This is a genomic window from Plantactinospora siamensis, from assembly GCF_042434095.1.
In the GTDB taxonomy this organism is placed as follows: Bacteria; Actinomycetota; Actinomycetes; order Mycobacteriales; family Micromonosporaceae; genus KBS50.
Genome location: NZ_JBHLUE010000004.1, coordinates 113,620 through 226,668 on the forward strand (window position 1 = coordinate 113,620; position 113,049 = coordinate 226,668).

102 protein-coding genes and 4 pseudogenes (2 of these 106 cut by a window edge) are annotated in these 113,049 nt (G+C 74.4%); 55 read left to right on the top strand and 51 right to left on the bottom strand.

The genetic code is table 11. From position 1 onward, the window contains the following. The 3 genes and pseudogenes from ACFFHU_RS05445 to ACFFHU_RS05455 form a co-directional block, all read right to left on the bottom strand. Positions 1–77, bottom strand: partial view of an amidase gene (locus tag ACFFHU_RS05445; RefSeq protein WP_377336351.1) — the 5' end (the start) only. Its footprint begins 1,369 nt before the window's first position; only the first 77 of its 1,446 coding nucleotides appear in the window; the start codon lies at positions 75–77; its stop codon lies beyond the left edge, outside the window. Positions 78–206: 129 nt separating this feature from the next. Next, positions 207–911, bottom strand: a complete 705-nt coding sequence (bioD, locus tag ACFFHU_RS05450; protein ID WP_377337244.1) for a dethiobiotin synthase — start codon at positions 909–911, stop codon at positions 207–209. A 185-nt stretch (positions 912–1,096) separates the two neighbouring features. Continuing rightward, positions 1,097–2,236, bottom strand: a pseudogene (locus ACFFHU_RS05455) (8-amino-7-oxononanoate synthase); the annotation flags it as partial. A 141-nt stretch (positions 2,237–2,377) separates the two neighbouring features. Here ACFFHU_RS05455 and bioB point away from each other — a divergent pair. The 3 genes from bioB to ACFFHU_RS05470 all read left to right on the top strand — a co-directional run bounded on the left by bioB (position 2,378) and on the right by ACFFHU_RS05470 (position 5,439). Further along, the gene (gene bioB / locus ACFFHU_RS05460; RefSeq protein WP_377336353.1) at positions 2,378–3,373 is read left to right on the top strand and encodes a biotin synthase BioB; all 996 of its coding nucleotides are present in this window, start codon (positions 2,378–2,380) and stop codon (positions 3,371–3,373) included. A 16-nt stretch (positions 3,374–3,389) separates the two neighbouring features. After that, positions 3,390–3,674, top strand: a complete 285-nt coding sequence (gene bsaP / locus ACFFHU_RS05465; RefSeq protein WP_377336355.1) for a biotin synthase auxiliary protein BsaP — start codon at positions 3,390–3,392, stop codon at positions 3,672–3,674. A 115-nt stretch (positions 3,675–3,789) separates the two neighbouring features. Continuing rightward, positions 3,790–5,439, top strand: a complete 1,650-nt coding sequence (locus tag ACFFHU_RS05470) for a dienelactone hydrolase family protein (protein WP_377336357.1) — start codon at positions 3,790–3,792, stop codon at positions 5,437–5,439. A 182-nt stretch (positions 5,440–5,621) separates the two neighbouring features. Here ACFFHU_RS05470 and ACFFHU_RS05475 read toward each other — a convergent pair whose 3' ends face one another. Beyond that, positions 5,622–8,084 (bottom strand): glycoside hydrolase family 9 protein, encoded by a 2,463-nt coding sequence (locus ACFFHU_RS05475; RefSeq protein WP_377336359.1) that lies wholly within the window; start codon positions 8,082–8,084, stop codon positions 5,622–5,624. 220 nt (positions 8,085–8,304) lie between these two features. Between ACFFHU_RS05475 and ACFFHU_RS05480 the strand changes: the two genes are divergently transcribed. The 3 genes from ACFFHU_RS05480 to ACFFHU_RS05490 all read left to right on the top strand — a co-directional run bounded on the left by ACFFHU_RS05480 (position 8,305) and on the right by ACFFHU_RS05490 (position 11,509). Beyond that, positions 8,305–9,822, top strand: coding sequence for an alpha/beta fold hydrolase (locus tag ACFFHU_RS05480; protein ID WP_377336361.1), 1,518 nt, complete (start codon positions 8,305–8,307; stop codon positions 9,820–9,822). 30 nt (positions 9,823–9,852) lie between these two features. Then, positions 9,853–10,518: a pyridoxamine 5'-phosphate oxidase family protein gene (locus ACFFHU_RS05485; protein WP_377336363.1), complete on the top strand. Its 666-nt coding sequence runs from the start codon at positions 9,853–9,855 to the stop codon at positions 10,516–10,518. A gap of 205 nt (positions 10,519–10,723) precedes the next feature. Then, entirely contained in the window at positions 10,724–11,509 is a 786-nt protein-coding gene (locus ACFFHU_RS05490) for a hypothetical protein (protein ID WP_377336365.1), read from the top strand. 19 nt (positions 11,510–11,528) lie between these two features. Here the strand turns inward: ACFFHU_RS05490 and ACFFHU_RS05495 are convergent, their stop codons facing one another. Both ACFFHU_RS05495 and ACFFHU_RS05500 read right to left on the bottom strand, forming a co-directional pair. Next, entirely contained in the window at positions 11,529–12,710 is a 1,182-nt protein-coding gene (locus tag ACFFHU_RS05495; protein ID WP_377336367.1) for a GNAT family N-acetyltransferase, read from the bottom strand. Positions 12,711–13,206: 496 nt separating this feature from the next. Continuing rightward, positions 13,207–13,929, bottom strand: coding sequence for an ACT domain-containing protein (locus ACFFHU_RS05500; RefSeq protein ID WP_377336369.1), 723 nt, complete (start codon positions 13,927–13,929; stop codon positions 13,207–13,209). A 195-nt stretch (positions 13,930–14,124) separates the two neighbouring features. Here ACFFHU_RS05500 and ACFFHU_RS05505 point away from each other — a divergent pair, with 195 nt between their 5' ends. Beyond that, on the top strand, positions 14,125–15,174 hold the full coding sequence (locus ACFFHU_RS05505; protein ID WP_377336371.1) for a phosphotransferase family protein: 1,050 nt from the start codon (positions 14,125–14,127) through the stop codon (positions 15,172–15,174). Further along, positions 15,175–16,395, top strand: coding sequence for an acyl-CoA dehydrogenase family protein (locus ACFFHU_RS05510; protein WP_377336373.1), 1,221 nt, complete (start codon positions 15,175–15,177; stop codon positions 16,393–16,395). 78 nt (positions 16,396–16,473) lie between these two features. Here the strand turns inward: ACFFHU_RS05510 and ACFFHU_RS05515 are convergent, their stop codons facing one another. The 3 genes from ACFFHU_RS05515 to ACFFHU_RS05525 form a co-directional block, all read right to left on the bottom strand. Continuing rightward, the gene (locus ACFFHU_RS05515) at positions 16,474–17,517 is read right to left on the bottom strand and encodes a LacI family DNA-binding transcriptional regulator (protein ID WP_377336375.1); all 1,044 of its coding nucleotides are present in this window, start codon (positions 17,515–17,517) and stop codon (positions 16,474–16,476) included. Positions 17,518–17,602: 85 nt separating this feature from the next. Further along, positions 17,603–19,033, bottom strand: coding sequence for a GH1 family beta-glucosidase (locus tag ACFFHU_RS05520; protein ID WP_377336377.1), 1,431 nt, complete (start codon positions 19,031–19,033; stop codon positions 17,603–17,605). Between the two features lie 121 nt (positions 19,034–19,154). Next, positions 19,155–19,700, bottom strand: a complete 546-nt coding sequence (locus ACFFHU_RS05525; protein ID WP_377336379.1) for a plasmid pRiA4b ORF-3 family protein — start codon at positions 19,698–19,700, stop codon at positions 19,155–19,157. 147 nt (positions 19,701–19,847) lie between these two features. Between ACFFHU_RS05525 and ACFFHU_RS05530 the strand changes: the two genes are divergently transcribed. The 6 genes from ACFFHU_RS05530 (at position 19,848) to ACFFHU_RS05555 (ending at position 24,551) form a co-directional block, all read left to right on the top strand. Further along, positions 19,848–20,603, top strand: coding sequence for a pyrimidine reductase family protein (locus ACFFHU_RS05530; RefSeq protein WP_377337245.1), 756 nt, complete (start codon positions 19,848–19,850; stop codon positions 20,601–20,603). Between the two features lie 178 nt (positions 20,604–20,781). Beyond that, positions 20,782–21,015: a FeoA domain-containing protein gene (locus ACFFHU_RS05535; protein ID WP_377336381.1), complete on the top strand. Its 234-nt coding sequence runs from the start codon at positions 20,782–20,784 to the stop codon at positions 21,013–21,015. Continuing rightward, positions 21,015–23,471: a ferrous iron transport protein B gene (gene feoB / locus ACFFHU_RS05540; RefSeq protein ID WP_377336382.1), complete on the top strand. Its 2,457-nt coding sequence runs from the start codon at positions 21,015–21,017 to the stop codon at positions 23,469–23,471. The genes ACFFHU_RS05535 and feoB overlap by 1 nt, the downstream gene beginning before the upstream one ends. A 28-nt stretch (positions 23,472–23,499) precedes the next feature. Continuing rightward, positions 23,500–23,802 carry a FeoC-like transcriptional regulator gene (locus ACFFHU_RS05545; RefSeq protein ID WP_377336385.1) on the top strand — a complete coding sequence of 101 codons (303 nt, stop codon included), beginning with the start codon at positions 23,500–23,502 and terminating at the stop codon, positions 23,800–23,802. After that, on the top strand, positions 23,802–24,191 hold the full coding sequence (locus ACFFHU_RS05550; protein ID WP_377336387.1) for a hypothetical protein: 390 nt from the start codon (positions 23,802–23,804) through the stop codon (positions 24,189–24,191). Before ACFFHU_RS05545 ends, ACFFHU_RS05550 begins: the two co-directional genes overlap by 1 nt. Before the next feature lie 123 nt (positions 24,192–24,314). Then, complete coding sequence (locus ACFFHU_RS05555) at positions 24,315–24,551, top strand: DUF433 domain-containing protein (protein WP_377336389.1); 237 nt, start codon at positions 24,315–24,317, stop codon at positions 24,549–24,551. 33 nt (positions 24,552–24,584) lie between these two features. Here the strand turns inward: ACFFHU_RS05555 and ACFFHU_RS05560 are convergent, their stop codons facing one another. Next, positions 24,585–25,559 (bottom strand): CapA family protein, encoded by a 975-nt coding sequence (locus ACFFHU_RS05560; protein WP_377336391.1) that lies wholly within the window; start codon positions 25,557–25,559, stop codon positions 24,585–24,587. 226 nt (positions 25,560–25,785) lie between these two features. On the opposite strand from ACFFHU_RS05560, the gene ACFFHU_RS05565 reads away from it, so the two are divergent. From ACFFHU_RS05565 to ACFFHU_RS05620, 12 genes and pseudogenes are all read left to right on the top strand, one after another. Then, positions 25,786–27,549, top strand: coding sequence for an ATP-binding protein (locus tag ACFFHU_RS05565; protein ID WP_377337289.1), 1,764 nt, complete (start codon positions 25,786–25,788; stop codon positions 27,547–27,549). Between the two features lie 10 nt (positions 27,550–27,559). After that, positions 27,560–28,441, top strand: a pseudogene (locus ACFFHU_RS05570) (metallophosphoesterase family protein); the annotation flags it as partial. 189 nt (positions 28,442–28,630) lie between these two features. Beyond that, positions 28,631–28,897 (top strand): annotated as a pseudogene (locus ACFFHU_RS05575) (exonuclease sbcCD subunit D); the annotation flags it as partial. Then, a complete protein-coding gene (locus tag ACFFHU_RS05580) occupies positions 28,897–31,368 on the top strand; it encodes an AAA family ATPase (protein ID WP_377336393.1) in 2,472 nt (823 codons plus the stop codon). The pseudogene ACFFHU_RS05575 and the gene ACFFHU_RS05580, both read left to right, overlap by 1 nt. 3 nt (positions 31,369–31,371) lie before the next feature. Continuing rightward, positions 31,372–32,349, top strand: coding sequence for a hypothetical protein (locus ACFFHU_RS05585; RefSeq protein WP_377336395.1), 978 nt, complete (start codon positions 31,372–31,374; stop codon positions 32,347–32,349). Between the two features lie 65 nt (positions 32,350–32,414). Beyond that, on the top strand, positions 32,415–33,263 hold the full coding sequence (locus ACFFHU_RS05590; RefSeq protein WP_377336397.1) for a spermidine synthase: 849 nt from the start codon (positions 32,415–32,417) through the stop codon (positions 33,261–33,263). 86 nt (positions 33,264–33,349) lie between these two features. Continuing rightward, a complete protein-coding gene (locus ACFFHU_RS05595; protein ID WP_377336399.1) occupies positions 33,350–34,033 on the top strand; it encodes a sigma-70 family RNA polymerase sigma factor in 684 nt (227 codons plus the stop codon). Then, entirely contained in the window at positions 34,030–34,818 is a 789-nt protein-coding gene (locus ACFFHU_RS05600) for an anti-sigma factor family protein (protein ID WP_377336402.1), read from the top strand. The genes ACFFHU_RS05595 and ACFFHU_RS05600 overlap by 4 nt, the downstream gene beginning before the upstream one ends. A gap of 284 nt (positions 34,819–35,102) precedes the next feature. Then, positions 35,103–35,762, top strand: coding sequence for a hypothetical protein (locus tag ACFFHU_RS05605; protein ID WP_377336404.1), 660 nt, complete (start codon positions 35,103–35,105; stop codon positions 35,760–35,762). A gap of 224 nt (positions 35,763–35,986) precedes the next feature. After that, positions 35,987–36,859, top strand: a complete 873-nt coding sequence (locus ACFFHU_RS05610) for a DUF4142 domain-containing protein (protein ID WP_377336407.1) — start codon at positions 35,987–35,989, stop codon at positions 36,857–36,859. Positions 36,860–36,905: 46 nt separating this feature from the next. Continuing rightward, the gene (locus ACFFHU_RS05615) at positions 36,906–37,973 is read left to right on the top strand and encodes a Pecanex-like protein 1 (RefSeq protein WP_377336409.1); all 1,068 of its coding nucleotides are present in this window, start codon (positions 36,906–36,908) and stop codon (positions 37,971–37,973) included. Positions 37,974–38,240: 267 nt separating this feature from the next. Further along, positions 38,241–39,161: a DNA-3-methyladenine glycosylase family protein gene (locus tag ACFFHU_RS05620; RefSeq protein ID WP_377336411.1), complete on the top strand. Its 921-nt coding sequence runs from the start codon at positions 38,241–38,243 to the stop codon at positions 39,159–39,161. Between the two features lie 177 nt (positions 39,162–39,338). Here the strand turns inward: ACFFHU_RS05620 and ACFFHU_RS05625 are convergent, their stop codons facing one another. Further along, positions 39,339–39,878, bottom strand: a complete 540-nt coding sequence (locus tag ACFFHU_RS05625; protein ID WP_377336413.1) for a DUF1990 domain-containing protein — start codon at positions 39,876–39,878, stop codon at positions 39,339–39,341. Positions 39,879–39,946: 68 nt separating this feature from the next. Here ACFFHU_RS05625 and ACFFHU_RS05630 point away from each other — a divergent pair, with 68 nt between their 5' ends. The 5 genes from ACFFHU_RS05630 to ACFFHU_RS05650 all read left to right on the top strand — a co-directional run bounded on the left by ACFFHU_RS05630 (position 39,947) and on the right by ACFFHU_RS05650 (position 45,633). Beyond that, complete coding sequence (locus ACFFHU_RS05630; protein ID WP_377336415.1) at positions 39,947–41,023, top strand: ATP-dependent DNA ligase; 1,077 nt, start codon at positions 39,947–39,949, stop codon at positions 41,021–41,023. A 601-nt stretch (positions 41,024–41,624) separates the two neighbouring features. Next, on the top strand, positions 41,625–42,227 hold the full coding sequence (locus ACFFHU_RS05635) for a hypothetical protein (protein WP_377336417.1): 603 nt from the start codon (positions 41,625–41,627) through the stop codon (positions 42,225–42,227). A 188-nt stretch (positions 42,228–42,415) separates the two neighbouring features. Beyond that, positions 42,416–44,008, top strand: a complete 1,593-nt coding sequence (locus ACFFHU_RS05640; RefSeq protein ID WP_377336419.1) for an alpha/beta hydrolase — start codon at positions 42,416–42,418, stop codon at positions 44,006–44,008. A 131-nt stretch (positions 44,009–44,139) separates the two neighbouring features. Next, complete coding sequence (locus ACFFHU_RS05645; protein WP_377336421.1) at positions 44,140–44,583, top strand: GNAT family N-acetyltransferase; 444 nt, start codon at positions 44,140–44,142, stop codon at positions 44,581–44,583. A gap of 279 nt (positions 44,584–44,862) precedes the next feature. Continuing rightward, positions 44,863–45,633 carry a hypothetical protein gene (locus tag ACFFHU_RS05650; protein WP_377336423.1) on the top strand — a complete coding sequence of 257 codons (771 nt, stop codon included), beginning with the start codon at positions 44,863–44,865 and terminating at the stop codon, positions 45,631–45,633. A 132-nt stretch (positions 45,634–45,765) separates the two neighbouring features. Here the strand turns inward: ACFFHU_RS05650 and ligD are convergent, their stop codons facing one another. Further along, on the bottom strand, positions 45,766–46,794 hold the full coding sequence (gene ligD / locus ACFFHU_RS05655; RefSeq protein ID WP_377336425.1) for a non-homologous end-joining DNA ligase: 1,029 nt from the start codon (positions 46,792–46,794) through the stop codon (positions 45,766–45,768). Positions 46,795–46,831: 37 nt separating this feature from the next. Continuing rightward, positions 46,832–47,314 (bottom strand): hypothetical protein, encoded by a 483-nt coding sequence (locus ACFFHU_RS05660; RefSeq protein WP_377336427.1) that lies wholly within the window; start codon positions 47,312–47,314, stop codon positions 46,832–46,834. A 136-nt stretch (positions 47,315–47,450) separates the two neighbouring features. Here ACFFHU_RS05660 and msrB point away from each other — a divergent pair, with 136 nt between their 5' ends. Then, on the top strand, positions 47,451–47,867 hold the full coding sequence (gene msrB, locus ACFFHU_RS05665) for a peptide-methionine (R)-S-oxide reductase MsrB (protein ID WP_377336430.1): 417 nt from the start codon (positions 47,451–47,453) through the stop codon (positions 47,865–47,867). Positions 47,868–47,885: 18 nt separating this feature from the next. Here the strand turns inward: msrB and ACFFHU_RS05670 are convergent, their stop codons facing one another. Beyond that, positions 47,886–48,164 carry an isoamylase early set domain-containing protein gene (locus ACFFHU_RS05670; RefSeq protein WP_377336432.1) on the bottom strand — a complete coding sequence of 93 codons (279 nt, stop codon included), beginning with the start codon at positions 48,162–48,164 and terminating at the stop codon, positions 47,886–47,888. Between the two features lie 234 nt (positions 48,165–48,398). On the opposite strand from ACFFHU_RS05670, the gene ACFFHU_RS05675 reads away from it, so the two are divergent. Then, the gene (locus ACFFHU_RS05675) at positions 48,399–48,659 is read left to right on the top strand and encodes a metallothionein (protein WP_377337246.1); all 261 of its coding nucleotides are present in this window, start codon (positions 48,399–48,401) and stop codon (positions 48,657–48,659) included. Between the two features lie 113 nt (positions 48,660–48,772). Further along, the gene (locus tag ACFFHU_RS05680) at positions 48,773–49,222 is read left to right on the top strand and encodes a GNAT family N-acetyltransferase (RefSeq protein WP_377336434.1); all 450 of its coding nucleotides are present in this window, start codon (positions 48,773–48,775) and stop codon (positions 49,220–49,222) included. Here ACFFHU_RS05680 and ACFFHU_RS05685 read toward each other — a convergent pair. The 5 genes from ACFFHU_RS05685 to hemE all read right to left on the bottom strand — a co-directional run bounded on the left by ACFFHU_RS05685 (position 49,207) and on the right by hemE (position 53,917). Beyond that, positions 49,207–49,482, bottom strand: a complete 276-nt coding sequence (locus ACFFHU_RS05685; RefSeq protein ID WP_377336436.1) for a DUF2087 domain-containing protein — start codon at positions 49,480–49,482, stop codon at positions 49,207–49,209. The genes ACFFHU_RS05680 and ACFFHU_RS05685 overlap by 16 nt on opposite strands. A gap of 100 nt (positions 49,483–49,582) precedes the next feature. Beyond that, the gene (locus ACFFHU_RS05690; RefSeq protein ID WP_377336438.1) at positions 49,583–50,431 is read right to left on the bottom strand and encodes a helix-turn-helix domain-containing protein; all 849 of its coding nucleotides are present in this window, start codon (positions 50,429–50,431) and stop codon (positions 49,583–49,585) included. 158 nt (positions 50,432–50,589) lie between these two features. Next, positions 50,590–51,312, bottom strand: coding sequence for a hydrogen peroxide-dependent heme synthase (hemQ, locus tag ACFFHU_RS05695; protein WP_377336440.1), 723 nt, complete (start codon positions 51,310–51,312; stop codon positions 50,590–50,592). Continuing rightward, positions 51,309–52,715, bottom strand: a complete 1,407-nt coding sequence (hemG, locus tag ACFFHU_RS05700) for a protoporphyrinogen oxidase (RefSeq protein WP_377336442.1) — start codon at positions 52,713–52,715, stop codon at positions 51,309–51,311. The genes hemQ and hemG overlap by 4 nt, the downstream gene beginning before the upstream one ends. A 2-nt stretch (positions 52,716–52,717) precedes the next feature. Beyond that, positions 52,718–53,917 (bottom strand): uroporphyrinogen decarboxylase, encoded by a 1,200-nt coding sequence (gene hemE, locus ACFFHU_RS05705; RefSeq protein ID WP_377336444.1) that lies wholly within the window; start codon positions 53,915–53,917, stop codon positions 52,718–52,720. A 168-nt stretch (positions 53,918–54,085) separates the two neighbouring features. Between hemE and ACFFHU_RS05710 the strand changes: the two genes are divergently transcribed. Then, positions 54,086–54,658: a DUF3000 domain-containing protein gene (locus ACFFHU_RS05710; protein WP_377336446.1), complete on the top strand. Its 573-nt coding sequence runs from the start codon at positions 54,086–54,088 to the stop codon at positions 54,656–54,658. A 57-nt stretch (positions 54,659–54,715) separates the two neighbouring features. On the opposite strand, the gene ACFFHU_RS05715 is transcribed toward ACFFHU_RS05710, so the two are convergent. After that, entirely contained in the window at positions 54,716–55,783 is a 1,068-nt protein-coding gene (locus ACFFHU_RS05715; protein WP_377336448.1) for a hypothetical protein, read from the bottom strand. A 46-nt stretch (positions 55,784–55,829) separates the two neighbouring features. Then, positions 55,830–57,014 carry a trypsin-like peptidase domain-containing protein gene (locus ACFFHU_RS05720; protein WP_377336450.1) on the bottom strand — a complete coding sequence of 395 codons (1,185 nt, stop codon included), beginning with the start codon at positions 57,012–57,014 and terminating at the stop codon, positions 55,830–55,832. 297 nt (positions 57,015–57,311) lie between these two features. On the opposite strand from ACFFHU_RS05720, the gene ACFFHU_RS05725 reads away from it, so the two are divergent. Then, the gene (locus tag ACFFHU_RS05725; protein ID WP_377337247.1) at positions 57,312–58,535 is read left to right on the top strand and encodes a ribonuclease D; all 1,224 of its coding nucleotides are present in this window, start codon (positions 57,312–57,314) and stop codon (positions 58,533–58,535) included. Between the two features lie 358 nt (positions 58,536–58,893). On the opposite strand, the gene ACFFHU_RS05730 is transcribed toward ACFFHU_RS05725, so the two are convergent. Further along, on the bottom strand, positions 58,894–60,012 hold the full coding sequence (locus ACFFHU_RS05730) for an NAD-dependent epimerase/dehydratase family protein (RefSeq protein WP_377336453.1): 1,119 nt from the start codon (positions 60,010–60,012) through the stop codon (positions 58,894–58,896). Between the two features lie 172 nt (positions 60,013–60,184). Here ACFFHU_RS05730 and ACFFHU_RS05735 point away from each other — a divergent pair, with 172 nt between their 5' ends. The 3 genes from ACFFHU_RS05735 to ACFFHU_RS05745 all read left to right on the top strand — a co-directional run bounded on the left by ACFFHU_RS05735 (position 60,185) and on the right by ACFFHU_RS05745 (position 64,798). Next, positions 60,185–61,387 (top strand): thiolase family protein, encoded by a 1,203-nt coding sequence (locus tag ACFFHU_RS05735; RefSeq protein WP_377336455.1) that lies wholly within the window; start codon positions 60,185–60,187, stop codon positions 61,385–61,387. Next, positions 61,384–63,453: a 3-hydroxyacyl-CoA dehydrogenase NAD-binding domain-containing protein gene (locus ACFFHU_RS05740; protein WP_377336457.1), complete on the top strand. Its 2,070-nt coding sequence runs from the start codon at positions 61,384–61,386 to the stop codon at positions 63,451–63,453. The genes ACFFHU_RS05735 and ACFFHU_RS05740 overlap by 4 nt, the downstream gene beginning before the upstream one ends. 232 nt (positions 63,454–63,685) lie before the next feature. Next, the gene (locus ACFFHU_RS05745) at positions 63,686–64,798 is read left to right on the top strand and encodes a hypothetical protein (protein ID WP_377336459.1); all 1,113 of its coding nucleotides are present in this window, start codon (positions 63,686–63,688) and stop codon (positions 64,796–64,798) included. A gap of 78 nt (positions 64,799–64,876) precedes the next feature. Here ACFFHU_RS05745 and ACFFHU_RS05750 read toward each other — a convergent pair whose 3' ends face one another. From ACFFHU_RS05750 to ACFFHU_RS05765, 4 genes are all read right to left on the bottom strand, one after another. Beyond that, positions 64,877–65,275, bottom strand: a complete 399-nt coding sequence (locus ACFFHU_RS05750; protein WP_377336461.1) for a VOC family protein — start codon at positions 65,273–65,275, stop codon at positions 64,877–64,879. A gap of 203 nt (positions 65,276–65,478) precedes the next feature. Next, entirely contained in the window at positions 65,479–66,627 is a 1,149-nt protein-coding gene (locus ACFFHU_RS05755) for a sensor histidine kinase (RefSeq protein ID WP_377337248.1), read from the bottom strand. Positions 66,628–66,767: 140 nt separating this feature from the next. Continuing rightward, the gene (locus ACFFHU_RS05760; RefSeq protein ID WP_377336463.1) at positions 66,768–67,451 is read right to left on the bottom strand and encodes a response regulator transcription factor; all 684 of its coding nucleotides are present in this window, start codon (positions 67,449–67,451) and stop codon (positions 66,768–66,770) included. Between the two features lie 121 nt (positions 67,452–67,572). Beyond that, complete coding sequence (locus ACFFHU_RS05765; RefSeq protein ID WP_377336465.1) at positions 67,573–68,871, bottom strand: outer membrane protein assembly factor BamB family protein; 1,299 nt, start codon at positions 68,869–68,871, stop codon at positions 67,573–67,575. 89 nt (positions 68,872–68,960) lie between these two features. On the opposite strand from ACFFHU_RS05765, the gene ACFFHU_RS05770 reads away from it, so the two are divergent. Then, a complete protein-coding gene (locus tag ACFFHU_RS05770) occupies positions 68,961–70,856 on the top strand; it encodes a DUF6311 domain-containing protein (RefSeq protein WP_377336467.1) in 1,896 nt (631 codons plus the stop codon). A gap of 48 nt (positions 70,857–70,904) precedes the next feature. Here the strand turns inward: ACFFHU_RS05770 and ACFFHU_RS05775 are convergent, their stop codons facing one another. The 3 genes from ACFFHU_RS05775 to ACFFHU_RS05785 all read right to left on the bottom strand — a co-directional run bounded on the left by ACFFHU_RS05775 (position 70,905) and on the right by ACFFHU_RS05785 (position 75,124). Further along, positions 70,905–71,285, bottom strand: a complete 381-nt coding sequence (locus tag ACFFHU_RS05775) for a YciI family protein (RefSeq protein WP_377336469.1) — start codon at positions 71,283–71,285, stop codon at positions 70,905–70,907. 117 nt (positions 71,286–71,402) lie between these two features. Further along, the gene (locus ACFFHU_RS05780) at positions 71,403–73,097 is read right to left on the bottom strand and encodes a DUF6311 domain-containing protein (RefSeq protein WP_377336471.1); all 1,695 of its coding nucleotides are present in this window, start codon (positions 73,095–73,097) and stop codon (positions 71,403–71,405) included. Positions 73,098–73,306: 209 nt separating this feature from the next. Continuing rightward, positions 73,307–75,124 (bottom strand): DUF6311 domain-containing protein, encoded by a 1,818-nt coding sequence (locus ACFFHU_RS05785; protein WP_377337249.1) that lies wholly within the window; start codon positions 75,122–75,124, stop codon positions 73,307–73,309. Between the two features lie 507 nt (positions 75,125–75,631). On the opposite strand from ACFFHU_RS05785, the gene ACFFHU_RS05790 reads away from it, so the two are divergent. Then, a complete protein-coding gene (locus ACFFHU_RS05790) occupies positions 75,632–76,807 on the top strand; it encodes a hypothetical protein (RefSeq protein ID WP_377336473.1) in 1,176 nt (391 codons plus the stop codon). 133 nt (positions 76,808–76,940) lie between these two features. Here ACFFHU_RS05790 and dxs read toward each other — a convergent pair whose 3' ends face one another. The 4 genes and pseudogenes from dxs to ACFFHU_RS05810 all read right to left on the bottom strand — a co-directional run. Further along, positions 76,941–78,938, bottom strand: a complete 1,998-nt coding sequence (gene dxs, locus ACFFHU_RS05795; RefSeq protein WP_377336475.1) for a 1-deoxy-D-xylulose-5-phosphate synthase — start codon at positions 78,936–78,938, stop codon at positions 76,941–76,943. Between the two features lie 179 nt (positions 78,939–79,117). Beyond that, a complete protein-coding gene (locus ACFFHU_RS05800) occupies positions 79,118–80,416 on the bottom strand; it encodes an anhydro-N-acetylmuramic acid kinase (RefSeq protein WP_377336477.1) in 1,299 nt (432 codons plus the stop codon). Beyond that, on the bottom strand, positions 80,389–81,606 hold the full coding sequence (locus ACFFHU_RS05805) for a class I SAM-dependent RNA methyltransferase (RefSeq protein WP_377336479.1): 1,218 nt from the start codon (positions 81,604–81,606) through the stop codon (positions 80,389–80,391). Before ACFFHU_RS05805 ends, ACFFHU_RS05800 begins: the two co-directional genes overlap by 28 nt. 218 nt (positions 81,607–81,824) lie before the next feature. After that, a pseudogene (locus tag ACFFHU_RS05810) lies at positions 81,825–83,804 on the bottom strand (APC family permease); the annotation flags it as partial. A 282-nt stretch (positions 83,805–84,086) separates the two neighbouring features. On the opposite strand from ACFFHU_RS05810, the gene ACFFHU_RS05815 reads away from it, so the two are divergent. Both ACFFHU_RS05815 and ACFFHU_RS05820 read left to right on the top strand, forming a co-directional pair. Continuing rightward, complete coding sequence (locus tag ACFFHU_RS05815) at positions 84,087–84,752, top strand: potassium channel family protein (RefSeq protein WP_377336481.1); 666 nt, start codon at positions 84,087–84,089, stop codon at positions 84,750–84,752. Then, complete coding sequence (locus ACFFHU_RS05820; RefSeq protein WP_377337250.1) at positions 84,749–85,426, top strand: potassium channel family protein; 678 nt, start codon at positions 84,749–84,751, stop codon at positions 85,424–85,426. Before ACFFHU_RS05815 ends, ACFFHU_RS05820 begins: the two co-directional genes overlap by 4 nt. Positions 85,427–85,724: 298 nt before the next feature. On the opposite strand, the gene ACFFHU_RS05825 is transcribed toward ACFFHU_RS05820, so the two are convergent. From ACFFHU_RS05825 to dut, 4 genes are all read right to left on the bottom strand, one after another. Next, positions 85,725–86,411: a DUF3159 domain-containing protein gene (locus tag ACFFHU_RS05825; RefSeq protein ID WP_377336483.1), complete on the bottom strand. Its 687-nt coding sequence runs from the start codon at positions 86,409–86,411 to the stop codon at positions 85,725–85,727. A gap of 37 nt (positions 86,412–86,448) precedes the next feature. Then, on the bottom strand, positions 86,449–86,829 hold the full coding sequence (locus tag ACFFHU_RS05830; protein WP_377336485.1) for an OB-fold nucleic acid binding domain-containing protein: 381 nt from the start codon (positions 86,827–86,829) through the stop codon (positions 86,449–86,451). 222 nt (positions 86,830–87,051) lie between these two features. After that, a complete protein-coding gene (locus ACFFHU_RS05835) occupies positions 87,052–87,771 on the bottom strand; it encodes a DUF3710 domain-containing protein (RefSeq protein WP_377336487.1) in 720 nt (239 codons plus the stop codon). Continuing rightward, positions 87,768–88,274: a dUTP diphosphatase gene (gene dut / locus ACFFHU_RS05840; RefSeq protein WP_377336489.1), complete on the bottom strand. Its 507-nt coding sequence runs from the start codon at positions 88,272–88,274 to the stop codon at positions 87,768–87,770. The genes ACFFHU_RS05835 and dut overlap by 4 nt, the downstream gene beginning before the upstream one ends. A gap of 106 nt (positions 88,275–88,380) precedes the next feature. On the opposite strand from dut, the gene ACFFHU_RS05845 reads away from it, so the two are divergent. Beyond that, complete coding sequence (locus ACFFHU_RS05845) at positions 88,381–88,872, top strand: DUF3093 domain-containing protein (protein ID WP_377336491.1); 492 nt, start codon at positions 88,381–88,383, stop codon at positions 88,870–88,872. 84 nt (positions 88,873–88,956) lie between these two features. Here the strand turns inward: ACFFHU_RS05845 and ACFFHU_RS05850 are convergent, their stop codons facing one another. Together ACFFHU_RS05850 and ACFFHU_RS05855 are read right to left on the bottom strand one after the other, a co-directional pair. Beyond that, entirely contained in the window at positions 88,957–89,844 is an 888-nt protein-coding gene (locus ACFFHU_RS05850; protein ID WP_377336493.1) for a hypothetical protein, read from the bottom strand. A 290-nt stretch (positions 89,845–90,134) separates the two neighbouring features. Continuing rightward, a complete protein-coding gene (locus tag ACFFHU_RS05855; protein ID WP_013284790.1) occupies positions 90,135–90,431 on the bottom strand; it encodes a DUF4193 domain-containing protein in 297 nt (98 codons plus the stop codon). A gap of 426 nt (positions 90,432–90,857) precedes the next feature. Here ACFFHU_RS05855 and ACFFHU_RS05860 point away from each other — a divergent pair, with 426 nt between their 5' ends. Continuing rightward, on the top strand, positions 90,858–91,379 hold the full coding sequence (locus tag ACFFHU_RS05860; RefSeq protein WP_377337251.1) for a LytR C-terminal domain-containing protein: 522 nt from the start codon (positions 90,858–90,860) through the stop codon (positions 91,377–91,379). Between the two features lie 149 nt (positions 91,380–91,528). On the opposite strand, the gene ACFFHU_RS05865 is transcribed toward ACFFHU_RS05860, so the two are convergent. Beyond that, positions 91,529–92,359, bottom strand: a complete 831-nt coding sequence (locus ACFFHU_RS05865; RefSeq protein WP_377336495.1) for an inositol monophosphatase family protein — start codon at positions 92,357–92,359, stop codon at positions 91,529–91,531. Between the two features lie 292 nt (positions 92,360–92,651). On the opposite strand from ACFFHU_RS05865, the gene ACFFHU_RS05870 reads away from it, so the two are divergent. Beyond that, on the top strand, positions 92,652–94,289 hold the full coding sequence (locus ACFFHU_RS05870; RefSeq protein ID WP_377336497.1) for an RNA polymerase sigma factor: 1,638 nt from the start codon (positions 92,652–92,654) through the stop codon (positions 94,287–94,289). A gap of 237 nt (positions 94,290–94,526) precedes the next feature. Then, positions 94,527–94,760, top strand: coding sequence for a DUF7455 domain-containing protein (locus tag ACFFHU_RS05875; protein WP_377336499.1), 234 nt, complete (start codon positions 94,527–94,529; stop codon positions 94,758–94,760). 265 nt (positions 94,761–95,025) lie between these two features. Here ACFFHU_RS05875 and ACFFHU_RS05880 read toward each other — a convergent pair whose 3' ends face one another. The 4 genes from ACFFHU_RS05880 to ACFFHU_RS05895 form a co-directional block, all read right to left on the bottom strand. After that, positions 95,026–96,753: a DEAD/DEAH box helicase gene (locus ACFFHU_RS05880; protein ID WP_377336501.1), complete on the bottom strand. Its 1,728-nt coding sequence runs from the start codon at positions 96,751–96,753 to the stop codon at positions 95,026–95,028. 236 nt (positions 96,754–96,989) lie between these two features. Beyond that, positions 96,990–97,634 (bottom strand): trimeric intracellular cation channel family protein, encoded by a 645-nt coding sequence (locus tag ACFFHU_RS05885; RefSeq protein ID WP_377336503.1) that lies wholly within the window; start codon positions 97,632–97,634, stop codon positions 96,990–96,992. Between the two features lie 9 nt (positions 97,635–97,643). Continuing rightward, the gene (locus ACFFHU_RS05890; protein WP_377336505.1) at positions 97,644–97,919 is read right to left on the bottom strand and encodes a DUF3039 domain-containing protein; all 276 of its coding nucleotides are present in this window, start codon (positions 97,917–97,919) and stop codon (positions 97,644–97,646) included. 130 nt (positions 97,920–98,049) lie between these two features. Beyond that, positions 98,050–98,412, bottom strand: a complete 363-nt coding sequence (locus ACFFHU_RS05895) for a DUF3099 domain-containing protein (protein ID WP_377336507.1) — start codon at positions 98,410–98,412, stop codon at positions 98,050–98,052. 117 nt (positions 98,413–98,529) lie between these two features. Between ACFFHU_RS05895 and ACFFHU_RS05900 the strand changes: the two genes are divergently transcribed. Continuing rightward, positions 98,530–98,817, top strand: a complete 288-nt coding sequence (locus tag ACFFHU_RS05900) for a hypothetical protein (protein WP_377336509.1) — start codon at positions 98,530–98,532, stop codon at positions 98,815–98,817. Between the two features lie 11 nt (positions 98,818–98,828). After that, a complete protein-coding gene (locus ACFFHU_RS05905; RefSeq protein WP_377336511.1) occupies positions 98,829–99,140 on the top strand; it encodes a YlcI/YnfO family protein in 312 nt (103 codons plus the stop codon). 100 nt (positions 99,141–99,240) lie between these two features. Here the strand turns inward: ACFFHU_RS05905 and ACFFHU_RS05910 are convergent, their stop codons facing one another. Further along, a complete protein-coding gene (locus ACFFHU_RS05910; protein WP_377336513.1) occupies positions 99,241–99,828 on the bottom strand; it encodes an HhH-GPD-type base excision DNA repair protein in 588 nt (195 codons plus the stop codon). Positions 99,829–100,330: 502 nt separating this feature from the next. Here ACFFHU_RS05910 and ACFFHU_RS05915 point away from each other — a divergent pair. The 5 genes from ACFFHU_RS05915 to ACFFHU_RS05935 all read left to right on the top strand — a co-directional run bounded on the left by ACFFHU_RS05915 (position 100,331) and on the right by ACFFHU_RS05935 (position 104,117). Further along, complete coding sequence (locus ACFFHU_RS05915; RefSeq protein WP_377336515.1) at positions 100,331–100,534, top strand: hypothetical protein; 204 nt, start codon at positions 100,331–100,333, stop codon at positions 100,532–100,534. 129 nt (positions 100,535–100,663) lie between these two features. Further along, complete coding sequence (locus ACFFHU_RS05920; protein ID WP_377337252.1) at positions 100,664–102,130, top strand: DUF7782 domain-containing protein; 1,467 nt, start codon at positions 100,664–100,666, stop codon at positions 102,128–102,130. A 4-nt stretch (positions 102,131–102,134) separates the two neighbouring features. Next, the gene (dtd, locus tag ACFFHU_RS05925) at positions 102,135–102,557 is read left to right on the top strand and encodes a D-aminoacyl-tRNA deacylase (RefSeq protein WP_377336517.1); all 423 of its coding nucleotides are present in this window, start codon (positions 102,135–102,137) and stop codon (positions 102,555–102,557) included. A 117-nt stretch (positions 102,558–102,674) separates the two neighbouring features. Next, entirely contained in the window at positions 102,675–103,670 is a 996-nt protein-coding gene (sigB, locus tag ACFFHU_RS05930) for an RNA polymerase sigma factor SigB (RefSeq protein WP_377337253.1), read from the top strand. Between the two features lie 87 nt (positions 103,671–103,757). Continuing rightward, the gene (locus ACFFHU_RS05935) at positions 103,758–104,117 is read left to right on the top strand and encodes a YrdB family protein (RefSeq protein WP_377336519.1); all 360 of its coding nucleotides are present in this window, start codon (positions 103,758–103,760) and stop codon (positions 104,115–104,117) included. A 60-nt stretch (positions 104,118–104,177) separates the two neighbouring features. Here the strand turns inward: ACFFHU_RS05935 and ACFFHU_RS05940 are convergent, their stop codons facing one another. From ACFFHU_RS05940 to ACFFHU_RS05950, 3 genes are read right to left on the bottom strand one after another with little or no spacing between them, the layout of a single operon-like run. Continuing rightward, on the bottom strand, positions 104,178–106,871 hold the full coding sequence (locus tag ACFFHU_RS05940) for a bifunctional acetate--CoA ligase family protein/GNAT family N-acetyltransferase (RefSeq protein WP_377336522.1): 2,694 nt from the start codon (positions 106,869–106,871) through the stop codon (positions 104,178–104,180). A gap of 4 nt (positions 106,872–106,875) precedes the next feature. Further along, on the bottom strand, positions 106,876–108,057 hold the full coding sequence (locus ACFFHU_RS05945) for an acetoin utilization protein AcuC (protein ID WP_377336524.1): 1,182 nt from the start codon (positions 108,055–108,057) through the stop codon (positions 106,876–106,878). A gap of 48 nt (positions 108,058–108,105) precedes the next feature. After that, the gene (locus tag ACFFHU_RS05950; RefSeq protein ID WP_377336526.1) at positions 108,106–108,966 is read right to left on the bottom strand and encodes a sulfurtransferase; all 861 of its coding nucleotides are present in this window, start codon (positions 108,964–108,966) and stop codon (positions 108,106–108,108) included. A 152-nt stretch (positions 108,967–109,118) separates the two neighbouring features. Between ACFFHU_RS05950 and ACFFHU_RS05955 the strand changes: the two genes are divergently transcribed. Then, positions 109,119–109,811: an iron-dependent transcriptional repressor DtxR gene (locus ACFFHU_RS05955; RefSeq protein ID WP_377336528.1), complete on the top strand. Its 693-nt coding sequence runs from the start codon at positions 109,119–109,121 to the stop codon at positions 109,809–109,811. A 108-nt stretch (positions 109,812–109,919) separates the two neighbouring features. Here ACFFHU_RS05955 and ACFFHU_RS05960 read toward each other — a convergent pair whose 3' ends face one another. From ACFFHU_RS05960 to ACFFHU_RS05970, 3 genes are all read right to left on the bottom strand, one after another. Next, positions 109,920–110,465, bottom strand: coding sequence for a hypothetical protein (locus ACFFHU_RS05960; RefSeq protein WP_377336530.1), 546 nt, complete (start codon positions 110,463–110,465; stop codon positions 109,920–109,922). Between the two features lie 126 nt (positions 110,466–110,591). Beyond that, positions 110,592–111,878 carry an L-2-hydroxyglutarate dehydrogenase gene (gene lhgD / locus ACFFHU_RS05965; RefSeq protein ID WP_377336532.1) on the bottom strand — a complete coding sequence of 429 codons (1,287 nt, stop codon included), beginning with the start codon at positions 111,876–111,878 and terminating at the stop codon, positions 110,592–110,594. 36 nt (positions 111,879–111,914) lie between these two features. Further along, on the bottom strand, positions 111,915–113,049 hold the 3' portion of the coding sequence (locus tag ACFFHU_RS05970) for a serine hydrolase domain-containing protein (protein ID WP_377336534.1). The gene runs 14 nt beyond the window's last position; only the last 1,135 of its 1,149 coding nucleotides appear in the window; its start codon lies beyond the right edge, outside the window; its stop codon occupies positions 111,915–111,917.

Below are 113,049 nucleotides of genomic sequence, written 5' to 3' on the forward strand. Positions count from 1 at the left end.
ATGGCGGCCAGCTCGGTGGCCGGCGTCCAGCACAGCTCCGCGGTATCACCGCCGGACCGCCGTTGCGACTCCCCCACCACTGCCGCCTCTCGACCGAAAATCGTGCATTCCGGTCGAATCTAACCCGGCCGGCCCGGCCCGGCGGCCCGTTCCGCCCGGTCAGCCGGGCCGGCCTCGATGGCGAGGATCGCGTCCTGACCCGATTGTCAGTGCACGTCCTCGGCCCAGGCGCGCCAGTCGTCGAGCACGCCGTACAGGGCGGGGGTCAGCCAGCCCGACGCCGACCGCCGGAACACGCCCGGGTCCATCCCGCCGGCGCCGTCCGGCAGCACCCCGAGCAGCGTGGGCACCAGGTCGGTCAGGTTGGCCCAGTGCACCAGCTCCGGCTCGGCCGGCCAGGCGCCCAGCACGACGCCGGCGGGCACCGCCCGCCGCTCCAGCGCCTCCAGGGTGAGGGCCGTGTGGTTCAGGGTGCCGAGCCCGGCGCGGGCCACCACCACGGCCGGGGCGCCCAGCGACACGGCCAGGTCGGCCACCGTCCAGGGCTCGCCGGACGGCCGCAGACCCATCGGTACGAGCAGCCCGCCGGCCCCCTCCACCAGCACGAGGTCGTGCCTGCCGGCCTCCTCCCGGATGGCGTCGACGGCCGCGTACAGCTCGAGCGGCTCCGCGGCCGCCACCCGGGCGGCAGCCAGCGGCGCGAGCGGGTCCGGGTAGCTCGCCAGGGTCCGCGCGGTGGCCGGTGCCGCCAGCCGGGTCACCGTGTCGGCGTCGCCGGGCTCGCCGGTGGCCGTGCCGGTCTGGCCGGGCTTGACCACCGCCACCTTGAGCCCGGCGGTCTGCGCGGCCGCCGCGATCGCGGCCGTGGTGATCGTCTTGCCGACCTCGGTGTCGGTGCCGGTGACCAGCACCGGGCCGCGCCAGCCGCCCGCGCCGCTCACCGTGGCACCGCCCCGGCCGGCACCGCCACGGCGGCCGTCTGGTCACCGCCACCGGCGTCCGCCTCGGCGCCGCCACCGGCGTCCGGCCCCAAGCCCATGGCGCCCGGCCCGGCACCCGCCGCGTCCGGCCCCGGCTCGGCGGCGGGGAACGACGCCGGCGCGCAGGCCACGATCGTCTCGACCGCCCGGTCGAAGTCGGCCCGCGGTATGCCGGCGTTGACGGTCAGCCGCAGCCGGGACCGGGAGTCCGGGGTCGACGGCGGCCGGAAGCAGCCCACCGCCACCCCGCGGTCCAGGCAGGCGGCGGCCCAGGCCACCGCGGCCTCCGGCCCCGGCGCGGTCACCGAGAGCACGGCCGCGTCCGGATCCGGCACGTCGAAACCGGCGCCCCGCAGCCGGCGCACCGCCGCGGACACCCGGTCGGCCAGCTCGGCCCGCAGCGCGTCGCCGGCGGCCGACCGCGCCCGGGCCGTCGCGGCCAGCACCCCGGCCGCGACCGCGGGCGGCAGCGCCGTGTCGTAGATGAACGTGCGACCGGTGTCGACCAGGTGGCGCACCAGCTCGGCCGGGCCCGCCACCACCCCGCCGGCGCCGCCCAACGCCTTGGACAGGGTGGCCGTGACCACGATGTCGGGGGCGCCGGCCAGACCGGCCGCGGCCAGCTCACCGGCGCCGCCCGGCCCGCGTACGCCGAGCGCGTGCGCCTCGTCGACCAGCAGCAGCGCGCCGTGCTCGCGGGCCGCCGCGTGCAGCTCGCGCAGCGGGGCCCGGTCGCCGTCCACCGAGAAGATCGACTCGGTGACCACCACGGCGGGCCGGCCCGGCGCGGCCGCCAGCGCGGTCCGCACGGCGGCGACGTCGTTGTGCGGCGTCACCACGGTCTCCGCGCCGGCCAGCCGGCAGCCGTCGATCAGCGAGGCGTGGTTGTGCGCGTCGGAGACCAGCAGCGCGCGCGGTTGCACCAGCGCCCGAACGGCGCCCAGGTTGGCCAGGTATCCGGAGGAGAACACCAGCGCGCGGGCCGTACCTAGCCAGCCGGCCAGCGCCGTCTCCAGCGCCTCGTGCCGGTCGGTCGAGCCGCGGACCAACCGGGACCCGGTGGCGCCCAGCCCGTACCCGGACAGCGCCTCGGCGGCCGCGGCGAGCACCTCGGGGTCGCCGGAGAGACCCAGGTAGTCGTTGCCGGCCAGGTCAACCACCCGGTCGGCCGCGCCGCGCGGCCGCAACCGCCGGCTCAGCCCGGCCCGGGCACGCAGCCCGGCACGCCGGTCCAGGGCCGCCAACCAGTCCGCCATCCGCCACCTCCGGGTTCCCGCGTCCGGAACGTACCATCCGGTCCCGACGCGGCCGGGGAGGCGGCCGGGCCGCCGTGACGCTGAGCGCGCCGGCCGCCCGGCGGCACCCGGCGACCGACCGCGGCCTTGTAGGGTACGGCCATGCTTCAGATCCTTGACCGGGCGCGCGAGCAGGTGCTGGAGAACGGGACCGGCCTCGACGAGGCCGGCGTGCTCGAGATCCTGCGGCTGCCCGACGAGCAGCTGCCGGCCGCGCTCCAGCTCGCCCACGAGGTACGCATGCGCTGGTGCGGCCCGGAGGTCGAGGTCGAGGGCATCGTGTCGCTCAAGACCGGCGGCTGCCCCGAGGACTGCCACTTCTGCTCGCAGTCGGGGCTGTTCTCCTCGCCGGTCCGCTCGGTGTGGCTGGACATCCCGTCCCTGGTCGAGGCGGCCAAGCAGACCGCCAAGACCGGCGCCACCGAGTTCTGCATCGTGGCGGCCGTGCGCGGCCCGGACGCCCGGCTGATGAAGCAGCTGCGCGAGGGCGTCGCGGCGATCAAGGCCGAGGTCGACATCCAGGTGGCCGCCTCGCTCGGCATGCTCACCCAGGAACAGGTCGACGAGCTGGTCGAGATGGGTGTGCACCGCTACAACCACAACCTGGAGACCTGCCGGTCATACTTCCCCAGCGTGGTCACCACGCACTCCTTCGAGGAGCGCTGGGAGACCCTGCGGATGGTCCGCGAGTCGGGCATGGAGGTCTGCTGCGGCGGCATCCTGGGCCTGGGCGAGTCGATCGAGCAGCGGGCCGAGTTCGCGGCGCAGCTGGCCGAGCTGGACCCGCACGAGGTGCCGCTGAACTTCCTCAACCCCCGGCCGGGCACGCCGTTCGCGGACCGCCCGGTGGTCGAGGGCAAGGACGCGCTCCGGGCCATCGTCGCGTTCCGGCTCGCGATGCCGCGGACCATCCTCCGGTACGCGGGCGGCCGCGAGCTCACCCTCGACGACCTGGAGACCCGGGACGGGCTGCTGGGCGGGATCAACGCGGTGATCGTCGGCAACTACCTGACCACCCTCGGCCGGCCCGCCACCGCCGACCTGCAGCTGCTCGACGACCTGAAGATGCCGGTCAAGGCCCTGTCCGCGACCATCTGACCTCCCGGGAGCGATCATGTCGACTGTCGGAGCCGCGCCGGCGGGCGCGGGCAGCGCAGGGCCGGCGGGCGCGGGCGCCAACACGGACAGCGCGGGCCCGGGCAGCGCAGGCCCGACGGGCGCGGTGTGGTGCGACCGGTGCGGCGAGCCGGCCGGCGACGGGTCGCACGCCGCCTGCCGGGCAGCGCGGGAGCTGGAGCCGCCGCGGTTCTGCCCGCGCTGCCGGCGCCGGATGAAGGTCCAGGTCGTGCCGACCGGCTGGACGGCCACCTGCGTCCAACACGGCGAACTGCGCGGCTGACGTCCGGCGGTCCCGGCTGCCGTGAAGCGTGGAGATCTTGGACCGAAACCGTTGGCTGCCAACGTTTTCGGTCCAAGATCTCCTTGTCTGCACCGCGGACGCTAGGGTGGCGGGCGTGCAGAGTGCCGCGCGTGGCCGGGTCGTACCGGCGACTCTGGCCGTGCTGGCCGTGCTGGCCGCGTCGCTCGGCGCGGTCGGGCTGGCCCGGGCCGACGACGGCCTCACGCACCGCTCGGTCACCGTGTCCGGCGTACCGCTGACCGAGGTCCGGGCCACGACCGCGCAGGCGACAGCCGGCGCCACCTCGCCGGTGAGCGTGGCGCCCACGGCCGGCACCACACCCACGGCAGGCGCCACACCCACGGCAGGCACCCCGACCACGGCAGGCACCGCCGGGCGGCGGCCCGGGGTGGTGGTGGCGCACGGCTTCGCCGGGTCGCGCCGGCTGATGACGCCGCTCGCCGACACCCTGGCCCGGCACGGGTACGTGGTGGTGCTGCTCGACTTCGCCGGGCACGGCGCCAACCCGGCCCGGCTGCCGGGTGCCGGCCAGGACACCGGCGCGGGCACGGCGGCGCTCGCTGCCGACCTCGACACGGCGGTGGGCTACCTGCGGTCCCGCCCCGATGTCGACCCGGCGCGGATCGGCCTGGTCGGGCACTCGATGGGCGCCGGCGCCGTGGCCCGGTACGCCGTGGCGCATCCGGAGATCGTCGCCACCGTGGCCATCTCGCTGCCGGGCGCCGACCCGGTGCCGGCCGGCGGGGATCGCCCGAGGGCGCTGCTGCTGCTCGTGGGCGGGAACGAGTTCGCCGGCTTCCGGGCGGCGGCCACCGAGGCCGTCCGCCGGGCGGGACCGGCCGGGGACCGGCGGGCCGTGGTCGTACCCGGGGTGGAGCACATCTCGATCCTGTTCGCCGGGCGTACCCATGCCGAGATGACGTCCTGGCTCGACGCCCGGCTGGCACCGCCACCCGGACCGCGCGCGCCGGCCCGGCCGACCGGCTACCTGGCGCCGGCGGGGCTGCTGCTGCTCGGCTTCGCGCTCGGACTCCAACCGCTGGCCCGCGTTCTGCTCGGCGCCGGGGGTCGCCGGGCGTCCGCGCGGACCCGGCTGCCGCTGGCCCTGCTGGCCACGGTGCTGGCCACCGGGCTGGGCGCCGTGCTCCCCCGGCTGCTGCCGTTCGACCGGCTGCCGCTGGCGGTGGGCAACTATCTGATCGGTCTGCTCGCGGTCACCGGCGCGCTGCTGCTCGGGATCGCCCGGCTGCCGCGCCTCGGCCGCGTCGACCCGGCCGCCACCGGATCCGACCAACGACCGGCCAGCGGCGCGGGACGGCCTGGGACCCTCCGGCTCGCGATCGCGGCGGTGCTGCTCGCCGGGTACGCGGTCGCGGCCGTCGCGGTGCCGATCTCGCTCGGCTTCACCTCGGCGGCGCCGACCGGCGCCCGCTGGTGGCTGCTGCCCATCGTGACGGCCGCGGCCTGGCTGTTCCTGCTCGGGGCCGAGCGGATCACCGGCGGCGGACCGGGACGGCTGGTGCCGTACGTCGTGGCGGTGGCCGGGGTCACCGTGGCCGCGCTGGTCGGCGTGGCCCCCGGGTTCGTGTTGCTGGTGGTGCCGCTGTTCGCCATCCTGCTGGCCTGGCAGTTCGGCTGGGCCACGGCGCTGGGCCGGCTGGCCGCCCCGGCCTGGCTGATCGCGCTGCCCGGCGCGGTCCTGCTCGGCTGGCCGATCGCCACCACCCTGCCGCTCACCGGCTGAGCGCCGCCAAGCCGCTCACCGGCTGAGCGCCGCCAAGCCGCTGACCGGCTGAGCGCCGCCAAGCCGGGCCCGGCGCCGGGGGGAGCCTCCCGGCGTCGGGCCCGGACACGCCGGCCGACGGATCGGCCGGCGCCGGTAGCTGCGTCGGCCGGCGCCGGCCCGTGGCTTAAGCCGCCCGTGGCTTAGCCGATCGTGCAGGTGGCGCCGTTGAGCGTGAAGGATGCCGGCCGCGGGTTGCTGCCGCTGTGCGTACCCTGGAATCCGAAGCTGGTCGACGCGCCCGGCGCGAGCGTGCCGTTGTACGACAGGTTGGTGGCCCTCACCGCGGTCCCGGTCTGGGTGACCGTGGCCGACCAGGCCGAGGTGACCTGCTGCCCGGCCGTGAACGACCACGCCAGCGTCCAGCCGTTCAGGGTGCTCGACCCGGTGTTGCGGATCGTGACGTTCGCGGTGAACCCGTTGCTCCAGTCGTTGGTGGTCCACCCGACCTGGCACGCGCCGGCCGGACCCGGCGTCGAACTGGGCGTCGGCGGCACCGTCGGGGAGGCGCTCGGCGACACCGTCGGCGAGGCGGTGGGGCTCGGCGAGACCGTCGGCGAGGCGGTGGGGCTCGGGGACGCCGTCGGCGAAGCCGTCGGGCTGGGCGTCGGGCCCGGGCCGGGCTCGGCGCCCCAGACCAGCTTGCCGGCCTCGTACAGCGGCACGTTCCGGTTGGGTCCGGTGGCGGCCTGGTACGACGGGTCGTTGGCCGGGTTCCAGGTGCCGCCCTCGGCGACGCCGACCTTGAACTGCACCTCCATCCGGTGCTGCGACTGCCCCGCGGGCGCGATGGTGTAGCCGGTGCAGTCGACCTCGACGTACCAGAGGGTGCCGGAGACCTGGTGCGCCGTACTCGGCGACGGGCAGCCCTGGGTGTAGCCGGGGGTCACCACCAGTGGCGACCCGTCGGTGTTGACGTAGTAGCGGAACTTGGCCTGGGTCAGCGCCCGCGCCGGGAACGCGGACTTGTTGTAGATGATCGCCTTGATCACGGTGTCCCGCGGCTCGTTCTGCATGACCGTGGTCTCCACGGTCAGCTCGTCCATGTCCGGCTTCTCGGCCACCGGGAAGCCGGCCAGCGGGCTGCCACCGTACTCGGAATAGAGCCTGACCAGCGCGGAGGTGAAGCCGGCGTTGTAGTCGGTGGCCACCTCGTTCATCACGTAGTTCGACCGGTCGTCGGTGTACGCGTCGTCGGCCGAGGACGGCCCGCCGACCAGCGCGCCGTAGAGCACGTGCCGGGTGTTGGTGGGCACGGTCATGCTGTCCCACCAGGATCCGTGCGCGGTGCGGTGGTGCGGGTTCTGCGGCGGGTTGGCGCCGAACCCGATCAGGTAGCTGGAGTGCCGCGGGTTGTCGCCGAGGGCGTACCCGATCTGCCGTACCGCGAAGTCGTGGTAGCGGGCCTTGCGGGTGGCGTCGGTGGTCTTGTCCGAGTAGACCAGCGCGGCGAACGCGGTGTTGGCGGCGTACCGCAGCGAGCCCCAGGAGTCGAGCACGGCCTCGCCGCCCGGCGAGTAGTTGACCCTGGAGCCGTCGACGCCGACGGTCCACCAGTCCAGCCACCGGTTGGCGTCGTCGACGTACTTCTGCTTGCCGGTCAGGTTGGCCAGCAGCACGTACGCGCCGAACTGCTTGTTGTCCCAGGCCAGGGTCCACTTGTAGGAGCGGGTGGTGGTCTGCGGCTCGGTGCCCAGCTTGTCGTACTCGGTCTCGGCCTTGGCGAGATAGCTCGCGTCGCCGGTGGCCCGGTAGAGCCAGATCGCGCCCCAGACCAGCTCGTCCTGGTAGCCGCTCCAGGACTTGTAGAACGCCTGCGCGTCGGTGATGCAGTCGCTGTACGCCTTGCGCACCGTGTCGGCGAACGAGTACAGCTGCTTCGCGTGCGTGATCAGCTTGTCCGCGTAGGCCGCGTCGGTGGAGCGGAAGACCATCGAGGACGCGGCCATCGCGGCCGCCGTCTCGCCGGCCAGGTCCGAGCCGCCACAGCTCGCATCGATCTTGTACGCGGGCCGCGCCATCGGCAGCACCTCCGCCGGGCCCCACCACTTGTGGTCGTCGTCGCCCTTGCCAATTTGTCCATACAGGACGTTGGCGGACGGGTGCGCCTTGATGAAGTAGTCGTTGACCCAGCGGAGGCTGCCGAGCAGGTAGGGCAGCTGACCGGAGTTCTGGTAGCCGGCGCGGTAGTCGACCGCCCCCCAGGCCAGCATCGTGGTGCTGAACGCCATCGGAAAGCCGAACTTGACGTGGTCACCCGCGTCGTACCAGCCGCCGGTGAGGTCCAGGCCCACGTCGGCGCCGTCCTTCAGCGCCGAGTCGCCGCGCCAGGAGACCCGGTTGTCGCTCGGCAGCTTGCCGGACCGCTGCGCCTCGTAGAAGAACAGCGACTTCTGTAGCGCCTCGCCGTAGTTGAACGCGGGGGCTGCGGCCGGCGCGGCGGCCCCGGCCGGGACCGCGCCGATCTGCCCGCCGGGCGGGGCCGCGCCGGCCACGCCGGCGGGCAGGGCGGCGGCGAGCGTGAGGGCGGCCGCGGTCGCCATCCGGCGCCAGCCGCGCCGGCTCACTGGGGGGTACGGGCCCTCCGGCCCGGGGGGAGTCGCCATCACGGGCTCCTTCAGCGGTACGCCCATGAGCTGCCATGGGAGCGCTTCCATAGGATTTCAACAATGTAGATGACGGGTTCCCACTTTGTGAAGCACCCGGCATCGGGCATCGACGACGGTCGCCGCCGTGGCCGTCCTCCCCTACTGGGCAACCCCGATGGACCGCTAATACCCCGGTGTATACCTTCAGGTAGTAATCCCCGCGATCGAGAGGCAGCTCATGACGCTCCATTCCCGACGGTGGCTGGCCGCCCTGGCCGCCGGCACCCTGACCGCCGGCGCCCCCACCGCTGGCGCCCTCACCGCCGGCGCCCCGACCATCAGTCTGGGCGCCGCGACCGCCGCCGCGACCCGACCGCTCGGCGCCGCGATCGGGTGGCGGCCCTGTCCGGACGCGCCGGCGGCCGACTGCGCCACCCTGCGGGTACCCGTCGACTGGGCCCACCCGGAGGGCGCGACGACCGACCTCGCGCTCGCCCGGCGCCGGGCGACGGATCCGGCGCGCCGCATCGGATCCCTGCTGATCAACACGGGCGGCCCCGGCGGGTCCGGGGTGGCCGACATCATCGACGACTCGAGCGACTTCTCCGCCCTCGTCCGGGCCCGATTCGACCTGGTGTCCTGGGATCCGCGCGGCTTCGGGCTCAGCCACCCCGTCCAATGTGACCCGGAGCTGCTGGCCCACCCGGTGTCCCGCTACCCCACCGACCGGTCGGGCTTCGCGGCTCTCATCCGGTACAACCGGGCGCTCATGACCAGCTGCCGGTCGGCGACCGGCCCGCTCTTCGACCACCTGGACACCGGCTCCACGGCCCGGGACGTCGAGGCGATCCGGGCGGCCCTCGGCGAGGACCGGCTGACCTTCTCCGGGCTCTCCTACGGCACGCTGATCGGCGAGCAGTACGCCGAGCTGTTCCCCGGGCGCATCCGGGCGATGGCGCTGGACAGCGACGAGGACCACAGCGTGGGCGCCACCCGGGCCGCCGTCAGGCTCAGCCGGGCCCTGGAGGGCTCCTTCGACCAGTTCGCCGAGTGGTGCGGACGGACGCCGGCATGCGCGTTGTATCCCCATGACCCGCGAGCGGCTCTGGACCGGGTCTATGCCCGGGCCAGCCGGGGCACCCTTTATGTGCCGGGCGCCCCCGACCAGCGGGTCACCGTCGAGGACCTGGCCGGCGCCCTTCGCGGTGAGCTGACCGGGGTGGGCGGGTGGCCCTCGCTGGCACAGAACCTCCGGACCATCGACGAGGAGCCGGCGGTGACCCAACGGCCCCAGCCGGGACCGGTCGAACCCTGGTCCGCCGAGGAGGCCGCCAAGACCGCCGTCATCTGTGAGGACCACGCCTGGAACGTGGCCGGGTTCGCCGACCTGAGCCGGCTGCGGGAGGCCATGCGGCGGACGGCGCCGCACACCCGGCTGTCGAGCACCGCGATCCAGGACGTCACCGGGTGCCTTGGCTTCCCCGGCCCGGTGCCGAACCCGCAGCACCGGCTGGTCGTCCGCGGCGCGCCCGCACTACTCATGGTCAACAGCCGGTACGACGTGGCCACCCCGTACCCCGGGGCGGTCGACGCCGGCCGGCAGATCGGGCGCAGCGCCGTGCTGCTCACCTACGACGGCGCCTCGCACGCCGACTACGCGGAGACGAGCTGCGTCCGGGCGGCTGTCGACGCGTACCTGATCTCGCTGCGCGCGCCCGGCCCTGGCGCCCACTGCCCGGCCATCTTCCCGGCATAGAATCCGTGGCAGCCACGCGGGGGAGGAACCATGACGACGACCGATGAGCCGGTGGCGACCGGCCCGACCGGGGCGCACCCGGACCATGTCGAGGTGACGTCGCACGAGGAGCTGCGCGAGCTGCTGGGGCAGCCCGGCCGGCGATCGATCACCAAGGAGCGCGCCCGGCTGCACGAGGTTGACCGGCAGTGGATCGGGGCGTCGCCGTTCTGCCTGGTGGCCACGGCCGGCGCGGACGGCGACTGCGACGTCTCACCCAAGGGTGACCCGCCGGGCTTCGCGCTGGTGCTCGACGACACCACCATCGCCATCCCGGAGCGACCCGGCAACCGGCGGGCCGACGGGTTCCACAACATCCTCGACAACCCGCACGTCGGGTTGCTCTTCCTGATCCCGGGCCGCGACGACACGCTGCGGATCAACGGCCGGGCCCGGGTGGTGCGGGACGCGCCCTTCTTCGACCGGATGGTCGTGAAGGGACACCGACCGCAGTTCGCGGTCATCGTGGAGATCGAGCAGGTCTTCTACCACTGCGCCAAGGCGTTCCTGCGCTCCGACCTGTGGCGGCCGGAGAGCTGGGCGCCGGACGCGCTGCCGTCCCGGGCCCGGATCACCAAGGCCGTGCAGCCGGACGAGGACCTCGCCCATCTGGAGCGGCACTACGGGCCGGACTACGTCAAGGGCCTGTATCGCTGAGCGCGGGCCGGGCCGGCGCCCGTCCGCCGAGGGCTCGCCAAGCGCCACGGGTGCGTCCGGTGTTACGCGGACACGCCGGGCGGGATTCGGTCGGCGGCCAGGACAGCCGAGGTGTTCCCGCAGGTGGGACTGTTTATCCGATGTCGAGGGTGGGCCACCCCGGTGCGATCATGTGCTGTCCCCCTCGACCCCTCGGAGGAAGCTCATGCAGCAGCGTCGGCAGGTGGCCCGGGTGGCCCTGTGCGCGGCAGCCACCACGGCCGCTCTCGGCCTCACCACTCCGGGCTGGGCCGGGGCGGTCGGCCCGGTCAAAGCCGCCGACGGCCACAACCCGAAGGGGGACAACGGCACCGTCAAGATCGACGGCGCGCCCCTGGACGACAAGGTGGACAACCAGCCCCACGTCGCCTGCGACTTCGAGATCGAATTCTTCAACTTCGACCTCAACCAGCGCGCCGACATCACCCTGACCGCCCAGCCGCCGTCGGGGACCGGCCAGGTGGTGCTCGCCATCACCAACCGGGTGATCAGCGATGACCCCGCGAGCGGCGCGGAGAACGACCACGACGCGGTCATCCCCCTGTCGGCGAACGACCTGCGGCTGATCGGGCTGGCCGCGCATCCGAAGCAGGGCTATCACCTCCAGCTGACGGTCGAGCTGACCGACGGCCACGGCGCCGGCAAGCACAAGGTCTTCTGGCTCCAGCCGTGCGCCACCGACAACTCCGGCGGCGGCACACCGTCCACCGACAACCCCGGCGGCGGGACCCCGCCCACGGACAACCCGGGCGGCGGGACCCCGCCGACCGACACCCCCGGCTCGGGCGCCCCCACCGGCGGCGCCGGTGGCGGGGGCGGTGACACCGGCGGCGGCTCGCTGCCGATCACCGGTGTCGCGGCCGGCGGCATCGCCCTCGGCGGCACCGCGCTCATCGCCGGCGGAGTGGTCCTCACGCTCGTCCGCCGTCGGCGGATCACCTTCACGAGCTGACCGGCCGGGTCATCCCACGTCAGGCGCCGGCGGCGGCCGGGGCGCCCGGGGCCGGGGCCCCGGGCGCCAGCGGGAGCACCACGGTCAGGAGGCGGCCGTCCCGGTCGGTGCGGGCCGCGGGCGCGATCCGGCGGAGCAGCCCGGGCAGCGCGGGATCACCCGCGGTGGCGTGCCCGACGAGCGCCACGTACCCGTGCCGGCGGGCATGCGTCACCAGCCGGCGGGCCAGCGCCGTGCCGAGCCCGCGCCGCTGCCAGGCGTCCTCCACCAGCAGCCCCGCCTCGGCCAGGTCGCCATCGGCGAGCATCCCGGCCAGCGCCACCACCCGGGGGCCGTCCTCGGCCGGGTCGTCCACCGTGGCCACCAGGCTGGCGCCGCGCGGCGGGTCGAGAAGCCGGCGCAGCTGCCGGTCCGTCGGGCCGGCGGGGTTGAGGTACCGACGCCGGCGGCTGCCGGCCGAGCAGCGGGCGTGCATCCGGCGTACGGCCGGCAGGTCGCTCTCGGCGGCGGCCCGGACCTCGGCCTCGGTCCCGTCGGGCAGCAGCAGGGTGACCCGGTCGACGGCCCGCTCGGCGGCCACGGCCGCGAGGTCGACCATGGCCTGCGCCCGCGCGTACTCGGCCGGGGTGAACCCCGGCGCCGTCCTGGTCACCTCGAAGGATCCGCCGGCCGGGTCGGCCAGCAGCATCGAGCCGTCACCGAACCCGGCGACCGGTGACCCCGGCTCGCCGTTGCGCGCCGTTGGCGATCCCGGCTCGCCGCCGCGGGGCGTCGGTGATGCCGGCTCGCCCCCGCGGGGCGTCGGTGATCCCGGCTCGCCGCCGCGGGGCGCCGGGGGCACCGGCCGCCAGGTGACGTCGGTGGCGCCCAGCAGGTCCCGCAGCGCCACGTCGAGCCGCTCCGGATCCCGCACCAGCCGGCCGGCCAGGGCCAGCGCCCGGGTGGGCTGGTCCATCAGCACCTTGGCATTGCTGCGCGCCACCCAGCAGGCGCGGCCGCGGCCGCGTTCCACGGCGGCCAGCAGATCGGCCTCGGTGAGCCCGTCGGGCGCGTCCACGAGGAAATCGTCCACCGCGCCGGCCTCGGTGGTGTGCACCTGCACGGTGAGGATGTTCACCGAGCGCAGCGCCAGGCTCGCGGTCAGGACGGAGAGATAGCCGGGCCGATCGTCCACGGTCGCCCGGATCCGCCACAGTGCCATCACGGCCTCCTTCCACACCACCGGCAGGGACCGCCGGTGGTCCGGTGGGGGCGACCGCGGGTGCGGCGCGCGCCCACCCAGCTCCAGCTTGCGCCGCCGGTGGGGTTTCCCGGGGCGATATCCGGTGGATAGTCGCCGGATGCCCGTACGGACAAGCGCGGGCATCCGGGATGACGCCCGTGCGGAACCGACCACCCGCCCGCACGGGCGCCCTACCCGGCGGTCCGGGCCACGCCGCCCGGCCCGCGGCGCCACCGCCCACCCCGCGTGGGCGGGCGCCACCGGGTCCGCGACGCCACCGCCCATCCCGCATGGGCGGCGCCGCTCGACCCGGGGCGCTGCCGCCCGGCCCCACCGACCGCGGGCGGCATCCGGCGCCACCTCCACCATCCGCCCCGCCGGCCCGACCCCGGCCGCCCCGGAAGGCGGCCGGCCGTCGCGCCGGCGGCGGCGGTTTCCACCCGGGCCGAGCTGGCCCTGCCGGCCCGGGAGTCGATCAGCGGCCGCCCGCCAGCGGCGGGGCGGTCACCAGGTCCAGCCGGTCGCCGAGGATGACGGCGACGGCCCGGACCAGCTGCGCGATCCGGTCGATCTCGGTGACGTGGAACGCCGCGGCCGGCAGCCCGTCCTCATCGCCGCGGGCCACCACCAGCACCAGACCGGCCCGCCCGAACGGGGCCACCGCGTAGTGCCAGCCGTCCGCGCCCTCGCAGGCGCGGGCCCGCAGCGGCGTCACGGCGGGCAGCCGCGGCGGATCGGGCACCCGCCAGCTGCCGTACGCGAGCGCCGGCTCGGCCCCGCCGCCGCCCGGCACCGCGTCCAGGTGCCGGCTCGCCCAGTCGGCCGGTACGACCGCCACGGCGGCCCAGTCGGCGGCCAGCAGCCCCGGCACGGCGTCGACCAGCGTGCCGAGCCCGTCCACCCGGTTGGCCGCCACCTGCGCCAGCAGCTCCGCGTCCGCCCCGCCGCCGGTCGGCGCGCCGACCGCCCGCCACACCCCGATCACGTGCACGCCGGGGATGGCCCCGAGGCCGGCGAGCAGCCGCTCCACCCGGATGCTGCCCGGCCAGACGACCGTGAAGTCGTCGACGGCGCGGCCCGCCAACCGCTCCAGCACCACCACCTGCACGATGTCGGCCCCGGACACGCCCATCGTGCGGGCCACCTGGCCGAGCGTGCCGGGCCGGTCGGGCAGGCTCACCCGAAGTCGCAACACCATGTCGTCCCCTTCCGCGGTCCGCCCCCGCGACCGCTGAAACCCACCCTGCCCGGTGACCGTTTCGTTCCTGTTGCACGGAGGTGTCCCAGCCGCAAAGCCTGGGGCCGGTCCACGCCGCGGCGTCCGGGCCATTCGACAGGTGGGTGAAGATCACGCCGGGTTGACACGGCGGCCCGGCTGACATCAACTGTCCGGATGGATGATCAGGCGGCCGGCTCCCCCGCCGGGCTCGATCTGGCCCGGCTCGCCGGCCACCTGCGCGAGCACCGGCCGGACCTGCTGGCCGGGCCGCTGCGGGCCGAGCTGATCGCCGGCGGCAGGTCCAACCTCACCTATCTGGTCTCGGCCGGCGACCGGGAGTTCGTGCTGCGCCGGCCGCCGCTCGGCCACGTGCTCGCCACCGCCCACGACATGGCGCGGGAACACCGGGTGATCTCATGCTTGGCGGGCACCGCCGTGCCGGTGCCGGAGGCCCTGCTGCTCTGTGCGGATCCGGCGGTCCTCGGCGCGCCGTTCTACCTGATGAGCCGGGTGCCCGGAACCGTGTTCCGGACCCGGCGGCAGACCGACCGGCTCACCGACGGGCAGCGGCGCGAGCTGGCGATGACCATGATGGACACGCTCGCCGCACTGCACCGGGTGCCGCCCGAGGCGGTGGGGTTGGCCGACTTCGGCCGCCCGGAGGGTTTCCTCGCCCGGCAGGTACGGCGGTGGGGCGGGCAGCTCGACCGCTCCCGCAGCCGACCCCTGCCCGGCATCGACGAGCTGCGCGACCGGCTGGCGGCCACCGTGCCGGCCGAGCGCCCGGGCCGGATCGTGCACGGCGACTACCGGCTGGACAACCTGCTGGCCGATGCCGAGCCGGTGGCCGTGCGGGCCGTGCTGGACTGGGAGATGGCCACCCTGGGGGACCCCCTCACCGATCTCGGCCTGCTGCTGACGTACTGGGACGTGCTCGGCGACAGCGACCTGGCCGCCGGCAACGCGGTGGCCGACGGGCTCGGGCCGCGGGCCGGCTTCCCGACCGGCGCCGAGCTGATCGACCGGTACGCGGACCGGGCCGGCGCCGACGTCGGGCCGCTGGACTGGCACGTGGCGCTCGGCTGTTTCAAGCTCGCGGTGATCTGCGAGGGCATCCACTACCGGCACACGCTCGGGCAGACCCTCGGCGAGGGCTTCGACCGGATCGGCCAGCTCGTGCCGCCGCTGGTCGAGCGCGGGCTGGCCAGGATCGGAGAACGCTAGATGGACTTCGGCTTCGACGCGCGGACGGCCGAGCTGCACGAGGCGCTCACCGCGTTCCTCGACGAACGGATCTACCCGGCCGAGCGGGTGCACGCCGAGCAGGTGGCCGCGGCCGGCGACCCGTGGCACCGCCCACCGGTCATGGCCGAGCTCACCGCCGAGGCCCGCCGGCGCGGGCTGTGGAACCTGTTCCTGCCCGACCCGCGGTACGGCGCCGGCCTCACCAACCTGCAGTACGCGCCGCTGGCCGAGCTGACCGGGCGCAGCCCGCACCTCGCGCCGGAGGCGCTCAACTGCGCCGCTCCGGACACCGGCAACATGGAGCTGCTGGCCGAGTTCAGCTCGGACGCTCAGCGCGAGCGCTGGCTGCGCCCGCTGCTGGACGCCGAGATCCGCTCGGCGTTCTGCATGACCGAGCCCGAGGTGGCCTCCTCGGACGCCACCAACATCGCCACCCGGATCACCCGGGACGGCGACGGGTACGTCGTCAACGGCCGCAAGTGGTGGTCCTCCGGCGCGATGGACCCGCGCTGCGAGATCCTCATCGTGATGGGCAAGACGGACCCGTCCGCCGAGCGGCACCGGCAGCAGAGCATGGTGCTGGTCCCCCGGGACACCCCGGGCGTGACGGTGCGGCGCGGGATGACGGTGTTCGGCTACACCGACGCGCCGCACGGTGGGCACGCCGAGGTGGTCTTCGACGACGTACGGGTGCCCGCCGCGAACCTCATCGGCGGCGAGGGTGACGGGTTCGCCATCGCCCAGGCCCGGCTCGGGCCCGGCCGGATCCACCACTGCATGCGGCTGATCGGGATGGCCGAGCGGGCGCTGGAGCTGCTCTGCCGGCGGGTCTCCACGCGGATCGCGTTCGGCCGGACGCTGGCCGAGCAGGGCGTGGTGCGGGACTGGATCGCCGAGTCCCGGGTGCGCATCGAGCAGGCCCGGCTGCTGGTGCTCAAGACCGCCTGGCTGATGGACACGGTCGGCAACCGGGGCGCGCACACCGAGATCCAGGCCATCAAGATCGGTACGCCGGCCATGGCCGAGTGGGTGATCGACAAGGCGATCCAGGCGCACGGCGGGGCCGGGGTCAGCCAGGACACCCCGCTCGCCGCGCTCTGGGCCCAGGCCCGCACGCTGCGCCTGGCCGACGGCCCCGACGAGGTCCACCGGGCCTCGCTGGCCAGGCGCGAACTGCGCCGCTGGGCCGCGCCGGACTGACCACCCTCGCGGGCGCGAGCCGTTAAGAAGGGGCCCTTCCTATACCGGAAACGATAAGAAGGGGCCCTTCCTTGCGCCTCAGGCGGAGGCGCGGGGCACCACGTGCGTGTCGAGCAGCACGTACGGGGTGGACAGGTCGTCGCCGCGGATCAGCGACACCAGCAGCCGGGCCATCCGCCGGCCCATCTCCTCGACCGGCTGGAAGACCGTGGTGAGCGGCGGGTCGGCCTGGCGCGCGATCGGCGAGTCCTCGAAGCCGACCAGGGCCACGTCCTCCGGCACCTGCCGGCCGGACTCCCGCAGCACCCGCAGCGCGCCGCAGGCCATCAGGTCGGAGGCCGCGAACACGGCGTCCAGCTCCGGGTCCGTTTCGAGCAGCGTACGCATCGCGGCCGCGCCGCTGGTCTCGCTGAAGTCGCCGTACGCGATGCGGTGCTCCGGGACCTGCTCGCCGGCCGCCTCGATCGCCGCGCGATAGCCGGCGAGCCGGGCGAGGCCGGCGCCCATGTCCTGCGGGCCGGCGATGGTGGCCACCCGGCGGCGACCCCGGCCGAGCAGGTATTCGACGGCCTGGCGGGCGCCGCCGACGTTGTCCACGTCGACGAAGTACGCGGGCGGGGCGCCGGGCTGCAGCATCCAGGCCGGCCGGCCGCCGAGCACGGCGGGCAGCCCGCGCTGCTGCAGCAGCGCGGGCAGCGGGTCGTCGTCGTGCAGCGACAGCAGCAGCACGCCGTCGACGTGCTGGCTGGTGAGGTGGTGCTCCATCCGCTCCCGCTCGGCCGGCGACTGCGCCATGGCCAGCCAGAGCTGCAACGGCGTCTCGAGCAGCCCGGAGCTGATGCCCCGGACGATGCCCGCGAAGAAGGGCTCGCCGAACACCCGGTCGCCGGACTCGGACACCACCAGCGCCACCGAGTCGGTGCGCTGGGTGACCAGCGCCCGCGCGGCGCGGTTCGGCACGTACCCCAGTTCGTCGATCGCGGCCTGCACGGCGGCCCGGGCCTCCGGGCTGACCTGTGGGGACCCGTTCACGACCCGGGAGACCGTGCCGCGACCCACGCCCGCCCGTGCCGCCACCGCGTCCAGTGTCGGCCGCCCGAGCGAGCGGCTTCGCGTAACCATCGTCCTGTGCTCCTTGCGACGTCGGCCTTCCCGGCGTCGGTCCGCACCGCGCCGTCAACGCCGGCCGGATCGGCGCCCGGCGTCGCTACCCTGCCGCCAGGCCGTTGTGCCGGATCACGTCGGCATACCACCTGGCGCTGGACTTGGGGATGCGGCGCTGACTGGAAAAGTCGACGTACGTGATGCCGAACCGCTTGGTGTACCCCCACGCCCACTCGAAATTATCCAGCAGAGACCAGAGGAAGTACCCGCGGAGTGGGACACCGGCCGAAATGGCGTCGTGGCATGCTCGCAGGTGGGCGTCGATGAAGGCCGACCGGTCCGGATCGTCCACCTCGTCGCCGACCAGCTTGTCGACGAAGGCGGCCCCGTTCTCGGTGATATAGAGCGGCACGTCCGTGTAGTCGCGGTGCACCCGCCGCAGCGTCTCGTCCAGGCCCGGGGCGTCGATCTCCCAGTCCATGTCGGTGACCGGGAGGCCGCGGGTGACGAACCGGACCGACTCGCTGCCCGGCCAGGTGGCGTCGCCGGGCTGGTCCGTCCCGTCGGCGCCCGGCTCGGGGGCGGCCACCACGTGCCGGCTGTAGTAGTTGATGCCCAGCATCGACAGCGGGGTGGCGATGGTGGCCAGGTCGCCGTCCCGGACGTGCCGGAAGTCGCTGACCTCGCGCAGGTCGGCCCGAATGTCCTCGGGGTATTCGCCGCGCAGCAGCGGGTCCAGGAAGATCCGGTTGGACAGGCCGTCGATCCGGCGGGCCGCGTCGGCGTCCGCCTCGCTGTCGGTGGCCGGCGAGACCGCGTACAGGTTGAGCGTGACGGCGAAGTTGTTCTCCGGCCGGGCCTCGCGCATGGCCTGCACGGCCAGGCCGTGCCCGAGCATCAGGTGGTGCGCGGCGCGGACCGAGGCCGCGCCGTCGGACCGGCCCGGGGCGTGTACGCCGGAGCCGTAGCCGAGGAACGCCGAGCACCACGGCTCGTTGAGGGTGGTCCAGTTCCGCACCCGGTCGCCGAGGGCGTCGTGGGTGAGCGCGGCGTACTCGGCGAACCGCTCGGCCGTGTCCCGCTCCGGCCAGCCGCCGGCGTCCTCCAGCTCCTGCGGCAGGTCCCAGTGGTAGAGCGTGGCCCACGGCTCGATCCCGTGCTCCAGCAGGTCGTCCACGAGCCGCCGGTAGAAGTCCAGGCCGGCCTGGTTGGCCGGGCCGCGGCCGCCGGGCTGCACCCGGGGCCAGGCGATCGAGAACCGGTATGCGGTGAGCCCCAGCTCCGCCATCAGCCGTACGTCGTCGGCGTACCTGCGGTAGTGGTCGCAGGCCACGTCGCCGGTGTGCCCCTCGACCACGCGGCCGGGGGTGTGGCTGAAGGTGTCCCAGATCGACGGGGTCCGGCCGTCCTCCGCCACCGCGCCCTCGATCTGGTAGGCCGCCGTGGCGGTCCCCCAACGAAAGCCGGACGGGAAGGTGAGCCGGGGCTCCGCGCCGAGCAAGGGCACGCGCTGATCGGTCGCTGGGTTCGTCACCACCTGAGGGTGCCGGTCCGCGCCGCACACCGTCAAGACTTCTTTGGGAGCGTTCCCATTCCGTGATCCTGATCGACTGTCATCACAGTGCTGTGCGAGCGCGCTTGCGGAAACCGGTTGGTCAGCTCATCCGGCGGGCCAGCGTGGTGGCCCGGGTGGCGTCGAAGGCGGCCGGATCGAAGGCCCGACCGACCCAGCCGAGCATGGCGGAGTGCTCCGGATCGTCCCGGTCGGCCAGCGCCGCGAGGAACCGCCGGTATCCGTACGGACCGCCGACGTCCTCCGGCGGCCCGGACCGTTCCCCGCCCAGGCAGAGCGGGTAGCGCTCGTCCGGATCGGCGGCGAACACGTCCTCCACCGTCACGTCGTGCTGCCACCAGTCGCCGAAGTCGTACGTGTAGTGGAACCGGCTGCCCTTGCCGGCCACCGCGTCCAGCCGGTGGTCCAGCTCGTCCCGCAGCACCAGCTCGCCGTCCGGATCGGGTACGCCGTACGACACCCCGTCGATCTCGAAGGAGTGCAGGTGGCAGTCCTGCCAGCCGAAGACGTGCTGGAACACCCGGTGTACCCGGTCCAGCGTGTAGCCGCCGGGGATCTGCACCCGGCGCCAGACCGGCGGCGAGACCTCCGCGAGGGACACCCGGAGCTGGTAGATGTGACGCGGCATGTCCCCCGCCCCCTTGGCATAGGCTCCCCGCATGATCTGCCGCGCGTGCCGGGAGCGCCGACACGACGACTGCCGGGGGGCCAACTGGTGCGACTGCCAGCACCGTACCCCCGTACCCGCGCCACCGGTCACCGGTCCGGCCAGCGAATGACACCGGTGGCGGAGATCCGACGGATCTGGCCGGAACCGTCGACCGGCGGCCTGGACGACGCGGGGATCCTCGCCGGGTACGGCCGACCGGCCCGGCCCGCGCTGCGGGTCAACTTCGTCACCAGCCTGGACGGGGCGGTCGAGCTGGCCGGATACTCGGCCGGGCTCTCCCCGCCGGCCGACCGCCGGGTCCTGCCGCTGCTGCGCCGGCTCGCCGACGCCGTGGTGGTGGCGGCAGGCACGCTGCGGGCCGAGGGCTACGGCGGGCTACGGCTGGGTGAGGCGGGCCGAGCGTGGCGGCGGGAAAACGGCCTGCCCGAGCAGCCCACCCTGGTCGTGGTGTCCGGATCAGCCCGGTTCGCGCCCACCGACCCGATCTTCGCCGACGCTCCGGTCCGGCCCGTGCTGCTCACCCGGGCCGACGCGGCGGTGCCGGCCGGGCTGGACGAGGTGGCCGACATCCTGCGCCTCGGGCACGGCACGGTGGACCTCGCGGCCGGCCTGGCCGCGCTCCGCTCCCGCGGGCTGGCCCAGCTGCTCTGCGAGGGCGGACCGCTGCTGTTCGGCTCACTCACCGCGGCCGACCTCGTCGACGAGCTGTGCCTCACCGTCAGCCCGCTGCTGGCCGGCCCGGGCGCCGGGCGGATCACCGCGGGCCCGCCCGCGCCGCCGCGCGGGATGGCCCTGCGGCAGGCGCTCGCGGCCCCCGACGGCACCCTGCTCCTCCACTACCGCCGACACCGGGACGGTTGAAAGGAAGGGCCCCTTCTTATCGCTTTTTGTATAGGAAGGGGCCCTTCCTAACATGTCGATCACCGCCGGCGCGCCGGGTGAGAGGTGGGCCGCGATCCGGCGAGGGATGGACGAGCGGCCTTCGCCTCCTGTTACCTTAGGCTTGCCTTATAACAGTGCACCCCGAGAGGCAAAGCGGATGAACCTCACCGAGGTCCGCGTCGGCGGCACCGCGCTGCTGAGCGCCGTGCGCGCTCCCCGCGAGCTGCGCCGCCGGCTGCTTGAGCTGGGTTTCGTGCCCGGACGCGGCATTCGCGTACTGGGCCGGGGAGCGACCGGCGGGCTGCTGCTGGCGCTCGGAGATGCCCGGCTGGCCCTGGACGTCGAGGCCTGCCGGGCGGTGCTCGTGTCGCCGGCGCCGGTGCCGGCCTGATGCCGCGCACCCGCCCGGCCAGCGCCACCACCCGCCCGGCCAGCGCCACCACCCGCCCGGCCAGCGCCACCACCCGGCCGGCCAGCGCGGCCACCGACCCGGCCAGCGCGGCCACCCACCCGGCCAGCGCCACGACCACCGGCGCGGCGCGGGGTCGGCCGGCGCCGTGCTGCGAGCCGGTCCTGGAGACCCTGCCGCCGGCCGAGCCGGTCGGCTCGCGCCCCGGGCACCTCGGCCGGATCGCCCTGGTGGGCAACCCGAACGTGGGCAAGTCCACGCTGTTCAACGCGCTGACCGGGGCCCGGCAGCACGTCGGTAACTGGCCCGGCAAGACCGTGCATGTGGCCACCGGCACCTGGCGGCTGCCCGGGCACACGGTCGAGGTGGTCGACCTGCCCGGGACGTACAGCCTGCTGCCGGCCTCGCCCGACGAGCAGCTCACCCGCGACCTGCTGGTGGACCGCGGCCTGACGGGCCGCCCGGAGCTGGCCGTGGTGGTGCTGGACGCGGCGAACCTGGCCCGCAACCTGTACCTGCTGGCGCACGTGCTGGCCACCGACATCCCGGTGGTGGTGGCGCTGACCATGGCCGACGTGGCGGAACACCGGGGCATCGGGATCGACCCGGCGGCGCTGGCCGGCCGGCTCGGCGTACCGGTGGTGCCGGTCGTGCCCCGGCGCCGGCAGGGCGGCGCGGAGCTGGGCGCGGCCGTGGTGTCCGCGCTGACCGCGGCCGGCCCGGCCCGCCGACCCGACCCGGTCGACCTCGGTGGGGCCGTACAGGACGCGGTGGCCGAGCTGACCGCCGAGCTGGCCACCCGGCCCTCGGTGGCCGGCCGGTTCCCGGCCCGGTGGCTGGCGCTGCAACTGCTCGCCGACGGCCCGGACAGCGACCATCTGGCGGCGCTGCCGCCGGACACCCGCGCCGAGCTGGCCACCCTGGAGCCCCGGCTGGCCGAGCTGCGCCAGCGGATGCTGGCCGACGAGCCGGCCGGACCGGCGGGCGGGCCGGCCGCACCGGCGGGCGGGCCGGCCGCACCGGCAGGCGGGCCGGCCGCACCGGCAGGCGACGCGGGCCTCGACGACCTGGCCGACATCGGCGACCTCGACGACCTCGACGTCGAGACACTGGTGGCCGAGCGCCGGTACGGCTGGGTGCACGAGGTGGTGACCGCCGCGGTACGCCGCAGCGGGGCCGGCGGCGTCACCTGGTCGGACCGGATCGACCGGGTGCTCACCTCCCGCTGGCTGGGATTGCCGGCCTTCCTGCTGGTGATGTGGGGGGTCTTCGTCGCCACCACCCGGGTGGCCGCGCCGCTGCAGGCGGGCCTGCAGGCCCTGCTGGACGGCCCGGCCCGGGACGGGACGTCCTGGCTGCTGGACTCCGTCGGCGTGGGGGCCCGCGGCTTCCTCGGCCGGCTGGTGCTGGACGGGTTGGTCTCCGGCGTCGGGCAGTTGCTCACCTTCGTACCGCTGATGGCCATCATGTTCGTGCTGCTGGCGCTGCTGGAGGACTCCGGCTACATGGCGCGGGCGGCGTTCGTGGTGGACCGCTTCATGCGGCTGATCGGCCTGCCCGGCCGGGCGTTCCTGCCGCTGGTCGTCGGCTTCGGCTGCAACGTGCCGGCCGTGGCCGGCACCCGGATCCTCGGCGACACCCGGCAGCGCCTGCTCACCGGGCTACTCGTGCCATACGTCACCTGCAGCGCCCGGCTGACCGTGTACGTGCTGCTGGCGAACATCTTCTTCGGCAGCGCAGCCGGCACGGTGGTCTTTGGGATGTACGTGCTGTCCATCGCGCTCATCATCGGCATCGGGCTGGCGCTGCGCCGGACGCTGTTCCGGGGACACACCCGGGAGGCGATGGTGCTGGAGCTGCCGCCGTACCGTCGGCCCACGATGCGGGTGATCGGCGCGCAGACCTGGCAGAAGCTGGCCGGCTTCCTGCGGACCGCCAGCGGAATCATCGTGGCCACCGTTACCGCCGTCTGGCTGCTCTCCTCGATCTCCGTCGGCGCCGCCGCGGCGGGCGAGAGCCCGGTCCGGCACAGCCTGTACGGCGTGACCGCGAACGCCGTGGCCCCGGTCTTCGCCCCGGCCGGGTACGCCGACTGGCACGCCTCCTCGGCGCTGATCACCGGCTTCGTGGCCAAGGAGGCCGTGGTGGCCACCTTCGCGCAGACGTACAGCGCCGCCGAACCGGCCGACCTGCACCACGCGGGCGGGCTGGGCGACCGGCTGGGGGCCACCTTCCAGGCCACCTCGCACGGGCACACCGGCGCGGCCGTGCTGGCGTTCATGGTGTTCCTGCTCGCATACACGCCCTGCATGGCCACGGTCGCCGCGCAGCGGCACGAGATCGGCACGAGGTGGACGCTGATCGGCATGGGCATCCAGTTCGTCGTGGCCTGGGTGCTGTCGGTGGCCGTCTTCCAGGTGGGGAGCCTGCTGTGGTGACAGCGGCGCCGGCGCGGAGCCCGCTGTGGTGAGCGCCTCGCCGCTGCGGCGGGTGCTCGCCGAGATCCGCGCGGCCGAGCGCGGCGGGGTGAGCCTGGACGACGTGGCCCGGCGGGTCGGGGTCGGCCGGGACGAAATCGACTCGATGGTCGACTACTGGGTCCGCAAGGGACGGCTCACGGTCGAGGAGATCGGTCGCGGCTGCCCGAGCGGCGGCTGCGGCGGCTGCTCGTCCGGCAAGGGCGGCTCGCCGGGCTGCGGCACGCCGACCGCCGGCGGCCCGGTCCTGCTCGGCATCACCATCGCCCGCCGCCCGGGAACGGACGGGTGATGGGCGACCATCCGTCGATGCCCCGGCACTACCTGCCGCCGGGTACGCCGCTGCCCCCGGATACGCCGCAACGTCTCGACACGCCGCGGCCCGGCCACGGAACCATCTTCGTTCACCTGAAGGACATCGGTACGTCGACGCCGGAGATCGTGTGGGCCGCCAGCTGGCAGGACCCGTTCGAATCGCCGGGCCCGAACGGCGAACCGGCCGGCATCGAGGAGGTCGAGGGAACCCGCGAGGACGTGCTGGCCTGGGTACGACGACGGCCCGCAGCCGCCTTCTACCTGCTCAGCGAGCCGGGGCCGGTACCGTTGCCGGACCGGGACGACGATGTCGTACTGGATGCGACGCGCCTTGAGCGGCCCCGTCCCTGCCGATTCGGCGAGTGATCCGCACGAGCGACCGTTCCAGTCCGCACGCCGAAAGGCACCACGGTCGCCCGCGCTGAGCGGGACCGGCGCGCCGATCCGCGCTGGGCAGTCGACATGCTCCCGAGCGGTAGATTCGAGCCCATGCCACACGAACGGATCACGGTCGACCCGGGCCGGATGGGCGGAGTGCCCTGCATCCGGGATACCCGGGTGACCGCCACCGCGGTACTGGGTCAGCTCGCCGCCGGTAGGTCCGTCGCCGAGGTCTTGGCCGACTACCCCTACCTCGACCGCGACGATGTCCTCGCGGTCGAGGGATTTGCCGCCGTTGCGATGCAGGAGCGAGAGCTTCCCCTCTCACCACCAACCGCCGCATGAAGCCGCTGGTAGATGCCAATCTTTCCCCGAAATCTAAGCCACCGACTGTGCGGCGACGGCGGCCAGCACCGACGCCTCGGATGAGCCGTCGAGCAGTCGTACCTCGTTGTCGGGATTACGCCGGGTGGCGCGGACGGTGATCGTACGCAGCCGGCGGTCCTCGATGGCGCAGTCCAGCAGCAACCCGTCGAGATGCCGGCCCGTCATCCGGGGCCAGTCGAACACCAGGTTGCCGAGGCTGTAGCAGATCGGCCGGCCGGCGTACGTCTCGATGCCGCCGATCGAGTGCGGGCCGTGCCCCATGATCAGGTCAGCCCCGGCGTCGACGGCGGCCCGGCCAATCTGCCGCTGGTAGTGGCACGGCGGCTGATCCGCCACACCCCAGTGGCACGAGACCACCAGCACGTCGCACCGATCCCGCAGCGCCGCCACGTCGGTCACCAACCGGGCGAGCTGGTCCGGGTACGCCTCGGTGAGCACCGTCGGCGGCCGGCCCGGCACCTCGGCCACGCGCGGATCCGGGATGTACGAGGTGGTCGCGCGGATCGTCGCCACACCCGGCGTCCCGGGCCCGGCGGCATGGCCGTACGGAAAGGCGATCGAGGTGTACGCGAGGAAACCGAACCGGGTCCCGTCGCGCTCGATGAGCAACGGCCGGTACGCGGAGTCCAGATCCGGGCCGGCGCCGCAGTGCCCGATGCGGGCGGCGTCCAGCGCCGACAGGCTCGCCAGCATCGCCCCGGCCGGGTAGGTGACGTTGTTGGCGCAGCTCACGCCGTCGATGCGGGCTGTGACAAGCGCCTCGACCATCCGTGGATCGGAGTGGCTCCAGCCGGGCTTGTGCGGAATGTCGACCCCGTCGATGGACGGCGCCGCCAGCGCGCCCTCCAGGTTGACGAACCGTACGTCGGCCGGCTCGAACACCTGCCGCAGTCCCGCGAACGCCTTCGCCGGATCGCGCCGGCCCTGGATGTTGACGTCCCCGCCGAGCACCATCCGCTGTCGCACTTGCCGACCCTAGCGACAGGCACTCGGGGCGGACCGCCCCGCAACGGTTCCGCCGGGTGACACGCCAGCACCACAGCGTGAACGAGGGGCCCTTCCTCTACAGAAAGCGATAACAAGGGTCCCTTCCTTTCATCCAACTCACGGCCGCGTCGCTTGGCGTCGGGCCGTACCGGTGGGGCAGGATGCAACAGGTGTGCGATGACCATGCGGACGGAAGGCCGGCGCGATGACCGACGAACCCACCACCGGTGAGCCGGCGGGCGAGGCGGTCGGCCGGGTCCTCGGCACCGCCGACGCCACTCCCCTGCAGTTCTGGACCGCGGTGGCGCCGGGCAGCTACCTCCAGCTCGACGACGTGGTGGTGACCCGGCGGGAGCTGCCCGACCGGGAGCCGGTGCTGATCGCCGGCGTCGTGACGCAGGTCCGGGCGCGGCACGAGGGCGCGCAGTTCGACTCAGACGTCTTCGCCATCGCCGACGGCACGCTGCCGGCCCTGGTACAGGAGGCGGCCGAGGTGACCACCACCCGGGTCGATCCGGAGCTGTACGTGCCGCCGGAGCCGGGCGCGCTGGTGCACCGCGCCGAGGGCGACGCCCGGGCCCGGGCGCTGCACTTCGACCGGATGGACCGTCGGGTGCCGATGGGGATGGGCCGGGACGGCGTGCCGGTCTACCTGAACGCCGACTTCCTGGACGGCAGCCGGGGCGCGCACGTCTCCGTCTCCGGCATCTCCGGGGTGGCCACCAAGACCAGCTTCGCCACCTTCCTGCTCTACTCGGTGTTCCGCTCCGGCGTGCTGGGCGGCGACGCCGTGAACGCCAAGGCGCTCATCTTCAACGTCAAGGGCGAGGACCTGCTCTTCCTCGACCATCCGAACACCCGGCTGGACCAGCCGACCACCGCGGCGTACGCCCGGCTGGGGCTGCCGGCCGGGCCGTTCGCGGACGTCCGCGTCTACGCCCCGCCGCGCGCCGGCGACTCGTCCGGCACGCCCGACGTGACCAGCCGGCTGACCGGGGTGGACAGCTTCTACTGGACGCTCACCGAGTTCTGCGCCGACCGGCTGCTGCCGTACGTCTTCGCCGACGCCGACGACGAGCGCCAGCAGTACACGATGGTGGTGCACTCGGTGGCCGCGCACCTGGCCCGGCACGCGCAGCCCGCGGACGGCGGCGTGAGCATCGACGGGGTCCGGCTGAATTCCTACCCCGACCTGGTCGACCATGTGGTGGCGCAGCTGTCCGACGACGAGACCCGAGCCGAGTGGGCCGGCAGCGCGGTCGGGCTCGGCACGGTGAACGCGTTCGCCCGCCGGCTCATCAACAGCAAGCGGGACCTGAGCCGGTTGATCCGCGGCGACCTGGCCACCCGCCGCCCGCACGCCATCAATACGGCAGCAAGTGCCCAGGTCACGGTGGTCGACCTGCACAACCTGCCGGACCGGGCGCAGCGGTTCGTGGTCGGCGTGACACTGAAAACCGAGTTCGAACGCAAGGAGAAGTCCGGCACCGCCAAGCCGTTGCTGTTCGTCGTGCTGGACGAGCTCAACAAGTACGCCCCGCGCGAGGGCTCCTCGCCGATCAAGGAGGTCCTGCTGGACATCGCCGAGCGGGGCCGCTCGCTGGGGGTGATCCTGATCGGGGCGCAGCAGACCGCCAGCGAGGTGGAGCGGCGGATCATGACCAACTCGGCCATCAAGGTGGTGGGCCGGCTCGACCCGGCCGAGGCGTCCCGCCCGGAGTACGGCTTCCTGCCGCCCGCCCAGCGCCAGCGGGCGCTGCTGGCCAAGCCGGGCACCATGTTCGTCAACCAGCCGGACATCCCGGTGCCGCTCTGCCTGGAGTTCCCGTTCCCGGCCTGGGCGACCCGGGTGGCCGAGGCCGGCGCCGCGCCGTCGGAGACGATGCGGTCGATCACCCAGGCGGCCGACCCGTTCGTGGTGGTGGGCTCGCGGGCCGGCGGCATCTCCGACGACGACATCCCGTTCTGAGCGGGCCGACATGAAGATCCTGCACACCTCCGACTGGCACGTCGGCAAGGTCCTCAAGGGGCAAAATCGCACGGCCGAGCACATCGCGGTGCTGGCCCAGGTGGTCGAGGTGGCCCGCGCCGAGCGGCCCGACCTGGTCATCGTGGCCGGCGACCTGTACGACACGGCCGCGCCCACCCCGGACGCCACCCGGCTGGTCACCCGGGCCCTGACCGCGCTGCGCAACACCGGCGCCGACGTGGTGGCCATCGGCGGCAACCACGACAACGGCGCGGCGCTGGACGCGCTGCGGCCGTGGGCCGAGGCGGCCGGGATCGTGCTGCGGGGCAGCGTCCGGGACAGCGCGGCCGACCACGTGATCGACGGCCACACCGCCGGCGGCGAGCCGTGGCGGCTGGTGGCGCTGCCGTTCCTGTCCCAGCGGTACGCCGTGCGCGCGGTCGAGATGTACGACCTCACCGCGGCCGAGGCCACCCAGACGTACGCCGACCACGTGGGCCGGCTGCTCGGCCGGCTCACCGAGGGATTCGACGAGCCCGGCCGGGTGCACCTGGTCACCGGGCACCTCACGGTGGTCGGGGCGCAGGCCGGCGGCGGCGAGCGGGAGGCGCACACGGTCCTCGGGTACGCCGTGCCCGCGACGGTCTTCCCGGCCAGCGCCAACTACGTGGCGCTCGGCCACCTGCACCGGTCGCAGCAGGTCATAGCGCCCTGCCCGGTGCGGTACAGCGGCAGCCCGCTGGCGGTGGACTTCGGCGAGGAGGAGAACGTGCCGTCGGTGACCGTCGTGGAGGTGACCGCCCAGTCGGCGGCCAAGGCGCGCGAGGTGCCGATCACGGCGGCCGCCACGCTGCGCACGGTCCGCGGCACGCTGGCCGACCTGACCCGGCTCGCCGACCGGTACGGCCCGACCGGCGGACAGGAGACGGGCCAGGACACCGGGGGCGCGGCCGGCGGCAATGCCGCGACCGGGTCCGGCGACGGGGCCGGCGCCGCGGATCCCATCGGCGCCGCGGATCCGGCCGGCACCGCGGATCCGGCCGGAACCGACGATCCGGCCGGAACCGGCGACGCCGCCGGCGCCGCGCCGGCCCGCTGGCTGCGGGTGTACGTCCGCGAGACCCCCCGCGCCGGCCTGCGCGAGGAGGTCCAGGAGCTGCTGCCGAACGCGCTGGAGGTGCGGATCGACCCCGAGATGCTGAGCGCGGCCGGCACCGGCAGCCGGGCCGCGCAGCGGGCCGGGCGGTCCCCCCGGCAGCTGTTCGGCGACTACCTGGACAGCCGCGGCGCGGCCGAGGACGGGGTGCGGGAGCTGTTCGACGAGCTGTACGAGGAGGTCGACCGGTAGTGCGTCCCCTGCGCCTGGACCTGCACGGATTCACCGTCTTCCGCGCCGACACGACGATCGACTTCACCGACGCGGACTTCTTCGCCCTGATCGGGCCGACCGGTTCGGGCAAGTCCACCGTGCTGGACGCGATCTGCTTCGCGCTCTACGGGCAGGTGCCCCGGTGGGGCGGCAGCCGCGGCATCGGCAACGCGCTGGCGCCGTCCACGGCCGAGGCGCGGGTCCGGCTGGTCTTCGAGTCCGCCGGCGCCCGCTACGTGGCCACCCGGGTGGTCCGGCGGGACGCCCGCGGCAACGCCAAGACCGGCAACGCCGGCCTGCAGCTGATGTCGCCCGGCTTCGACATCAACCGGCTGGACACCGGGATGAGCCCGGACGACCTCGGCGAGGTCCTGGCCGGCACGCCGGCCGAGATGGAGCAGGCGGTGCTGGACGCGGTGGGCCTGCCGTACGACCAGTTCACCAGCTGCGTGGTGCTGCCGCAGGGGCAGTTCGCCGACTTCCTGCACGCCAAGCCGGCGACCCGGCAGCAGATCCTGGTGAACCTGCTCGGCCTGGGGGTCTACGAGGAGGTCCAGAAGCGCGCCACCGCCCGGGCCGGCCAGGCCGACGAGCGGCTCGCCGCCGTCGACCAGCTCCTCGCCGGGCTGTCCGGGGCGGACGACGCGGCGGTGACCGAGGCCGAGCACCTGGTGGCGGCCCGGCGCGAGCTGGCCGCGACGGTGGCCGGCCAGGTACCCGAGCTGGACGGGCTGCGTACGGCGGTGTCGGCGGCCGAGGGCGAGCTGGTGGCGCTGGACGCGGAGCTGGCCGAGCTGGATCGGGTGGCGGCACCGGCCGACGCGGGCACGCTGGCCCGGGCCGTGGCCGACGCCCGCGCGGCCGCCGCCGCTGCGGCCGGTGCGGTGGGTCGGGCCGAGGAGCAGGAGGAGAAGGTGCGCGGCGAGCTGGCCGGCGCCGGCGACCCGGCGGCGCTGACCCTGCTGCTGACCGCGCACGAGGAGCGGGACCGGGTGGCCGGCGAGGCCGGGTCGCTGACCGGCGAGCTGGCCGCGGCCGAGGCGGAGCTGGCCAAGGCGGTCAAGGCCCGGGACCGGGCGCGGGCCGGCGCCGACCGGGCCACCGCCGAGCTGGAGGCCGCCCGGTCGGCGTACGCCGAGGCCCAGACCGCGGACCGGGCCGCGGCGCTGCGCACCGCGCTGGTGGCCGGGGCGCCCTGCCCGGTGTGCGAGCAGCCGGTGCATCGGGTGCCCGGGATGCCGGCCGGCTCGGCCGTGGCCGCCGCCGAGGCGGCCGGACACACCGCGCGGGCCGCGGCCGACAAGGCGCGCGCGGAGCTGGAGAAGCGCGACCGGGACGTCCGGGAGCGGGAGCGCCGGCTGGACCGGGGCCGGGCCACCCACGACCAGTTGGACGCTCGGCTGGCTGAGCTGACCGACCGGCTGGCCGACTCCCCCGGCCCGGCGGCGCTGCGCCGGGACCTCGACGCCGTGGCCGCGCTGCGCCGCGACCTCGAGGCCGCGGGCGGCGCGGTCCGCCGGGCCCGCGAGGACGCCCGCCGGGTGCGGGCCGAGGTCGAGGCCGCCGAGGATCGGGTACGCGCGGCCTGGCGCCGGTTCGACACCGTACGGGACGGGCTGGCGCAGTTCGCGCCGCCGGCCGCCGAGCGGGACGACCTGGCCGCCGCCTGGGCCGGGTTGTGCGGCTGGGCGGCCGGCGAGGCCGACCGGCGGCGGGCGGCCCGGGACGGGGTGGCCGCGGCGGTGGCCGCGGCGCACGCGGCGGTGGCGGCCGCCCGCGCCCGGATCGGGGCGCTGTTCGACGCGGCCGGGCTGGACGCCGGCGACGACCCGCAGCGATCCGCGGCCGTGGCCCTGGAGCGGGCCGAGGCCGACCTGCGCCGGGCCGCCGAGCGGCGCGAGCAGGCGCGGGAGCTGCGCGAGCGGCGCGCCGAGCACGAGCGGGCCGGCCGGGTGGCGCGCACTCTGGCCGGGCACCTGCGAGCCAACAACTTCGAGCGCTGGTTGCTGGCCGAGGCGCTGGACCTGCTGGTCGAGGGCGCGTCGCGGATCCTGCGCGAGCTGTCCGGCGGGCAATACGACCTGGTCCACGACAAGGGCGAGTTCTTCGTCATCGACCAACACGACGCGGGGCTGCGGCGGGGGGTGCGCACGCTGTCCGGCGGGGAGACCTTCCAGGCGTCGCTGGCGCTGGCGCTCGCCCTGTCCGAGCAGCTGGCCGGGCTGTCCACCACCTCCGCGAGCCTGGAGTCGATCGTGCTGGACGAGGGCTTCGGCACCCTCGACGCGGCCACCCTGGACACGGTGGCGGCCACCCTGGAAAATCTCGCGGCCCGCGGCGACCGGATGGTCGGGCTGGTTACCCACGTGCCCGCGCTGGCCGAGCGGGTGCCGGTGCGGTTCGAGGTCCGCAAGGACGCCCGGACGGCCCGGGTGGAGCGGGTGGGCTGAGGCGTGCCCCGGTTGTTCGTGGACGCCTGGGACCCGGCGTACGGGGCCTCGTTCGAGGCCGCCCCGGCCGGCCCGGCCGCGCCGAGCAGCGCGCAGGTCGATCCGGACGTGGAGGTGCCGGCCGCCGCGTGGCGCCCGCTGACCGCGCCCGGCGACGTGCGGGCGCCGGACGTGGTCCTGCTGGTGGACGGGGTACGCCGGATCGACGCCGGGATGTGGACCCGGGAGGACGACGGCACCTCGTACCCGGGGCTGGCCGCCTCGTACGCGGCCGGGGTGGTCCGCTGCGACCTGCGCCGCGGCGTGGCCGAGCTGGCCGGGGCCCGGGTGGCCCGCGGGCTGTTCACGGCGAGCCCGTCCGCGGCGGACGTGCGGTCGGGCGGGATCCACTACCCGGTGCACCGGGTGCGGCCCCCGGGCGAGCAGAGCAAGCTGCCGGTCGCCGTGCAGGGCCCGCTCACCGCGCTCGAGGTCGAGGTGTCCGGCGCGGCCCGCGGGGACGTCCCGGCCGCCGACGACGGCCGGGACCTGCTGGTGGTGGACGGCCCGCTGCGCAACCGCCGCCAGCTTCCGCGGACCATCGGGTACGTCAAGACCCAGCACAGCCAGTACCTCGACGGCCGGCTGGCGGCCGTGGTCACCGCGCTGGCGCCCGGGCAGCGCTCACCGGTGTTCCACCTCGGCACCGCCTGGGGCGGCTGGTCGTGGTATCTCCGCCTGCCCGGCTCGCCGGGCGCGCCGTGGGCCGGCATCGTCCGGGTGGAGTGCTCGCCGGACCTGCCGACCGGCGAGGCGGTGGCGCTGGCCGACCTGTCCCTGGTGACGCTGCCCCGGTTCGCCTCCACGCCGTACAAGGATCCCCGCGCGCCGCAGAACCTCATCCCGATCGCCGGGCTTGAGCGGCGGCTGCGCGGGCTGCTCGGCGACGCCCGGCTGCTGCACCGGGCCCTCACCATGGCCGCGTCCCGCTCCGCACGCTGAGTGTTTGGAAGGGCCCCTTCCTATACCAAAACCGATAAGAAGGGGCCCTTCCTTACACTTCCTGGGTGGCACGCAGGCGGGGGGACGACCGGATCGTCGCGCAGGTCGACACCGGCCGGGCGGAGATCGTGCCCGACCCGGGCCGGTCGACGGCGTACACCCTGCTGCTGGACGGGGCCCCGCAGTCGCACGTCGACCTGGCCGACCCCACCCACCTGGAGTTCGAGTACGTCCGCCGGATGGCCGCGGCGGTGGACCTGATCGCCCCGCCGGGCGCGCCGCTGCGGGTGCTGCACCTCGGCGGTGGCGCGCTCACCCTGCCCCGCTACGTGGCGGCCACCCGGCCGGGCTCGCACCAGCGGGTGGTGGAGTACGACGACGCGCTCGTCGACCTGGTCCGCGCCCACCTGCCGTGGCGGGCCGATCCCCGGCTGCGGGTACGGGTGGGCGACGCCCGGGCCGTGCTGGGCGGCCAGCGCGACGCCGGCTACGACGTCGTGGTGGTCGACGTGTACGCCGGCGACCGGACGCCGGCCCACCTCACCTCGGTGGAGTTCGTGGCGGAGGTGGCCCGGGTGCTCCGGCCGACCGGCGCGTACCTGGGCAACGTGGCCGACGGCCCGCCGCTGCGGTACGCCCGCGGCCAGGTGGCGACCCTGCGCTCGGCCTTCCCCCGGGTGTGCCTGGTGGCCGACGCGGCCGTGCTGCGCGGCCGCCGGTTCGGCAACCTGGTGCTGCTGGCCGGTCGCGGCGAACTGCCGGTGGCCGGCCTGGCCCGGCGGGCCGCCGGGGACTGGTTCCCCGGCCGGGTGCTGGCGGCCGACGAGCTGGACCGGTTCGCCGGCGGCGCCCGGGCGGTTCCGGACAGCGCCGCGCGACCCTCGACGCCGCCGCCCGCGGGAATCTTTCCGTAGCCTTAATCCGGCCGCCCCCGGCGTCCGTACCATGTGGCGGCGCCCGGTAGTGACAGCACACCGCACCGCCAGAACGGAGGGTCCGGATGCATGCGCTAGCGGGCGGGTGGCAAGCTGGCCGGATCGGAATGCTTGCCACCACTGGGCGGCGTCCGATCGAACGATGGACGGTTGTCGACGGAAGGGCCGCGGGCGGCAATGATGACCCGGTGATGCCACGATCTGCCGCCGGCAGGCACTCCGCCGGCTCAGGCGAAGCGGTGCATTCCGAGAACCTCGTCCGCCAGCTCTATGAGGAGCACTCGGGCCCGTTACTGTCCTTTGTGCTGCGGCTGACCGGCGGCGACCGGCAGCGCGCCGAGGACATCGTCCAGGAGACCCTGCTGCGCGCCTGGCGAAACGCCCACCGGCTGGGCGCGCAGGGTCAGTCGTCGCTGCGGCCCTGGCTGGTCACGGTCGCCCGACGGATCGCCATCGACGACCACCGCAGCCAGGGGGCCCGGCCGACCGAGACGTACGACCGGGATCTCGAGGCGTTCGCCGAGGCGGACGACACCGAGCGGGTGCTACGGACCATGACGGTGTCGGACGCGCTGCGCGCGCTGAGCCAGCCGCACCGGGAAATCCTCATCTCGACGTACTTCCGGGGCCGGACGGTGCCGGAGGCCGCCGAGGAGCTGGGACTGCCGCTGGGGACGGCCAAGTCCCGGGTCTACTACGCGCTGCGCGCGCTGCGCACGGCGCTCCAGGAGCGGGGGGTGACAGAATGAGCCGGGCCGACCACTCGGACGTCGGGGCGTACGCGATCGGCGCGCTCGACCCGGAGAACACCGAACGGTTCGAGGAGCATCTGGCGGGCTGCTGGGCCTGCGCCGCCGAACTGGAGACGCTGATCCCGGTCGTCGAGCTGCTGAGCGAGGTCGACCCGACGACGCTGCCGGCACTGGATCGGCCGCCGGCCGACGACGCGATGCTGGACCGGATGCTGGTCACCGTGGCCCGGGACCGCCGGCGCAGCCGCCGCCAGCAGTCCCTGGCCATCGCGGCCGGCCTCATCGTGCTGGTGATGGCCACCGGCGGCGCGCTCACCATCGGCCGGCACTCGGCCACCCGCACCACGGCCGCACCGCCGGCGCCCACCGCGACGACCAGCACGCCCGCGCCCGGCGACACCTGGGTCAACGGCGAGCCCGGGCCCGGCTTCGGCGGCCCCGACCTGGAGGGCGGAGAGAAGCACACGGCCACCGACGACAGCACGGGGGTCCGGGCCGATCTCATCCTGGCGTCGAAGCCGTTCGGTACGCAGCTGTCGTTCGCGATTTCCCGGCTGCCCGGGCCGCGCAACTGCCGGCTCGTCGTCCTGCGGCACGGCGGCGGCTCCGAGGTGGTCTCCACCTGGATGGTGCCGGTCACCGGGTACGGAACCGCCAGCCAGAGCATGCCGCTGCTGCTCCAGGCCGCCACCGCGGTGCCCCGAGAGGACATCGACCGGGTGCAGGTGCAGTCGATCGATCAGAAGGGCGTGGCCACGCCACTGGTCACCGTGCGGCTCTGAACGCCGCACGCAGAGTTTCAACAGCAGTCGGCGGACGCCCGGAAATGGCTGGCGTCCGCCGTTGCCGTACGCGTCGAAGCAATTACCCAAAGCGCCGAGCGCCGGCATTTCCGGTGCCCCCCTGCCCGTCCCGCCGCCCGGCCACACAAGGGCGTAACGGATGTACGTAGGAACGCCGGATGCGGTTCACCGAATCTCTGTGACTTTGTCCACTGTCTATCGCCTCATCCGGTCGGGACCGGTCCGCGTACTCCGATGCGACCTGACTTGACGAAGGAGGGCACGTGGCACTGATCAAGCGATCCGTCATCGTTGCCGGTGCGATGGCCACCCTCACCGCCACAGCCTGCGCCCCCGCGGGCTACAACCCCAACAACGCCAGCGGCGTACAGGCGGGCGCGTCGGGTGGGCCGGTGGCCGAGGCCGGCGCCTCGGCGGAGCCGACCGGCACGCCGGCGGTGGAGGGTTCGGGCGCGGCGCCCACGACGGAGAACGTCGCCCTCACCGACACGCTGGCCGCCAAGAAACTGCCCCGGATGGGCGCGGTGGTCACCGACCAGAAGGGCTGGGTGCTCTACCGCTTCGACAAGGACTCCGCCAACCCGCCCACGTCGAACTGCGTGGACACCTGCGCCCGGGTCTGGCCGCCGGCGCTGACCGACGGCAACCCGCAGTTGCAGGGCGTCAGCGACGACAAGATCGGAACCGTGGACCGCCCGGACGGCACCCGCCAGATCACCATCGGCGGCTGGCCCGTCTACCGCTACATCGGCGACAAGAAGCCGGGTCAGTGGAAGGGCCAGGGCGTCGGCAACACCTGGTGGGTGATCACCCCCGAGGGCAAGAAAAACCTCACCTGCGTACCGAAGACGCCGCCGAAGGCGGTGGCTCCGCCGCCCGCGGCCGACGCCGGTTCGGGCGACGCCGGAGGCTCGTCCTACTGATTGGGCGCCGAAAGCGGCGGCCGGCCACCGGCGCCAAGAGCGTGGCCGGCCGTGACGAACCGCCGGCATCGTCCGTTCGGAGGATGCCGGCGGATCAGAACTGCTCCCAAAAAATGATTCTTAAATTGGTCATAAATAATCGCCATCTCCTTAGAGAAGCGTTGACCAAGACCTGCGTGTTACCTACGGTCGTCATTATTCGAATGAACATGAAAGGGTTAGCAATGACGGCAACCGGCCCCTCCCGACGCCTGCGATTGGCGGCGGCTGTGGTCACCGGCCTGACCGGTGTCCTGCTCGGCGGACTGGTGGCGGCGCCCGGCCTGGCGGCCGCCGCCGACCGGACCGCGGCGGCCGGACCGCCGCTCGCCGGGACGCTCGGTGCCCACCTGCCGCAGGCCGCGCCCTCCGGAGACCCGAACGGCCCGGTGCCGAACCCGATCGAGCTGCTGCCGGGCAACCCCTCGGCGAACGGCCCGATCACCGCGGCCGACCGGGACTTCGTCGTCAAGGTGCGGCTCGCCGGCCTGTGGGAGATGCCGGCCAGCCAGATGGCCGTGCAGAAGGGCACCAACGACCGGATCAAGTACATCGGCCGGAACATCGGGCCGCAGCACAAGGTGCTGGACGCCATGGACCGGCAGGCGGCCGCCGAGCTCGGCATCGCGCTGCCGGACGAGCCGAACACCGACCAGCAGGGCTGGCTGAAGGAGATGCGCGAGTCCTCCGGTCCGCAGTTCGACCGGATCTACGTCGACCGGCTCCGGGCCGCGCACGGCAAGATCTTCCCGGCTATCGGGATCATCCGGGCCAGCACCCGCAACGACGTCGTCCGCCGGCTGGCCGCCCAGGCCAACGCGTTCGTGATGACCCACATGACGCTGCTGGAAAGCTCCGGCCTCGTCGACTACCAGTCCCTGCCGAAGGCCCCGCCGCCGGCGCCGGCCGGCGCGGCCGCCGAGGCCGCCGAGACGGCCAAGAAGGGCACCTTGTACTCCAGTGGCGGCCGGATGAGCCCGACCGTGATCTGGATCGTCCTCGCCGCAGCCGTGCTGGCCGGCGCGTACAGCACCGTTCGACTCGTCCGCCCCCGATGACGCGCTCAGCGTCCAGTCCCACACAGAAGATGGAAGGTGCCTTCCGGTGAACTCCACCAACCGCCGATACGCTCGCCGCAACCAGGAGCGTGACCCCCGCAAGCGACGCATCATCGCCGCGATCGCCACCGTCGGCGCGTTCGGTGCGCTCATCGCAGTCACCCAGGTCTCGCTGGCCAACACGCAGGCTCGGCGGCACCACGCCAGCTGCCCGCCGGCCACCGCGACCGCCGCCCCCGGCGGCGACGCCTCGGCGAGCGCCGGGTCCACCGGCGGCACGGGTGGCGCCGCCACCGCTCCCGCGTCCCCGGCCGCCGACGCCAGCGGCGCCGCCAAGGCCGACACCGCGAACAGCGGCAGCGCCACCGGTGGCGCCACGTCGGTGCCGCGGAACGGCATGAACCCGACCGGCGCCCCGTACAAGGACCACGGAGCTGTCCAGCACCCGGGCGACGGCCAGGAGGCCGGCTCGGCCACCGGGACCCGGAGCGGCCGGACCGGCAACTGCGCGCCGAGCAGCGGCGCCAGCGCCCCCGCCGCGGGCAGCAGCAGCGGCGCCTCCGCCGCTCCGCTGGAGGTGCTCGCCAACAACTGCGACAACAGCAAGTTCCCGCCGCACGACGGCTTCCAGAACGGCGACCGGTGCGTGACCACCGAGTTCGGCGAGGTCGGCAACGCGGCCAACAACCCGACCCTGCTGATCACCTCGGCGCCCCGGTCGGTCCGGACCGGCCAGACGTTCACCATCAAGGTGAGCACCCGCAACCTGGTCCGGGACCGGTTCCTCGCGGCCGGCAAGGGCGGCTACTACAAGGAAAGCTCGCTGCTGACCGCCGACGGTCTGGTCCGCGGCCACTTCCACACCGCCTGCCGGATGTTGGCCACCACCAACAGCGCCCCGGCCGCCGACCCGGTGCCGGACTTCTTCGTGGCCACCGAGGACAGCAAGGGCGGCGCCACCCCGGACGAGGTCACCATCACCGTTCCGGGTCTGACCAAGCAGGGGCTGGCGCAGTGCGCGGTGTGGGCCGGTGACGGTTCGCACCGGATCCCGATGATGCAGCGGGCCAACCAGATCCCGGCCTTCGACAGCGTCCGGCTCACCGTTCGCTGACCGCAGCACAGGCCCCCGGAGCAGCAGGGGCGTCGCCGCCGGAGTCACACCGGCCACGGCGGCGACGCCCGGTCCCCCAACCCGCAGGCGGATGAGCCCCGGCCACCGGCAACAGAGGAGGCCCGGACCGGCCGATCGGTCTCATCCGATCCGCTCCGGGAAGAGAACGGCGCCGAGACGCGACAGCGTCCCGGCGCCGTTCGCCGTCCCGGGTCCGGCCCGGTGCCGGTGTGTCGCGGGCGGCCGCCGGCATGGCAGAGTGAGCCGGTGACCGGGACCGGGGAGACCGCCGAGCGGGCGCTCACGCCGCCGCCCGGCTATCGCTTCGCCGGCACGGTCCGTGAGCTGGCCATGGGCGCCCACGACCCGTGCGCGCGGCTCGTCGACGGCCGGTTCTGGTGGTCGACCCGTACCCCCGACGGACCCGGCACGCTGTGCCTGCGCCCGGCCGGCCCGCGGCTGCTGGCCACCGGGTACGGGCCGGGCGGCGCGTGGCTGGTGGACCGGGCCGACGCGGTCGCGGGGCTCCGCGACGATCCGACCGGATTCCTGCCGCTGGCGGCCGGGCACCCCGTGGTGGCGCGGCTGGCGCACACCTTCGCCGGGCTGCGGATGCCGGCCACCGGCCTGATCTTTCCCCGGCTGCTCCGGGCGGTCTTCGAGCAGAAGGTGACCGGCACCGAGGCGTTCCGGGCGTACGCCGCCACGGTCCGCCGGTTCGGGTCGCCGGCCCCCGGCCCGGTGCCGAGGCTATGGACCCCGCCCGTTCCGGCCGAGGTGGCCGCCGCGCCGTACTGGGTGTTCCACCCGTTCGGGGTGGAACAACGCCGTGCCGACACCCTGCGCCGGGCCGCCGCCGAGGCGGATCGGCTGGAACGCTGCGCCGACGCGGCCGAGGCCACCCGCCGGCTCGTGGCCATCCCCGGCATCGGCCCGTGGACCGCCGCCGAGGTCGTCCGGACCGCGTACGGCGACCCGGATGCGGTGAGCGTGGGCGACTTCCACATCCCGAACATGGTCAGCTGGGCGCTGGCGGCGGAGCCGCGCGGTGACGACGCCCGGATGCTGACGTTGCTCGAACCGTTCCGCGGGCACCGGGGGCGGGTCTGCGTGCTGCTGGCCGCCGGCGGGCTGCACGCGCCGAAGTTCGGTCCACGGATGCCGATCCGCTCCTTCGCCCGGTTTTAGCCGACCTAGCCGCGTCACGGCGCCGCCAGCCCAGTCGCGCGGAGCGCGGCTACTGTGCGGGTCTGTCGGTACGCCAGACCCCCCCGCTCAGCAGCGGCCCCGGTCAGGCAGCCGGCCAGGTCAGGCAGCGGGCCGGGTCAGCCGGCGGGTCAGGCAGCGGGCCGGGTCAGCCGCGGGTCAGGCAGCGGGCCGGGTCAGCCGGCGGAGCGCGGCGGCGCAGCGGCGGGCGTACCCGTGCTGGAAGGCCACCACGAGCGGCCCGGCGGCCCGGGTGAACCAGCGGTCCGGCCGGCTGAACGCGGCCACCGTGAACCAGACCCGGCCGGCGTCATCGCGCTCGACGCAGAACGCCTCCTCACCGCGCTCGGGGTGGCCGGGCAGCGTGCCGTACCCGAAACCGGCCCGGCGGTCGTCGTCCACCGCCCAGACCACCCGGCACGGCGCGGACAGCCGTACCGGACCCACGCCCAGCCCCACGACGACCGTGACCCCGGCGGCGGCCCGGGGCGCGGATGCGGTGATCCGGATGCCCATGGCCCGGTGCATGCGCCAGCTCAGCACCGCGGCGCCGGCCGCCGCGAACGCTGCCGGGTCCAGCTCGGCGCGGTGCCGCAGGTGGCGGTATCCGGCCGGCAGCGGGCCGTGGCCGGTGACGGCCGGCTCCGTGGCGCCCACCTCCGGGTACGTGAGGTCGGCCATCCGGTCATCCCGCGTCATCCGGCGAGCCTACGGGCACGCCCACGATGTGGTGGACAGGGCGGCCGGGCAGCGGCGACGATGGCCGGATGGATCTGCCGATCATGCCGCCCGTCGCCCCGATGCTCGCCAAGCCGGTCGGGGACATCCCGGGCGGGCAACTGTACGAGCCGAAGTGGGACGGGTTCCGGTCGATCATCTTCCGGGACGGCGACGAGGTCGAGATCGGCAGCCGGAACGAGCGGCCGATGACCCGGTACTTTCCCGAGGTCGTCCGGGCCGTGCTGGCCAACTTCCCGCCGCGGGCGGTCATCGACGGTGAGATCGTGGTGGCCGACACCGAGCGCAACACCCTGGACTTCGAGGCGCTGCAGCAGCGCATCCACCCGGCCGCCAGCCGGGTGAACCTGTTGGCCGAGCAGACCCCGGCCAGCTTCGTGGCGTTCGACGTGCTGGCGCTGCGCGACGACGACCTGACCGAGCGGCCGTTCGCCGAGCGGCGGAAGCTGCTGGAGACGGCGCTGTCGAAGGCCGAGCCCCCGGTCCACATCACCCCCATCACCGGTGACGAGGCCACGGCCCGCCGCTGGTTCGCCGAGTTCGAGGGCGCCGGCCTGGACGGGCTGATCGCCAAGAACCCGGACCTGACCTACCAGCCCGACAAGCGGGTGATGGCCAAGATCAAGCACAAGCGGACGGCCGACTGCGTGGTGGCCGGCTACCGGCTGCACAAGTCGGGCGAGGACCGGATCGGGTCGCTGCTGCTCGGCCTCTACGACGACCGGGACGTGCTGGTGTCGGTGGGCGTCATCGGGGCGTTCCCGATGGCCACCCGCAAGGAGCTGTTCGCCGAGTTGCAGCCGCTGGTCACCTCGTTCGAGGGGCACCCGTGGAACTGGGCGGCGCACGCCGGCGGCGAGCGGACCCCGCGGCGCAACGAGCAGAGCCGGTGGAACGCCGGCAAGGACCTCTCATTCGTGCCGTTACGGCCCGAACGCGTCGTCGAGGTGCGCTACGACTACATGGAGGGCGAACGGTTCCGGCACACCACCCAGTTCGAGCGCTGGCGCCCGGACCGGGAGCCGCGCTCCTGCACGTACGCCCAGCTCGAGCGCCCGGTGCGCTTCAACCTCGCAGACGTCCTCACCGCGCGGCCGGGGGTGTAAGGAAGGGCCCCTTGTTATCGCTTTCTGTATAGGCAGGGCCCCTTCTTAACGCGAGGTCTGTGCCGAGCCGGTGGGTGCGCCCGCCGGCGGGTGTGGTTGTCGGGACCGTGGCGCGGTGCGGCGGGTGTCGCGAGTGACCGGCGGTCGCGGGGCGCAACGTCCCGGATGTCGGGTTCGCGGTGTGACCGGCGGCATCCCCCGGCCGGAATCCGGGGCGGGCCGCCCGCGTTACATCCCCCGTACGACCGAGGACCGGCGCGGGTGACCCGCGCCGAGCCGCGCCCGGCGAGGCGCGGTGCCGCCGCACGCCAGCGGTGATCGGGTCCGTTCGCGGAATGCGGGTCGGGCCGCGGTCGTTGTGGGTCGGGTGCCCGGGGCAGGAGCCCCTCCCCCCGGAGCCCTCTTCCGGGCACCTCCCACCCTTACCGGCGCGCGCCGCGCATTGCAGGCGCGCCCGTGCGGTGCGCGTCGCTGGCGCGCCCATCCGGTGCGCCCAGTTGGCGCGCCATCCCCTTGCTTCGGGCGCCTGGGCGCCCGTCCCGCCGTCGCGTGCGGTCCCCCCTTGATGCGTGCGTGCCGGCCCAACCCCCAAGGAGTTCTCATGAAGTCGACGTTGATGCGTAAGACGGTTCTGTCGGTTGCTGGTGTGGCGTTCGCCGGTGGTCTGGTCGCCGGCCCGGTCACGGGCGCGATGGCCGCCGACACTCACAGCGCCAAGCCCGCCGCCGCGGCGGTGCAGACGGTCTCGGACGACAAGCCCGACGCGGGCAAGTTGTCGCCGCACGGCACCCAGGGTGCGCAGTCGCGGATCGACCTGTCGGATGAGCAGAAGGGCAACGCGAAGGCCATCGTGGCCGCGACCAAGGCCAACGGTCTGGATGAGCGGGCCGCGGTCATCTCGATCGCCACCGCGCTGCAGGAGTCGAAGCTGCAGAACCTGGGCAACCTCGGTGACGCCAACGACCACGACTCGCTGGGCCTGTTCCAGCAGCGCCCGACCTCCGGTTGGGGCTCGCCGGAACAGATCACCAACCCGCAGTACGCCACCACCGCCTTCCAGAAGGCCCTCAAGGACGTGCCGGGCTGGCAGGACATGCCGCTGACCGACGCCGCGCAGAAGGTCCAGGTCTCGGCCTACCCCGACGCCTACGCGAAGTGGGAGTCCCAGGCCGCCGACCTGACCGCCCAGTACTGGAACAGCTGACCCAAGCCACCACCCCACGCCGCTGGCCGGGCCCCCACACCGGGGACCCGGCCAGCGGCATCTCCCGGACCCGTTAACAGGGGACCCCTGCTCTACCGAAAGCGATAACAGGGGGCCCTTCCTTCGGGTCCGGGTCGGCCGGGGGGCGTAGCCTGAGCCACGAAGACGATCACCGGGGAAGGACGTCCGTGGACCGCTCTGCCCGTACCCTCGCCGCCCTCGCCGGCGTCCTCGCCGCGACGCTGCTGGTGGGCGGCTGCACGCTCCCGCCGTTCGCGCCGGACACCGGCGGCCACTCGGCCGCGGCCAAGCAGCCGCCCGGGGCGGCGAACTGGAACCCGTGCCCCGACACCCCGCGGGAGCTCACCCACCACAGCCCGCCGCCCAACATGCGGTACGACTGCGCCACGATCACCGTGCCCCGACAGTGGCCGACCGGCGCGACCCCGGGCGCCTCGATCAGCCCGGGTGGGGCCGGTCCCGCGGGGACCTTCGACATCGCCCTGATCCGGGCCAGGTCCACCCGGCAGTCGGACCGGATCGGATCCCTGGTGATCAACCCCGGCGGCCCGGGCGCGTCCGGCGTCGACACGGCCGTCTACCTGTCCTACGGCGCCGCGTTCGGAGGCCTGCCCGACGAGGTCACCCGGCGGTTCGACATCGTGGGCTTCGACCCACGTGGGGTCAAGCGGTCCAGCCCGGTCAAGTGCATCTCCGACGCCGACCTGGACGCCAACTTCGGCGCCGAGCCGGACCCGGAGACCCCGGCCGAGTTCGCGGACGTCGCGGCCCTGGCCAAGCGGATCTCGGCCGGCTGCGGCGCCAAGTACGGCGACCAGCTGTCCCTCTTCTCGACCGAGCAGGCGGCCCGAGACATCGACGCGGTCCGCAGCGCCGTCGGCGACCGGCAGCTCAGCTACCTCGGCTACTCGTACGGCACCCTGCTGGGGGCCACGTACGCCCAGCTCTTTCCGCGGAACGTCCGGGCCATGGTGCTGGACGGCGCCGTGGACCCGAAGCAGGACGCCGTCGCCGGCTCCGAGAGCCAGGCCAAGGGGTTCGAGAAGGCCTTCGACGACTTCGGCGCCTGGTGCACGGCCACCCCGGCCAAGTGTCCGATCGCTCCGGACGCCCGGGCCGCGGTGACCGCCGCCCTGGAGAAGGCGCGGGTGTCGCCCGCGCGCGGCAGTGACGGCCGGACCGCCACCCCCGGCTGGATCTTCTACGGGATCGTCTCGTCGCTGTACAGCGAGTCCGGGTGGGAGCAGCTGGCCAACGCCGTGAAGCAGCTCGAGGGCGGCGATCCGAGCCAGATCTTCCAGCTCGCCGACCAGTACGCCGAGCGGGATCCGAACGGTCACTACTCGAACCAGTTCGACGCCAACCTCGTGGTGGGCTGCGCCGACGAGGCGAAGCGGCCGACGGCCGACCAGGCCCGCACCCTGCTCGGGCAGTGGCGCACCAAGTATCCGCTGTTCGGGCCACCGCTGGCCGCCGGCCTGTTGACCTGTGCCAACTGGCCCGCGCCGGCCGACCCGTACCCGACCGGCAAGGCCGACGGTTCGGCCCCGATCCTCGTGGTCGGTACGACCGGCGACCCGGCCACCCCGTACGAGCAGACCCAGCGGCTGGCCGACATGCTCGGCGTGGGCCGGGTGCTCACCTGGGAGGGCGAGGGGCACACGGCGTACCCGCAGACCACCTGCATCGCCGACGCGGTGGACGGCTACCTGGTGAACGGCACCCTGCCACCGGAGGGCAAGCGCTGCCCTGGCCGCTGACCGGGCCGCGGGACCGGACTGCGTGACCCGACCGCGGGACCGGACCGCCGGCCCGGCCGCGGGACCGGACCACTGACCCGGCCGCGGGACCGGGCCGCGGGACCGGCCGGCGGCGGCGGTAGCCTGCCCTGGTGATCTTCCGTACCGCTGTCCGCGCCGACCTGCCGGCGATCCTTGAGCTGCTGGTCGCGGACCAGCTCGGCCGCGCCCGGGACCGGGCGGTGGTGGACGAGACGTACGAGCAGGCGTTCGCGGCCATCGACGCGGACCCGCGCAACGAGCTGATCGTCGGCGACGACGACGGCACGGTGGTCGCCTGCATGCAGCTGACGTACATCCCCGGGCTGAGCCGGCACGGCGCCGAACGGCTGCAGGTGGAGGCGGTGCGGGTACGCGCGGACCGCCGCGGTCAGCGGATCGGCGAGCGCATGATGGCCTGGGCCATCGACCGGGCCCGCGACCGCGGCTGCGCGATGGCGCAGCTGACCACCGACAAGTCGCGGGCCGACGCGCACCGGTTCTACCTGCGGCTGGGCTTCGTGGCCAGTCACGAGGGCATGAAGCTGGCCCTCTGATCACCGGCGCGGGGTGCAGTCCTCGACCAGCAGCCCGTACCGGAGCGCGCGGACCCGGTGATCGCCACGAGCGCCGGGGCGTGGGTGGCCACCGGCGCCGTCATGGCGCGGCGGGCGGCGGTTGCCGCCCGTTACATGATCGTTATGGGCCGTCCGGCCCTTCGCCGCCCCCCACCGGCCGCGCCGACCGGCTATCTTGAGCGGCGCAACCGGTCGGCACGGGTCGACCGGACTGCCAGCGCCGCGGGTCGCGGCAGCCGGGGGAGCTGGAGGGCCTTGATGGACACACGGTTGATCGGCCGGAACGTGGTCGTGCTGGCGGCCGGCGCCGCGCTGCTGGCCGGCTGCGGCGGCACGAACGGCGCCGGGGCGGGGACCTCGGCCCCGCCCGCGTCGGCGTCGACCGCTCCGGAACCGTCGGCCTCGCCGACCCCCTCCGACAACGGGGTGGCCGCGCTCGCCCCGGCCGCGATCGTCGACCGCGCGAAGGCCGCGCTCAAGAACGCCAAGTCCTTCCGGATGTCGGGCACGACCAAGGAGGACGGGCAGAAGTTCACGCTGGATTTCAAGATCAGCGGTGCCAACCTCGTCGGCGACATGACGATCGGCAAGGGGAAGGTCCAGCTGCTACGCGTCGGCAAGAAGGGCTACATGAAGCCCGACGCGGCGTTCTGGAGGATGTCCGCCGGCACGCACGCCAACGCCATCGTCGAACTGGTCGGCGACCGGTGGGTCCTCGTGCCGGCGGGTGACAAGGATTTCGCCAGCATGTTCGGCGCGGCCGACGTCAACGAGCTGTTGAAGCCCGACGGCAAGGTCACCAAGGGACAGCCCAAGGACATCAACGGCACGCCGGCCATCGGCCTGGTCGACCACGCCAAGAGCGGCGGCACGCTGTACGTGGCCACGGTGGGCGAGCCGTACCCGGTGCGGATCCAGGGCAAGACGGCGGCCGACGGTGGCATCAACTTCAGTGACTTCGGCGCGACCTTCAGCGAGATCAAGCCGCCGGCCGCGGCCGACGTCGTGGACCTGTCCAAGATCCACTGAGCACCGGTCGGCCGTTCGCAGCGATCAGCCGATCCCGACTCATCGCTCACCCCGGGAGCCGCCCGCTCCCGGGGCGCCCTCCCCGGCGGAGCTGACCGATCAGCCGCCGAGGCCGGCGGAGCTGACGCGCGGTCAGCGCGGCCGGTCGCGGTCCTTGGAGGGCTGCACCCGCTTCGGCTCGCCGGGCATCTTCGGGTGATCCGGCGGGTACGGCAGGTCGCCCGCGCCGTCCCGCTCGTCCCGGGCCGCCCACTCCAGCAGCGGCGTGAGGTCCCATGGGTCGTCGTCGATGCCGGCGTGCGGATCGGCGCCGGCGGCCAGCCGCGCCGGGACGGTCCGCAGGTCGAAGTCGTCGGGCTCCACCTCGGCGAGTTCGGCCCAGGTCACCGGGGTGGAGACGGTGGCCCGGGCGTTGGCCCGCAGCGAGTACGCGCAGGCGATGGTCCGGTCCCGGGCCATCTGGTTGTAGTCGACGAACACGCGTTCGCCGCGTTCCTCCTTCCACCACGCGGTGGTGACCAGCTCGGGGCGCCGCCGCTCCAGCTCCCGGGCCAGCGCGATCAGCGCCCGGCGCGCCTGCACGAAGCTCCAGCGCGGCTGGATCCGCAGGTAGACGTGCACGCCACGGCCGCCGGAGGTCTTCGGCCATCCGGTCACGCCCAGCTCGTCGAGCACCGCGCGCAGCTCCCCGGCGGCCTCGACCGCGGTGCCGAAGTCGGTCCCGGGCTGCGGGTCGAGGTCGATCCGCAGCTCGTCAGGCTGGTCCGGGTGATCCGCCCGGACGGGCCACGGGTGGAAGGCCACCGTGCCCATCTGGGCCGCCCAGGCCACGTGCGCGAGATCGGCCGGACAGAGCTCTTCGGCCGTCCGGCCGCTCGGGAAGGTGATCTCGGCGGTCCGCAGCCACGGCGGTACGCCGCGGGTGGGCACCCGCTTCTGGAAGAACGTCTCCCCGCCCAGCCCCTCGGGGAAGCGCTGCAGGGTGGTCGGCCGGTCCCGCAGGGCGCGCAGGATCCCGTCACCGGCGGCCAGGTAGTAGTCGAAGACGTCCTTCTTGGTGAACCCACGGTCCGGGAACATCACCCGGTCCGGGCTGCTGAGGCGTACCGGATGTCCCGCCACCTCGATCTCGACGGGCTTTGCCTTGGCGGTGCCGACCATGCCGTAAGACGATAGGCCACCGGCGGTCCCGCCGGGGTCACCCGAGCGGACTCCAGCTCCGGTGGGTCTCCCACAGGTGCTGGATCAGGAACAGCTTCCGCTCGAAGCGGGGATCCCCGGCCAGCAGGTCGCCGTCGTACGGCGCGGGCAACCGCCGGATCGCCTCGTCGCCGGCGTACACCACCACCACGGTGCGCCGGCGCCGGCGCTCGGCACGGATGTCGGTCACCCGTTCCCAGGGCACCGGACCGGACCGCCGGACTCCATTCGCGCTCAGCCCCGCCGAGTTGACGCACGCGGCGGCCCGCCAGCGTGCCAGCCCCGAGCCGACTGCCACCAGCGGGGCCGCCGCGCCGGCCAGGCCGGCGGCGACCGCCGGGGTGATCCGGAAGCCGGCGCCGGCGCCGACCCGCGGCCGGAGGGCGCCGAACAGCGCGGCCGCCAGCAGCAGCCCGACCAGCGCCACCAGCCCGGTGGCCACGGCATGCACCACGATCTGCCGCCAGGTGGGTCGGAACATCGCCAGCACCGCCGTGTGGTGCCGGCCCCGATAATCCCCACCCGACCGGGTGGCCGCCCGCATAACTTGTCAACGACCGCCCCTCGTGGTGGTAATCGTCACATGCTCGCAATGGTCGCCGCCGTACTCTTGAGCGGTGGCTGTGAACAAGAGCGAGCTGCCCAGCAGCGAGGACGAATGGCGGGTCCGGCTCTCCCCCGAGGAGTTCCGGGTCCTCCGCGAGGCCGGCACCGAACGCCCGTGGACCGGCGAGTACGTCGAGACGAAGATCCCCGGCGTCTACCACTGCCGCGCCTGCGGCGCCGAGCTGTTCGCCAGCGACACGAAGTTCGACTCCCACTGCGGCTGGCCCAGCTTCGACAAGGCGCTGCCCGGGGCCATCCGCTATATCGAGGACCGGTCGCACGGCATGGTGCGGACGGAGGTCCGCTGCGCCACCTGCGACTCCCACCTGGGACACCGCTTCGACGGCGAGGGCTACACGCCAACCGACGCCCGATACTGCATCAACTCCGTGTCGATGCGGCTGGAGCCGGCCACCGACGCGGGTTGACGGGGCCGGCGGCCGGCGTCACAGCAGCAGCCGACCGCCGTGCTGGTCGATGGCGTCGGCCTGCTCGTCGTCGAGCCACACTCCCCCGTCGGCCAGGTAGCGGAACCGGTGCTCGCCCGGCCCGAGCCGCACCGAGACGCTCCGGCTGCCGTCCCGGCGAAGCACCAACTCGTGCCGGCCGGGCTCCCAGTCGTTGAAGCTGCCGACCACGCTCACCGGCCCGACCGGGGCGCTGCCCTTGGGCAGGAAGAACGTGACCCGGGTCTGGTTGCCGAAGAGCCTGCTGCGCTTGATCATGGCGATCCTCCTGAGCAGCGCGCCCGCGCCGCGGGCGGCGGCCGCACCGCGCTGTCGTCGCGGCGCGCTCGCGCGGGCGGGTGGGGTTCGATGCTGAGCTTCGCCCCCCGGAGGCGGATCATGGCGAACCGACACACACCCAGTTTTTCCCTCGGTTCCGACATTCCGGTTGCCGCCCCCGCCCGCTCCGCGCAGGCTGGTGGTGAGATGTCCGCGTACGAGGAGATTTGTGCCATGGCGACCTGCGAGGTCTGCGGCAACGACTACTGGATGGCCTTCGAGGTCCGGACCGTGAGCGGGGACGTGCACACGTTCGACTCGTTCGAATGCGCCATCCACAAGCTCGCGCCGGTCTGCGAGCACTGCGACGTGAAGATCGCCGGGCACGGCGTCGAGGTGAACGGCCGGTTCTTCTGCTGCGGCCACTGCGCCCGCTCGGTGGAAACCAGCCAGGGCGCCGAGATCCGGGACGCCGTTGGCGCCCGCCCCGCCTGAGCCCCGCCGGCCCGGCCGGCATGACCCGGTCCGGGCCGCATGACCCGGTCCGGGCCGCATGACCCGGTCCGGGCCGCATGACCCGGTCCGGCCGCCGCACTACCATCGCTGGAATGCCGCTGGAAGCCCACCTCGCCGGGTTCGCCCAACTCGACGCCCGCACGCTCTACGACCTGCTGCGGTTGCGCGTGGACGTGTTCGTGGTGGAGCAGGAGTGCGCCTATCCGGAGCTCGACGGGCGCGACCTGGAGCCGGACACCCGGCACCTGTGGCTGACCCGGGACGGCGAGCCGGTGGCGTACCTGCGGGTGCTGGCCGAGCCGGACGGTGGCCGGCGGATCGGCCGGGTGGTGGTGGCCCGCACGGCCCGCGGCGGCGGCCTGGCCGGCCGGTTGCTCACCGAGGCGCTGACCCTGGTCGGCGACCGCGCCTGCGTGCTGTCCGCCCAGTCGCACCTGGTCGCCCTCTATGCCCGGCACGGGTTCGTGCCGGTCGGCGCCGAGTATCTCGAGGACGGCATCCCGCATGTGCCGATGCGCAGGGCCGGTCACACCTCCACGTAGCCGCCGATCCGCCAGTAGAGGCCGTCCGCCCGGTCCAGCAGCCGTTCGTCGACGAGATACCGCCGCAGTGCCACCCAGTCCGCCGGGTAGATCGCGCGCAGCTTGAGGTTCACCTCCGACTCCGGATAGCGCACCCCCGGTTCGAAGAACGTGACGATGTGCTCCAGCAGCACCCGACGCTTTCCGGCCCGGGCCGGCATGCTCACCAGCCGACCGTCGGGGAGGAACGTCCGCAGCACGCGATCCCGGTCGACACTCATTCCCGCACCGTACCGGTGGCCGCAAGCCGGTATCCGCGGCCGCGAGCCGCCGCCAACCGCCGCTGCGAGCCGGTAGCGGCGGCCGCGACCCGGTAGCCGCTCAGCCTCGGGCGAACGCGGCGATGAGCGCGGCCGATTCCAATTCGGAGAGCGACAACCGGACGAGCTCCGCCCAGATGGCCGCGTGCCGGGCCACGTCCCCGGGCCGGTCCAGGTAGAGGGCGCCGGTGGGGCCGTCCCGGTGCACCACGCCGGACCGGCCGGGCGGTCCGGCGAAGTCGAGCAGGGTGAAGTCGCCGGCGGCCGGATGCGGTCCGGCGCGCAGCGTCAGCACCCGGAGCCGCACGGCGGGCCGCTGGGCCAGCCGGGCAAGGCGGACCAGCTGCGCTGCCGTGGCCCCGGCGACCGGGCGGCGCAGCACCGGCTCACCGAGGATGAACTCGGCGGGCGGGAGCCGACCGGACCGCCGGGCGAGGATCCGCTGCCGCCGCCCGGCGTCGGCCGCCCAGCGGGCTCGCCGGTCGGCCGGCCAGTCCGGGCGCTGGACCCGGAGCACCTCGGCCGCGTAGTCCGGCGTGCGCAGCAGCGCCGGCACCAGCTCGGCCGCGTAGCAGCGCAGCCGGACCGCCTCGGCCTCCAGCGCGGGGTAGGGGTCGAGCCCGTCCGGCGGGATCTCGTCGTCGGCCCGCCACCACCCGGCCGCCGGCGCCTGCCGGGCCAGGGCCAGCAACGGCCCGGTCACCTCCGCCGGGGCCCGGTAGTACGCGCACAGCCGGTGCACGTCGGTCGGGCGGACCGGGCCGACGCCACGCTCTATCCGCCACAGCTTCTGCCGCGAACACCCGACGGCGTCGCTCACGGCGCGCATCGACAGGTTGCCGCGGTCGCGCAGCTGTTGCAGGCAGCGACCCAGCTGTCGCCGCGGCACGGTCGAGACCGGCTGGTCCATCGGGCGATCCCCCTCGCACTCCCGGACCCGGGCCGCGCCGCGAGCCGCCACGGACCGCTGCCGGCGCCGCGACGGCCGGCGGACACGGCCGGGTCGACTGCGCCGACGCTATGGACCGGCACCGGCCCCGGGGAGGGGCCAGCACGGGAGGGGGCCAGCTACGGGAGCGCGGTGATCAGCTCGGCGACCGAGCGGCGCCGGCCGGTGTAGAACGGGACCTCCTCGCGCACGTGCCGGCGGGCCCGGGAGGCGCGCAGGTCACGCATCAGGTCGACGATCCGGTGCAGCTCGTCGGCCTCGAACGCGAGCATCCACTCGTAGTCGCCGAGCGCGAACGAGGCCACCGTGTTGGCCCGGACGTCCGGGTACCCGCGGGCCAGCCGGCCGTGCTCGGCCAGCATCTCCCGGCGCTCGGCGTCGGGCAGCAGGTACCACTCGTACGAGCGGACGAACGGGTAGACGCACAGGTAGGCGCGGGCCTCCTCGCCGGCCAGGAAGGCCGGGATGTGGCTCTTGTTGAACTCGGCAGGGCGGTGCAGCGCCAGCTGCGACCACACCGGCGCCAGGTTCCGGCCGAACTGGGTACGCCGCAGCCGGCCGTACGCCTCCTGCAGGGCGTCGCTGGACGACGAGTGCCACCAGATCATCAGGTCAGCGTCGGCGCGCAGCCCGGACACGTCGTACGTCCCGCGCACCGTCACGTCCTTGCCGGCCAGCTCCTCGACCAGCGACTCGACCTCGCCGACGAGCCCGTCCCGCAGCGCCGGCAGCGGGTTGCACACCCGGAACACCGACCACATCGTGTACCGGATGGTGTCGTTCAGCTCGCGCAGCCGCGCCGCGTTGGTCTGGCCGGCAGCGCCGGTGTCTTCCGCGGTCATGCCACAACCTCCAGGGCCTTGAGAATCTCTTCCGCGCCCGCCTCGCCGGAGCGGACGCACGCCGGGATGCCGACGCCGTCGTAACCGGCGCCGGCCAGGACGAGGGTGGGCGCCGCCGACCGCAGGGCGGCGCGCGCGGCGGCCACCTCGGCGAGGTGACCCGGCGGGTACTGCGGCAGCGCCCCACCCCAGCGCTGCAGGTGGCTGTCGACCGGCGCGGGCAGCGGCGCGCCGATCAGCTCCGCCAGCTCGCGGTGCGCGGTGGCCACCAGCTCGTCGTCCGGCCGCCGCAGCCGGTCGGACTCGCCGTACCGGCCCAGCGACGCGCGGACCAGCACGATGCCGTCCGGGCGGGCCAGGTGGCCCCACTTGGTGGTCACGAAGGTGGCGGCCTTCACCAGCGTGCCGGCCTCGGCCGGCACCAGGAAGCCGGAGAGACCCGGCAGGTCCGGCGCCGGCAGCGCCAGCGTGACCAGGGCGACGCTGGCGTAGTCCAGCCGGCCCACCCGGTCGGCCGCTGCCGGGTGCACCCCGGCCAGCAGCCGGGCGGCCGGTCGGGCCGGCAGGGCGAGCAGCACGGCGTCGGCCTCGACCAGCTCCGGCGCCGGGACGGGCCCGAGGACCAGCCGCCAGCCGGTGGGGGTGCGGCTCAGCTCCCGGACGCACGCGCCGAGCCGCACCTGCGCGCGGCTGGCCGCCGCAGCCGCCGCCACGAGCCGGCCGAGCCCGCCGGTGACGGTGGCGAAGATCGGCGCGCCGGGCCGGCGCGGCGCCGCGGCCTGGGCCGCGCGCACAGCGCCGACCAGGGTGTGTTCGGTACGGGCGGTCCGGGCCAGCGCCGGCATGGTGGCGGCCAGCGAGAGCTGGTCGGCGCGGCCCGCGTACACGCCGCCAAGCATCGGGTCGACCAGCCGGTCCACCACCTGGTCGCCCAGCCGCCGCCGGACCAGCTCGCCCACCGCCACGTCGGCGTCCGGCGCCAGCAGCGGCCGGCCCGCGTCCCGGTCGGCGTCCGCGGCCGGCCGGGCGACCGAGGCCACCGCGGCCAGATCCCCCGGTACGCCCACCAGCGTGCCGCCCGGCACCGGGCGCAGCTCGCCACCGAGCGCCAGCGCGGCCCGGCCGCTGGTCGGGTGCACCAGATCGGCGCCCAGGCCGGCCCGCCGGGCCAGCTCGACGGCGCCGGAGTCGGCGCCGGCGGAGTCGCGGAGCAGGAACGACTCGGCGCCCAGCTCCACGATCGAGCCGGCCAGGCTGCCCGTGCGCAGCTTGCCGCCGAGGGCGCCGGACTGCTCGTACACGGTGATCTCGGTGCCGGCCGGCGCCCGGTCCCGCAGCCGGACCGCGGCGGCCAGCCCGGTGATGCCGCCGCCCACCACCGCGATCCGCAGCCCGGCCCGCATGGTCAGCGCGCCGACGCGGCGTGCACCAGCTCGACCACCCGGGTCAGCACCTCCGGGTCGGTCTCCGGCAGCACGCCGTGTCCCAGGTTGAAGATGTGGCCGGGCGCGGCCAGTCCCTCGGCGAGGATCCGGCGCACCTCGGCCTCGATCACCGGCCAGGGCGCGAACAGCACGGCCGGGTCGAGGTTGCCCTGCACCGCCTTGTCGGCGCCGATCCGGACGGTGGCAGCGTCCAGCGGGGTACGCCAGTCCACCCCCACCACATCGGCGCCGGCCTCCCCCATGGCCGGCAGCAGCTCGGCGGTGCCCACCCCGAAGTGGATGCGCGGGATGCCGGCGTCGGCGAGGCCGTCCAGCACCGCCGTCGAGTGCGGCAGCACGAAGCGCCGGTAGTCGGCCTCGGACAGGGCGCCGGCCCAGGAGTCGAAGAGCTGCACGGCCGCGACGCCGGCCCGGGCCTGGATCCGCAGGAACTCGCCGGTGATCCCGGCCAGCCGGGCGCAGAGCGCGTGCCAGGTGTCGGGGTCGCCGTACATGAGGGCCTTGGTCCGGGCGTGCGTGCGCGACGGCCCGCCCTCGACCAGATAACTGGCCAGCGTGAAGGGCGCGCCGGCGAAGCCGATCAGCGGGGTGTCGCCCAGCTCGGCCACCAGCATCCGGATGGCCTCGTCCACGTACGTCACGTCGTCGAGGCCGATCGGGCGCAGCCGCTCGACGTCCGCGGCCGTCCGGATCGGCTCGGCCACCACCGGGCCGGTGCCCGGGACGATGTCCAGGTCCACCCCGGCGGCCGCCACCGGAACGACGATGTCGCTGAACAGGATGGCGGCGTCCACGCCGTGCCGGCGGACGGGCTGGAGCGTGATTTCGGTCACCAGCTCCGGCCGGCGGCACGACTCCAACATCGGCACACCGGCCCGGATCTCCCGGTACTCCGGCAGCGACCGGCCCGCCTGGCGCATGAACCAGACCGGAGTATGCGGTACCGGTTCGCCCCGGGCGGCCCGGACCAGCACCGAATCCGGCCGGCCGGGCCCGCCGGCGACATCTCCCGGGCCGGCGGCCCCGGTCGTGTCGGTGGGAACGGTCGCCCTGGCAGGGCCGCCCGTGCCGGTCCCGGCGGGGCCGGCCGGGCCCGGTCCGGGGTTCCCGGTGCTCGCGTCGCCGTCCTGGGCCGCGCCGCCCGTGGTCTTCGTGCTCATCGGCGCCATGGTGCCACGCGGCGCGCCCGCACCGACGGCCACGGCCCGGATTTGTGACGCCGTCGGCGCTCGGACCCGCCGGCCACGCCCCGCGGGCGCCCCCCGGGCCCCCTCGGGCGCCCGGCGCGCCGAGGGTGACGCCGGGCGGGATCGGCATAGGCTGCGTGCATGGCACCCCCGACCGCGCTCCCGGAGCTGTTCGCCCGCGCGGTGGCCGGACTGCGTGCGGTGGCGCCGCGGCCGGAGATCCAGATCGAGGAGGTCGGCGCGCCGCAGCGGCTCGCCCCGTACGCCTTCGCGCTCAGCGCCGCCGTGCTGCGCGACGGCGACGAGGTGGCCAGCGGTCGGCTCATCCTGCTGCACGACCCGGCCGGGCACGAGGCGTGGCAGGGCACGTTACGGCTGGTCACCTACGTCACGGCCGACCTCGAGGTGGATCTCGCCGCCGATCCGTTGCTGCCCGGCGTGGGCTGGACCTGGCTCACCGACGCCCTGGAGGCGCACGGCGCGACGCACCGGGCGCTGGGCGGGACGGTGACGCAGACGCTCTCGACCCGGTTCGGCGACCTCGCCGGACCGCCGGCCGCCGGGGACGTGGAGCTGCGCGCCTCGTGGACGCCGGTGAGCCAGGACTTCTCCGCCCACCTGCTGGCCTGGTGCGCGCTGCTGGCCTCCACCGCCGGGTTGCCGCCGCCCGGGGTGAGCGCCCTCCCGGAACGCCGGCCCGCCGGCGCCACCTGACCCGAGACCCCGCGGGAACGGCGGGTCGGCGTCGCCGGCGGCGACGCCGACCGACCATCAGTTCACGTAGTTGTCGGCCTCGTCGCAGGGCTTCGCGGCGGCCTTGATGGCCTTGTCGAACGCCGATTTCGTCCGCGCCTCGAAGACGTGGGTCAGCAGGTCGAGGCACTTGGCCACGACCTCCTTCTGCCGCTGCTGCTCGTCCCGGTCGTTGCGGGTGCCGGACAGGTCCTGCTCCGCCTTCTTCAGCCGGTCGTTGGTCGCCTGGAGGTCGCTCCTGAGCCCCTCGAGCTCCTTGTCCCGGGCGGCCACGGTCCGCTCGGACTTCGACAGCTCGCTCGAGCGCATCGCGAACAGCCCCGACATCACGCCGCCGAGGACGAACAGCGCCACGACGGCCAGCACCAGCGCCAGCAGCCGGACATCACGCCGCCGGGCCGGTGGCGTCGCGGGTGGGTACGGGACCCCGGCGCCCGTAACCGGGTACGCCTGGGCCGGCGCGGACACCGGGTAGGTCGGCGCGGACACCGGGTAGGGCGGACCGGACTGCGGCGGGTAGGTCCCGCCCGCGGCGGGCGCGGCGCCCGCGGCGCCCGCGGCGGGCTGCGAACCCTCGAATCCGGCCGGCGCGGCGAGCCCGGGCCAGTTGGGAACCGTGGCTGGTTGCGACGGCGGGTAGCCGCCCACCGGCCGCGGGCCGTAGTCACCGGTCGAGCGCTGTTCCGGATAGCCGCCGCCGGTCGGCCGCTGTTCCGGATAGCCGCCGCCGGGCGGCCGCTGTTCCGGATAGCCGCCGCCGGTCGGCCGCTGTTCCGGATAGCCGGCGGCGGGCGGCCGCTGTTCCGGCTGGCCGGCGGACGGCTGCGGGTAACCCGCCAGCGGCGCGAAGCCGCCGCCGGTCGGCCGCTGTTCCGGCTGGCTGGCGGGCGGCCGCGGGTAATCCGGCGGCGTCGCGAAGCCGCGGGCGGCCGGCCGCTGTTCGGGCTGGCCAACGGGCGGCTGCGGGTAGCCCCGCGACGACGCGAAGCCGGCGGCGGTCGGCCGCTCGGCGGGTGCGCCGCCGGACTCGTCCGGCACCCCCTGGTGGAGGGTCGGCTCGTCTGGATGGTGGGGTGGGTAGGACATGGGTTCTCCCGAGGGGATTGCCGGGACGTACGGGCCCGGAGACTGCTCAGCAGATGGCGAATCCCGTGCAGGCGACCTTGATCGGGATCGCCAGACCGATTCCCTCCGCGTCGCGGGCCTTGGCGGTGGCGATGCCCACGACCTGCTTGGCGCCGTTGATCACCGGCCCGCCGGAGTTGCCGGGGTTGATCGGAGCGTCGAACTGGATCATCGGTCCACCGTCCGCGTTCGCCTTCCGGGTGGCGCTGACCACCCCGGTGGTGACCGTGTCGGTCAGCCCCAGCGGCGCGCCGACGACCACCACCTGCTGTCCGGGCCGCGCCTCGGCGCCCGCCACGCCGAGCCCGGTGAAGGACGCGGTCGTCCGCAGTTGGGCAAGGTCGTTCTTCTTGTCGACCCGGACGATCGTGGCCGGAAACCGCTGGTCGGTGTGCTCGATGTCCACCCGGCGGCCACCGCCCTGCCAGACGGACTCGACGACGTGGAAGTTCGTCAGGAGGTTGCTGCCGCCGCCGGCGGCCGGCTTGCCCACCGCGAAGGCCGTCCCGATGAACCGACCCGCCCGCACCCGGAACACGCTGGGCAGCACCTGGCTCGCCACCGCCTCCGGCTGGAACGCCGAACCCGCCTGCTTCTCCAGCGCGCCGGTGCGGCCTTCGAGGTCCGTCGTCCGCCGGTCGCCGGCGTCGGTCCGCTCCGCCAGCCGGCGTTCGGTGCGGTCCAGCCGGGCGCCGAGGCGGTACAACTGCGCCGCCTCCGCCACGGAGGTAACCAGCAGGACCGCGAGGAGCGCCATCAGCACGGTGCGCACGCGGGACCGCGGCTCGGGCGCCGTTGCGCCGGCCGGTGGCTGCCCCGGCCAGCCCTCCGCCGGCGGAGGTGGGGTCGACAGCCCGGCCGGCGGGTGCGTGCCGACCGGCGGGTACGCCGCCGACGGACCGGCCGGTGGGAACGCGGCCGACAACCTGGCCGGCGGGTACGAGGTCGACGGCCCGGCCGGCGGGTACGCGGCCGGCGACCCGACGGGCGGGTGCGTGCCGGCCGGCGGGTACGCGGTCGACAGGCCGACGGGCGGGTACGTGCCGGCCGGCGGGGCGGTCGGCCGCGGATCCGGGTCCGGCGCCTCGCCGGCCCAGCGCTGCCGCGGCGGGGCGAACGAGCCGGCGTACGCGGAGCCGGGCGCGGCCGGATGGGGGCTGTCCCATCCGTCCGGGTCATGATTCGACGCCACCGATGTCCTCCCCCGTACCGGCTTTCGGGCTCAGCTTCGCACGAGGGGACAAATTACGGAGCCCCCGCCCCGGACCGAAGCTTCTCGGCCGTTCGGCGGCATCCCGGCCCGGGAGCCGTCCCCGGGAACCACGTGCCGCGGGGCGACGCGCCCGGGCGGGCCTGCGTGGGCTCGCCGCGCCGGGACGACTAGGGTTGTCAGGTGACCGACGACGAACCACCCCTGCGCCGTCGGGCCGCGCACAGCCGAGCAGGGGACGAGCCGTACCCGACGCCGGCGCCCGCGCCGGAAGCCACGGTGAGCCCCGAGCCGACCGTTCCGGGGCCCGTGCCACTGCTCACCCCTCGCGAGGGCACCCCGCAGCCCGTGACCACGGCCGGCGGCCTCGCCGAGGTCGTCGCCCGGTTCGCCGCCGGCACCGGTCCGGTGGCGTTGGACGCCGAGCGCGCCTCCGGCTACCGCTACAGCCAGCGGGCCTACCTCGTGCAGCTCCGCCGTGCCGGCTCCGGCACCGCCCTGATCGACCCGCTGCCACTGGCCGACCTGGCCCCGCTCGACGCCGTGATCGGCACGGCCGAGTGGGTGCTGCATGCCGCCAGCCAGGACCTGCCCTGCCTGGCGGAGGTGGGCCTGCGACCGCGGCGGCTGTTCGACACCGAGCTGGCGGCCCGGCTGGCCGGCTTCGAGCGGGTCGGCCTGGCCGCGCTCACCGAGCAGCTGCTGGGCTACACCCTGGAGAAGCATCACTCGGCGGCCGACTGGTCCACCAGGCCGCTGCCCGAGTCGTGGCTCACCTACGCCGCGCTCGACGTGGAGATGCTCACCGACCTGCGCGACGCGCTCGCCGCCGAGCTGGAGCGGCAGGGCAAGGACAAGTGGGCGGCCGAGGAGTTCGCGGCGCTGGTGGCGGCCGGCGCCCGGCCGCCGCGCCAGCGCGTCGACCCGTGGCGGCGTACCTCCGGGATCCACCGGGTCCGCGGCGCCCGGGCCCAGGCCCGGGTGCGTTCGCTCTGGTACGCCCGGGACGCGATCGCGGCGCGCCGCGACTCGGCGCCGGGCCGGGTGCTGCCGGACGCGGCGATCATCGCGGCCGCCGAGCTGGACCCGCAGGACGAGCGGACCCTGCTGACCCTGCCCGGGTTCGGCGGCCGCTCGGTCCGCCGGTTGGCTCGGACCTGGCTGGAGGCGCTGGCCGAGGCCCGCCGGCTGCCCGACGAGGAGCTGCCGGTGACCCCGGCGGTGGAGGGCCCGCCGCCGCCACATCGGTGGGCGGAGCGGGACCCGGTGGCCGCGGCGCGCCTGGCGCGCTGCCGGGCGGTGGTGACGACGACCGCCGGCGAGCACAACCTGCCGCCGGAAAATCTGATCAGCCCCGACTCGATCCGCCGGCTGGCCTGGACGCCGCCGGCGGAGGTGAGCGCCGCGACCGTCACGGAGACGCTGCGCGGTCTCGGCGCCCGCGACTGGCAGATCGGCCTGATCGCCGACGACCTGGCCGCCGCCCTCCCCGACACCGCCTGAGCCGCGCCGATATGCGATGCGATCGTGGACGGAGGTCAGTATGGGCAGGTCAGATCCCGCTCTTCCCGACCACCCACCGTTTCGACCGCGTCGGACGGTCGAAGAACTTCTAGCCGCCAAGAACACTCAGCCAATTCGCTCGGTCAGCGAACTCGCGGCCGACACATTCGAGTCGGATGAGGAATTGGAGCAGTTCCTGGCCTTCACTCACGCCGAGCGCCGTCGCGACGCTGCCTGATTCCGCTGCCCTGCCGCTAGCCACGCTGAACCTCAAGGACTACGAGGATTTCCGCACCCACCATGGCTTACGCATCCTCGGCAGTTCTTGACTCGACTGAAGTCAGTGCGTGCGGCGGGCTCAGGCGCCGTCCGGGGTGAGGGTTCGGGCCTCTACCAGTACGTCGGGGATCGAGTAGCTGGGACCGGGTGGGGTGGCGGCGGTCAGCCGGGCGTCCCGGACGGCCGCCCAGCGCAGCGCGTCGCGGATGCCGTCGACGAGGCTCAGCTCGGGGCGCCAGTCCAGCCGGGCCAGCGCCCGGTCGGTGCGGGTGTAGCAGCCGGCCTGGTCGCCCGGGCGGGGCCCGGTCTCGCGTACCCGCGGCGGATGGTCCACGACGGACCGGAAGGCGGCGACCAGCTCGCGCACGGTGGTGCCCACGCCGGTCCCGAGGTTGATCGCCGCCGTGCCACCGCGTGCCGACGGAACCATGCCGCCGGGCGACGTCGGGGCCGTGCCGTCGGGCGGCGGCAGGATGTCGTCGAACCGCAGCAGGGCCCGGACGTGCGCCCGGGCCAGGTCCCACACGTGGATGTAGTCCCGGATCCCGGTCCCGTCCCGGGTGGGCCAGTCGACCCCGGTGATCATGAAGTCGCCGCCGGTGGTCCAGGCCTCGATGAGCCGGCCGAGCGCGTGGCTGGGCCGGTCGGCGGCCAGCCCGGTGCGCAGCAGGGGGTCGGCGCCGATCGGGTTGAAGTAGCGCAGCGACACCGCCCGCAGGCCGGTGGCGGCCGCCGTGTCGGCGATGATCTGCTCCAGCATGGCCTTGGTCCGGGCGTACGGGCTGCCGGGCCGGATCGGTGACTCCTCGTCGATCCAGAGGTCGGGGCCCGGCGCGTAGATGGCCGCCGAGGAGCTGAACAGCAGCCGCCCGCAGCCGTTCCGGATCAGGTGCCCGAGGAAGTCCACCGACTTGGCCACGTTCTCCCGGTAGTAGCGCAGGGGCGCCTCGACCGATTCGGGCACCACCACGAGGGCCGCGGCGTGCACCGCGGCGGCGATGTCCGGGTGCTCGGCGAAGATCCGGTCCAGCAGCGGCCCGTCCGCGATGTCGCCGTGGTAGAAGCTCCGGTCACGGACGAACTCGGGCCGTCCCGTGCTGAGATTGTCCAGGATCACCGGGTGCAGCCCGGCGTCCAGGCAGGCCGAGGCGACGGTGCTGCCGATGAAGCCGGCGCCGCCGGCGATCAGGATCCGCACGCGCACCTCCGGCTCGGGTCAGCGCTGACCGGAGGGGCGATCGGCACAAATCGGACCGATCGTAACCGCTGTGGCCCGCACCACAGGAGGGGTTCTGCCACATTTAGTTACCGACGAGTAGCATCCGAGGGACAGCTAGAGCGGCCGCTCTGACCGGCAAGGAGGCTCACAAGTGCCCCGTGAAGTCCGGGATGTCGTCTTCGTCGACGGCGTCCGCACTCCGTTCGGCAAGGCGGGTGGCATGTACGCCAACACCCGCGCCGACGACCTCGTCATCCGCTGCATCCGGGAGCTGCTGCGCCGCAACCCGCAGCTGCCGCCCGAGCGGGTGGAGGAGGTCGCCATCGCCGCCACGACGCAGATCGGCGACCAGGGCCTGACCATCGGCCGCACCGCGGCGCTGCTGGCCGGCCTGCCCAAGACGGTGCCCGGCTTCGCGATCGACCGGATGTGCGCGGGCGCGATGACCGCGGTCACCACGGTGGCCGGCGGGATCGCCATGGGCGCGTACGACGTGGCCATCGCGGGCGGCGTGGAGCACATGGGTCGGCACCCGATGGGTGAGGGCGTCGACCCGAACCCGCGGATCCTGGCCGAGAAGCTGGTCGACCCGTCGGCGCTGGTCATGGGCGCCACGGCGGAGAACCTGCACGACCGGGTGCCGGGGGTCACCAAGCAGCGCACCGACGCGTTCGCGCTGGCCAGCCAGCAGAAGACCGCCAAGGCGTACGCCAACGGCAAGCTGCAGCCCGACCTGGTGCCCGTGGCGGTGCGCGACCCGGAGACCGGCTGGGGGCTCGCCACCGTCGACGAGGCGCCCCGGGACACCTCGCTGGAGAAACTCGCCACCCTCAAGACCCCGTTCCGGCCGCACGGCAAGGTCACCGCCGGCAACGCGGCCGGGCTGAACGACGGGGCCACGGCCGCGCTGATGATGGCCGAGGACACCGCCCGGGAGCTCGGCCTCCCGGTCGCCATGCGGCTCGTCTCGTACGGCTTCGTGGGCGTCGAGCCGGAGGTGATGGGCGTCGGGCCGATCCCGTCCACCGAGAAGGCGCTGCGGATCGCCGGCCTGTCCATCGAGGACATCGGCCTGTTCGAGCTGAACGAGGCGTTCGCCGTGCAGGTGCTCGCGTTCCTCGACCACTTCGGCATCGCCGACGACGATGAGCGGGTCAACCCGTGGGGCGGCGCCATCGCCGTCGGCCACCCGCTCGCCTCGTCGGGCGTACGGCTGATGACCCAGCTGGCCCGGCAGTTCGCCGAGCACCCCGAGGTGCGCTACGGGCTGACGGCCATGTGCATCGGCATCGGCATGGGCGGCACGGTCATCTGGGAGAACCCGAACTGGAGCGGCTCGGAGGCCACGGCATGAGCGACATCTCCTTCCCCAACGAGGTGGTCACCCGGTCGCTGCTGCGGCTGGTCACCGTGCCCGGTGTGGACCGGCCGGCCGCGCTGATCACCCTGGACAACGGGCTGGACCACACCAAGCCGAACACCTTCGGTCCGGGCGGGCTCACCAGCCTGGACGCCGCGCTCGACGAGGCGTTCGCGGCGAAGCCGGCGTTCATCGCGGTCACCGGCAAGCCGTACATCTTCTGTGTCGGCGCCGACATCACCGGCCTGCCGCTGCTGCCGGACCGCGACGCGGCGCTGGCGGTCGGCCGGCTCGGCCACCGGGTCTTCGCCCGGCTCAAGGACAGCGAGATCCCGACCTTCGCCTTCGTCAACGGCGCGGCCATGGGCGGCGGCCTGGAGCTGGCGCTGCACTGCCACTACCGGACCCTGTCCGGCGGCGCCGCGGCGCTGGCGCTGCCCGAGGTGTCGCTGGGGCTGGTGCCCGGCTGGGGCGGCACCCAACTGCTGCCCAACCTGATCGGCATCCCGGCCGCCACCCAGGTCATCCTGCAGAACCCGCTGATGCAGAACCGGATGCTGAAGCCGAAGCAGGCGGCCGAGATGGGCATCGCCGACGTGCTGCTGGAGCCGGCCGACTTCCTGGAGCGGTCGCTCGAGTGGGCCGCCGGCGTGCTGCGCGGCGAGACCACCGTGAACCGGCCCGAGGTGGACCGGGACATGTGGGCCGGGGTGCTCTACTTCGCCCGGCAGACGCTCGACCAGCGGCTGCACGGCGCGGTTCCGGCCGCCTACAAGGCGCTCGACCTGCTGGAGACGGCCAAGGACGCCGACTTCGCGGCCGGCACGGCGGCCGAGGACGAGGCGCTGGCCGACCTCGTGTTCAGCGAGGAGCTGCGCAGCGGCCTGTACGCCTTCGACCTGGTGCAGCGCCGGGCCAAGCGCCCGGCCGGCGCGCCGGACCGGGGCCTGGCCCGCGAGGTCACCAAGGTGGGCATCGTGGGCGCCGGCCTGATGGCCAGCCAGCTCGCCCTGCTGTTCGCCCGGCGGCTCCAGGTGCCGGTGGTGCTGACCGACCTGGACCAGGCCCGGGTGGACAAGGGCGTGGCGTACGTGCACACCGAGATCGAGAAGGCCGTCGGCAAGGGCCGGATGGACAAGGGCACGGCCGCCAAGCTGTACGGCCTGGTCTCCGGCTCGGTCGACAAGGCGGCGTTCTCGGATGCCGACTTCGTCATCGAGGCGGTCTTCGAAGACCTCGACGTCAAGAAGCAGGTCTGGGCCGAGCTGGAAAAGATCGTCTCCCCCGAGGCGGTGCTGGCCACCAACACCTCGTCGCTGTCGGTGACGGCGATGGCCGCCGACCTCGAGCACCCGGAGCGGGTGGTGGGCTTCCACTTCTTCAACCCGGTCGCCGTGCTGCCGCTGCTGGAGATCGTCCGCGGCGAGCGGACCGACGACGCCACCCTGGCCACCGCCTTCGCGGTGGGCCGGCAGCTCAAGAAGTCCTGCGTACTGGTCTCCGACGCCCCGGCGTTCGTGGTGAACCGGCTGCTCACCCGGTTCCTCGGCGAGATCTTCGCGGCGGTCGACGCCGGCACCCCGCCGGAGCTGGCCGACTCCGCGCTGGACCCGCTCGGCCTGCCGATGCGCCCCCTCGCGCTGCTCCAGCTGGTGGGGCCGGCGGTGGCGCACCACGTGGGCGGCACGCTGCACGCCGCGTTCCCGGACCGGTTCGGGGTGAGCGACAACCTGCGCCGGATCGCCGAGTCCGGTCGGCCCGTCGTGGTGGACGACCAGATCAACCCCGAGGTGGTCGCGCTGCTCCAGGTGGGCGACCAGCCACTGACCGCCGAGCAGGTACGCCAGCGGGCGCTCGACGCGCTGGCGAGCGAGGTACGGCTGATGCTCGACGAGGGCGTCGTGGCCGAGCCGCAGGACATCGACCTGTGCATGATCCTCGGCGCGGGCTGGCCGTTCCATCTCGGCGGCGTCACGCCGTACCTGGACCGCACCGGCACGTCGGAGCGGGTCACCGGCGCCCGGTTCCTCCCGCTCGGCGCGGCCAGCCTGCCCGCCTGAGCCGGAAGGAAGGGCCCCTTCTTATCGCTTTTTGTATAGGAAGGGGCCCTTCCTAACGCTCGGGGCCGGGGCGCCGCGGGGCGGCGCGGGCTCGCGGCGCGGGCGGGGCGGCGCGGGCTCGCGGCGCGGGCGAGGCGGCGCGGCGCGGGTGGCGGCGCGGCACGGGGCAACGGAGGTTGCGGCAGGTCACTATGATCACCCGGTCGATTTCCCCTCGTGGAGAGTAGTCAGCATGTCGCAGCCGCCCGTCCACCCCACGTCGGGAAGTCCCGCCGGCGGCCCGTCCCCGTCCCCCGGCACGCCGGGGCGGGACGGAGACCGGTACGGCAACCAGCAGCCCTACGGCGAACAACCCACCCAGGCGTACGGCGCCGCGCCCGGCCAGGGCCACGGCCAGCAGCCGTACGGCGAGCAACCCACCCAGGGGTACGGGCAGCCGGACCGCCAGCCGTACGGCGAGCAGCCGACCCAGCCGTACGGCGCCGCGCCCGGCCAGCCCTACGGTCAGCAGCCGTACGACGCCCAGCCGGGCCAGGGCTACGGTCAGCAGCCGTACAGCACCCAGCCCGGCCAGCCCTACGGCCAGCAGCCGTACGGCCAGCCCGGCCAGCCCGGCCAGCCCTACGGACCCACGTCCGGCCAGCCGTACGGGTCCACGCCCGGTCAGCCGTACGGCGGCCAGCCGGGCGATCCCTACGGCCAGCAGCCGGGTCAGTCGTACCCGAACCCGTACGGCGGCGTGCCGGGCGCGACGCCGCCGAAGAAGTCCCGGGCCGGCCGCATCGTCCTGATCGTCCTCGCGGTCGTGGTGCTGCTCTGCGCGGGCGGCGGCACGGCGGTCTGGTTCGCGGTGAAGGACGACGTCGGTGACGTGGTCTCGGCCACCAAGATTCGAGTGGCGGCGCCGGACCAGCTCAACGGTCGGCCGAAGTCGACCGAGCCGCAGGTGCAGAAGCTGGGCGACCAGATGAAGAGCGGGATGGAGAGCGCCCTGCCGCAGTCGACCAGCACGGTCGGGCAGTTCTACGGCAGCATCGCGAAGCGGAACCTGGTGATGGTCACCGCCGCGTCGGGCCGGGTGATCGACAAGAACAAGCAGGTCGACGACGCGATCCGGGAGTTCGGGCAGTCCGGCCCGAAGATCAAGGACGTGCACACCATCGAGCCGGGGCCGCTCGGCGGGGTGGTCAAGTGCGGCGACGCCGACGCCTCCTCGGACGTGCCGGTCGGCGTGTGCGTGTGGGCCGACGGCGGGAGCGTCGGGCTGATCGGGATGTTCTTCAAGAGCGCCGACGACGTCGAGAAGGAGTTCGTGGACATGCGCGGCCAGATCGAGCAGCGCTGAGGCGGAACACCGCTTCGGGGCGTACCGCGGGAAAGGGGTGCCGGGCACGAGCCCGGCACCCCTTCGCGTAGGCCCGGATCAGCCGGTCGGGGCCGTCTTCGCCCGCTCCGCGGCACTGCGCAGCACGCAGAACTCGTTGCCCTCCGGATCGGCGAGCACCGCCCAGCCCGTGCCGTCCGGCCTGCGCCGGTCGTACGCCATGCTGGCGCCCAGGGCCAGCAGCCGATCGACCTCCTCGTCTCGGGACCGGTCGGTCGGCTGCAGGCAGAAGTGCAGCCGGTTCTTCACCGTCTTGCCCTCCGGAACCTGCTGGAAGAAGACGACCGGACCGACACCGTCCGGCGGCACCAGCAGCGCCTCCGGGTCGCCCGGGAAGTCCTCGGGGTGCCGGGGGTAGCCGAGCACCTCGGCCCAGAACCCGGCCAGGGCGTACGTGTCCGCACAGTCGATGCAGACGTTCTCGATTCGTGAAGTCATGAGAGATTTCCTCCACCATGGAGTCGAAGGCGCCCCGCGGGAGAAAGGTCAGCGGATGCGGCGGGGCGCGGCGAATGTCGAGTACATGACCGCACCTCCCTCCCACATCCTGGGCTGACGGCGGAAGCCTCGCACGCCTCCCGACGGTTCGCAACATCATTTGGACTCGCCCGGCCGCGCGGCGGCCCGGAGCGCGTAGCCGCTCAGCCGCGGCCGGGCTCGGGTCCGCGCGCCGGCGCGGCGGCCGACCCGGTCGCCACCGGGGTGGCCTCGGCGGCCGGCAGCGTCACCGTCACCTCGAGCCCACCGCCCGGCTGGGCGGTGGCGGTCACCGTGCCGCCATGCGCCTGGCAGACGGCCCGCACGATGGACAGTCCGAGACCCGAGCCGCGGGCCCCGGTCCGTTCCCGGCCGCCCCGCCGGAACGGCTCGAACAGCCCCGGTACGTCCGCCTGCTCGACCTCGAACCCGGTGTTGCCGACCACCAGCCAGGCCCGCTCGGCGTCCGCGCCGGTCCGCACCCACAGCCGCCCGTGGCCGTGGTTGTACCGCACCGCGTTCTCGATGAGGTTGCCGGCGAGCCGCTCCAGCAGCCCCGGATCCCCCACCACCAGGGCCGGCGCCAGCGACACCCGTACCTCCAGCGAGAGCCGTTCGGTCTCGCGCCGCATGGCCGACAGCGCCGCGCCGGCGCCGGCCGCGAGGTCGGTGGGCACCCTCCGGCCCAGCCGGCTGCCCGCCTGGGCCTCGCTGCGGGCCAGCACGAGCAGCGCGTCGACCAGGCCGTTCGCCCGCTCCGAGGCGTCCCGCACCACGGTGGCCATCCGGCGGTACTCCGCCACGTCCGCCTCGTCGTCGGCCATCGTCACGTCGATCTCGGTACGCATCACCGCCAGCGGCGTACGCAGCTCGTGCGAGGCGTTGGCCACGAACCGCCGCTGCGCCTCGAACGCCTCGGCCAGTCGATCGAGCATGGCGTCGAAGGTGGCCGCGAGCTCCGCCACCTCGTCGTCGGCGCCGGAGTACCGGATCCGCTGGTCCAGCGTGGCCTCGCCGAGCCGGCGGGCGGTCTGGGTCACCTGGTGCAGCGGCCGCAGCGACCGGCCGGCCACCGCGTACGCCCCGGCCACCCCGATGATGCTCACCGCGAGCAGCGCCACCAGGCCCTTGGTCAGCAGTTCCCGGCTGGCCGTGTTGGCCGCCAGCCGCTGCCACTGGATGGCGTCCAGCTGCCGCCCGTCCCGCAGCACCACCGTGGTGCCCGGCCGGAGCAGATCGGCCGGGTGCAGGGCGTCGGCGAGCAGCACCCAGGCCAGGATCAGCAGGATCGCGCCCGCGCCGACCAGCAGCATGCCGTTCAGCAGCGTGAGCCGGAGCCGGAGGGTGGGCCGCAGTCGGGGCCGCCGGGGGCCGGCCCGGCCCGCGAACGGGCCGGCGGGCGGCCCCGCGGCGCGGCCGCCGACGGACGGACCGGCCTCCGCCACCGGCGCCCTCATGCCGGCGTCCGGTCCGCGTCCACGGCCGGCACCCGGTACCCGACGCCCACCACCGTCTCGATCAACGGCGGGTCCCCCAGTTTCTTCCGCAGCGTCATCACGGTCACCCGGACCGTCGTGGTGAACGGGTCGGCGTTCGCGTCCCAGACCCGCTCCAGCAGCTCTTCGGTGGAGACCACCCCGCCGCGCGCCTTGAGCAGCTCCTCCAGCACCCCGAACTCCTTGCGGGTGAGGTCCACCGGGGTACCGGCGCGGGTGGCCAGCCGCCTGGCCGGATCCACCACCAGATCGGCCACGGCCAGCACCGGCGGGGCCGGCGGGGTGGCCCGCCGGCCAAGCGCCTGCACCCGGGCCACCAGCTCGTCGAAGGCGAACGGCTTGGGCAGGTAGTCGTCCGCGCCCAGCCGCAGCCCCTCCACCCGGTCGGCCACCGTGCCGCTGGCGGTGAGCATCAGCACCCGGGTGAGCGCGCCCGAGGCGACCAGGTCGGCGCAGATCTCGTCGCCGTGCCGGCCGGGCAGGTCGCGGTCCAGCACCACCACGTCGTACCGGGTGACGAAGGCCATCTCGTGCCCCTCGTCCCCGTCGTACGCGACGTCCACCGCCATGCCCTGGCGGCGCAGCCCCCGACCGATCGCGTCCGCGAGGGCCCGCTCGTCCTCCACCACCAGCACCCGCACCCGGGCCTCCCTGCCTACGCCGTTGCCAGCCAAGTTAGCCGGGCCGGCCAAACGACCGCCAGGGCCGCCGGGCCGCCGCCAGGGCCGGCGGACCGAACATCGACCCATCCCCGTGCCGCCGCTAACCGGTCAGCCGCCAGATGCCCAGCCGGCTGTCCGTGCGGAGGCAGATCAGCAGATCCCACCGGGCCTGGCAGCTGCCCACCAGGTCCCGCAGCGCGCCGAGCACCCGCACGGTGGCCCCGATCGGGTCCAGCACGGCGACGAGGCTCACCCCGTCGTGGCCGTACCGCACCCCGTAGACCCGACGGCCGTCGCCGGACGTACCCACCAGGGCCCATCGGCCCAGCTCGGCGCGGACGTGTCCGGTGTCCCGGTCGAGCACGGCCACCGGAAAGGTGCCGGTCGGGTCCCGCCCGTCCTGATCCACCACGAGTAGGGCGTTCCCGTTGTGGAAGGCCAGCCGCGAGGGCCGCTGGCGCCACCGGGTGAGGCCGGTGGCCGGGTCCAGCGCCTCGAGCTGCTGGTCGGCGAGGCAGAGCAGGCCAGCGCAGTCGGTCCACTCCGACTGCCGGCCGACGAGGCCGGTCCGGCGCCACCGCCGATCCAGCCCGTCCAGGCCGTACGCGGTGGTCACGCCGTCGGGCGTGCCGACCAGCACGAGGCCGGCGGCCACCGACAGCTCCCCGTCCGGGGTGGGTGGCGGCACGTCACGCGCGCCGACCTGCCGCCCCGAGTCCGGGTCCAGCAGCACCAGCCGGCCGGTGGGCAGCCAGTGGACCAGCAGCGACACCCGCTCGGTGAGCGGGTCCGACCGGCCCGAGGCCATGGTGCCGCCCGGCAGGTCCACCGACCACTGTTGGGCGCCGGTGACCGCGTCCACCGACCACAGCCGGCTCGGCGCCGGCTGTTCGGCCGGCCCCGGCGGCGCGAGCAGCACGTGGCCGGCGGTGGTGATCCCGGCCGGCCGGGCCGGCTGCCGCCAGCGGAGGGCGCCGGTGGCTGCGTCCAGCGCGAACACCTGCTGCGGGTCGGACTGCCAGGAGGTGAACAGCAGCATGTCGCCGACCCGGCCGACCAGATCCGGCGGCCCGAGGGGTGGCAGCGCCAGCGGCTGTTCGGTCAGTTTGCGGCCGTCCGGCAGCCGGTACACCGTCAGCCGCGACGTCCGCGGCCGGCTGGGATCCTCGACGCTCGGGTCGGCCACGAACAGCCGGTCCCCGCCCAACACCACCAGGGCGCCCACCGGCGCCGCCACGTCGGTACCGGGCAGCCCTCGGGGGTCGGGACCGGAGCCGGCCAGCGCGGCCATCAGCGCCAGCACCGCGAGCACGGCCGGCCAGCGCGGCCAACCGCCCGGGGCGCCCGGCAGCAGCTCCGGCCGGTCGGGCGTCAGCTCCCCCAGCTCGATCGTTGCCATCCGGCACCGCCGTCCGCCGTCCGGAGGCCCTCGGCCGGTTGCCCGGACGCCGGCCGCCCGACCTGGTACCACCTGTACGATGTCGCGTCGTGCCAGTTCCGGTCGTAGCCAACCCGTCCGACGCCGACTCCGGGTCCACCGAGCCCGGCCCCCGGACGTCCCGGCGCCGGCTCGACCGCGCCGACCTCCTGGCCTTCGCAGCGTACGTCGTCCTCGGCGTGTTCGTCTGTGCCGGTTACTGGGCGGATGTGCAGCACCGGATCTCGTCCCACCTGCCCACCGACCACAGCTGGTTCGAGTGGCTCTTCGCGCACGGCGCCTACTCGGTGCGCCACCTGAGCAACCCGCTCTTCTCGGCCCGGCAGAACGCCCCGGACGGGGTGAACATGATGGCCAACACCTCGCTGCTGGGCGTCACGCTGCCGCTGTCGCCGATCACGATGCTCTTCGGGCCCCAGGTGACGTACGCGCTCTATCTCGGCCTGGCGCTGGCCGGCACCGCCGGGACGGCGTACTGGGTGCTGCGCCGGGACCTGGTGTCCAGCCGGGCGGCCGCGTTCCTCGGCGGCGCCTTCCTGGGCTTCGCGCCGGGGGTCATCCACCACGCCAACGGGCAGCCGAACTTCGCCTCGAACTTCCTGCTGCCGCTGATCGTCGCCCAGGTCTTCCGGCTGGGCGCCCCGGGCCGCCGCTGGCGCTCGGACGGCGTGCTGCTCGGCCTGCTGGTCGCGTACCAGATCTTCCTGAACGAGGAGATGCTGCTGCTCACGGCGCTGGCCTGCGCGGTTGGCCTGGCCGCGTACGCGGTGTTCCGGCCGGCCGCGGCGCGGGGCCGGCTGGTCCCGTTCGGGCTCGGCGCGGCCGCGGCCGGGGCCGTCACGCTGGTGCTCACCGCATACCCCCTGTGGTTCCAGTTCTCCGGCCCACAGTCGTACCGCGGCCTGCAGGGCGGGGTGTTCCACGGCTGGGGCGAGGACCTGGCGGCCTTCGTCACCTACTCCCGGGACACCCTGGCCGGCAGCCCGGCCGTGGAGAAGACGATCGGGGTGACCGAGCAGAACACCTGGCTCGGCTGGCCACTCGTGCTGCTGGCCCTGGTGACCGCGGTGGCGTTGTGGCGGCGCTCGGTGCCGGCCCGGGTGGCCAGCGTGCTGATCGTGGTGTTCGGCATCGCCGCGCTCGGGCCCGAGGTGCGGGTGAACGCCCACGACACCGGGGTGCACGGGATCTGGCACTACATCTCCGACGACCTGCCGCTGGTCGAGATGATGATGCCCACCCGGCTCAGCCTGGTGCTGGTGGCCGCGGTCGGCGTGCTGATCGCGCTGGCCTGGGACGCGGTGCACCGGGCCCGCCGGACCGCGCCCGCTCCCGCCCCCGCCGACGCCGGCGCCGACGACCCGGCGGAACCCGACGGCGCGCCAGACCCCGCGCGCTCCGGCGGCGTCGGCCGCTGGCTCCGCCGGCCTTCCTGGATCGGGTACGCGGCCGTGGCGCTGGCCCTGCTGCCGATCGTCCCCCGGCCCCTGCCGGCCATGCCGGTGGACCCGCCGCCGCACTTCATCACCGCGGGCGGCTGGCGGCCGTACGTCCCGGCCGGCCGCTCGCTGGTGCCCGTCCCGCTGCCGAACAACGTGCAGGGGCTGTCGACGCTGCGCTGGAGCGCGCTCACCGAGCAGGAGTTCCCGGTTCCCGGCGGGTACTTCATCGGCCCGGGGCCGAACGACGAGGGGATCTTCGGGGTGGCGCCGCGGCCCACCGCCGCGCTGTTCTACGCGGTGGCCGACGGCCAGCCGGTGCCGGCGGTCGGCCCGGCGCAGCGCGCCCAGGCGCTCGCGGATCTGCGGTACTGGCGCGCCTCCGTGGTGGTGCTCGGTCCGCAGCCCCGGCACGACGCCCTGCTCGCGCTGGTCACCGATCTGCTCGGCCCCGGCCGCCGGGTCGACGACGTCTGGCTCTGGGACGTGCGCCCCCAGGTGCCCTGAGCGCCGGCGGACGCGTGGGGGTCGTCGCGCCGGTCTCGGATCCCGCTGCTAGGAGTCGCGCGGACCGGGGCGCTGGGCCGGCGGCTGCGGCTTGAAGCGGCGCACCTCGTGCGGCCAGCCGCAGGCCTCCGCGACCTTGCCGGCCCACATCTTGGCGGCCTCGTCGTCGGCCACGTCCACCAGGGCGAAGCCGCCCAGGAACTCCTTCGTCTCGACGTAGGGCCCGTCGGTGATCAGCACGGTGCCGCTGGTCGGGTCGGCGCTGTAGATCGGGCCGTCCTCCTCCTCCAGCCCGCCGGCGAAGACGTACACGCCGGCCGCCTTCATCTCCTCCGTGACCGCCCTGGCGAGCGGTCCGCGCCCGCGGAACCACTCCTCGGTGTGGTCGCCCACCCACTGCTGGTTGAAGTAGATGAGGTACTGGGTCATGACTGCTCCTCTGCTCCGGGCGGATCCCGCTGGCCGCCTCCAGTCACTCCACGAACGGTGACCGGAGAGTACGACAGCGCCGGCCCGGAAACCCCGCAACGATTTCGAGGTCGACGGTCAGCCGGTCAGCGGACGGACGTCCCAGACCCAGGCCCCGGCGATGAACCGGCCCGGGCCGAGCAGCCGGTCCAGGGTCTCCTTGACCGGCGCGCCGCGGGTCAGGCCGCCCTGCACCACCACGGCGGCCCGCCAGTAGCGCAGGTCGTCGACCGCCTCGGCCCGCTGCTCGGGGCCGACCGCCGGGATGTCGCCGGTGAACGCGACCCGGTCCAGCAGCACGGCCGTGGGCCGGTCCGGCGCGCCCCACCGGGCCTGCCGGTCGGCCGGACCGGTCGGGCCGATGAAGTAGCCGCCCGGGGTGGTGAACGCCAGGCCGGTACGGGCCGACCAGTACATCCCGTTGGTCGCCTCCCCGCCGCTGGTGGGCGGCACCGCCACCAGCGTGCGGCCGGGCGGCACGTACGACCGCCACTGGCCGCTGGCCACGAAGTCCGGCACCGGCCAGGCCGGCTTGCTGCGCAGCGGGGTCGGCACCAGCGGCAGCAGCACGGCCACCACCGCACCGGTCCAGAGCAACCGCACGGGCAGCGCGCCACCGCCGGCCAACCGGGGCAGCCGGTAGACCGTGTCGAGCGAGATCGCGAGCAGGATGGCCAGGACCGGTACGCAGATGAGCGCCAGCCGGGACGGCACCACCAGGTCCAGCACCGGCAGCTCGGACACCAGCCGGTACGGGCCGGGGATGCCGGTGTCCCGGTGCTCGAATCGGATCTCGGTGCCCAGCGACAGCGCCGCGAAGACGACCGCGGTGGCCGCGAGGGCCCGCACCAGCGGCCGGCGCCACTGCCACACCACGACGACGGCGGCCAGCACGATCAGGCTGAGCCCGAAGAACGAGCTCTCCTCGGACAGGTTCGGCGAGAGCAGCCCGGGCACCGCGTCGCTGCCGGTGATCGCCTGGCGCGACATGGAGGTGTACGAGGCCACGTCGAGCGCGAAGTTCGCCGTGCTGAACGGCATGCCCTGGTAGGAGCCGGGGCCGCGGAACTGGAACCACAGCGGGTACGCCAGCAGCACCCCGGCGGTGGGCGCCGCCACTGCCAGCCGGCCCAGCAGCGGCCCGGCCCGGCGTACCGCACCGGGTCGGGCGGCCAGGTAGGCCAGGCAGAACACCCCGAGGGCCAGCACCAGGAAGGCCAGCACCTCCTCGCCGAGGAAGACCTGGTATGCCACGAGCAGCCCGAGCAGCAGCCCGCGCCGGACGGTCCGGCCGTCGGCGGAGGGCAGCGCCACGGCAATGATCGCGGGCACCACGAACTGCGAGATCATGTGCAGGTGGCAGGTCGCCTGGGAGATCATCCCCGGGGCGAAGCCGCAGAAGAGGCCGCCCACCGCGGCCGCTCCCCGGGACGACACCAGGCGGCGGGAGAGCAGCAGGTACCAGGCGGCGGCGGTGCCGGCCAGGGCCAGCACGATGATCAGCCGGAGCGTGACGGTGGGGCCGAACGCCCAGGTGAGGGGCGCAAGCGGGATTCCCAGGCCGAGCACCGACGTGTTCGCCATCAGATTCACGCCGTCCGGCGCGTTCAGGTGGCTGCTGTAGAGCGGATTGTCCAGGTGCCGGACCGCCTGCGCGGCCCGGGCCAGCATCCATTCGAACAGGATCTGGTCGTTGTCCGTCAGCACCATCCGGTCGAGGTGCCGCCACAGCCGGGCCGTGACCGCCACGCCCGCCACGAGATAACCGAGCACGACGTACGCGTCAACCGCCCCGCCGTGCCGCCACCGGTCCCCCGGCGGCCAGCTCCCCGGCAGCCACCGTCCCGGCAGCCACCTTCCCGGCCGGCGCCGCGGGTCGTCCCCGGTGGTCGACGCCCGTGGTTCCGCCGGGCCCGCCCGCGACGGGATCAAGCCTGACCGCCCAGAGTGGGCGGGTCCGGCGGAACCACCCGCGTCGGACATCAGGTTCCTCGGGCCGTCAGCGGCCGCACGTCCCACAACCACACGTCGGACTGCCGGCGCGCCGGGCCGGCGATCTGCTCCACGGTGGCCCGCAGCGCGTCGGCGTTGTGCTCGTTGACCGGCAGGACCAGGATCGCGGCCCGCCAGTAGCGCAGCTCGTCGAGCGCCCGGCGGCGCTGCCGCTCGCCGGGCCGGACGCTCCGGCCGGTGCTGGCCACGTCGTCGAGCAGCTCGCCGACCCCGCTCGGCCGGCCGCCGAACCGACCCGGGTCGCCCGTGTTGCCGTTGCGCGGGGCGAGGAAGTAGCCCCCGGGGATCTTGAAGCCGAGGTCGGCCGCGGCGGCCCAGCGCATCCCGTTGGTGTGCCCCATGCCGGGCACCGGGATGGGGACCAGGGTCTGGTCGGCCGCCACGTACGGCTTCCACTGACCGGACGTGATGAAGCGCGGCACCGCCGGCCGGGCCGTCTCGACCAGCGGGATGGGCAGGATCGGCACCAGCGCGATGGCCAGCGCCGCGGCCGTGACGCCGCGGACGGCGCGCCGGTCACCGGTCTGCAGGGTCTGGGCCCGTTCGACCGCCTTGGCCAGCAGCACCCCGATGGTGACCGTCGTGATGAGGCCGAACCGGGTAGGCACCACGGCGTCCAGCAGCGGCGCGCGGACCAGCACGTCCCACGGCCCCCACACCGAACCCCGGTGCCAGTACGAGACCCGCTCGCCGAGCGACAGCACCGCGAAGATCAGGCCGGTTGCCGCGAGCGCCCGGACGATCCGGTCGCGGCGCAGCCACACCACGATGGCGACGGTGACGAGCAGCAGCCCCCAGCCGAAGAACGCGTTCTCCTCCGAGTAGTTCGGGGCCAGGTTGGCGTTGCCCCGCTCGTTGCCGCCCAGGGTGGCCGACCCGGGGTTGACGAACGCCGCCAGGTCGTTGCCGTAGTTCTGCACCGCGTCGCTGAGGCCGTGGTACGCCTGCGGGCCCGCGAACTGGATGCGCAGCGGGTACGCCAGCAGCGCCACCGCGAGCACGCCGCAGACCGCCAGCCCGACGGCCAGCGGTCGCCAGGCCGCCCGCCACCGGGCCGGCTCCTGCACCAGCACGGCCGCCAGGAAGACCAGGCAGGCCAGCGCCGTGAACAGCAGGATCTCCTCGTTGATGAACGCCTGATAGGTCACGAGCAGGCCGAGGACCAGGCCGTCCCGGACCGGCCGCCGGGACCGGGTCAGGGTGATGACCCGCCAGACGATGAACGGCAGGAGGAACTGACTGATGATGTTCGGATGCCAGTTGGCGTGCGACAGCATGGCCGGTGAGAAGCCGAGGAACCAGCCGCCCAGCGCCGCCGCGAGCGGCACCCGCACCACGTGCCGGGACAGGATGTAATACCAGGCGTACGCCGTGCCGGCCAGGCCGAGCGTCACCAGCACCACGAACGACACGGCCGGCCCGAAGAGCAGCGTCACCGGCACCATCGGGATGCCGAGCCCGAGGATGGCGGTGTTGGCCATCAGGTTGACGCCGTCCGGGTAGTTCAGCCGGTCGGTGAAGAACGGAAACTCGCCGTGCAGCACCACCCGGACCGAGTGGGAGAGGAAGAACTGCACCTGCGCCGGGTCGCCGCTGTAGAGCGGCGCCACCCGGCGGGCGGGGTTGAGCCAGATCTGCCCGGTGACCCAGACGCCGACGAGCAGGTAGATCCCGAGGATGGCGAGGTCGCGCCGCCAGGTCGGCCAGCGCCACCGGCGGGTCCGGGCCGCGGCCGTCGGGGCGGTGCCGGTGGCACCGTCCCGCTCACCGCCGCCGTTCCGCCGCACGCCTCCGCCCTCCGCATCGGGCCCCGCACCCGCGCGCTCGGCCTCGGCCGGGGCCGCGCCCTCCGCCCGACCGGCGCCGGCCGGAGCCCCCGCGCCGTCGGGGCGCCCGGCGGCCGCCGGGGCCGCGCCGGTGGCCTGCCCGGCGCCGGCCGGGCTCGCACCCGGGTCGCTGCCGGTCGATCCGTTCCGGCGCGGGTCGGCGGCCTCGTCGGTGACCGCGCCGCGCGTCGCGTGCCGCGAGTCCCCGGTCTCCTCCGGGTCCGGCGGGGTGTCGAGGCGGGGCTCGGCTGGAGTCACAGTCGGCGGAGTCTACCGGAGCACACGGACAGATCCGGCGCAGGAGTGCGCGTCGAACGGCCCGGTCCGAACGGACACCGGGCCGCCGCTCGGGCAGGCGTCCACCATGGGCCGAGCTTACCGAGGGGAGCACGGAGGCCGGTCGGGAATTGCGTACGATGTGGCTTCTGGCCGTGTCGATGATCGGGGGTGCCGGTGAGAGGCTGTCGGATGCGGCCCTGGGCCGTGCCGGCCGCGGCGCTGGCCCTCGGGCTCCTGGCCGGCGGTTGTGCGGCGGCGCCCGCGGCGCCCGCGACCGTGCTGCGGGCCGGGTTCGACACGCTGGACGGCACGCTGCCGGTCTGGCCCGCCCGTGGCGGTCTGGCCGGAGACCGGGCGGCCGTCGCGGCCGTGAGCCGGGCCGTCGCGGCCTGGCGGTCCCCCGCCGGCGACGGCGCCTACCTGCCGGCCTCCGGCATCCTCTGGCTGGGTACGGCCGACGGCGCCCGGTTGGCGCTGGTGGCCGCCGCCGTGCCGGGCAACGGCGCCTCGTGGCTGGTGCAGCTCTCCGCGCGCGACTCCGACTTCACCGTCGACCGCGCCGTGGAATATCCCGACCCGGGCTACCTGGTCTATTCCGACGTGCTGCCGGTGCCGCTGGCCAGTGGCCGGCACTACCTCACCTCGACCCGGGTGACCCGGCTCGCCGGTCCGGCCGGCGACGTCTCGGTGAGCGACGGCCTCAGCGCGCCGGTGACCGTGCCGGCGTGCGCGCCGGCCGCCCTCACGGCCGCGCTGCGGGCCACCGATTCGCTGCCGCAGGGCAAGGCCGCGGACCGCATGATCGACCTGGGCGCCGGCATCGCGGCGCCGCGGTACCCGCTGGTGGGCGACGACTCCGACACCGCCCGCGCGGCGTTGAAGGGGCTCGACACCTGCTCGTTGGGCACCCGGGAGGGCCCCTTCGGGAGCGTGGAACGCCGCATCGCCGGCCGGGAGGAGGCCGCGTCCATGCCGGCCTCGTGGCCGATCGACCGGCTCGCCAGCCGCTCCCTGGGTGACGTGACGTTGGGCTCCAACCCGAGCGCCGAGCTGGACCAGCTCAGCTGGCGGACCGACTCCGGCGTGATGACCGCGGTGGTCCTCCGGCCGCCGACCGGGCCGCCCAGCTTCTCGGCGGCGGACCGGTTCAACCCGCTGCAGAGCTACGAGTTCGAGGTCGGCGGCAGGACGTACGTGGCGCTGGTCTGGCGGGCCGCGCCGGACAGCTCGGTCTCGGTGCCGAGCGAGACGGCCGCCCGCCTGGTCGACCGGCCGGGCCTCGTGGTGGTCGCCAAGCCGGCGGGCGAGCAGACGTACAGCCTGGTCACCCCGGACAAGACCTACTACCGGTCGGTCGGCGGATAGCCGGTCCGCGGCGGTCGGACCGCCGGCGGCGCTCGTCGCCGGGCCACGGCCGGAGAAGGCGGTCGGGCAGCGGGCCGGCGGAAAGCCGCGCGGCGCCGCCCGGCCCGGTGCCGGACGACGCCGCGGATGGCGGTCAGTTCCGCGCGGCGCGACCCTTGGCGGCGCGCTCGGCGCCGTTGCCCATCCGGACCGGCTCGATCGGCTCCTCCAGCAGCGACACCCAGCCGGTGATGTCCCGGGCCACGTCCTGGGCGGTCAACCGCAGGTCGGCCAGGATCTGCGCCCGGGTGCCGAACTCGTGCCAGCCCACCGGCACACCGAGGTCGCGCAGCGGAACCCGCACATCGGCGTCGCGCAGCGCGGTGGCCAGCGCGTCCCCGATGCCGCCGGCCCGTACGCCGTCCTCGACGGTCACCACGAGCCGGTGCCGCTCGGCCAGCTTCACCAGCTCGGTCGGCACCGGACGGACCCAGCGCGGGTCCACCACGGTGACCCCGTAGCCGTGCTCGGCCACCCGGTTGGCCACCTCCACGCCGAGCTGGCCGAACGCGCCCACCGCGACCAGCAGCACGTCCGTACGCTCCGACTCGGCCAGCACGTCGACGGCGCCGCCGGGCCCGGTCGCCTCCGGGCCGCCTATCCGGCGCACGGCCGGCAGGTCGGCGGCCACCGAGCCGGTCGGGAAGCGGACCACGGTCGGTCCGTCGTCGACGGCAACCGCCTCGCGCAACTCCTCGCGCAGCGTGGCGGCGTCCCGCGGCGCCGCCATCCGCAGCCCCGGCACGACGCCGAGGATCGACATGTCCCAGATGCCGTAGTGGCTGGGCCCGTCGGGACCGGTGACGCCGGCCCGGTCCAGCACGAACGTGACCGGCAGCCGGTGCAGCGCCACGTCCATCAGCACCTGGTCGAAGGCGCGGTTCAGGAAGGTGGCGTACAGCGCCACCACCGGGTGCATCCCGCCCAGCGCGAGGCCGGCGGCCGAGGTGACCGCGTGCTGCTCGGCGATGCCCACGTCGTACACCCGGTTGGGGTGCCGGCGGGCCAGCGCCGCCACGCCGGTCGGCTCGCCCATGGCCGCCGTGATGGCCACCACGTCCGGCCGCTCGTCGGCGAGCGCGATCAGCTCGTCCCGGAACACATGGGTCCACTTCACCGAGGGCGCCGCCAGCAGCTTGCCGGTCTCCACGTCGAACGCGCTGCCCGGGCTGTGCAGGCAGTCCGCCTCGTCCTCCTCGGCCGGCCGGTAGCCGTAGCCCTTCCGGGTCACCGCGTGCACGATCACCGGACCGCCGAAGTTCTTGGCGGCGCGCAGCGCCGACTCCAGCGCGGCGATGTCGTGCCCGTCCACCGGGCCCACGTACTTGATGCCGAGGTCCTCGAACATCGCCTGCGGCGCGACCGCGTCCTTGATCCCCTTCTTGACCGCGTGCAGCACCTCATACATCGGGCGGCCGACCAGTGGGGTGGAGCCGAGGGCGTCCTTGACCGCGTCCAGCACCTTCTCGTAGCCCGGGTTGAGCCGCAGCGAGGAGAGGTGGTCGGCCAGGCCGCCGATGGTCGGCGCGTACGACCGGCCGTTGTCGTTCACGACGATGACCAGCGGGTTGCCGGCGGTGGCGATGTTGTTGAGCGCCTCCCAGCACATGCCGCCGGTGAGCGCGCCGTCGCCCACCACGGCCACCACGCTGCGCTGCTCGCCCCGCAGCGCGTACGCCTTGGCCAGGCCGTCCGCGTAGGAGAGCGCGGTCGAGGCGTGGCAGTTCTCGATGAGGTCGTGCTCGCTCTCGGCCTGGTTGGGATAGCCGGACAGGCCGCCGCGCTGGCGGAGCCGGTCGAAGGCCTCCTGCCGGCCCGTCACCATCTTGTGCACGTACGCCTGGTGTCCGGTGTCGAACAGGAAGCGGTCCCTGGGCGAGTCGAAGACCCGGTGCAGCGCCAGGGTCAGCTCCACCACGCCGAGGTTGGGGCCGAGGTGACCGCCGGTGCGGGACACCTTCGCCACGAGGAAGTCCCGGATCTCGGCGGAGAGGACCGCCAGCTGCTCGGCGGACATCCGCTTGACGTCCCGGGGTCCCCGGACCGAGCCGAGCAGCTCGGCGCCGGTGGCCGAATCCTCTACATCACTCATGACGGGGAAGTCTATCGGCCGTCGCCCAGGGCGCAGCTCGGGCCGCCGTTCGCCCGGCAGGCCGAGGACCGCGGGCCTATCATGCGCGCCGCCCCCGCCGGCACGCCCACGAGCCGCCCCCGCGGGCACGCCCACGAAGGGGGGCGCGGCGGCCCGGCGCCGGCCGGCCCGGCGCCGGCTCAGCCGACGAGCAGCCGCCGCGGCGGACGGGTCACCCCCGGCGCCGGCCGGTCCGCCGCCACCGCCGTTCCGGGGGTCCAGCTGCCCAGCACGGCGGCCTCGCGGGCGCCGGTGACCGACGGCAGCGCCCCGGGCAGGTGGTGCCAGGACAGCCAGCCCAGCAGGCCGAACGCGTACGCCTCCCGGGCCTGCGCCGGGATCCCCAGCTCCTCGGTGCGGGCCAGCCGCCAGCGGCCGGCCCCCAGCGCCGCCAGCCGGGCCATCAGGACCGGGTTCCGCACGCCGCCGCCCGCGGCCAGGACCTCGACCACGCCGTGCCGGCCGCAGGCGGCCGCCACGATCCGGGCGGTGAGTTCGGTCACCGTTGCCACCAGGTCGTCCCGGTTGACCGGTTTGCCGAGTTCGGCCAGCCGGTCGTCCAGGTAGCGGGCCGAGAACAGTTCCTTGCCCGTCGACTTGGGCGGCGACGCCGCATAGTAGGGCTCGGCCAGCAGCAGCGCCAGCAGCTCCGGCTGGACCCGGCCGGCGGCCGCGCGGGCGCCGTCGACGTCGTACGGCAGGCCGCAGCGCCGGGCGGCCACATCGATGAGGGCGTTGGCGGGCCCGATGTCGTACCCGAGAACCGGCGCTGGCGGCGCGACCACGGTGAGATTGGCGATGCCGCCGAGATTCAGCGCCGCCCGCGCCGCCGGCCCGCCGTCGTCCCTGGACAGGACCGCCCGCGCGGCCGGCTCAGCGACCCCCCTCGGCACGGCCTCCCGGGCCGGCCGGCCGGCCGGCAGCTCAGGGCCGGCGCCGGCGAGCAGCAGGGCGTCGAAGGCCGGCACCAGCGGCGCGCCCTGGCCACCGGCGGCGATGTCCGCGGACCGCAGGTTGGACAGTACCGGCAGCCCGGTGCGGCGGGCGATCCAGGCCGGCTCCCCCAGCTGGAGCGTTCCGGCGGCCCGGCCGCCGTCGATCCAGTGGAACACCGTCTGCCCCGGCGACACCACCAGGTCCGCCCGGCCGCCGGCGATCTCCAGGCCGCTCGCGGCCGCATCGGCGAACACCTGGCCCAGCCGGGTGTCCAGCCGGCAGACCGCCTCGATGGTGGTGGCCGCGGGCGGCAGCAGGGCCGCGATCGCCGCCGGCACGTCCGCCGGGTACGGCAGGCTCCGCTCGCCCACCGGGCGCAGCCGGAGCGTGTCGCCGGCCAGCTCCCAGTCCGCCACCGCCACGTCGATGCCGTCGTACGACGTGCCGGACATCAGCGAGACGATGCGCACCCGGCTCAGCCCGGCAGCAGCAGGCCCACGCACTCGAGGTGCTGGGTCATCGGGAACAGGTCGAAGCCGCGTATCTCGGCCAGTCGCCAGCCGCCCGCCCGAAACGTCCGCACGTCCCGGGCAAAGGCGGCCGGGTCGCAGGCCACGTAGGCCACGGCCCGGGCGCCGGACCCGGCCACGGCCTCGGTGACCTCCCGGCCGGCGCCGGACCGCGGCGGATCCAGCACCACCAGGTCCACCGGGCCGGCGATCCGGCGGCGCCGCAGCGCGCGCTCGACCGGCGCCTGCACCACCTCGACGCCGGCCAGGTCCGCCAGGTTTGCCCGGGCCGCGGCCACGAGCTCCGGGTCCGCCTCCACCACCGTCACCCGGCCGCCGTCGGCGAGCGGACCGGCGAGGGCGCCCGCGAACAGGCCGACGCCGCCGTACAGGTCCCACGCCGTCTCGCCGGGGGCCGGCCGCAGCAGCTCCAGCACCGCGGTCGTGAGCGTGTCGGCGGCGGCCGGGTGGACCTGCCAGAAGGCGTCGGCGGGCAGCCGCCAGTCCCGCCCGGCCGCCGTTTCGGCGACGGTCTCCGGCCCGTCGACCGTGCGGGTCCCGCCCCGGCCCAGCTCCCGTACCGCGACGTCGCCGCCGCTGCTGACCACCGTGGTCACCTCGTCGGCGTCCGGCCACCGCCGGCCCGAGGACGCCAGCACCGGCAGCTCCTGCAGGGTCGGGTGCGCGATCAGGCAGCGGTCGATCGGCACGACCTCGTGCGAGCGGTGCTTGCGCAGCCCGGCCCGGTCCGCGGCGTCGACCGCGTAGCGCACCCGGGACCGCCAGCCCAGCGGGCCGCCCGGCAGCGCCCGGACCGTGAGGTCGAGGGCGGCCAGCTCGGTCGGTTCGAGACCGCCCAGCCGCTCCAGCTGCTCGCGGAGCACCGTGGACTTCCATTCCCGCTGCGCGTCCGGCGCCACATGCTGCAGGTCACAGCCGCCGCAGCGCCCCGGACGGGCGTACGGGCAGGGCGGCTCCACCCGCTCGGCGGCCGCCTCGAGCACCTCGACCGCGTCGGCCCGGGCGAACCCGCGGTGCGTCTCGGTCACCTCGGCGATCACCCGCTCGCCCGGCAGGGCGTGCCGGACGAACACCACCTGCCCCTCGTGCCGGGCCACGCAGTGCCCGCCGTGCGCGGGCGCGCCGACGGTCACCTCGATCCGCTCCGCCTCCTCCACCGTCACCGCGGTTCGCCGCCCTTCCGGCCGGTCGGCGCGGAGCCTTCGGCGCCGCTCGTGGCGGCCCCCTCCGCGTCCTTGGTGGCGACGCCGCCGGCGCCCCTCGTGTCGGTGCGCCCGGCGCCCCTCGTCGCGGTGGGCTCGGCGCCCTTCGCGGCCGTGGCCTCGGCCGGTTCCATGCCCGTTGCGGGCGACGGGGCCAACAGGCCGCCCAGCATGGCGCCGCGGGGCCCCCGGGCCGGTCCCCGGGTGAGTGTGGCGTCCAGCCGGTCCAGGTTGCGGGCCGCGCTCGACTCCAGCTGCCACGGGACGCTGGTGACCATCACGCCCGGCTCGAACAGCAGCCGGGTCTTCAGCCGCAGGGCGCTCTGGTTGTGCAGCAGGTTCTCCCACCAGTGGCCCACGACGTACTCGGGAATGAAGACCGTGACCACGTCGCGCGGCGACTCGCGGCGGGCCGACGCCACAAAGTCCAGGATGGGCCGGGTGATCTCCCGGTACGGCGAATCGACCACGGTGAGCGGCACGGTGATCTCCCGGCGCTCCCACTCGGCCTGGATCGCCCGGGTGTCCTTCTCGTCGACGTTGACGGTGACCGCGGTGAGCGTGTCCGGCCGGGTGGCCTTGGCGTACGCGAGGGCCCGCAGGGTCGGCTGGTGCACCTTGCTCACCAGCACCACGGCGTGGTTGCGGGCCGGCAGCACCGGCCGCCCCTCGTCGGTGGGGGTGAGCTCGCGGGCCACCGTGTCGTAGTGCTTGCGGATGGCCAGCATCAGCCCGTACGCGCAGGCCATGGCCACGATGGCGATCCAGGCGCCCAGCGCGAACTTGGTGATCAGCACGATGATCAGCACGATCCCGGTGAGCACCATGCCGAACGCGTTGATGGCCCGGGAACGGATCATCCGGTGCCGGGTCGCCGGGTCCCGCTCGGTGCGCAGCAGCCGGTTCCAGTGCCGGATCATGCCGGCCTGGGACAGCGTGAACGAGACGAAGACGCCGACGATGTAAAGGTTCACCAGCCGGGTCACCTGGGCCTGGTACGCCACGATGAGCACGCCCGCGAAGACCGCCAGCAGGACGATGCCGTTGGAGAACGCCAACCGGTCGCCGCGGGTGTGCAGCTGCCGGGGCAGGTAGCGGTCCTGGGCGAGGATCGACCCGAGCACCGGGAAGCCGTTGAACGCCGTGTTGGCGGCCAGGAACAGGATCAGCGCGGTCATCCCGGCCACCACGTACAGCAGGATCGAGCCCGAGCCGAAGACGGTCTCGCCGAGCTGGGTGGTGACGGTCTTCTGCACGTAGTCGGCCGGCCCGTTGACGATCTGCGCGCCGCTCTCCACGAACTGCAGCCTGGTCAGCCGGGCCAGCGTGACGATCCCGACCAGCATGCTGATCGCCACCACGCCGAGCAGCAGCAGGGTGGTGGCGGCGTTGCGGCTCTTCGGCGGCTTGAACGCTGGTACGCCATTGGAGATGGCCTCCACCCCGGTGAGCGCCGCGCAGCCGGAGGAGAACGTGCGCAGCAGCAGGAAGACCAGCGCGAAGCCGGTGACGCTGTGCTCGGCGTGGATCTCCAGGCCCGCGCTCGGCGCCCGCAGGTGGTCGCCCAGGATGAAGATCCGGATCAGGCCGGTGGCGATCATGCTGAGGATGACGATCATGAAGCCGTACGTGGGGATGGCGAAGGCCGTGCCAGACTCCCGCAGGCCACGCAGGTTCGCCGCGGTGAGCAGGGCCACCGCGGCGAGCGCCACCCCCACCTTGTGCTGCGCCACCCACGGGACCACCGAGCCCAGGTTGGCCACCCCGGAACTGGTCGACACGGCCACCGTGAGGATGTAGTCGACCATCAGCGCGCTGGCCACCCCCACCCCGAACCGGGAGCCGAGGTTGACCGTGGCCACCTCGTAGTCGCCGCCGCCGGACGGGTAGGCGTGCACGTTCTGCCGATAGCTGGCCACCACCGTGAGCATGACCACGACCACGGCGAGCGCGACCCAGGGCGAGAAGACGAACGCCGAGGCGCCCGCGATGGAGAGCGTCAGCAGGATCTCGTCCGGCGCGTACGCCACGCTGGAGAGCGCGTCCGAGGCGAAGACCGGCAGCGCGATGCGCTTGCTCAGCAGCGTGTGCTGCAGCCGGTCCGACCGGAACGGGCGGCCGAGCAGCAGGCGCTTCATCAGAGAGGTGGGTCGGGCCACAGCCGTCAAGCGTACGGCGGGTCGCGATCATCCGCCGCCGGGAGGTGGATCGATTGCTGTGGCCACCGACACGGTACGGTGCGCGGCCGCCCGTGCCCCCGCCGTCCTGCCGGGCCGAAGGGCGGGACGCCGGCCCGGCGGTCGACGTCAACCCGGACCTCGGACGGCGGCCCGGACGGCGGAGCGGTAACGTCCCGCCCGGGCGGGTCGTCCGCCATGGCACGCTGAGCGTGTGCCAACCGGTCCCGGGCGGGGTCGGTGGTCGGTCCGGGAGGAATCGCCGTGCATATCGTGATCATGGGGTGTGGGCGGGTGGGTTCCACCCTGGCGCACAGCCTGGAGGCCCGCGGGCACTCGGTGGCGGTCATCGACCAGGACTCCGACGCGTTCCGCCGGCTGGGCCCCGACTTCGGCGGGATCACGGTCACCGGCATCGGCTTCGACCGGGATGTGCTCCGGGAGGCCGGGATCGAGCGGGCCGACGCGTTCGCCGCCGTGTCCAGCGGCGACAACTCCAACATCATCTCCGCCCGGCTGGCCCGGGAGACCTTCGGGGTGTCCCGGGTGGCGGCCCGGATCTACGACCAGCGCCGGGCGCAGGTCTATGAGCGGCTCGGCATCCCCACCGTGGCCACCGTGCGCTGGACCGCCGACCGGATGGTCCGGCACCTGGTGCCGGAGGGCGACGTGGAGATCTTCCGGGACCCGACCAGCACGGTCTCGATCATCGAGGTGCCGCTGCACAAGGACTGGGTCGGCCGCCGGCTGAGCGCCCTGGAGGAGGCCGCCGGCGCCCGCGCGGCGTACGTGATCCGGTTCGGCATCGGCACGCTGCCCACCGCGTCCGCGGTGATCCAGGAGGGTGACCAGCTCTTCATGCTGGTGACCGACGACATCGCGCCGGCGGTCACCGCCGCGGCGGGCACCTCGCCCGAGGGAGGGCACTGACCATGCGGATCGCCATCGCCGGCGCCGGCAACGTGGGGCGGTCGATCGCCCAGGAGCTGATCGAGAACGGGCACCAGGTGATGCTCATCGACCGGCAGCCCAAGATGATGCGCCCCGAGCGGGTGCCGGACGCCGACTGGGTGCTGGCCGACGCCTGCGAGCTGGCCAGCCTCGAGGAGGCCGACGTCGCCGGCTGCGACGTGGTGGTGGCCGCGACCGGTGACGACAAGGTCAACCTGGTGGTCTCGCTGCTGGCCAAGACCGAGTTCGCGGTCGGCCGGGTGGTGGCCCGGGTCAACCGGGCGGAAAACGAGTGGCTGTTCACCGACCAGTGGGGGGTGGACGTGGCCGTGAGCAAGCCCCGGGTGATGGCCGCGCTGGTCGAGGAGGCGGTCACGGTGGGCGACCTGGTCCGGCTGATGACCTTCCGGCAGGGCCAGGCCAACCTCGTCGAGATCACGCTGCCGCCCACCGCGCCGTACGTGGGCGAGCCGGTCCGGTCCGTCCCGCTGCCCCGCGACTCGGTCCTGGTGACGATCCTGCGCGGCAAGCGGGTCCTGGCGCCCTCCCCGGACGACCCGCTGGAGGCCGGCGACGAGCTGATCTTCGTGTGCACGGCCGAGGTGGAGGACGAGGTACGGGCCGTCATCCTCGGCGCCGCGGCTGAGCGCTGATCGCCTGCTCACCGTTGGGGCGGGTTCGCCGGTCCTGGTGGGGGTTCGCCGACCCTGCCCACTCTGGGCGGTCAGGCTTGATCCCGACGTGGGCAGGGTCGGCGAACCCCTGCGCACGTTGCTGACGTGACCTCAAGGAATACCCGGATCCGTCGTGCGTGGCCGCCGTCGGGGGGTGCGGCGGCGGGGGTGACGGGCTGGGTGGCGTGGGGCGGGCCGGGCTGCGGTGGGGCTGGCTTGCGGGCGGGCCGGCCTGCGGTGAGGCTGGCTTAAGCCTGCCTGGGGTGGGTCGCTGGGGTCAGACGGCGGGGTCGGGGGTGCGGAGGGCGGGGTCGCGGGTGGTGCGGCGGACGGTCCAGACGGTGATGACCAGCAGCAGCGCGTAGGGCGGGTAGCCGAGGACGAGCCGGGCCACCCCGAGCGCGGTGTCCATGTTGGCCGCCCAGAGCGCGGCCTGCGCGCCGACCTTGAGCACCCAGACGACGCCCCACAGCGCGGTCAGCCGGACGAAGACCCGGACCAGCCGCGGATCGTCCCGCCAGTCGGACCGGCCCCCGGCGGCGATCACCGACCAGACCCAGCCGACCACCGGTTGACGGACGGCCGCGGAGATTAGCAGGGCGGCGCCCACGGCCAGCCCGTAGATGATGCCGGGCAGGTAGAAGTCGCGGGCGTTGCCGGTGCGCAGCGCGATGACGGCGCCGATGGCGACGCCCAGCAGTCCGTTCACCGCGTGCCGGACCGGGCGGCGCTGGGTCAGCCGGATCACCGCGATGACGACCGCGACGGCCACCGCCGCGATCACCGCGGGACGCAGCGGACCGATCACGTTGGCCAGCACGAACACCAGCACCGGGATGCTGGACTCCAGCATGCCGCGCCAGCCACCGAGCTGGTCGGCGACCTGCTCGGCGAAGCTCGGCAGCGGCTCCTCCGCCGGGGCCTCCGGGTCGGGACGGGCGATCGGCGGTTGTCCAGTGGTCATCGCGGCATCCGTTCGCGGCTCGGTCGGTCGTCCGGCGTCAATGGGGCGGCTCCAACTCGTAGTACGGGTTGTAGATGACTTTACGGTCGTCCCGTACCGCCAGCCGCCCGCGCGCGACAAGTTGGCGCCCGGGCTCGATGCCCGCGATGTGCCGCCGCCCGAGCCAGACCAGGGTCACCACGTCGGTGCCGTCGTACAGGTCCGCCTCCAGGGTCGGCAGGTTGGTCCGCGGCGTGTAGACCACGGTGCGCAGGCGCCCCGAGATCGACACGACCTGGCCGCGCCGGCACACCTCGGCGGGCGTGCCACCGGCGCGGGCGCTCTCCCGTTGGAGCTCCTGCGCCTCGATCTCGGCCTCGCTCGCGGTCAGCCGCTGGAACAAGCGGCGGACCGACACCCGGCTTTCGTCGGTCGCCATGACCTCGACGTCACCCTCTCCCGAAAAGGCGCGCTCGCCCGGCCCGCCGACGCGGCGAACCCTACCCCAGGGTACGCCCGCGAGCCCCCCGGGCCGCTACCCGCGGGACCCGAGGACCCGCGGGACCCGAGGACCCGCGGGACCCGAGGACCCGCGGGACCCGAGGACCCGCGGGACCCGAGGACCCGAGGATCCGAGGACCCGAGGGGAAGGCCCGCGGAATCAGTCGGCGTTGCGGGGCCGCGGGGACGGGTTGGCCCGCAGCGGATGCTGCTGCCCGTTCACCACCCCGTCCACCGGCGCCGGCGTGCCGGCATCGGCGCCGGCGCCGGCCTGGTCGGCGACCTCCTTGGGCAGCCGCAGCGGCAGCCCCTCCCGGACCGGTCGCGGGTCCTGCCCGCGGTCCACCACGAGGCCGTGCAGGATCGCATCGAGCGGCCCGGCCACGCCCGGATCGGCGGCCGCGGCGCCCTGGTAGAGCGCCCGGACCATCCAGCGGGGCCCGTCGACGCCGACGAACCGCAGCTCCGCCGGCCCGTCCGGGGTGTCGACCCGGGCGAGCAGCTCGGTCCCGTACTCCCCGGTGCGGTGCGACGTGCGCGCCCCCTGCGAGCGCAGCGACTCCTCGATCTCGTCACGCACCTCGTCCCAGATCCCCTCGCTGCGCGGCGCGGCGAACGCCCCCAGCTGGAGCGCGTTCTCGCCGTGCACGAGCACCACCTGCTGGATGGTGCCGTCCGGGTCCGCCTGCACCCGCACCTCGACGTCCTCGACCGCCGGGATCTGCAGGCTGCCCAGGTCCAACCGCTGCACCCCGGCCGGCGCCTCGGCGGCGTCGTACGGGCCGCGGGACGGCGTGGCCGGGGTCTCCGGTACCCCGTCCTCCGGCTGGTTTGCCCGCTCGTGCCGGCCGGCCCCGCGGCGCCCCTTCGAGAAGATCACTGTCCCCAACCCTCCGTCATGCTGTCGTGCGTCGCCTCGTGCTGGACGACCAGGCTCGCGTGCCCGCCGGTCGACCCGTGCCCTCCGGTACCCCGTGGGGACGGTGGCAGCTCATCGACCTCGTGGAACCCGGCCCGCTCCACCCGTTGGACGAGAAGTTGCGCGATCCGGTCGCCCCGGCGGATCCGGGCCGGACTCGTCGGGTCGTGGTTCACCAGGTTCACCATGATCTCCCCCCGATAGCCGGCGTCGACCGTACCGGGCGCGTTGAGCACCGTCACGCCCAACCGGGCGGCGAGTCCGGACCGCGGATGCACGAGCCCGACGTACCCCTCCGGAACGGCCACCGCGAGCCCGGTCGGGACGAGCTCCCGGCCGCCGGGCGGGATCTCGACGTCGCGGGCCGCCACCAGGTCCGCGCCGGCGTCACCCGGATGGGCGTACGCCGGCAGCGGCAGCCCCGGATCGAGCCGCCGCACGGGTACGGGCAGGAACTCGGACACGCTTACCTCTTCCCTGACGATGTTCCCCCATCCTGCCCGGTCGATCCGCCGGGGCCGCGCCGAACCCTCGGATGCGCCGGGCGGGTCGGGCCGTACGCTCGCAGGTGTGGCCGCCCCGCACCCGCCCCCCGCCGTCCGACCCGACACCGCCGGGTACGCGGAGCGGCTCGCGCTGCCCTGGTGGCTGTGGCTGCTGGCCGTGGTCGTGACCCTGCTGCTGGCCGCGGAGGTCTGGCTCGGCGGCCAGGGCCTGCGGGCCTGGCTCCCGTTCGCCGTCCTGCTGCCACTGATGGGCCTGGCGCTGTGGTGGCTCGGACGGATCCGGGTCGCGGTGGTGGACGGGGTCCTGCACGTCGACGACGCGCGGCTCCCGGTCCGATACGTCGCCGACGCCGTCCCGCTGGACGCGTCCGGGCGGCGGGAGGTGCTGGGTGTGGCGGCGGACCCGCTGGCGTTCGTGGTGCAGCGCCCGTGGATCCCCGGCGCCGTGCAGGTGGTGCTGGCCGACCCGGCGGATCCGACGCCGTACTGGGTGGTCAGCTCGCGGCATCCGGTGCGGCTGGCCGCGGCCCTGCTGGCCGCCCGCGACGCCGGATGAGCCGGTCGCGACGCCGGATGAGCCGGTCGCGCCGGCGGCCGCTCGGTCCCGGCCCGGGCCCGCGCCGCCCGGTGGGCCGGTCGCTCAGTTTCCGTCCGTGCCCTCGATGGCCGACCGGTCGCGCCGGCCGGCCACCCGGCGATTCCGCAGGTCGTCGTGGACCCGTTCGCCGAGACCCCGGGTCGCCCGCCGGTTGAGATAGCCGGCCACCGCCGCGCCGCTGAGAAACGGTCCGAGCGTGGTGAGGTTGCGGCCAAACCGGCGCAGCAGCCGCTCCCGCAACTCCCGCCGGGCGGCGGTGCCGAGCACCGCGCCTACGCCGACGCCCGGCATCATCGGGTTGACACCGCGCTGGCCGGACCAGGACTGGATGAGGCTCATGGCGCGTTCCGGGCCGTGCCCCGGCACCGGCACGCCGTACAGCTCGTGCAGTTCCCCGATGAGCTTCAGCTCGATGGCCACCACGGCCACCGTCTCGGCCGCCAGCAGCACGGGCGCGGAGAGCAGGGTGGGGGTGACGGTCCACTCGACGGCCGCCACGCCGCCGCCGGCCGCGCCCACGCCCGCGGTCGCCCGCGCGGCGTTGCGGATGAGGCGCTCGGCCAGCTCGTGATCGTCCAGCCCGGCGAAGTGCCGGCGCAGCGTGTCCGCGTCCCGGACCGGAATGTGCGGGGCCACGTCGCCGACCGCCTCGGTGATCCACCGCAGCGCGGACTTCGGGCGGAACAGCTCGCCGACCCGGCGGACCCGCACCTGCTGGACCAGCCGGCCCAGCAGCCGGCGACGCTGGCCCTGCTCGAGGTCGTCGGCCGTGAGCGCCGCGACCGTGGCGCCCAGCCCGTCGTCGGCCCGGACGACCTCGGTTTCCTCGCCGGGTGCGCCCGGGATGCCCGCGAAGTCCACCGTGGGGTCGGCGCCGTCGCCGGCCCGCTCAGCGCCGTGCGTACCCGCGTCCTCGCCGCGCTTGCTCATCTCGACTCCTCGCTGCGCGTCCCGTCGTTACGGGACTCGGCACCCCGACCGCGGCGCCGAATGTGCGGCACCGAGTCTCCTGAAAAGGAGTCAAGCAAATAGCGGAGCGCTCCGCACGCCGAGCGTTCCGACGCGTACGCCGGACCGCGCCGTCGTGGCGCCGGCCCGGCCGGGCACCCCGCCGGGGTCGTTCCGGCGCCCGGCGGGACCGGGACCGGTCGGTGGCCGGTCGCCGGGCCCGTGGGGCGCGTCGACGCGTACGTGCGCCGCACGCACGCGTGGTGGTTGGATCAGACGCACTCGCGGCAGATCAGGTCGCCGTTCCGTTCCACCGCGAGCTGGCTGCGGTGGTGGACGAGGAAGCAGCGGGCACAGCGGAACTCGTCCTGCTGCATCGGCAGCACCTTGACGGTCAGCTCCTCGTCGGCCAGGTCGGCGCCGGGCAGCTCGAAGCTCTCCGCGACCTCCGCCTCGTCGACGTCAACGGCGCCCGACTGTGAGTCGACCCGCCGGGCCTTGAGCTCCTCCAGGCTGTCCTCGCCCAGGTCGACCTCGTCTCGACGCGGGGCGTCGTAGTCGGTGGCCATCGGTTTCACTCTCCCATGTCGATATAGTCGTTGCCGGTTGTAACGCCGGACGACGGTGTTTCGGTTCCCGCTGGCCGGTCACCTTTTCGACCGACACGGCGCCGGCACCAGCCGGGCCGCGACGGCCACGAAGAGAGACCCCGGGCGAGCGCGGTACCTTACCCCCCTACAGGCGAGGCATGTATACCGCTCTCATCGCATGCATGTACGCCCGAGTGCCGGAAGTTGTTCCCAATGTGACTCAGGCGACACGAAGATAGGTGCGTCAGCCGAGGGATCAACGCAGCCGCGCCGGAACGGACGCGGTTTCGCCGCTCGGCGGGACAACCGTTAGCCTCAGCGGGATACTCGATTGCCGGTCGCCGCGGCGTGCCGGTGGACGCGGCCGGACAAGGACGGGGAGCCAACCGGATGAGCTTTGCGCGGGTGCGGGCACTCGTCATCGTTGGGGCGTTGCTGATGCTCGCTCTGGTCTTCATCGTCGTGGCGCTGGTCCGGGACACGCAGGCCGACCAGAAGCTCGCGGGCGGCTGCCAGAAGGGTGAGATCCCGGCCAACGCCGAGCTGCCGGACAACAAGGACGTCAAGATCAACGTCTACAACGGTACGCAGACGCAGGGCCTCGCCGAGATCGTCGGCACCGACTTCGCCAACCGCAAGTTCCAGGTGCTCAAGAAGACCAACGACCCGCAGCACAAAAAGATCGACGCGGTCGCGGTGCTCCGGTTCGGCCCGAAGGGGCTCGGCTCGGCCCAGCTGCTGCGGGCGTACTTCCTCGACGAGGCCACCCCGGAGTTCGACCGCAACCGCAAGGACGCGGTCGTCGACGTGGTCATCGGCAACAAGTTCCAGCAGCTGGCCACGACGACCGAGGTCAACCAGGCGGTCGCGGCGCTCGGCGCCCCGTCGCTGCCGCCCGGCACGTGCATGAGCAACGGCAAGAGCTGACCGCGGCCGGCCGGCGACCAGCCGGCCCGATGTCACGGCATTCGGAGTTGCGGTCGCCCAGACCCCCGACTTCCCGGACATCGTGTTGATCAGGGACCGCCGGCCGCGCTCACGGACCACCGGCCGCGCTCACGGACCACCGGCCGCGCTCACGGACCGCCGGCGGCGTCGAGGCGGGCCAGCCGGTCGTGCAGCGGCGTGAAGAGCGCCGGCGGCGCCGCGAGGACCATGTCCGGCCCGGCCGGCGCGCCGGCCAGGCCGTCCACCCGCAGGCCCGCCTCCTGGGCGATCAGCCCGCCGGCCGCGAGGTCCCACGGCTGCAGACCCTTCTCGTAGTACGCGTCGACCAGCCCCTCGGCGGCCAGGCAGAGATCGAGCGCGGCCGCGCCGAACCGGCGGATGTCCCGGACCTGGCTGATCAGCCCGGCCAGCACGCCGGCCTGGTGCGCCCGCCGGCCCGCGTCGTAGCCGAAGCCGGTGGCCACGAGGCTCTGTGCCAGGTCGGTCTCGCTCGAGCCGGTGAGCCGCCGGCCCGCCCGGTACGCGCCGCCGCCCGCGGTGGCGGTCCACTCGTCGCCCGTGGCGCCGTTCACCACCACCCCGGCCACCACGATCCCGTCCCGCTCGGCCGCCAGCGACACCGCGTACTGCGGCAGGCCGTAGAGATAGTTCACGGTGCCGTCGATGGGATCCACGACCCAGCGGACGGCGCCCGTACCGGCCGAGGGATCGGCCTCACCGCCGCCAGCGCCGAACTCCTCGCCGAGCACCCGGTCGGCCGGCCGCAGGCGGCGCAGCTCGGCCACCACCTCCTGCTCCACGGCCCGGTCGGCGGCGGTCACCACATCGGTGGCGGTGCTCTTGGTGGCCACCGGCGACACCCCCTCGGCGCGCATCTGGCTCGCCGTCGCGGCCGCCCCCCGGGCCACGGTGACGGCGATCTCCAGGAGTTCCTCCGGCGTTGCTCCGGCGCCCGGCATGTGGTCCCTCTTTCCTCGGCCCAGGGGCCGGCGCGGGGAAGCGCCAGCGGATAACATCCTTCCAAACTCCACAATTTTCCGATGGCCGCGCCCCCACGGTCGTCGTTGCGGCGTGCGGCTCGGCAATCCGGCCCAGAACGGCGTTACAATTCACCCCTACCCACGCGCCACGAACCTCCGAAGCCGGACGGTACGGGCCGCGGGGGCGCCTAAACCACATCGGCCAGACTCGGTCGCCGCCCTGTGCTGGCCGGACCCGGCCGTGCTCGTTACCGCCTCGGGAAGGTCATTCGTGACAGATCCACGCCAGACCGGCGCCGATGTCCGCTCGCTCACCGATACTCTGATCGCTCACGCGCAGAACGCCGGCGGCCAGCTCACGTCGGCCGAGCTCGCGCGAACGGTCGAGTCAGCCGAGGTGACCCCGGCCCAGGCCAAGAAGATCCTGCGCGCGCTTTCCGAGGCGGGCGTGACCGTGGTGGTGGACGGCTCCGCGAGCACCCGCCGGCCGCGGGTGGCGGCGGCCCGTTCGGCCACCCCGGCATCGCGGGTGACCACGGCGAAGGCGACCAAGAAGGCCGCGCCCGCGGCGCCCGCTCCGGCGCCCAAGCAGGCGCCGGCCGCGGACGGCGCAGCGGCGCCGGCCGCCAAGGCCGCCACGGCGGCCGTGGTGGGCGGCGACGGCGGCTCGACCGTGACGGCCACCGCCGAGGCGCCGGCCAGGCCGAAGGCCGCCCGCGGGACCAAGCAGGCGGCCGCCAAGACCGCCGCGAAGCCGGCCAAGTCCGCGAAGGGCGGCAAGGCCGGCGAGGCGCCGGCCGACGGCGAGGCCGAGGTCGACCCGGAGGAGCTGGCCGCCGAGATCGAGGACGTCGTGGTCGACGAGCCGGCCGAGCTGGCGCAGGCCGCCGCGGCGGACGCCGCCGAATCGGCCACCGACAATGACTTCGAGTGGGACGACGAGGAGTCGGAGGCGCTCAAGCAGGCCCGGCGGGACGCCGAGCTGACCGCTTCGGCCGACTCGGTACGGGCCTATCTGAAGCAGATCGGCAAGGTCCCCCTGCTGAACGCCGAGCAGGAGGTGGAACTCGCCAAGCGGATCGAGGCCGGCCTCTACGCGGCCGAGCGGCTCCGGGCGGCCGAGGACGGCGAGGAGAAGATGGTCCGGGACATGGTCCGGGACCTGCTGTGGATCTCCCGCGATGGCGAGCGGGCCAAGAACCACCTGCTGGAGGCCAACCTCCGGCTCGTGGTCAGCCTGGCCAAGCGGTACACCGGCCGCGGCATGGCGTTCCTGGACCTCATCCAGGAGGGCAACCTCGGCCTGATCCGCGCCGTCGAAAAGTTCGACTACACCAAGGGCTACAAGTTCTCCACCTACGCCACCTGGTGGATCCGCCAGGCCATCACCCGGGCCATGGCCGACCAGGCCCGCACCATCCGCATCCCGGTGCACATGGTCGAGGTGATAAACAAGCTCGGCCGCATCCAGCGGGAGCTGCTCCAGGACCTGGGCCGCGAGCCCACCCCGGAGGAGCTCGCCAAGGAGATGGACATCACTCCGGAGAAGGTGCTGGAGATCCAGCAGTACGCCCGGGAGCCCATCTCGCTCGACCAGACGATCGGCGACGAGGGCGACAGCCAGCTCGGCGACTTCATCGAGGACTCCGAGGCCGTGGTGGCGGTGGACGCGGTGTCGTTCTCGCTGCTGCAGGACCAGCTCCAGCAGGTGCTCCAGACGCTGTCCGAGCGGGAGGCCGGCGTCGTCCGGCTGCGGTTCGGGCTCACCGACGGCCAGCCCCGGACGCTGGACGAGATCGGCCAGGTCTACGGCGTGACCCGGGAGCGGATCCGGCAGATCGAATCCAAGACCATGTCCAAGCTGCGCCACCCGTCGCGCTCCCAGGTGCTGCGCGACTACCTGGACTGATCCCATCAACCGGTTGTGCCGATCACGTCACCGGTCGTACGTCTTGCGGACGTGATCGGCCGGTTCCGCGGCCGAGATCGTTGACGTGGGCCCGGGGGGGCACTGCACACTGTCGGTACGACGTGTGACCTCGGTCCCCCGCGGGCACACTGGGAAGGCCGCACCCCCCGCGGGTGTTGCACGATAGGTGAGCAACAGAGGAATGTGTTCATCGGTGACGACCAGAGGAGGAAGGCGATGACCCCGACCCTCACGCCGCCGCCCGAGACGGTGGCTCCCCCAGCTGCCGATGAACGGTGCGACCGCTGCAACGCTGCCGGTAAGCTCCGTATCACGCTGGCGGGCGGGGGCGAGTTGGTGTTCTGCGGGCACCACGCCAACAAGTACGCCGAGGATCTGGTCAAGATCACCGTGCGGTACGTGGCGGACCCGGAATTCACGTGGCGTGGCGCCGACATGATGGCGAACTAACCAGCAATCCGACATAGCCGGCCGGAGGCACCCGAACAGGGTGCCTCCGGCCGTCTGTCTGTCCGCGCCCGCTGCCCGGCACCGGCGTACGAACGCCGCCGGGCGGTCGTCGCCGCGGCCCGCGCGTCCCCGGCGCGCCGGTCGTCGCCGACGGCCGATCGTCCCCCGGCGGCCGATCGTCCCCGGCGGCCGATCGTCCCCGGCGGCCGGTCCTCGCCGACGGCGGATCGTTCCCGGCGCGCCGATCGTCGCCGACGGCCGGTCGTCAGAGGGTCTGCACGGTGGCGATGCGCTGCTCGAGCTGTTCGATGGTTGCCTGCGCGCTGGGCGGACCGCCGCAGAGCCGGCGCAGCTCGGCGTGGATCTTGCCGTGCGGCAGCCCGGTCCGGTGGTGGTGCGCGGCCACCAGGGTGTTGAGCTGGCGGCGCAGCGCCACCCGGCGCTGGGCCGCGCTCATCGGCGCGCTCTCGGCGCGCGGTTCCGGCACCTCTGGGTTGTCTGCCCGGTTCCGCCGCTGGGCGGCCAGCTGGGCTGCCTGCCGCTTGCTGAGCAGCACCGCGACCTGGTCGGCGGTGAGCAACCCCGGCAGCCCCAGGTATTCCTCCTCCTCCGGGGTGCCGGCCTGGGCCGCCGTGCCGAAGGACGCGCCGTCGAAGATCACCTGATCCAGTTCGGCGGTGGCCGAGAGCGCCTCGAACTGCTTCTCCAGCTCGCCGCTGGCCTGCTCGTCCCGCTGGGCCCGCTCCAGCAACGCGTCGTCGAGGCCGTCCTCGTCGCCCTTGGGCTTGCCGAGCACGTGGTCCCGCTGTGCCTCCATTTCGCTGGCCAGGCCCAGCAGGTGCGGGACGCTGGGCAGGAACACCGAGGCGGTCTCGCCGGGGCGGCGGGCCCGGACGAACCGACCGATCGCCTGGGCGAAGTACAGCGGCGTGGAGGCGCTGGTGGCGTACACCCCGACCGCCAGCCGGGGGATGTCGACGCCCTCGGAGACCATCCGCACGGCCACCAGCCAGCGTTCGTCGGAGGCCGCGAACGCGGCGATCCGGGCCGAGGAGCCGGCGTCGTCCGAGAGGACCACCACCGGCCGCTGCCCGGTAAGCGTGTTGATCAGCTTGGCGTACGCCCGGGCGGACTGCTGGTCGCTGGCGATGACCAGGCCGCCGGCGTCGGCCATCCCGCCGGCGCGCTTGGCCTGCAGCCGGGCGTCGGCCGCGCGCAGCACCTGCGGCATCCACTGCCCCGCCGGGTCGAGCGCGGTACGCCACGCCTGGCCGACCAGGTCCCGGGTCATCGGCTCGCCCAGCCGCGCCGCCAGCTCGTCGCCGGCCCGGGTGCGCCACCGGGTCTCCCCGGAGTACGCCAGGAACATCACCGGCCGCACCACCCCGTCGCGCAGCGCCTCGGCGTACCCGTACACCGAGTCGGCGCGGGACCGCAGCAGGCCGTCCTCGCCGCGCTCGTACTCGACGAACGGGATGGGGTTCTCGTCGGACCGGAACGGGGTGCCGGTGAGCATCAGCCGGCGTACGGCGGGTTCGAAGGCCGCCTTGACGCCGTCGCCCCAGGTCCGCGAGTCGCCGGCGTGGTGGATCTCGTCGAGGATGACCAGCGTCCGGCGGGTCATGGTGCGCCGCCGGTGGACCTGCGGGGCCATGCCGACCTGCGCGTACGTCACCACGGCCCCGTGGAAGTCCGCCGAGGAGCGCAGGTCGGCGTTGCGGAAGGCGTCATCGAGCTGGATGCCCACCCGGGCCGCCGCCAGCGACCACTGGGTCTTCAGGTGCTCGGTGGGCGCCACCACGGTGATCGCCTCGACGGTGCCGTCGGCCAGCAGCTCGGCGGCGATCCGCAGCGCGAAGGTGGTCTTGCCGGCGCCCGGGGTGGCGACGGCGGTGTAGTCGGCCGACCGGCGGCGCAGGTACTGCACAAGGGCCTTCCGCTGCCAGTCCCGCAGCGCCGGGAAGGTTTCCGTCGAGACTGCCCCGGCACCCAACGCGACGCTCCCCCCTCCGGCGGCCCGGCCGTCCGGGACGGGACCCGGTCGCGGCTGACCACGAAAACGCCTCCGCGTCCGGCTGGCCGCGAAGGCCGTACCAGAATAACCAGCCCGTCCCGGCGGCCCCAGCCGACACAGCGGGCTCCTTCGTCACACCCGCCACCCGCCACCGCGGGTGACCGCCGTGGACGCGGAGTCGGGCCGGTTCGGGCCCGCGCCGGGACGTCCAGCCGTCAGCCGGTGGGCGTGCGCTGCCGGAGGGGGCGGTCGGTGGCCACCGGGGCCGACCAGCGGCGGCGCAGGGCGACCAGCCGTACCCCGAAGACCAGCAGCGCCCCGGCGACCAGCGCAAGCGGGCCATCCCCGCCCAGCCGGGCCGAGCCGGCCACCGTGACCGCGCCGGCCAGCGCGGCCACCGCGTAGATCTCGCGCCGCAGCACCGCGGGAATCTCGCCGGTGAGCAGATCCCGGCCGAGACCGCCGCCGATGCCGGTGAGCATGCCGATCAGGCAGGCGCCCACCGCCGGCACGCCGGCCACGAGCGCCGCGGTGGTCCCGGTCACGGTGAAGAGGCCCAGGCCGGCGGCGTCCAGCACGAGAACGGTGGTACGCAGCCGGCTGAAGTGCGGGTGCAGCCAGAAGACCGCGGCGGCCGCCAGGGCCGCCGTGGCCGGATAGCGCCAGTCGGCGAAGGCCAGCGGCGGGGCCTTGTCGATCACCAGGTCCCGGAAGATGCCGCCGCCGAGGGCGGCCACGATCCCGACGAACACCACACCGAACAGGTCGAGCCGCTTGGCGACCCCGGCGGAGGCGCCGGAGGCGGCGAACACCGCCACCCCGGTGAGGTCGGCGACCAGCAGGGCGGTGGAGGTGTGCACCGCCGCCGACTACTCGCCCGACTCGGGCTTTGGATCGAAGAAGCGCTTGTCGTCGGAGAAGATCTCCTTGCACTCGGGGCAGACCGGGAACCGGCTCGGATCCCGCGAGGGGATCCAGACCTTGCCGCAGAGCGCCTTGATGGGAGTGCCGAGGACCATGGCCTCGGTGATCTTGTCTCGCTCGGCATAGTGCGAGAACCGCTCGTGGTCACCGTGCTCGATCGGACGCTCGACGGGGCGCTCGAGGATGGTGCCACTGGTTTCCGGAACGGCGGGAGATGTCACGTACCCATTCTGCCAGCCGGTCCTGGGTGTCGCACAGCACGTTTGCCGGCGGCGCCACCACACGGGGCGGCGTCGACCTTGACGCATGCCGAGCCGGCCGCGCGAGCCGACCCCGCGCCCCGGCCGGCGGTCAGGAGTCGGCGTCGATGACGCGGTGCGCGCGCTCCTCCGCGGTCAGGCTGAGCGCGGGCGCCTCCTCCGGGGGCGGCCGGTGCCGCAGCTTGTTGCGCAGCCGCTCCTCCTCGCGGGGCGGCCGGTCGTTGGCCAGCAGGACGGCCAGCCACGGGATGAGCACCATCCCGACCAGGCAGAGCGGCAACCACAGCCAGAGCAGCGGGGCCTTGACGCTGATCAGGATGGCGCCGACGATCAGGCAGAGCACCCGGATGCCCATCATCACCACGTAGCGGACCTCGCGGCTGTGCAGCTGGTCGCTGGGGCTGCGGGACGCATCGGTGATCAGGATGGGGCGGTTTGCTGGTTCCTTCGCCACACGTTCCTCCTCCGGGGCCAGTCCATCCTTGCACCATCCGGGGGCGGCAACCACGTGCCGGGCATGCGAATCCGTCCGTGCCGGGTCCGCGTACCACGCCGGTGGTACGCTCGATGCATGCGCGGCCGCTTCAGCTTCACCCCCGAGGCGCTGCGCAACCTGGCGGTCTACGGCGTGACCACCGGCGAGGTGTGGGCCGCGCTGCACGGCGGGCGGCGGGTCATCCGGCATCTCGGCGATGACGCGGTGATCGTCTACGCGGCCATCGGTCGCGGCCGGCGGATCGCCGTCCTGCTGGCCGAGGCCGGCGGCCAGGACAACGACTGGGACGTCCTCTCGGCACGGGAGCTCAGCGAGGTCGAGGCCAAGCGTCTCGATGAGGCCCTGCGGCGGGGACGACGGTGAGGAGCGCAGCCATGCACCGACGGGATGCCATCGATCGGTTCCACGCCGGAGACGATGGGCTCGGTGAGCTCGTCGACGAGGGCCAGCCGGTCGAGCTGCCCCGGCCGGACACCGACGAGCCGATGGTGAGCCGGTCCGTCCGGTTGCCCCTGGAGACGTACGAGCGGGTGCGCGCCGCGGCCGACGCCCGGGGCATCGGGGTGACCACGCTGATGCGCCAGTGGATCGAGACCGGCCTGGCGGAGCTGGACGACAGCGCGACCGTCTCGCTGGCCGACGTCCGGCGCGCCCTCGCGGCCCTGGCCGGCCCGCGCGCGGCCTGAGCCGTCCGCGGCCAGCCCAACCGGCGTCGGCCTAGCTCCGCGCGGCTGCGGCGTCCCGCGGTCGGCAGGCTGGTTCGCGGGCGGCCCGAGGCGTGCCGGGTCAGCCGACCGGGCCGGCCTTGGCCGCCGCCTTCAGCTGCTGCTTGTACGCCCGGACCCGGGCCAGTGAGTCGGCGTCGGTGATGTCGGCCACGGAGCGGTAGGCGTCCGGTTCGCCGTACGCCCCGGCCGCCGCCTGCCAGCCCTGCGGCCGGACGTCGTACCGCTTCCCGAGCAGGGCCAGGAAGATCTGCGACTTCTGAGCGCCGAACCCGGGCAGGTCACCGATCCGGGACAGCAGCTCCTGGCCGGTCCGCGCGTCCGCCCACAGCCCGGCCGGGTCGCCGCCGTAGCGTTCCACCAGGACTCGGCACACCTGCTGGACCCGGTCGGCCATGGCCTTGGGAAAGCGGTGCAACGCCGGCGGCGTGGCGAAGATCTGCACCAGCGCGTTCCGGTCGTATCCGGCGAGTTCCGCCGCGGTCGGCTCGTGACCGAGCCGGCGGGTCAGCACGTACGGCGAGGTGAACGCCTTCTCCAGCGGGATCTGCTGGTCCAGTACCATCCCCAGCAGCAGGGCCAGCGGGCTGGAGTTGAGCAGGTCGTTCGCCGGCGGATCGATCGGCAACGAGAGCGTCATGGCTGCCATGGTCCCCCATCCGGGCCCGGCGACACGACGCACCCGCCGGACCCGCGACGGTGGGCCGGCGCGGCGCGCTCGGCTGACGGAACGGAACGGAATTGCGCGATGGATCCGCAGCTGGGGCCCGGTCGGCGGGAATTCGGGCGAGAATGGGTCCGTACGCGGATTCCCGCGGCGCTCACGGCCGGCCTCACCTCATTCCTTCGCCGCTCGCCCAGAATCGCGACCGACCCCGGTGCGGGTGGGGTGGCGGCCGAGCGCTGAGCCCGCTCCGCCGTACCACCAGGAACGCGCGGCGGGCCCGCCAGCCGGCGTGCCGTCGACCGTCCGAGCTGGACGGTGCGCATCTTGCACTTCGCAAAAGCGATTATCAAATGGCAATCACAAATCGCGTCCGTCGTCGAAGTAATCAAATAGACATTGTGCCTTCAGTCAATATCTCGCATTCTGTAGAAGGGCCCGTTCAACGGCGCTTAGCCACCCGCATCGGCGCACGGAGGGAGGGAGCGTGGCACCCGCACCCGAGCTGTCGGAATTCGCTCGACTCGCCATCGAGTTGGCGAACCGGCACCGACCGCGCTGGACCCGACAGGGCCTGGTCCTGCGCCGCCGGTGCTCGTGCGGGAACCCGCTGCCCTGCCGCCAGCTGACGGCCCTGCCGACCGACCGCTCGCTGAGCCGCCCGGACGACCCACCACCCGAGACCCGATAGCCGGACCGCCACATACGACCTGAGGTAACCGCCCGTCCGAGGCGAATGGGCGGTATGTCGGATATTTGGCCGGCCGCCCGACGCCACATCGCGGGAGCGAGGCAGGATGGCGGCGTGAACGGATACGAGATGCTGCTCTCCCCGGCCGGTGTCGACCAGCTCCGGAGCGCCCTGGAGGCCGCGGACTACACGTCGAACGGCATCGCCGGGCGGCTGGGGCCGGCGGCCACCGGCGGGATGGCCCGCAACGACCACCGGGCCGCGCTGCGGGCCACCGAGGACCGCGACCCGCTGGCCACGCTGATCCGGCTGTTCCTCTGCGCGGCCACCGAGCCGGAGGCCGCGGTGGCCGCCGCGCTGGCGCCGCTGCCGCTGGCCGACGCGCTCGCGGCCGGTCTGGTCGAGCGGCACGGCGAGGGCCTGCGCCAGGGGATCGACCTCGAACCGTACGGGGATGAGTGGTGGGTGCTCTCCGACGTTCCGGCGGGTTCCCGCCCGGGCCAACCGCTCGCGGCCGAACACGTGCTCGGGGTGGGCGGCGCGACCAACACGCTGATCGGGGCGACCATCCGTCGCCCGGTCGGCTCGGCGCTCGACCTCGGCACCGGATCCGGGGTGCAGGCCCTGCACCTGGCCACCCACGCCGGGACGGTGACGGCCACCGACCTGTCCGACCGGGCGCTCCGGTTCGCCGCCACCACGGCCGCGCTGAACGGGCAGGACTGGGACCTGCGCCGCGGCGACATGGTGGCCCCGGTGGCCGGCCGCCGCTTCGACCTGGTGGTGAGCAACCCGCCGTTCGTGGTCGGGCCGGGCACCACCACGCACACCTACCGGGACTCGGGTCGGGTGGGCGACGGGGTCGGCGCCGAGCTGGCCGCGGCCGCGCCGGACCTGCTCACCGAGGGTGGCACCATGCAGTACCTGGCCAACTGGGTGCACGTGGCCGGCGAGGACTGGGCCGAACGGGTGACCGGCTGGATCCGCGGCACCGGGCTGGACGCCTGGGTGATCCAGCGCGAGGTGGCCGAGCCGATGGCGTACGTCAACCTGTGGCTGGCCGACGCGGGCGAGGTGGCCGATCCGGCGCGGGTGGCGTCCTGGCTGGACTGGTTCGACGCGCACAAGGTGGAGGCGATCGGCTTCGGGATCATCTCGCTGCGCCGCGCCGGCCGGACCCAGCCGCTGATCCGGGTCGAGGATCTGCGCCAGTCCGTCGAACCGCCGATGGGTGACCAGATCGCGGCCTGGTTCGATCGGCGGGACTGGCTGGCCGTCCGGTCGGACGCCGAATTGCTGGCCGCCCGCTACCGGCTGGCCGAGGGCCTGCGGCTGACCCAGGACGCCACCATGGGTGACGAGGGCTGGGCCGTGGACCGCCAGGTGCTCACCATGCCGCGCGGGCTGCGCTGGTCCGAGGAGGTGGATCCGCTGGTGCTGACGCTGATCAGCGGGTGCGACGGGCGGGTGGCGCTGCGGGACCAGCTGACGGTGCTGGCCGCCGCGAACGACGTACCGGAGGAGGATCTGGCGGACGCGGCCGGGCCGATCGTCGCGCACCTGGTGGAGCGCGGCCTGATCCTCCCGGCGGGCTGACCCGGTGCGCGCGGTGGTCCAGACCGTCAGCCGGGCCAGCGTGACGGTGGACGGCGAGCGCGTCGGCGCGATCGCCGGCGGGCTGCTCGTGCTGCTCGGCGTCACCCACGCCGACACGGCGGCCACCGCCGCCGCCATGGCGCGGAAGGTGCACGAGCTGCGGATCCTCGACGACGAGCGGTCGGCCGCCGACGTGGCCGCGCCGATCCTGGTGGTCAGCCAGTTCACCCTGTACGGTGACGCCCGCAAGGGCCGCCGGCCGAGCTGGACGGCCGCCGCCCCGGCCGAGCTGGCCGAGCCGCTGGTGGCCGAGTTCGCGGCGGCGCTGCGCGAGCGCGGGGCGACCGTGGAGACCGGCCGGTTCCGCGCGCACATGCTGGTGGAGAGCGTGAACGTCGGTCCGCGCACGGTCCTGCTGGAGCTGTGACACCTTACGGTCGCTTAACGCCCCGATCGGCAAGCTGATGTTCGTACGGCGCAGTCGCGTCGTACGGGCAACACCAGATGTTGACGCGGGGAGGCGACTTCGGTGGTTTCGCACCTGATCGCAGCAGAGCAGCAGTTCACCGGCGACGACGCCGAGGAGCAGCCGACGCAGCCGGACCTGGACGCCGCCGACGAGCGCGGTGTCTCGGCCGACCTGGTCCGGGCGTACCTCAACGGCATCGGCCGGACCAAACTGCTCACGGCGGCGCAGGAGGTGGAGCTCGCCAAGCGGATCGAGGCCGGTCTGTACGCCGAGGAGAAGCTGGCAGCCGCCGGCGGCGCGGCGGGCCAGGCGGCCCGGACCGAGCTGGCCGTGGTGGCCGACGAGGGGCGGGCGGCCAAGAACCACCTGCTGGAGGCCAACCTCCGGCTCGTGGTCAGCATCGCCAAGCGGTACACCGGCCGCGGCATGGCGTTCCTGGACCTCATCCAGGAGGGCAACCTCGGCCTGATCCGCGCCGTCGAAAAGTTCGACTACACCAAGGGCTACAAGTTCTCCACCTACGCCACCTGGTGGATCCGCCAGGCCATCACCCGGGCCATGGCCGACCAGGCCCGCACCATCCGCATCCCGGTGCACATGGTCGAGCAGGTCAACCGGATGGTCCGGACCCGCCGGGACCTGTCGGTCACGCTCGGCCGCGAGCCCACGGTGGCCGAGGTGGCGACCGCGCTCGGCGTGCCGGAGTACCAGGTGATCGAGCTGATCTCGTACGACCGCGAGCCGGTCAGCCTCGACCAGGCGGTCGGCGAGGACGGCGAGAGCGCGCTCGGCGACTTCGTGGCGGCGACCGGACCGACCGGCCAGCCCGACGCGGCCGCGGGCGGCCAGCTGCGGGACGAGGTGGAGATCGTGCTGGCCACGCTGTCCCAGCGGGAGCAGGCGGTGATCCGGTTGCGGTTCGGGCTCGACGACGGCCGCCAGCGCACCCTGGACGAGGTGGGTCGCGAGTTCGGGCTGTCCCGGGAGCGGATCCGGCAGATCGAGAAGGTCACCCTGACCAAGCTGCGGCAGCCGGCCCTCTCCCAGCGCCTGGAGGCGTACGCCAGCTGAGGTGCAAGGAAGGGCCCCCTGTTATCGCTTTCTGTATAGCAGGGGGCCCCTCTTAACGCCCGTGCTCCCGGGCCGGAGAATGTCCGGATGCTGCGTGGACTGAATCTCACCCTGCGGTTCCTGCTGGAGCTGGTGGCGCTGGCCGCGCTCGGCTACGGCGGTTGGCAGGCCGGCTGGTCCGGCTGGAGCCGCCCGCTGCTCGCGGTGCTCCTGCCGGTAGCCGGCGCGGTGCTGTGGGGGCTTTTCGTGGCGCCCCGCGCCCGCTACCCGCTGCCGGATCCGCTCCGCCTGCTGCCCGAGTGGGTGGTGTTCGGCGGTGCCACGCTCGCATTGCTGCTCACCGGACACCCGGTGCTCGCGGTCGTGTTCGCGGTGCTGGCGGCCGCAAACCGGGTGGCGCTCCGGCTGCTGGATACCAGCACAGGTGGGGCGACGCTGCCCGGCTGATGCTGCCTATGTTAAAAGGGGGCCCTTGCTATACAAAAAGCGATAAGAAGGGGCCCTTCCTTACAGTCGGCGGGGGCCGGTGTCCGGACGCAGCGCCGCGGGCCGCAGGGTGGCCTCGGCATGGAGCACGGTAAGGCCGTCCGGGCGGGCCAGCACCGGGTTGAGGCGCAGCGTGCGCACCTCCGGGTGGTCGTCCACCAGCCGGCCCACCCGCAGCAGCAGGTCCACCAGCGCGGCCCGGTCGACCTGGTCGGCGCCCCGGTAGCCGTGCAGCAGCGGCGCCAGCCGGGGCTCCTCGATCAGCCCCGCCGCGTCCCGGTCGGTGAGCGGGGCGGCTCGCCACGCCCGGTCGCCGAGCAGCTCGGTGGCCACGCCGCCGAGCCCGAAGCCGACCACCGACCCGAACGCCGGGTCCACCACGGTCTCCACCACGCACGCCACCCCGGCCGGGACCATCGGCTGCACCAGGACCTCCGGGCCGAAGCCGGCGGCCAGTTCGGCGTACGCGCTCCGCAGGGCGCGCTCGTCGGCCACCCCCAGCCGGACGGCGCCCAGATCGAGCCGGTGCCGCAAACCGGGACGGGCCGATTTGAGCACCGCGGGGTAGCCGAGCCGACCGGCCACGCCGGCGGCCTCGTCCGCCGTACCGGCCAGCCCCGACGGGGTCACCTCGATCCCGTACGCCCGCAGCAGCGCGGCGGTCATCCCCGGCCCGCCGGCCGCGATGGCCGACCGCCCGGCCTCCTCGGCGATTCCCGGCAGCTCGGGCAGCTCCCCCGGGGGGCGCCGGCGCCACTGCGCGTACTCGACCACCCGGGCCAGCGCCCGGACGGCCTCCTCCACCGACGGGTACGACGGCACCCCGGGCGGGAGCCGGCCGGCCAGGTACGTGGCGACCGTCGGCCGGTCACCGGCCAGCGCCACGCTGGTGAGCGCGGTGACGAAGTCGGCGTCCTGGTCGGGGAACTGGCCGGGCAGCGGGGGCGCGAAGACCACCACCAGGGCGTCGACCCCGGGGTGCACGGCCGCGTCGGCCACCGCGTCGCCGAACTCGTGCGCCGTTGCCTGCGGGCCCACGTCGGCCGGGTAGCCCCGCGCCACCACGAGGCCGCGGGACCGGCAGGCGGTGGCGGCCAACCGGGTCAGCGCGGACGAGTTGCCGACGATCCCGATCCGGCGGCCGGCCGGCAGCGGCTGGTTGGCCAGCAGGACCCCGGCATCCAGCAGCTCGGCCACGGTCTCCACCCGGACCACCCCGGACCGGGCGAACAGCGCCGTGACCGCCGCGGCGTCCGGCCCGACGACCCCGACCGGGTCGGTCGATCCGGCCGGCTCCCCCGATCCCGCCGGCTCCCCCGATCCCGCCGGCTCCCCCGATCCCGCCGGCTTCACCGATCCCGCCGGCTCCACCGATCCCGCCGGCTCCACCGATCCCCCCGGCTCCACCGGTGGGGCGGCGAGCGCGACGATCGGCTTGGTCCGGCCGATCTCCCGGGTGAGCCGGGCGAACTTGTGCGGGTTACCGAACGTCTCCAGGTAGAGCAGGATGACGTCGGTGCGCGGGTCGTCCCGCCAGTACTGCAGCAGGTCGTTGCCGGAGACGTCGGCCCGGTTGCCGGCCGAGACGAAGCTCGACAACCCCAGCCCGCGCCGGTCGGCCTCGGCCAGCAGCTCGACACCGAACACCCCGGACTGGCTGAACAGGCCCACCCGGCCGGGGGCCGGTAGCCGGGGCGCGAGGGTGGCGTTGAGCCGTACCGTCGGGTCGGTGTTGGCGATGCCCAGGCAGTTCGGTCCGACCACCCGCATGCCGGCATCGTGCGCGGCGCGGACCAGATCGTGCTGGGCCCGCTCCCCCGCCGGGCCGGCCTCGGCGAAGCCGGCCGAGACCACCACCAGGCCGTGCGCGCCGGCGGCGGCCGCGTCGGCCAGGACCCCGGGCGTCGCGTCCGGGGCCACCGCGACCAGCGCGAGGTCCACCGGCGCGCCCACGCCGGCCGCGGACGGGTACGCGGGCAGCCCGGCGACCGTGCCGGCGGTCGGATGCACCGGTACGACCGTCCCGGTGTAACCGCCGTCCCGCAGGTGCCCGAGCAGCGCCGCGCCCACCCCCTGGCCGGTGGTGCTCGCGCCGTAAACGGCCACCGCGCGCGGGGCGAGCAGCCGGGCGATCGACCGCGCCTCGGTGCGCTGCTCGCGGCGGCGCTGCACGGCCAGCGACTGCTCGGTGGGGGCGATCGGGAACGTCAGGTGCACCACGCCGTCGGCGTACTGCCGCTGCACCTGGTAGCCGAAGTCGGCGAAGACCCGCAGCATGGCGCCGTTGGTGGGCAGCACCTCGGCCACGAAGCCGGCGATGCCCTCCTGGCGGGCCGCCTCGGCCAGGTGCTCCAGCAGCACCGAGCCGATGCCCCGGCCCTGGTGCGCGTCCTCCACCACGAACGCCACCTCGGCCTCCGGCGCGGCCGGGCCGAGCCGCTCGTACCGGCCGACCGCCAGGATGCGGTCGCCGGAGGTGACCACGAACGCCTCCCGGTCGTGGTGGTCGACGGTGACGAAGCGGGCCAGGTCGCGTTCCGGGATCCGCGGGTACGGCGAGAAGTAGCGCAGGTAGCGGGTGCGCTCGGAGAACCGCGAGTGCATGGCCACGATGGCCGGCGCGTCGGCCGGGGTTATCTGTCGCAGGTGGACGGTGGACCCGTCGGTGAGCAGCACGTCCGCCGACCGGTCGGGGACCTCCACGGCGCCGGTCATCGGCTCAGTCGCGCGGGTCGTGCGGGTCGAGGCCGTGCAGCGGGAACACCGCCTTGCGGGTGGCCATGATGGCCCGGTCCACCGCGTCGGGCTCGCCGCCCGGCTGCCACGGCTCGTACGCCGGATCGGCGTCGTCGGTCATCCGCAGCGGCACCTCCCGGCCCGGGCGCCGGCTCTCGGCCAGCTTCCGCCAGCGCGCCGGGGTCAGCTTCGCGGGCTTGACCGGCTCCCCCGTCACGATGGCCAGCAGGTGGGTCCAGGCCCGCGGCACCACCTCGACGAGCGCGTACCCGCCGCCGCCGAACGCCACCCAGCGGCCGTCGCAGAGCTCGTCGGCCAGGTCGCGCAGGGCCAGGTAGGCGGCTCGCTGGCCGTCCACCGACAGCCGCAGGTCGGCCAGCGGGTCGAGCCGGTGCGCGTCGGCCCCGCACTGGGTGACCAGCAGCTGCGGCCGGAACGCCCGGAGCACCGACGGGACCACCGCGGCGAACCCGCGGTGCCAGCCGGCGTCGCCGGTGCCGGGCGGCAGCGGCAGGTTGACCGCGCTTCCGTCGGCGCCCGGGCCGCCGGTCTCGTCCGGGAAGCCGGTGCCGGGGAACAGCGCCAGCGGGGTCTCGTGCAGGCTGATCGTGAGCACCCGCGGGTCGTCGTAGAAGATGTGCTGCACCCCGTCGCCGTGATGCACGTCGATGTCCACGTAGGCGATCCGCTCGGCGCCCGAGTCGAGCAGCCGGGCGATGGCCACGGCCGGGTCGTTGTAGACGCAGAACCCGGCGGCCCGGTCCGGCATGGCGTGGTGCAGCCCGCCGGCCACGTTCACCGCCCGGCGCGCGTCGCCCCGCCACACCGCCTCGGCCGCGGCCAGGCTGGCGCCGGCGATCAGCGCGCTGGAGTCGTGCATGCCGTCGAAGACCGGGTTGTCCGAGGTGCCGAGGCCGAACCCGGCGAAGAACGGGTCGTTGGGCGCGGCCCGCACGGCGGCCAGGTATTCCGGGCTGTGCACCCGGGTGAGCGCGGCGTCGTCGGCCGGCGCCGGCGCGACCATCCGGACCCCGGGCCGGTCGAGGATGCCGTATTCCCGGGCGAGCGCCATGGTCAGCTCGACCCGTACCGGATCGAGCGGGTGCTCGCCCAGGTCGTACGCCAGCAGGCTCTCGTCCCAGACCACGACCGTGCCGTCGGACATGGCGTCAGTCTCGCACGCGACCGGGCCCGCGCCCCGGAGGCTTCACGTTCACCCGCGCGGCGGTTCGTCCCCGGTCGCCACCGGCCGGTCGGGGTCGCCGATCCAGTCGCTCCACGAACCCACGTACAGCGCCGCGTCGTCCCGGCCGGCCAGGTGCAGCGCCAGCACGGCCTGCGCCGCGGTCACCCCTGAGCCGCAGTACGCGCCGACGCGTACCCCCGGTTCGACGCCGACCGCCGCGAACCGCGACCGCAGGTCGGCGGCCGGCAGCGGCCGGCCCGGCCCGGCCAGCAGGTCGCCGACCGGCAGGTTGCGGGCCCCCGGAACGTGCCCGGCCACCGGGTCGATCGGCTCGGTCTCGCCGCGGTACCGCTCCGGAGCGCGCACATCGAGCAGCGCGCCGTCGCCGGCGGCCAACCGGGCGGCCGCCGCAGCGTCCAGCACCGGCAGCGCGCCCGGCCGCACGACCACGTCCCCGGGCGCCGGCTCGGGGACGTCGGTGTCGGTCGGCCGGCCGTCGGCGAGCCAGGCCGGGTAGCCGCCGGTCAGCACCCGCACCGGCCGGTGACCGGCCCAGCGCAGCGTCCACCAGGCCCTGGCCGCGGCCAGGCCGTCGCCTCCGTCGTAGACCACCACGGGATGGTCGCGGCGGACGCCGGCCGCGCGCAGGGCCGCCTCGAGCGTGTCCGGGTCGGGCAGCGGGTGCCGCCCACCGTCGCCCGGTGGGCCGCACAGCGCGGTGTCGAGGTCCACGAAGACGGCGCCGGGCAGGTGCCCGGCCCGGTAGTCGTCCCGGCCGGGCGGCCCGGCCAGCCGCCAGCGGACGTCGAGCAGGGTGGGCGGGTCGCCGCCGGCCAGCTCGGCGGCGAGGGCGGGCGCGTCAACCAGGAGATCACCGACACCGGACATAGGGTCAGTGAACACCATCCGGCGCGCGGCGCCGCGTTGTGGCCGATCGTCCGGTTCCCGCCGCGCGGTAGCATCGACAACCGGGGAGGGCCTGACGTGAACGAGCTGGTCGACCGGTGTCGAGTCGCCGCCGTCGCCGGAAGGGGACGGCAATGAACAGACACGACCTAGTGGACACTACGGAAATGTATTTGCGCACCGTCCTCGAGCTGGAGGAGGAGGGTGTGCCGGCCCTGCGTGCCCGGATCGCCGAGCGGTTGCGGCAGAGCGGCCCGACGGTGAGCCAGACGGTCGCCCGGATGGAGCGGGACGGGCTGCTCACGGTCGAGGGTGACCGGCACCTGCGGCTGACCGACCTCGGGCGCAACACGGCCGTCTCGGTGATGCGCAAGCACCGGCTCGCCGAGCTGCTGCTGGTGAACGTCATCGGCATGCCGTACGAGGAGGCCCACGACGAGGCGTGCCGGTGGGAGCACGTGATGAGCGACGCCGTCGAGCGGAAGGTCTACGAGCTGCTCAACCGGCCCACCCGGTCGCCGTACGGCAACCCCATCCCCGGGCTGGAGGCGCTCGGCAGCCAGCCGGTGGGCGAGCCCCGGCCGGTCGCCGAGACCGAGCGCAACCTGGTGTTCCCGGGGCTGAGCGGCGCGGTGACGGTCCGCCGGATCTGCGAGAGCGTGCAGACCGACGCCGACGTGCTGCGCCAGCTGCACGCCGCGGGCGTCGACCCCGGCGCCACGGTCACCGTCGAGCAGGAGCGCGACGGGGTCACCATCGACCGGTCCGGCGACAAGATCACCCTGCCTCGCGAGGTGGCGTCCCGGGTGTTCGTGGCCGCCTCCTGAGCCCGGCCGGCCCGCCGCCGGCGCCACCCGGATCCCCTGCGTCAGCTCGGCGCGCCCGCCAGCTGCCCGCGCCCCTCAGCTCGCGCGCCCGTCAGCTGCCCGCGCCCGTCAGCTCCGCGCATCGATCTGCTTGGCCAGCGACACCAGCCCGGGGATGAGCCTTTCGGTCGCCGCCCGATCGTCCGTCGGCGTTCCGGAGTAGCGGACCGTGAACAGCTGGTGGTCCTGGCTGAGCCAGCCGACCTCGGCGGTGGCCGGGCGGCCCTTGGCCGGCGCCGACGTGGTCTGGTAGGCCGCCTGACCGAGCCCGTCCAGCTTGCGACCGCCGCGCGGCACCGCTGTCGCCCGGAAGATCGCCGGATCGGCCTCCGTCTCGGCCACCGACAGCGCCAGGTCCGGCAGCGCGCCGGCGGCCGACCGCAGCACGCAGCTGCGGGTGCCCTGCACGGCGGTGGCACCGGAGACGTCGAACGGCACGCCCACGGCCGCCCGCACGGCGGCGAAGTCCAGCAATTCGCAGGCGCCGCCCGCGCTGGCCGCCGGCATGTCGGCGAAGGTGGGCGGCGGGATGTCCGCCGGCTCGGCCGGCGCCTCTTGACCGCAGCCGGCGAGGGCCAACAGGCCGACCCCGATCAGGCACGCACGCGCGCGCACGGCATCCTCCCCATCATCCTCGTCCGCTCGTACCCGAGAATCCGTCGCACACCGTACTGGCGGGCGCGGCCGAGCGGAAGCGGTCACCGGGGTACGGGTCGGACGCACGCGTCCTGGGCAGTACACCTAGCTGGGCAACTCCGCGACGATGTGTTTGGCGATCTCCAGCGAGCTGGTGGCGGCCGGTGACGGAGCGTTGAGCACGTGCACCTGTCGGTCACCGCGCACGATCAGAAAGTCGTCGATGAGCGCGCCGTCCGGCGCGATGGCCTGGGCCCGTACGCCCGCACCGGCCGGCCGTATGTCGGCGGCCGTGACCTCCGGGACCAGCCGGGCCAGGCTGGCCGCGAACCGCCGCCGGGACAGCGACCGGGTCACCTCGGCCGCGCCGTACCGCAGGTGGCGGCGGGCCAGCCGCCACAGGCCCGGGTACGTGGCCAGGTCCAGCGCGTCCCGGCCGGCCACCCGGCGCCACGAGTAGCCCTCGCGGTGCAGGGCCAGCACGGCATTCGGGCCGGCGTGCACGCTCCCGTCGATCATGCGGGTGAGGTGCACGCCGAGGAACGGGAAGCGCGGGTCGGGGACCGGGTAGATCAGCCCGCGGACCAGGTCGCGACGCTCCGGACGCAGCTCATGGTATTCGCCGCGGAACGGCACGATCCGGGCCGGCGGATCGACGCCGGCCAGCCGGGCGATCCGGTCGGCGTGCAGGCCCGCGCAGTTCACCAGCACATCCGCCGGCACGTCGCCGTCGGTGGTGTGCACGACGGCGGCCGGCCGCGTCCCGGCGGTCGGGCCAGCGGCGCTGGCCGGGCCGGACGGACCGCCTGCGCCCGTCGTGCCGGGCGTGATGCCGGCGCCCGTCGTGCCCGCGCCCGTCGTGCCGGGCGTGATGCCGGTGACGCGGACGCCGGTGCGGACCCGCGCCCCGGCGGCCGCGAGCAGCCGGCCCAGCGCGGCGCAGACCGCCCGGAAGTCCACGATGGCCGTCGGCGGCACCCACATCGCGCCGGCGCAGCGGACCGCCGGCTCGTGCTCGCGGGCCTCATCCGGGCCGATCAGCCGGACCGGCAGGCCGTTGGCGCCGGCCCGCTCGTGCAGCGCGCGCAGCCCGGGCAGCTCGACCGGCTCGACCGCCACGATCAGCTTTCCGCACACCCTGGTCGGAATGCCCTGCTCGGCGCAGAAGTCCAGCATGGACCGGGCGCCGGCCCGGCAGAGCCGGGCCTTGAGGCTGCCCGGGCGGTAGTAGACGCCGGCATGGATCACCCCGGAGTTGTGCCCGGTCTGGTGGGCGCCGAGCGTGGGCTCCTTCTCCAGCACGGTGACCTCGGCGCCGGGCCGGTCGGTCACGATCCGGTGCGCCGTCGCGAGCCCGACGATCCCGCCGCCGATCACCACGTACCTGGTCACGGCCTCGAACCTACCGGCGGGGCGGCCGGTGGGCGGTCAGGCGCGGGCCGCGTACCGCCAGAAGTCGTGCAGCCAGTCCAGCGGCGCCGGGGAGTCCACGCCCACCTGGGTGAACAGGATGGCCACCGTGCCGGCGGCCGGGACCAGGTAGGCCGATGTGCCGGTGCCACCGACCCAGCCGTACCGGCCGGGCACGTTCCACTCGTCGGTGCGGGCGATGTCCACCGAGCCGCCCATCCCCCAGCCCTGGCCCCGCAGGAACAACCGGCCCATCTCGCGCTGCGCCGGGCTGGTGTGGTCGGTGGTCATCAGCCGCACCGACTCCGTCGACAACAGCCGGCGCCCGTCCGCGGCCGTGCCGCCGGCCAGCAGCATCCGGGCGAACGCGAGCCAGTCGTCCACCGTGCCGGCCAGGCCGCCGGAGCCCAGCGGGAACGCCGGCCGGGTGCTCCACTGCCCGTCCGGCGGATCGGCCAGCCGCAGGTCGCCCTCCGGATCGGCCTTGTAGAGGCTGGTGAACCGGTCCCGGCGGTCGGCGGGCACCTCGAACGCCGTGTCGGTCATGCCGAGCGGCGCGCAGAGCCGCTCGGCGAGGAAGTCCGGCAGCGACCCGCCGGCGGCCCGGGCGATCAGCGCGCCCTGCAGCGCCGAGCACGTGTCGTACAGCCAGCCCGCGCCCGGCTGGTGGACCAGCGGCACCTCGGCCAGCTCGGCCAGCCAGGTGTCGAGATCGGGGAAGGACTGCACCTCACGGCCGTCCCGCTGCACCGGAACCAGCCGCTGGACGGCCGGCAGGCCGAAGTCGGAGGCGAAGCCCCAGCCGGCGGTCGAGGTGAGCAGGTCATAGACGGTGATCGGCCGGTTGGCCGGCACCACGTCCTCGATCGGGCTGGTGGGGGCGCGCACCACCACCGGCTCGGCCAGCTCCGGCAGCCAGGGCCCGATCGGGTCGTACAGCCCCAGCACACCGTCCTCGACCAGCATCAGCAGCGCGGCCGCGGTAATCGGCTTGGTGAGCGACGCGATCCGGAAGATGCTGTCCCGGGCCATCGGCGCCGTGCCCGCCAGGTCCGCCGAACCCACGGCGGTCACCTCGACCCGGTCGCCGTGGGCCAGCAGCGCCACCGCGCCCGGCAGCGCGCCGTCGGCCACATATCCGGCCAGCAGACCG

Coding starts and splice junctions, on each gene's coding strand:
- bioB (WP_377336353.1), top strand. CDS start 2,378: ATGCTTCAGATCCTTGACCGGGCGCGCGAGCAGGTGCTGGAGAACGGG.
- bsaP (WP_377336355.1), top strand. CDS start 3,390: ATGTCGACTGTCGGAGCCGCGCCGGCGGGCGCGGGCAGCGCAGGGCCG.
- ACFFHU_RS05475 (WP_377336359.1), bottom strand. CDS start 8,084: ATGGCGACTCCCCCCGGGCCGGAGGGCCCGTACCCCCCAGTGAGCCGG.
- ACFFHU_RS05480 (WP_377336361.1), top strand. CDS start 8,305: ATGACGCTCCATTCCCGACGGTGGCTGGCCGCCCTGGCCGCCGGCACC.
- ACFFHU_RS05485 (WP_377336363.1), top strand. CDS start 9,853: ATGACGACGACCGATGAGCCGGTGGCGACCGGCCCGACCGGGGCGCAC.
- ACFFHU_RS05490 (WP_377336365.1), top strand. CDS start 10,724: ATGCAGCAGCGTCGGCAGGTGGCCCGGGTGGCCCTGTGCGCGGCAGCC.
- ACFFHU_RS05495 (WP_377336367.1), bottom strand. CDS start 12,710: ATGGCACTGTGGCGGATCCGGGCGACCGTGGACGATCGGCCCGGCTAT.
- ACFFHU_RS05500 (WP_377336369.1), bottom strand. CDS start 13,929: ATGGTGTTGCGACTTCGGGTGAGCCTGCCCGACCGGCCCGGCACGCTC.
- ACFFHU_RS05505 (WP_377336371.1), top strand. CDS start 14,125: ATGGATGATCAGGCGGCCGGCTCCCCCGCCGGGCTCGATCTGGCCCGG.
- ACFFHU_RS05510 (WP_377336373.1), top strand. CDS start 15,175: ATGGACTTCGGCTTCGACGCGCGGACGGCCGAGCTGCACGAGGCGCTC.
- ACFFHU_RS05515 (WP_377336375.1), bottom strand. CDS start 17,517: ATGGTTACGCGAAGCCGCTCGCTCGGGCGGCCGACACTGGACGCGGTG.
- ACFFHU_RS05525 (WP_377336379.1), bottom strand. CDS start 19,700: ATGCCGCGTCACATCTACCAGCTCCGGGTGTCCCTCGCGGAGGTCTCG.
- ACFFHU_RS05530 (WP_377337245.1), top strand. CDS start 19,848: ATGACACCGGTGGCGGAGATCCGACGGATCTGGCCGGAACCGTCGACC.
- ACFFHU_RS05535 (WP_377336381.1), top strand. CDS start 20,782: ATGAACCTCACCGAGGTCCGCGTCGGCGGCACCGCGCTGCTGAGCGCC.
- feoB (WP_377336382.1), top strand. CDS start 21,015: ATGCCGCGCACCCGCCCGGCCAGCGCCACCACCCGCCCGGCCAGCGCC.
- ACFFHU_RS05550 (WP_377336387.1), top strand. CDS start 23,802: ATGGGCGACCATCCGTCGATGCCCCGGCACTACCTGCCGCCGGGTACG.
- ACFFHU_RS05555 (WP_377336389.1), top strand. CDS start 24,315: ATGCCACACGAACGGATCACGGTCGACCCGGGCCGGATGGGCGGAGTG.
- ACFFHU_RS05565 (WP_377337289.1), top strand. CDS start 25,786: ATGACCGACGAACCCACCACCGGTGAGCCGGCGGGCGAGGCGGTCGGC.
- ACFFHU_RS05595 (WP_377336399.1), top strand. CDS start 33,350: ATGCATGCGCTAGCGGGCGGGTGGCAAGCTGGCCGGATCGGAATGCTT.
- ACFFHU_RS05600 (WP_377336402.1), top strand. CDS start 34,030: ATGAGCCGGGCCGACCACTCGGACGTCGGGGCGTACGCGATCGGCGCG.
- ACFFHU_RS05610 (WP_377336407.1), top strand. CDS start 35,987: ATGACGGCAACCGGCCCCTCCCGACGCCTGCGATTGGCGGCGGCTGTG.
- ACFFHU_RS05625 (WP_377336413.1), bottom strand. CDS start 39,878: ATGACGCGGGATGACCGGATGGCCGACCTCACGTACCCGGAGGTGGGC.
- ACFFHU_RS05630 (WP_377336415.1), top strand. CDS start 39,947: ATGGATCTGCCGATCATGCCGCCCGTCGCCCCGATGCTCGCCAAGCCG.
- ACFFHU_RS05635 (WP_377336417.1), top strand. CDS start 41,625: ATGAAGTCGACGTTGATGCGTAAGACGGTTCTGTCGGTTGCTGGTGTG.
- ACFFHU_RS05650 (WP_377336423.1), top strand. CDS start 44,863: ATGGACACACGGTTGATCGGCCGGAACGTGGTCGTGCTGGCGGCCGGC.
- ligD (WP_377336425.1), bottom strand. CDS start 46,794: ATGGTCGGCACCGCCAAGGCAAAGCCCGTCGAGATCGAGGTGGCGGGA.
- ACFFHU_RS05660 (WP_377336427.1), bottom strand. CDS start 47,314: ATGTTCCGACCCACCTGGCGGCAGATCGTGGTGCATGCCGTGGCCACC.
- ACFFHU_RS05670 (WP_377336432.1), bottom strand. CDS start 48,164: ATGATCAAGCGCAGCAGGCTCTTCGGCAACCAGACCCGGGTCACGTTC.
- ACFFHU_RS05675 (WP_377337246.1), top strand. CDS start 48,399: ATGGCGACCTGCGAGGTCTGCGGCAACGACTACTGGATGGCCTTCGAG.
- ACFFHU_RS05680 (WP_377336434.1), top strand. CDS start 48,773: ATGCCGCTGGAAGCCCACCTCGCCGGGTTCGCCCAACTCGACGCCCGC.
- ACFFHU_RS05685 (WP_377336436.1), bottom strand. CDS start 49,482: ATGAGTGTCGACCGGGATCGCGTGCTGCGGACGTTCCTCCCCGACGGT.
- ACFFHU_RS05690 (WP_377336438.1), bottom strand. CDS start 50,431: ATGGACCAGCCGGTCTCGACCGTGCCGCGGCGACAGCTGGGTCGCTGC.
- hemQ (WP_377336440.1), bottom strand. CDS start 51,312: ATGACCGCGGAAGACACCGGCGCTGCCGGCCAGACCAACGCGGCGCGG.
- hemG (WP_377336442.1), bottom strand. CDS start 52,715: ATGCGGGCCGGGCTGCGGATCGCGGTGGTGGGCGGCGGCATCACCGGG.
- hemE (WP_377336444.1), bottom strand. CDS start 53,917: ATGAGCACGAAGACCACGGGCGGCGCGGCCCAGGACGGCGACGCGAGC.
- ACFFHU_RS05710 (WP_377336446.1), top strand. CDS start 54,086: ATGGCACCCCCGACCGCGCTCCCGGAGCTGTTCGCCCGCGCGGTGGCC.
- ACFFHU_RS05715 (WP_377336448.1), bottom strand. CDS start 55,783: ATGTCCTACCCACCCCACCATCCAGACGAGCCGACCCTCCACCAGGGG.
- ACFFHU_RS05740 (WP_377336457.1), top strand. CDS start 61,384: ATGAGCGACATCTCCTTCCCCAACGAGGTGGTCACCCGGTCGCTGCTG.
- ACFFHU_RS05745 (WP_377336459.1), top strand. CDS start 63,686: ATGTCGCAGCCGCCCGTCCACCCCACGTCGGGAAGTCCCGCCGGCGGC.
- ACFFHU_RS05750 (WP_377336461.1), bottom strand. CDS start 65,275: ATGACTTCACGAATCGAGAACGTCTGCATCGACTGTGCGGACACGTAC.
- ACFFHU_RS05755 (WP_377337248.1), bottom strand. CDS start 66,627: ATGCTGCTGGTCGGCGCGGGCGCGATCCTGCTGATCCTGGCCTGGGTG.
- ACFFHU_RS05765 (WP_377336465.1), bottom strand. CDS start 68,871: ATGGCAACGATCGAGCTGGGGGAGCTGACGCCCGACCGGCCGGAGCTG.
- ACFFHU_RS05775 (WP_377336469.1), bottom strand. CDS start 71,285: ATGACCCAGTACCTCATCTACTTCAACCAGCAGTGGGTGGGCGACCAC.
- ACFFHU_RS05790 (WP_377336473.1), top strand. CDS start 75,632: ATGCGGCCCTGGGCCGTGCCGGCCGCGGCGCTGGCCCTCGGGCTCCTG.
- dxs (WP_377336475.1), bottom strand. CDS start 78,938: ATGAGTGATGTAGAGGATTCGGCCACCGGCGCCGAGCTGCTCGGCTCG.
- ACFFHU_RS05825 (WP_377336483.1), bottom strand. CDS start 86,411: ATGACCACTGGACAACCGCCGATCGCCCGTCCCGACCCGGAGGCCCCG.
- ACFFHU_RS05830 (WP_377336485.1), bottom strand. CDS start 86,829: ATGGCGACCGACGAAAGCCGGGTGTCGGTCCGCCGCTTGTTCCAGCGG.
- ACFFHU_RS05850 (WP_377336493.1), bottom strand. CDS start 89,844: ATGAGCAAGCGCGGCGAGGACGCGGGTACGCACGGCGCTGAGCGGGCC.
- ACFFHU_RS05855 (WP_013284790.1), bottom strand. CDS start 90,431: ATGGCCACCGACTACGACGCCCCGCGTCGAGACGAGGTCGACCTGGGC.
- ACFFHU_RS05865 (WP_377336495.1), bottom strand. CDS start 92,359: ATGCCGGGCGCCGGAGCAACGCCGGAGGAACTCCTGGAGATCGCCGTC.
- ACFFHU_RS05875 (WP_377336499.1), top strand. CDS start 94,527: ATGACCCCGACCCTCACGCCGCCGCCCGAGACGGTGGCTCCCCCAGCT.
- ACFFHU_RS05900 (WP_377336509.1), top strand. CDS start 98,530: ATGCGCGGCCGCTTCAGCTTCACCCCCGAGGCGCTGCGCAACCTGGCG.
- ACFFHU_RS05905 (WP_377336511.1), top strand. CDS start 98,829: ATGCACCGACGGGATGCCATCGATCGGTTCCACGCCGGAGACGATGGG.
- ACFFHU_RS05910 (WP_377336513.1), bottom strand. CDS start 99,828: ATGGCAGCCATGACGCTCTCGTTGCCGATCGATCCGCCGGCGAACGAC.
- ACFFHU_RS05920 (WP_377337252.1), top strand. CDS start 100,664: ATGCTGCTCTCCCCGGCCGGTGTCGACCAGCTCCGGAGCGCCCTGGAG.
- ACFFHU_RS05935 (WP_377336519.1), top strand. CDS start 103,758: ATGCTGCGTGGACTGAATCTCACCCTGCGGTTCCTGCTGGAGCTGGTG.
- ACFFHU_RS05940 (WP_377336522.1), bottom strand. CDS start 106,871: ATGACCGGCGCCGTGGAGGTCCCCGACCGGTCGGCGGACGTGCTGCTC.
- ACFFHU_RS05945 (WP_377336524.1), bottom strand. CDS start 108,057: ATGTCCGACGGCACGGTCGTGGTCTGGGACGAGAGCCTGCTGGCGTAC.
- ACFFHU_RS05950 (WP_377336526.1), bottom strand. CDS start 108,966: ATGTCCGGTGTCGGTGATCTCCTGGTTGACGCGCCCGCCCTCGCCGCC.
- ACFFHU_RS05955 (WP_377336528.1), top strand. CDS start 109,119: ATGAACAGACACGACCTAGTGGACACTACGGAAATGTATTTGCGCACC.